The sequence below is a fragment of the Curtobacterium sp. SGAir0471 genome, assembly GCF_005490985.1.
Lineage (GTDB): Bacteria > Actinomycetota > Actinomycetes > Actinomycetales > Microbacteriaceae > Curtobacterium.
In genome coordinates, this window is sequence record NZ_CP027869.1 from 2,739,565 (window position 1) to 2,852,551 (window position 112,987).

Sequence of the window (112,987 nt, forward strand, 5' to 3'; positions counted from 1 at the left end):
ACCCGGCCGATGCTCCGCGCCGCCGCGACTGGCCCGTGCCCGAACGGGCCGCGCAGGCGCTCGGCACCCTCTCCGAATCAGCGCGAGTAGCTGCCGCCATCCGTGTGCTTTTCGCATCCGGCGAGCACGAGGCGGTCATTCGGATGGCCGTCCTGGCTCGACGGCGCGGTGCAAGCAACGACGAGATCGAGACGAACCGCGGCCGATCCCTACGGAAACAGGGCCAGCACCGAGCCGCGCTGATGGCGTTCCTCTCCCTGCGCGGACGGGAAAACGGACCTAGGCCACGACCGCACCCGAACGAGATATCTGCTCTGCTCCCAGCGTTTGGACTACAGCGCGCCAGCACCATCTTCGACACTGCGCTAGTGGCGCGGGCCGTACGTCGCGGCCAACGCGCGGAGGAGGTGTTGCCGCTGGCACGGCGAGTGCAACTGCTGAACGTGCGCGGGCGGATTCGCGACACGGCGTTCGACGCGGAACGAGTCTGGCAGTTGAGTAACTCACTAGGGCCCCTTGGGCTCGGCAATCAGATCGACGCAATCACGTGGTCCGCAGACGCGCTGAAGCTGCAGGGTCGCTTCGAGGAAGCGATCCGGCGCATCAGCGAGGCATCCGACCGGATCCCGTACAGCAACCCATCGCAGTCGGCATGGGCGATGTGGAAACTGGCGGAATTGCAGCTCCTCGCCGGCCGGCCGGCGGAGGCGCTACAGACGCTCGACAGGGCCCTGCCGGACGTCCGGCGGGCGGCGGAGGCTTCTATCCGTTTCTGGATGCTCAGCACCCGAGCGGACGCAGAGCGAACCGTTGACCCTACCGCCGCGCGCGGACATCTCGCGGAGGCGGCGCGGATCAATCCCCGCGATCCGGAGTCCCACGCGTACTTCCGGCTGATCGCGGGCTCCTTAGACGCGGCCGAAGGGCGACACAGCTCCGCAACTCAGCACCTCCTCGCCGTTACCCGGATGGCTCGTTCCCCGTTGCGGCCTATCGCGACCGCGCTGGTGGCTGCGAAGCTCATCCGGATCGCGTTCGCATCAAGCCCGAGCGCCCATGAGTTGCGTCGCATCGCGCGTCGCTCGTACCGCATCGGTTTAGATGGGGGCGGTCAGCGGGCCGCTTCGATGCTTCTGGCGTTTGAGGATGGCGAGGACCTCACGCAGTTCCTGGCGCTTCCCATCCTCATGTGACCGAGCCGCCGCTCGCCTATCTTGAACAAGCACCGTGAAGACAGCGCACCCAGCCCATCCCGCCAACCACGGCACTGGCATATTGCGGCGCGCAATACCTGGTCAGGGTGCCAGCCCGAGATGCGGCAGAGGGCACGAATAAAGGGGGCCGGAGCCTGCGGCCGGCCAAACGGCGCGCTGCCTCGTCCGGTGCGCTCACAAGAGCGCAGATGCTAAGTCACGCGACAGTGAGGACGAGCACGCAGACGGAGCGGAGGGAAAGGCAGACGGCGAGCAGGGCGGGGAGGTGGTTAGTGTGCGCGGGAAGCCAATCGAGTGGGTGACGGCTGGCCTGTCGGTCCGCACGTCGATGCCGGACTGAAGCCAGCGGCACCGCGCTGAGAGCCAACAGCCGGCGCTGCGGCTCGCTCAGGGGTCTGCGCCGTAGTAGCGGCCGCTACCGAACCGGTGCGATCGGACGCGATCTGATTGATTACCGACGAACGAGCACCTCACCACGTCACGCGCTCAGCCGCCGAGCCGCGAGCACCTCGACGCGGAAGTGCCGGCCTTCATGTCGGCGGGGAAGACGACGACGAGGTCAGTCATGTACCGCCACGACGACCGGTCAACCACCGTCGAGAGACGCTCAAAGGACCGGACTGACCGGGGCGCGGCACTTGCCCACTGTCGGTACCTTGTAGGCCGCGCCGCTCTGCCCGGCTCAAGGCGGGCGCCAGCATCGACAGTGCTGTCCACCGGGATGAGGGGGGCGTACGGCGCCGCGCTCCGCGCTCCGTGCTCGTGCACCGCGTGGGTCCCGGCCTCAACCGACCCACACTCCGCTAGCGCCATCCCGGACACCTCGTGAACGTAAGTCTTGAGATGCGTGTGCCTTGACAGACTCGCCCGCGAGGAGTTGTATCAAGGAAGCCAAAAGTCTTCGCACTTCGCCCCGAGGTTCCACTCCCGGGATGATAAGGCGATATCCATCAGGCGGGGGATCTCAAAGATGAGAATTGAAAGTTCGACGTCCGGTATTGCAAGAATTCCGGGGCAATTTCGCATCACCGAGCTTGTTGGGACCGATGGGCGTCGGTCAGAATGAAACCGGTGTTGCGTTGCGATCTGGGGCGCCCGAGGGCCTTACTTTTCGATCTCGACGGGACAATCGTCGACACGGAAACCGCCTTTCGTGATTCCTGGTTACGAGCGGGATATGAATACGGGCTGCAAGCAAGCGCCCTTGACGTTGACAAGGTGGCGGCGAAACAGCTCGACGGCTTATCGACGGCCGAAGCTTTGTTTGGAATCCACGAGGAAAGTCTTCTTGTCGCGATCGCGGGGTTCGCGCACGACTATCGCCAGAAGGCGAGGAAGACGCTCGAGCTTTTGCCAGGCGTGGAGGACTTCATACTGAGCGCTCGCGGTAGCTCGGTTCGAACTGCACTCGTCACAAACGCCCCAGCCTGGCGCGTCCAAGAAGTTTTCGCAGGAGTGAAATTGACGACTGGACTGGATCTAGCCACCCTCTTCGACGTTGTCGTTCACTCCCATCACCGAGCACGTCCCAAGCCGGCTCCTGATCTCTACGAGGAGGCGGTGCGACTTCTCGATGTGCCGCCCGCCGTCGCTTTGGCATTTGAAGACTCCGTTACTGGCCTCGCCGCCGCGACCTCAGCGGGGGTGCGCTGCGTGCATATCCTGCAGGATTGCGGCCGAAGTCGCTGCATCAGGTACGCGGCTGCGTGCTTCCCTAACTTCATGACGGCAGCAGCGCACACCGAAGAGGGGTCAATGTGAGCCGTAAGAGCCAGCCTATCCATTTCCTCACTTCTGACGGCACGACCGAGCGACGAACTCGCGCAGCACTGACCCCTGCACCAGAACTCACGCAAGACCTAGACGCTCGGTTGCAGCGGATTGCCATCGTCATACCCGTCCTGAACGACCGACGGGTACATCAATGCCTCGATTCCATTCGAAACGATCTTGTTTCGGTGGTGATCGTGTCCAATGGGAGTACCAACGAGTTCAACGAAGAGCTGCGGCAGATTGAACGGCCGAATGTTACGATTATCACTTCACGCACGGCCGGAATTGGGCCTGCCTATAATCTCGGGATAGCACAGACGGACAAACCCTGGATTCTCCTGATGGACGCGGATTGCACGTTTGAGCCAGGCGCAGTGGAAGCGCTGGCGGCAGGCATGGATCTCGCGGACTTCGTGCGTGGGCGGGTTGTGTTCGATGAGAAATCTATTGAGACCTCTATACCTGCCAGGGCCCGCAGGTTCACGGAGGACGCACTGCATTCGCGCCGGATAACGGCGTATAGCCCACCTCTGCTATACCGCAAAGACGTCGTTGCGCTAATGGGCGGATACCATTTTGATGATCGGCTAGCATGGAGAGAAGACCGGGAGTTCGAGCTCCGGCGGCGCTCAGCGGGAATCGCCATCGCGTTCGCCATGGCGGGCGTGATACACCACGCACCCTTGAGGATCGCAGCGGATCTTCGGAGTCTTCGGTCATATGGACGAAGTGAAGCTGTGGGCCGAGCACTCGGACTCTTTCCAGCTGAACCCGCCCGATCGCGTGCTGCTAAGACTCTCCGCACCGCTTGGCGAGTGCTCTACCGAGATCACGCACCGGACGCAGCGGCGTACATCTTCGTTCGAAGGCTGGCGTTCAGCATCGGTCGTCTGGAGCAGATGTGGACGATTCGCATGCAGAACGCTCAAGATGGCAGCATCGTATCGAATGCTTTGTACCCTCGGAGAGATAGACGTGGGTGAGATGGACAAGAAGTTCGACCAGGATCTCTTCAAACCTGTTCATTGGCCGTGGGCCCAAGTTCGTGTCCGCTTTTGGAGGACGATGCCGGACCCGGAGTATATTCAAAGCGTCCATCTCGTCTGCATTGTAGACGATGCTGCAGGATCAATCGTGATCGTGCGCGAAGCCGCAGGTCCGTTCACCCTGCCAGGTGGCACACGAGAACCGGCCGAGACACTCGAAGACTGCGCACGGCGCGAACTCGTGGAGGAAGCAGGCGTGACAGCCGTCGGCCAGTTTCATTGGGTGGGGGCGCACGTCGGCATCGGGTATAAAGACCGGCCGTATAGGGACCATCTCCCGCACCCGTTGAAGGCTTGGGCTTGGGGCGTTGTGAGAGTAACGCATACGGGAAACCCTTCCAATCCGCCCGGTGCAGAGCAGATCGTGGAGGTCCGCAACGAGCCGATCGAGAATGCGAAAAAGCTTTTAGCCGAGCGCGACTATTGGTATCCAGCCCTCGTTGATGAGGCTGTAGCGCATTTGCGACAACAATGATAGGGGACCTGCCATGGCAGTGCTTTCACATGAAGATGACCCTTGGGCGGGGAGACGGTCCGTCCGCGGCTACCCCCTCGACGAATTGATCTCAGCCCTTCAGAAGCTCATCAGACGTTGCGAGATGGAGGAAGCAATCTTGGTCGCCCGCGAACTATGGGAAACGGGCGAGGATGTTGAAGACAAGCTTTGGGAGCGGCTTCGCGTCATTTCGGTGGAAGACCTTGGAGGGTCTGAGCCCCTGGTGATGCTGGAGGTGCAGACGCTAAATTACTTGCGAACTAGCCTCCCTCCCCGTTCACGTGACCGTTGGCTAATGGCTGTGCAGGCGGTGCGTCGACTGGCTGAGTTGCCAAAAGACCGGTCCACGGACGACATTGCGGCTTGGGCGATTCTGATGCTCACAACTGGCCGACGGAAGCCCACTATTCCGGACTACGCGCTTGATGTTCATACCAGGCGGGGTCAGCTGGCAGGCAAGGACTCACTCGATTTCCTCCGATCGAGTGCGAAAGTCGGCCTGCAAAGTTCGAGTTACGACGATCGTTACTGGCGGATGCTTGTGGAGGCGGCGGAAGAGGGGGTCTGGAATGACTAGTTCACGACAGCGCCGATCGGTGATCATAGACTGCGATGCCGGCGTAGACGACGGCTTGGCTCTTGCATACTGCGCATCCGTGGCGCCCGCACGCATCGCTGCTGTCACGACCGTCGCAGGAAACAATCGAGCTGCTGTAAGCGCCCGGAACGTACGTCTCCTCCTGCGCCTGCTGGGGCTACCGGAAACGATTCAAGTCGTTGCGGGGGCGGAGCGAATGCTTCACGGGCGCAGGCCGGACACGGCTGAACTCGTTCACGGTGATGATGGCTTGGGAGGGCAGGCGGAAGCTATGGGCTTGCCTGAGCAGGCGGAAGCCGTGCAGTCAGCCGCAGCTGAGTTCCTCGTCACCTATGCGCGGTCCCACGGTCCTGTGACGATCGTCGCTCTCGGTCCACTCACGAACCTCGCTCTCGCCCTGCAGCGAGACCGTCAGCTGCCCGACTTCATCGATCAAGTCGTGGTGATGGGGGGGGCCGTCGAGCATCCCGGCAATGGAAGCCCCACTGCGGAGGCCAACATTCGCAACGACCCGCAGGCAGCCAATGTCGTTTTGAACGCTGGCTGGAACATCACGATGGTTCCTCTTGACGTCACCATGCAACACCGACTCACCACATGGGATGCCGCGCGTCTCGCGAGTTCTAGAAACGAAGCAGTACGCCTTCTCGCCAGGGCTTCCGAGACGTACTTGACTTTCCACGAGGGGCGCCACTTCGCTGAGCGTGAGGGGGCGCTCCACGACCCGGTGGCAATGGCAGTCGCGCTCCGTCAGGTCGAGCTATCCCTCGCGCCGCACATGCACGTCGTCGTTGACGAACGCGAAGGTTTGACGTACGGCATGACGATAGCTGACGGGAGACGCAAATATCTCGGCTACCCCCTGAATGGTAATGAGAATTGCCGGGTCGTGCTGCAGCTGAACGATGACTTCCGACCAGCCTTTGTTGATGCTCTGATGCACCTCGAGCCGGTTGCACGATGAACGCCGGATACGGATCAGTCCTGAGGGATACCGGAGCGTTGTCGTTCTTCGTCTCGGCCGGGCTGGGCCGGCTTGGGATCGCGATGACCAGCTTGTCACTCGTGTGGCTGGTGCACGAAGCAACCGGTTCTTTCCTTCAGGCGGGGATCGTGACAGGCGCGTTCGCTCTGTGTGAGGCGATCGTCGGCCCTCTACTTGCTCGACTTGTCGACCGGTACGGACAATCAAAGGTCCTTCCTGCTCAGGTCACCGTGCACCTCTGCCTCGTAGTGACGCTAGTGCTCGCTGCGCGTTCGGCCGCGGACGTTCCGGTTCTCGTGATTCTCGCCGGCGGCGTTGGTGCCACGATCCCGCAATTTGGCGCACTGTCAGCAGCGAGGTGGTCCTTCCTGCTACGCGACACCCCATCGACGCTACAGCGCGCATTCTCTCTCGAGTCGATTGCGAACGGGACCGTCTTCCTTATCGGACCAGTAGTGGTCAGTATCTTGGGCGCTTCCGGGCTGGCCGTAGTATCGCAGTTGGCTGCGGGAGGTTTGATCTTTGTTGGCGGCGTGAGCTTAGCGCTGCTTGTAGGCACGGCTCCTCCGACGGCGGCAGGCCGACACACCAGGGCTAGACGGGCACGCGCCTTTGGACAGGCTGTTGTGGCACTAATCTTGATGAATCTCGCAATTGGTGCTTACTTCGGCTCGATCCAGGTCTCCGTGACGGGATTTGCTGTCACGGCTGGACAAGAGGGCCTCGCAGCGGTGGTGTTTCTCGTAGGAAGCTGCGCCGGGCTGTTTGGCGCCTTCGTGTACGGCAGGATCACGTTCAAAGGCGGGCCTGCGAATCGAACAGTCGTTCTCGCTTCGATATTCGCGGCACTCACTGCACTACTGCTCCTGGCGACCAATATCCCCACACTCCTCCCGATTGTACTGGTCACCGAGCTGCTGGTGCCACCGTTGCTGGTGAACCTTAGTGTGTTGATGGAGAGGGTGGCCGACCCGAATGCTCTAACACAAGCGTTTACTTGGGCAAATTCGGCCAGCGCGGCTGGTGCCGCGGTAGCCGCATCGATCGCTGGGGCGTTGCTGGACGCGCACGGCCGGTCGGGCGGCTTCTACGTGGTCATCGCTGGAGCTCTGCTTCTCGCGATTCTGGCGATTGTGAGCAGACCTGCCGCTATGCGTGCCCTGCGGGAAAGAACGGGAGTTGAATCGTGAAGTTGCTAATCGGTGGTGACGAGTTCGGATGGGGAAGTGTCGGGATACTGGCGGCCATCCTGAGCGAGCTCCGCGTTCTCGACCCCGGTCTCGATCTCGTCGGAATTGACACAGACTCTGGACGCTCTGTTCTTGAGAAGGAGGGCGTCCATACCTGGATCAGCTCTGAGTCCGACGAGGCGGACTTCGACGTCGCCTTGGATTCGCTGCAACCTCGCATAGCCTTGATTGCCTTGAACGCACGGGTGGCGAGTCGGCTTGTGGACAAGGGTATCCGGGTCGTTTACGTCGACACCATGCCCTTCATCTGGGGCGCTAATGACTTCTTACCAGTTGACGTAGCCATATACTGCGCTCAACGGTTTGGGTCGGCATCGCTCCGCCATGAATCCCCACTTGAGTCTGCCCATAATCTGCAGTGGGTTGGTGGAATTGTGGGGCGGCTCCCGACACCTCTCGCGGACGTCCCATCCGAATCCCCGGTTGTCGCGCTGGGCGGTCTGCAATCCCCAGCAAGCACAGAATCGAGTGTGCGAGCGTATCTCTCAACAGCAGTTGTTCCTACTCTTACTTCTATACTCGCAAACGGTACTGACGAAGTGGAGGTGGTGGGCAATGTGAGGAAGGACACGCTGCTGGAGGTACTCCCGTCCGCGCTTCGGCCTCGTGTCAGCGTGAGTCGGTACAGTCACGATGAGTTTTTAAGGCGCGTTGCTCGATCTCCTTTCGTCGCCACCTCGCCCGGCTTGACAACCATATTGGAACTGGGAAGGCTGGGCGTTCCGGCATTCGTTTTGCCTGCTCAGAATTACACCCAGCTACGCTTCGCCATGGAACTCGATCGCGTATGCGTCGAGCCGTCTGTCGTACGCTGGCCCGCGGATGTTGCGCACCCGCCGGCCCTCGATTACTTACTAGATACTCAAGGCGAAGACGCTGCGGTACGGCACTTATATCACTCAATCATGCAGGCGGCGGCGCCTGCTGACCTCCCGAAGTTCCAACGAGAGATGGCAAGATCGGTCGAAGTCGTTTTGACGAACGTGCTTCACACTCGGTCGACTCTCTCGCCTATGAACAGCTTGCTGGGCGACCGGGGAGCGCACGACGTTGCCGCTCGAGTGCTCGATCTGGGTCAGTCCGCTCCGAAGTGAAACTCGACGTCATGCAAAGCCGCCGCGATTGCCATATGCATGTCTAGGTATTTATACGACCCAAGTCTCCCACCGAACACGACGCCGCGTTCCTTAGATGCCAGGGTCCGGTAACTTCGAAGTCGTTCGCGGTCTAGTATCGAATTCACTGGGTAGTACGGCTCATCGTCTGGCGATGCAAAGCGCGACAACTCGTGCGCCACGACGGTCTGCTCAACTTGGCCATGCCGTTCTGGCGAGTAGTGTTTGAACTCATGTGAGCGAGTGAACGGCACATCAAGGTCGGCATAGTTCACCACTGCCGTGCCTTGATAATCAGAAACATCGAATCGGTGCCACTCGAAATCCAAAGTCCGCCAGGACAACGAGCCTGCAGAGTAGTCAAAGTATCGATCGAGGGCGCCAGTGTAGATGACTGGAATACGGCCAACGGTCTTTCCCTTACTGAAGCTCGACCTCACATCAAAAAAATCTTCTGAAAGGTGAACCTCGACACCTTCCTCGCTCGCCATTCGTTCCGCCATCACCCCGTAACCATCTATCGGCAGCCCCTGGTATTTGTCGCTGAAGTAGCGCGTGTCGTAGTTATACCTGACAGGCAGCCGGGTGATCACGTCTGCTGGAAGTTCGGAGGGCTTCGTTTGCCATTGCTTCTGAGTGTACGACTTGATGAGCGCATCATATAATCTTGGACCAATGGCCGCGAGTGCCTTGGCCTCAAGCGAATCGGCAACAGCCGATTGGTACGGTTCGGTATCCTTCTTGATCTGCACCCTCGCCTCGTGGGGTGAAAAGCTGGCTTCGTAGAGTTGATTGATCGTAGCCAACGAGATCGGCATCGGATACACCCTTCCTGCGTGCCTCGTGAAGACTCGGTGCTCGTAACGGTCCATCCGCGCGTATCGGGAGACGAACTTCCATACGCGTTCGTTAGACGTGTGGAAGATGTGCGATCCATACTTGTGAATCTCGATCCCGCTTTCTTTATCGCGGTAACTGTACGCGTTACCGCCAACATGGTCGCGCTTGTCGATAACCGCGACGTTGCGCCCCGTTCGCGCCAGCGCTACGGCGGCGGTTAAGCCGTAGAGACCAGCTCCAACCACCAAGACATCACATGACAGCATCGTCACCCCTAATAGTCGATTTGTGACGCTCACCGCTGGTGACGTCCGAACGAGTCCCGCTCTCGTCGATCGTACGCATGCTAGGCGCGGAACGGTATAGACACGGTCATTTGAGAGGCGTAGTCTCAGAATGAATTGATCGAGGGGGATCTATGACTGTGCTGATCATCGGTGGGGGCGGCTACATCGGCTCGCACATCGCAAGCGAACTTCGTCGATGCGGCCAAGATACATTGGTCGCGGACAATTGGGCGTCCGGCGTCAGACGCCTGGGCAATACGGTGCGAGCAGCGACGGTCGATATAACAGCTCCAGGAGCGAGCCATCAACTCGCGGCACTTATGCGCACTGAGCGCGTTCGGGTCGTCTTCCACCTGGCAGCTCTGAAGAGTGTTGAGGAATCGGTGCGTGACCCGAGGCGCTACATCGAAGTGAACGTCGCGGGCACAGCGGCGGTTCTGAATGCGATGTCGAACGCCGCAGTCCGCAAGCTAGTATTTGCCTCCTCTGCGGCTGTTTATGCGCCGATAGCGACGGGGCGAGTGACAATAGCTTCACCTATTGGTCCAGTCAATCCCTACGGGGTGAGCAAGCTTGAGGCTGAAGGGTTGATTAGGACTTATACCGGGCGGGGAATAATAGACGCAGTCGTCCTGCGCTTTTTCAATGTCGCCGGGTGTGAGTCACCGTCTCTGGCCGACCTCGAGGGAGTGAGTGTTATGTCGCAGTTTTGCCGCGCTGCCGCCAACGAAGGCCCGCTAGTGGTTCGTGGAACGGACTACAGGACGGCAGACGGCTCGGCAGTGCGCGACTACATCGACGTTCGTGATATCGCTGACCTTCACCGGCGTTTGGCTGAGGACCGGGCTTGGCCGCCCGGTATTCGCTACAGTAATGTCGGCCGTGGCTTGAGCGTGTCTGTTCTCGAACTCGCTCAACGAGTACAAGCGCTGGCACCTTCTAAGCCACCAATTATCTCTAGTGCAAATCGCGCGGGTGACATCGAGCAGATGGTCTCGAGCAGGGAAGAGACTCAAATATGCGAAGGGTGGCAACCGCGCTATGGACTCGACGATATGATCCGCGCAACGTTGGAGGCCCAGCTGGTCTACGCGTCGGACGGCGCGACGCCAGTGCCGGCGCGGACACCTGAGCATTAAGTCAAGCTCGTGGCTCTCTCCTCGACGTGGTGATCCTTTCACCGGCGGTCGTTAGGCACGCTCCAGTGGCTAGGTCAAACCTCCAGCCGTGAACCTGGCAAACTAGCTGTTCACCCTCAATGATTCCGGAGGTTGAGAAGTCGGCTCCGAGGTGAGGGCAGTTACGCTGCACCGTCCAGTCGCCGATATCGATCATCTCTCGAGCGTTAGCTTTCTCTGCATACCATCGCTCTATGTAGTCCATACGCTCCTGCGACAGGGACGTGAAAAAGGCGTAAAGCTGCTGGTTGAACTTTCCGATACGGCCGGTCCTGAACCGGAAAGACAGGAAAATCGTGTTGCACCAGTCTGGTTCTGCTGCTTGTATATTGGAGTAGACGAGCGCTGGCTCGATCTGGAACCAATACCGGGGTTTGTCCGCAGGTTCCCGATGGCGCACTTCCGATCGGCGAAAATCAAGCATCACATCGACGATCCCGAGGTCCAATGCGACGCCCCCAGCCAAAGCCGAGGATATGATAGGGGCGGATGCCATAAGAGGCTCAAACCAATTCTTCAAAGTCTGGAGGTAAAATTCTCCATCAACGTCTCCTGGAGGCGGTACGCGTGCTTCCTCAATCTCCTCCCGTCGATCCGTTGCCTGAACTTCGATATACTCTTGTGGATTGCGATAGACCCAATCGATCTGCTCTTCATCGAAGAGCGTCTGTCGCACCGCTGCGACGGAATTGTTTTCGAGTGTGATCTCGGTTCCGGCAACAAATCGTATCCCCTGCTGATCGACGCCTGATTCGCTAAGTTGCTCCAGGAATACCTCCTGCGACTCGAAGATCGACTCACCGTCAGGTCCTGTGCCATTCAACCACTGCAACGGCTCATCGAGGAAAGCGGGTGGCCCAGCGAACGGCACCACCGAGGTCGCGTCGATGGCTTTTGCATAGAAAATAGCGCGCTTTCGCTGCGACTGTCGTTTCAGGGCAGCAAACGACCGCATCGCCCTCGGGGACATGTCGTAACACATCGGCCACCAGATCGCTCCCGAATGCTGCATGAAGTGGATTCCGTACGGGCCAAACTCGCGAATCACATCAAGATTCAGCAGGTGGGCGTCATTTTGATTCAAGATCGTATTGCGACCGTCGCTCAGGCTCAGCGATGAATCGCCAATCGGCCCATCGCTCGGAGATCGCATCGGACTGATCATTGCCGATAGTCCGTCGAGCTGCACCGTGGTATTCGCTGGCATGCGGCGCAGGTTTGTGAAACCTATGTCGGTCAGGGAGCGTTCCAAGTCGGCAGTGGGATAGTCGGGCACGAGGATCGTCGTTCGCTTGTCGACCAGGTCGCGAAGTAAGCGTGCGTCCAAATGGTCCGCATGCCGGTGTGATATGTACATGTAATCAGGCCGCGAGAATCGTGACCAGTCAAGGCCTCGGTTGTCCGGATGGGGAAACCAGCTCCCGAAGAACGCAGGATTAAGCCATGGATCGCACAGTACGGTCGCGTTATCGGTCTCGATCCACAGTCCAGCGTGCCCCAGCCCCGTGATGCGCATGACATACCCCCGTTGTGTCGTCATCGACTACACGGGATAGTCTGCTCGGCATCGACGCGCTTTGCAACGGCTGTGCACCGATTTCTACCAGGGTCGTGTGGTCGATGATCTCGCCGTGTCCGTATCGCTGGGCGTGCCGCCTACTGGTGGCGAGAGTTTCGGTCCTCGGGCTCGGTCGCGGGGCCTGCTCTCAGCCCGCTCCACGTTCTCTTGGCGTTCCTCGTCCGTTTGCGCGGCTCAAAGGCGGACACCGTCGATTCGCCGCCGAAACCGACTGGAACTGGCCGGCTCGCCCGCGTCCTGTTCCAGCTCCCGCACCAGCGGGCAACCGCTTGTCGCCGTCCTGATGAAGATACCCGCGGCGCGCGTCGCGTCATGGCCGCGGTTCGCCGTTCGTGGCTACCATCGGCTCCGCGAGGCGCGACCCGAACAAGTGCTGCTCTTGCGGCGTGCAGGTCGCCCGCGCAGTGGCACCGGTCATGCTCGCTGCGGGCGAAGCTCATCGCGCTTGCCGGTAGTTAGCCAAGAAAATGGCAGGAGGGCGGGGTGATGCTCCCGTTTTGAAGGCGTGAGACGCCCGCACCGCGCGTCGACGGTGACGTCGGCCCAGATAAGGGTCGATCGAAGCCTAGCGACGTGTTTCGCCAGCCTGATACCCCCCAAAGAAAGAACGGGGTGCTCTTGCATGCGCTTCGGTCCGCGACAGCACAGCGGACTCGCGGCGCATCGGCGCATCGGCGCATCGGCGCATCGGCGCATCGGCGCATCGGCGCATCGGCGCATCGGCGAGGATCCTGTTACCGCCGGATCTATAATTTCTATAATCCGAGGCGCAGGCACACCCTGAGTGGCCGGTTGCAGTTAGCAACATTCCGAGCGCGACGGCGGCTGCGCTATCAGGAGCAGCCGAACTGCGGTGCGAAAGACAGCGGTCAGGAGAAGCAGTCGCGCCGCTATAGAGGTTTGTAACGACCGGGTTGCACTCCGGTACGAGCTGCACGGCATTGGCCGGCATGGGGCCGCTGTGTTTCCGCGCTGCGAGGCGACGAACGGCGATCGTTCTCGACTCGATGTACGAGACAGGTCGCACATTCCGCTTCAATGGACGGCAATCTCTTGTGCTTCCCACTAGGACCGCGGAAATCTGCAACAATGGGAGCAGCGAATCCTGACCGATAGGAGCATCCTGTGGCACAGAGAGTCACCACGCATCTCGTTGACGACCTCACTGGCGACACCATCGAAGACGGAGAGGGCAGCACTGTTACCTTCGGCTTCGACGGAAGCAATTACGAGATCGACCTCACCAATGATCATGCCGAGCAGCTTCGTGAGGCGTTCGCTGACTACGTTGCGGCTGCTCGGAAGGTGGGGGGTCGATCTGGTCGCAGCACCTCGGGAAGTGCTCCGAGGCGGGGCAATTCGGTAGAGCTTGCGAAGATCCGTGAGTGGGCGAATGCAAACGGCCACGACGTCTCGTCCCGCGGCCGCATCAGCCAGGTCGTTCGGGACGCGTACGACGCCGCGCACTGACAGTCGCGATCGCAACGCGGTTGGTGTCCGACATGACGCCCGGCCGCGTTGTCATTGGTAGCAACCATGCTGCCTTTTTCGCATCGGGCACCACGACCTCGAGGGCGAGCAACACACGCATCGAGCGCCGATCATCCCTCGTCGCAGGTCCGGACGAGGCCGCATCGCGAACAACCTCCCCTCCGAGAAGCACGCTCCCACGATCCGTGGACATGTTTCGCACGACGAGATGCCCTCCTGCGCTGTTTTCGCGTTCAGCGGTGTGCTCGGGAAGTAGACGCCGGGTTTCGCGCAATCGTCTGGTGGAGTTCAGCTTGTGGGCGAAGGACCGAGCCATGAGGTGACCCGAAGGTCCACCGTGAGAGCGGCCGGAGTGGCCCAGTAGTGGGCGGACAGCGGTGCTTGAATCCGAACTTCTTCCGGGCGCGCCGCCCAGGAAGCAGGACCAGTTTCGTCGTAGACGCGCGGCTCCAGCTCAATCTGAGTCAGAGGATCCCTTATGGTCGCGCTGACGATCACGAGCAAGGAGATGAACGCCGGAGGATCATCCTTTCCGAGGTTGTATCGGAGGTGCACGACAACGTCCGTGGCCGACCCTCGCTTGCCACGTTCAAGGACCAGACGTTCGACCGTGACGAGCGGATCGTTCGTCGCAGCCGCAACGGGGAACGTCGATAGCGTGTCGCTGTTGATGCCGACGAGAATCATCGCTCCTGCTTCCTTTTCTTTGAGCCTGAACTCATTGCCTGACTGAGGACCGGCCGTAGAGCGGTCGGATCGCAGATGGGCCGGGTCAGCCGCGCACAATGTGGACCCCACGGTTGCGTGTATCGAGGAGGGCGATGCTGCCAGCAAGGGGCGCACGAGCGAGAGCGTGAACATCGCCATCCGCTGCGGAGGTGTGGCTACCTGCGACGTGCATGTGTCCGTGGAAAGTGAGGTCGGGCCGGAGTCGTGTGCGAAGCGCAGTGACGAGTTCTCGAGACTCCTCGCTGGCGCGGAGGCGTTCGGAAGGCCACCGCGTTCCCCCGTTGATGATGGCGTCGATCTGTGCGATGCCCGCGTTGACCGCCTCGTGAAGGAGAAGAACGTTGATGTGCTGGATCGGCTGGACTGCGGCTGCTTCGTCCGCCGATGCGACCTCATGGGCGCTCCAACGCGACGAACCTGGTCCCTGGTCCAGGGAAGCAGCGCCGCCGAATGACAAGAAGGTGGTGTCTGCGATTATGAATTCGAAACCTCTGGGGAGGATCCAGATCTTCCGACTCACCCGATAGGGCCGGTCGGGATGCCGGCTGAACTCCTGGTGGAGCTGCTCCCACCACTCGTGGTTGCCGGGTGTGAGGAGCAGGCGCTCGATGTTGCGCTCGTGGAGTTGTTCGTCGAGCCACGGGAGTAAGCGCGGACCGAATTGAAGATGCGCGCCGCTCCCTGCCGGTGGAGCGGCGAAGCGGAGGTCTCCGAGGTGCAGGATCGTGCGGGTGGATGGGGCTTCTCGGTTGATGACCTCGAGGGTCGTCTCGATATGGGCGCGGTGTGATTCCCAGTCGCCGACAATAGCGACGGTGTGCTCTCCGGAAAGCGTCAGGTTGTGGGTCGGTGTGCCGGTTTGCGTGGGCCAGACGCGTCGTGAACTGGCGGAAAGCTTGGCGCGTGTGGGCGGGCGGCGTTGTTCGGACATTCGGCTCCTTCGAAGGATGTTCGCTCATGCTTCGGCCACGGCACTGGCGGCGGGTGGATAGCGGCTTGTTCCCGCGATCTGGCCGAGGTGTTGGCGGGTTCAACTAAGCGACCTCCAGAAGCGGAAGGGCGTTCCTGGTGGCGTCGTGAGATGCCGACCGTCGCCGAGGTGGCGACGAGCGTACTGGGCGGCGGTGCCGACATTGTCCTGGCCCATGTAGCACCGATCGGGGGTTCGAAGCGTGTTGACGCGATGCTTGCGCGCCGCCCACTCCGGAACATCGAGGACCGTGCGTACACCCAGCAGGGACGCCAGCGGATCACCGAGCTGTGGGACGATATTCGTCCGCAACTGTTATTCAACGGACACCATCACGTGCGCGCCGAAGGGCATCACGTCGATGGCCGCTCAATGTACTCGTTGAACCAGAATCAGCAGCCGGACAATCTCATAGCGCTCGGGCTTTTGGACTTGAACGTTCGATGGCTCGAAGCGCCCGGCTCTCCAACTTCCGACATGGGTTCACCGTAACCGGTCGGGCCGACGGCACCAGTCGCATGACCTAGTTGCCCGCAAGGCGGGCGGTGGCGTTGACCTCCCGCAGGTACGGCAGCATCTCGCTGACACGCAAGCTCTTCACTCCCGCTGCTTCGAGGAGCGGGCGAAGCGCCACACCTCTGTCGAGATGCTCGCACAACCAGGTGTTCCGAAGTCGCCGAGGATCGAGCGGCGGCAGGGAGGTCGGGAGTCGCAGCTGCCCCCGAATCTTCGCTAGCGGATCATCTGGGTCGCCGTTGTATCGTCCTGCGAGAGCCCCCCTCGGGCGGTCGACCCGCAGCTGATCTACGGCTCGGTCGTAGCGGCGGAGAATCGGGACGATCCTCCCCCGAGCAGTCCCCCGTGGGCGGGCATGAACCAGCCATCCGACCTCTTCCGAGGCGCCTGGGGTGATGTCCGCAGCGGTGAGTGGCCGAATCTCGATGCTGCGGAGCCCCGACCCGTGCGCGAAGATCAGAAGACACATCATGTATTGCCGCAGCCGTACGGTCGGTTGCAGCAATGCAGCGTCCCAGTAGTGCTCAATCTGCGCCGGGGAATATGGCGGGAGGAAGCGGTTTGGACGCAGGTAAGCGTAATCGGTCTCGGCGGGCCAGGGGGCCGTGCGGGTGGTAGCCCGCGCGACGCGACGCAACTGCGTGCGCAGCGTCGCGCGGGTGCCTGGGGCAAGGTCACGTCGACGTCCGGTCGAGAGGTACTCGTCGACGCGGTCCGGGGTGAGGACGCGGTCGGGAGTGAGGGGAAGGTCCTGCTCCAGAGCCCAGGCGGTGAAGCCGGCCAGTGCAGTGAGGAGCTTGTAGGCCGTATTCGGAGTCTTGGGGTCGACTGCGCGGACAGCGTCGCGGACAAACTCGATGTGCTGCGCATCCCAGAGCACAGCTTGCCGAGCACGCGGGAACCCATCGATGGTTGCGAGAACGGTCGCCGAGTGCGGGCCCCGGTAGACCAGCGACGCTTCTTCCGCTTCCACGGTGGTTGTCGGCGACTCGTTCTGCGGTGGCGTCTGTTCGCTCATGCGATTGATCCGGGCGGTGTCGAACCGAAGCGGCCGGGGTCATCGCCGCGTGCCCGGGCACTGTCCCGCGCGGCGGCGTGTGCGCCGACCGTGCGGCGAGCCCATCCCGGGTCGGCTGCCTCTCGTTCGGTCGCTTCGCGGAGCGCGGCCATGTACTTGGGGGTCGTACTGCCGGTGCTGCGTTGCAGGATGCGCGCAGCGCGCTGCAGAAGGCTTGATGCGGTCATGCGGGAGTGTCCGTTCTCGTGGTGGAGCGCTGGCGACGCGGCTTGTTGCGGAGGTGGCGGGCGACGACGGCGGGAGTGCGGCGGCGACGCGGAGCGGTGTGCGACGCGGAGGTGGTGCTGGTGGGGTCGATGTCGCCGTAGGCGTCGCGGAGCATGCTGATGTTCACCGCGATGCTGTTTAACGCGAACACGAGCGTGTTCGCCGTGGTTCCGAACATCGCCGTGCTGTTGCGGCGCATGGACCCTCGCCAATACTTGAGCTGAGCGTTCTGGCTCTCAACGAGGTTCCGCAGTCCGTAATGGGCGGCCCACTTGGTGGTGCCGTAGACAAACGTCTGCCGTTCCCATTCCGCTTCGGTGGGTGGGATGACGACTGTCTTGGCGCAGACGCACGGCGCCCCAGGTTCGCACGCTGTGCGTGGGATGTTGCTGCCCAATCGAGTCGAGGGCGGGTAGTTCACGCAGCGGACGTGGAGGGCACGTGCGGGACCCTTCAGTTGGACGCTGCCGTCGGGGTAGCGGCGGTTGGGGACGAACGCCCACGTGGCACGTTCGTCGTATGCGGCGTGGAGCTTGTCGCGCTTTTCGGCGGAGGTGCGCGCTTTGAAGCCGGGAAGCTTTCGCATCCGCTGCGGCAGCGAAGCGGGGAACAGTGACCCGTCCAGCCAGAACGCGCCGAGCAGCGTGTCTGCTGGGTGGGGTCGGCGTTGTGCGGTGTGCAGGTCATGCACGATGCGCAGGCCGCGCGTGCGGATCTGCTGTGCCCATGCTTCGGGGACGGCGTAGCTGTATCCGCGGTCGACGACGAGGGTGTTGAAGGTGATGCCGCCCAGAAGTGAGTCCAGCAGTGCGATGCCGGCGGCAGCTTTATAGCTGCCGGCTGCGCGCAGCAGGACACCGCGGATTAGCGGGAACCAGAAGCGACTCCCCGCTTCACCGGCGTCGACGAGGAGATGGCCATCACGCCCGTTGAAGGCGTTGGCTCCGCGTTCCATCGTTTTGGTCCGCCAACCGATGCGGGCCTCCAGGTCGGCGCTGACAACCGCTCGGCCGTCGGCCCCGGTTTTCGGCCAGACCGCTGCGTCGTGAGTCCACTCGCTGCTGGGCGCGGCGTCGTTGGGAGCGACTGGGTCAGGGCCGTCCGGGGTGGCAGTCCATGCCCGAGACTTCGCGCTGGTCTCGACGTCGGTGGAGTCCATCGCCTGCACCGGAGTGGGTGGAAGGATTGTGCGCCAGCCGGGCAGGCGACATGAGGCGCCGACGAGTGCGTTTGCGAAGACGTCGAGGCTCGGTAGCCAGCCCAGCCGCGGCGTCAGCAGCGCTCCGTCGTCGTCGAGACGGAAGATGCTTTCTTCCGGGTCGAGTGCCGCGCACAGTTGCCGCCACGGCACCTGCAATCGGTTGTAGGTGAAGCGACTGGACAGGCCGATGCGGCGTCGTTGGGCACGATTTAAGGTTGCCGCCCACCGGGTGAGGTCGGAGAGCAGGAAGTCCCGCTTGGGGTCCTGCACCTTGAACGCGATCGCCAGCTGCAGAACTGTGGCCATCGGCACCATTGCGGTCAGTCCGGGACGAGCGTGCTGCAGTCGGTCTAGGACCGGTCGCATCCCTGACCAGTTGAGTACCTCGACGGCGATGCGGATGGCTTCCGCGTTGGTGGGGATGACGCCTTCGGGAAGGTGGCCGGGCATCCGTCGGAAGCCCTCCGGGAGAGTGGAGTCAATCATCAGTTCGTACCCGTCAGCTGCGCGATGACAGCCGCGGTGTCCTTTCGGTGTAGGTGTGGGAGGAGAGACCCGAGGCGCAGGTCGGTGGCGCCTGCGGCGGCGGCGAAGTCGCCGAGGGGTACACCGTCGTTGAGAACGTCGACCATCCACGACATGCGGAGCCGCCGCAGCGAGAGCGCAGGGGCGTTGTCAGGAATGATCAGCCTCGCCTTCATCCGCGACATCGGCGCTTTCTGCTCATCCCGGTAGGGCCCGAGCAGCGGCCCCTCGGGATACTCCAGGGCGAGCTGCAGCAACGACTGCGTCAACGCGGCGCGGGCAGGCACAGTCCGGGCATACTCCCCTCCAACCCGCACGTGGAGCGCCCCGCGGCGCTCGAAGAGGTCAGAGGCATGCACATAGCGCATCTCGACACCACGCAATCCGACTCCGAACCCAAGCCCGAGAACGCCAGCGAAGAAACGCCGCCGGGCTTCAGTGGGCTGCACCGGAACGAGGCAGCGAAGCCCGCGTCGCTCGTCGGTGCAGTACGGCTCCGCGGCCAGGGGCTTCGTGAAGCGCGTGTCGGGGGGCGACCAGGCGGCGCGCCGTGTACTGGCTCGCCCGATCTGCCGAAGGGCGCCGCGCTTTGTGGAGCGAGAGTGCTCCCCGAGACGCTGCAGCTGTGTGGCGCAGTACCACTCGACGTTCTCCGGCGTGAAGACCGCTTCGGCCTCGAGGGGAACGTCCTGAGCGCTCAGCCAACGCACGTAGTCACATGCGGCAACCATGGCCTTGTACGCAGCCGTGGGAGTCTGCAGTCCTAGTGCGGCGACGAGTGGCCGGACGAACGCGTTCTGCTTCTCCCAAGTCGATTCATGGGCGTGCACAGAACGGTACCGATCAATGACCTCGTCGGCGGAGTAGACCCAAGCTCCGCCCACCCAAGCGCGGCTCACCATCAGGTGCTCCGCGTCCGACGGGCAGGCCGCGGCGCCGCTGGACGGCGCTGCACTCGAAGGGGTCCGCGTCGGGTGCGGTGAGGCACCTTGCAGGGCGGGGCCAACGGACCGGAAGGTGACGTGCTGGTACCCAGATGCGGATGCGGTGGAACCAGCTCTTGCGTGCATGGGCGCACGCCAGTAGCATCGAGGTGACTTACCACAGTTCCTCGAAGGCCATCAGCCACTCTCCCGACCAGGGGGCGGTTGGTGGCTTTTCTGGTTCTACCGTCGTGATGACGGTGATTCATGAGGTGAAGCGTGTTCCTTTCACAAGTTGGTGCGCCGCCAAACGCCGCGGACGTCGGTTCGCTCGATCAGACCCGACCTACGTAGCCCGCTGATCGCTTGCGCGATCTGGGTCGCGGTGCATTCGATTCCTCGCGCCTGCAGCGTCGCCCGGATAACTCCGGTTGCGGTGCCTTCTGCGGTGACCAACCGCAGAACGCGTTGCCGCAGCGGCATGCGTGCGAGCGAGGTGGCTCCCGGTGAGCCTCGATCCAAGCGCAGCCGTTCTGCTTCCCAGGACTCGGGCCCCGGGTCGCCGCCTTGCTCGGTGACAGCGCGCTGCAACTCCGCCGCAACGCTCATGAGCGTGCGGATCGTCTCGGCCACATGACCGAGTCGTTCCTCCTGCTCATGCACGTCGTGCATCGTTCGCGCTTTCACGGTCTCCACGATTGCTTGTTGCATGAGTTGTGTGAAGGGGCTGCGCAGTGAAAGCCGCACGTCCTGGACCGCTTTGTGTAGCACCACAGATCCTGAGAGCACGGCCTGTAGTCGAAGCCCGAGGATGCTGTGGCGGAGGAGCCGGGCGTAGTCCGACGGCTGCAACCAACGTTCGCCTTTGCGCAGGTTGTTGAACTGATCTTCGCTAAGACCAAGGTCTCGGCGGAGGGCGACCCGAAGCGCTGCAGTCTCGTGTCTGCTGCCTGAAACGTTGAGACGCTGCTCCGCCTGGCGGATGTATTGCACTACAACTCCGACCGCTTGGAACTCCGACCCGATGGCTTCGCAGCGCTCGCACCACGGATCGAGGCAGGGCCACTGCACCCGATGGTGCAGGGCAACCTCGAAGGGCCACCCACCTTGTTCCATCGCGCCAGTCTGCCAGCAACACGACAACAACACGCAACAAATCACGCATCAAGGACTCGGAGCCGTTGTTGTCCACAACAATCAGTGGAACGGACTGCCGCACGCAGGCACACGCCAGCGAGCAGCCCGCTTGACCGACCAATCGGTGCGAACGGCAGCCCGCAATCTCCAACGGATCCGTGCAGATTCGTGCTTGGACGGCCCCGGGCACGAGCAGCTTTGCTCGGTGTCGTCGTTCTCGCGCGGTCCCGTGCCTTGATCGCGCCCCGGAAGCTGATTACTAGGCGCCGTCGCGTGCGACGGTGAAATACGCGCGACACTCCGACTGGGACCCGGCGCACGGAGCGTACATCGATGCTGCCGAGCCGCTCGGCTCCTCCCGCAACTCAACCGCATCGGCGCACAGCGCCGGAGCGTCGTCAGAGTCGTTGTACTCGCGCCTCAATCGGACGGTGTGGACCATCGCTCACCGATCCTGACCCGGTCGATCAGGTCCGCGAACTCCAGCCAGCGGTCCTTATCGGCATCCGTTACCGCGAAGGACGCCAGAAAGGGCGTGCCGTCAACCAGAGGCTGCGCCTCGACCAGCCGGTCCACCACAGTGATCTCTTGCGTGGCCTCGTCATCGGCCTTCGCCGTGTCGCACAGATAGACCTGCAGCACCACTAGGTCGACAGCCACGACTGTCGCGCTGTCGCCGGTACCAATGGGCCAGAACAAGACACCGCGGGCAGCCCGTCGAAAGCGCGCGGTTTGTCTCGCCGCCGTTCGAGTTCCTCGAGAGCGGTCTCGCCACCTAGGAGCTATGAAGAACGACGACGACTTCCCGCTCATGGCCAAGCTGGTGATGTCGCAATACCGGCTCGAGACGCTCCACCCCTTCAGCGACGGCAACCGACGCGGCGGCCGGCTCATCGTGACCCTCCGACTGCTCATCGCTAAGGAGATCGATTACCCGATCTCGAGCATATCGGCCTACCTCGAGCGAAGGCGGGAGGCTTACATCGACGCTCCTCGTTGGGCGTCCGCGGCCAGTGACTTCGACCCGTGGATCGTCATGTTTTGCATCGCTGTTCACGAGCGTTCCCGCGCGGCGCTCCAGGTGATCGACGTGCTGCTCAGCTACCGCGACCCGGCCATGTCGAAAGCCGATCACGAGGGTATCCGGGAAATCACCGCAGAGGTCGCCAACGTGGTGGTGGGGCAGCCCTTCAACTCCATCACCGCGTTCGCTGAGGCCCGGACATTGCGTACAACACGACCCGACGCCTCATCCAGAAGCTGGAGCGCCTCGATGTGCCGCAGGAGGTGACAGGCGGCAACTACAAGAAGGTCCGCGTCGCCCGCGAAGTCACGTGCATCATCAGCCTGCTGTGACGACCTCTCGTCCCGCGGGCGCTACTCAGCCCGTAGGGCTTCGAACTAAAGACAAAGCAGCGGGTGCGCACTGTAGTCAGTGCGCACCCGTGCCGACCGTATTACATCCCAGCTCCGAAAAGCGAAGGCGCCCATCGGGGCCCTAAGAAGTATGCGATACGTACGGTTACAAATGCTTCCGTGGGTATCATCCTCGATCATCAGCTCGCCGATCGTGCACGCCTAATCTCCCGCCCCGCAAAACCGAACCTTCGCGGAAGTCCGTTGCTACATGCGATATCTTTCGGCCCGATCTGACCGGACGAGTCGACGAACGGACGAACGGACGAACGGACGAACGGACGAACGGACGAACGCACGAACGCAGCGACATGGCTCGATCACGGGTCAATGAGCGCAGCCATCCGGCGAGTCGACGACTTCGCCACGTGACTGACCCAGTTAGTTCAGAAACGCCATCAAATTGTCACGTCGGCGCTTGATGCGGCTTTCAAGCATCATGGACTCTGCGGGACCTGTAAACTTATCGATTGCCCGCCACAGCGCATGCGAGGGCTCCCCGACAAGTTTGGGCTGCAAAATTGCCATCAACTCCGTGAGCTGTCCCTGAGGGAATTTGAATGACAGCGTGCCCGCCAAATTTGGTCCCGAGACCTCCAGGAGCGCGAGCGCGGCCTCCTCGGGCGTGAGCTTGTCAAGCAGTTGCTGATATACGGGTTTTGCGTTCTGCCCGATACCGGTCCGACGCCCGAGGAACACATCCACCAGCACCGCAACGTACCGTTCGCGAACACCGGCCGGTACTTCCTGATCGCCGATGTAGTCCTGGATCTGCTTTGCGATGGGTGGTTCGTTGTAAAAGTTGTCGTAAGCCTCATGCGCGCCGAGCAGGCGGTCCACAAGAACCGCGATTTCCGCGACCCGTACCTCCGTTGGCAGGTAGGAGGCCCCTCCGACGGTCTCCAAAAACTCGCGTGCCAGAGAAGCCTGCTGAACGTCGAGGTTTGCCTTGAACCTCATGTACTTTACGCCGAATGTTGCTCGGGTCTTCTCCGGGATGTGCGGCCAGAGGTACGGCACGAGCAGCCGGATGTTGTCTCGTGCTGAGGTTGTCGAGTCGGGACGAGAATAGATTCCGAACAGGCCGTTAGCGAGAGCGGTCACTTGTTCAAACCGAAGCGCGGCGAACAGCGACTCGTATCCCGCAGCATCAGTCCTCGTCACCTTCTCTTCGCGGACGTTCCGCAACAGTCGCGAGGTGTCAACCATTGTCTGCGACTCGGGGAGGAGGATAACCTCGGCGATGCAGGTCTGTACGTAACCGAGAAGCTGGAATGGCTTTAATTCATGCTGATTCGGATGCGCAGCACTCGCATGGTTTCGCATGAATCGAACGACGTCGAGTTGGCGTTGGCCGACTGCGGAGATGAATCCCACTGTGGCTGCGGCACGGATCAGCTCGTCGTCCGTTATCTTTGCGAGGTCCTCGGGGTCCTGCAAATCCTTTCGCTTCTCTGGATCAGAAATGGCAAGGTCGAAGAAGTAACTGAGATCGTAGTCGACGATGCGGCGTCGAAGCTCACTGATCGTCTCGTCCCACAAATAATTTAGCGCTGCGTCAAAAAGACCAGCACTGACCGCGAGAGCGAACTTGGAAAGGTACATCGAGTTCGCCCGATACTCGGCCGGGAGTTCGGATATCGCACCCTGAAGATTGCTCAACACCTGCACGCGCTCCTGAACACCGATGAGGACTTCCTCCCGCGGGAGGCCCAGAGAGGACACGTGTCCGAGCATCAACTCCTCAAAATTGACGATCGACGTCGTCAGGTCCTTCACGCCCTCCAACACGACGACTTCGTTGCTCACTTTTCCCCCAGCCACGGCTGTCTCCTCATGCTCGACCATCACACTTCGCATCTCGCGTCGCCCGTCGATTCTGGCACTCACGCGCTCGGCGCAGGAGTCCCCAGCTCGCGGGGGAAGGGGGAAGGCAAGAGGCGGGATCGCCGACAGCCTGCTTTGGGCAGCAGAGAGGCTCAGCGTCGCTGGCGCAAAGTCCACTCTCGCACGGATAGGGGCCCAAGCGGTGCTTGAAGGTCGGTCAAGGTCCGGCCCGCCGCGGCCGACCGGCGCTCGGCTGCTGCCCGGACGAGCTGAAGGTACGGGTCCCGGATGAGGCGCAACGGTCGCACTCGCCATTTCACGGCCGTCACAAGCACAGGAGCCGTCACCGCCGCTGCGATAGGCGCTACGAACACCCAGCCGCCGCTACTGCTGGCGACAATGATGAGGACTGCAAGAGGAACGCCCCCGAGGTACGCGATTTCGACGTATAACGCGAGCCGGTCTGCTGCTTCGCCGTCGCTATGCAACCAAGTACCCCAGAGGGAAATTATGCCGGACGCACCCCAAAGCGCCGCAATGCTGAAGAGGACAAGGCTGAAGGCGTAACCAGTGAGGCTGGCCCCTGCGAACCAAACAGTCGAGACCAAGATGAGTATCGCCAGGAGGATGCTTCCCACGGTGACAGCGCAGATGCCCCATGTCAGCCGCCACAGAAGGGCGCGCACGCTCCGCCGCGCGTCCTCACTGTCCACCGGCGCGGCAGCGCTGGCGCGCTCTACGAGAGCTTTCGTGCGCTGCGACCGTGTGTGGACTGTGCACGCAGCACGGAGCCGTTCGTCTCGGCTCGCCACTGTAGTCACTGTTGCCAGGTACGCGACACCAACGAGAATGAAGCACACAAGGCCTACCGGATAGAGGTGCCCTAGGTCATCTGGGTGATCGACGCAATGAGCGGTGACCAGGGCAAACGTGACAATACTTGCTCCGGCGATCGCGGTCGGAGCATGCAGGCGCATCCATCGCTGGTCCGGGCTCGACCGGTCAGCGACGACGAGGGACAGGAGTGCCCCGACGAGGCACGGGAGCACCCAGGGCAGGTCGAAGAAGACTGCATCTCCGACTCCGACGACTCCTCGCATGGTGCGCGCGTAGTTGAAGCTCGCCGGTGCGCCGCAGGCCACCACGAGGACCCAACTCAGAGCAGCTGAGCCTGCCAAGACCATGCTTGCCGCCCGTGCCAGCGCAGAGGCCATGTTTGAATCCGCCGAGCCGCTCGATGGACCGGCGGGTTCTGCGGCGTCATTCACCGGAGTCTGCCGCTGTCGGCGCTTCGGGAGTCACGCCCTCTTCGGGCGTGATTCGCCATCGGCGGCCGGACGCGTCCGTTAGGACAATCCGGTTCACCCTGTAGCGGTCCGTCCTGGTGTATGGCCGAAGCACCCGGCCATACTCCTCCAAGCTCGTGGCGTACCCCCAGGTGTCATCTTTATACAGCTGCACGAAGAAGTCACCCGGAGGAAGCGTCATGATCCGAGCTGGGTCGAACACGCGTCCGTGCATCATCACCTCCACGATGACATCCCGGAAGGGTTTCCCGGACGCGTTTGTGATCACGAAACCGAACTCCTTGCCTGCACCTGCGACGTCTCCCCGGTACGAACCAGTCCACGCCCACAGCCCGCTCGCTTGAGCGCGTGCCTCCTGCTCAGCCCGCGTCCGACGATCTTTACGGTCTTGGAACAGTTGCATCGCGCCGAACACCACGGCCAACGTCGTCACCCACGTTGGCAGATCTCCCCAGAACCCCATCTTCCCTTCCCCAGTCGTGGCTCACGGTTCTCGAGCCGCGACACCCACGCTAGTGGCGTATGACAGATGAAAGCTGCGGTCGTTATTGCCCCACTTGGAGGGGCCCGCCGCTTCACGGCTTCAGATCTCGGCGAAGCGCTGCCGCCGTTCTCTTGCTGGTGGCATCGGACGACCTGGCGGGACATAGCTGGAAGCGCAGCACTGATCGCGACGTCCTGTTGTCGCGGTCGAGAAGCACTCGGAACTCCGTGCTCGTTGCTCCTGGCCTGGTTGCCCGAGCTGGAAGAACGGGTCATCGCGTTCACGGAGCGCGCGTTGCTCGTTCACTGGCGTCCGGGCGCGGCGCGAACCCGACTTGTATTCGGTACAGCGCGTCGATCCGCGGGACTGTGGGCTAGCTACTTTTCCGGGATCATCGGATCGTGGGCTTGGGGAAACAGATGGCGAGTGATGACGAGCATCAGGCCAACTACCTGCGCCACGCTGCCCCCCGCCCAAGTGCTGAGAACCACGGGGCTTGCTTCCTTGCCGAAGTAGATCATGTAAGCCACGATCCCTAGGACGCTTACGGTAGCGAACGCGAGCACGATCCCGTAGACGGTCCAGAACAAAACCGGCCTCCACTTCGTGTTTTGGCCGGCCTGGTTTGCGACTTCCTCGGCCTGCTTATTCCGCGCCGCTTCGTAGTCGTCGACCGGTGTCGACGCCGTCTGCATGCGGATGATTGCCTCTTGCCAGTTCGGCTGAAGCCCGTAGGGGACGTCTCCGCTCAGATCTTCTGCTGGCTCTTCACCAAAGTTGAGCGGAAGGTCGACATTCGGCTCCGTGTCGTCTTGGAGCCCGGAGTCGTCGTCAATGCCCGCCATCGAGCAGTCCGAGAGCGCGGAGACGGCTGCGGACTGCGGGCTGCGAGACGACGAAGCGATCCGACAGCGATGCAACGCTGAGGCCCTCGTCCGCCGCAGCGATGAACTCGCGCGTCGGCATCAACAGGTTTGCCGCGAAATGCTCTGCGAACCACTCGCGCGCGTCGTTGGGCTTGGCGTTGCGATGGTCGACGAACGAATACTCACCGTCATCTTGGCGCTCTCGTTCAAACCAGTGGCCGAGTTCGTGAGCGCACGTGAAGTTCTGCCGTAGTAGCGGCTCATTCGCGTTAATGACGATTTCAGCCGGTTCCCCAGCACGCTTGCTGATCATCCCCGACTCGTCGTCGTCCAGATAGGCACGGTAGACGCGCATGCCGAGCTTCATCGCTATACGTGCCGGGTCGACTGGGATCTGCCCGTCCCAGTGCTGCTGGAGGGCGCGGTGGGCCGCGGATCGAGCTACGTCTTTGACAAGTGCCATGGTCAGGCCTCCCTCCACACATGCGTCGTCGAATCAAACGCTAGCAGCGGGTCGTCTGTTCCCTCCGCTACGGCACGATCTGGATGCAGGTCCCCTCAGGCACAGCCGCGGTACCGCTTACGGCACGGGAGCTTGGGTCACACGGGCCAAAATTGATGTCGCACGGAGCGCCGCGTGCGTCCGAAAGCCCGCGACCAGATCCGCACCAACATTGAGATGTACGGCCTCAACCCATCAACATGGACGGGTCGAGACCGTTAACATCCCGAGTGCGGAGACGGAGGGATTTGAACCCTCGGTCCCCTCAAAGGGGACTCCACCTTAGCAGGGTGGTGCACTCGGCCTGACTATGCGACGTCTCCGTACGCTCTCGCGAGCGCGTGTCCCACCATACAGGAGGACGAGCGTCCTCTCGACCTCGCGCGACGACACGACCGACCGGGCGCGGACGACCGGTCCCCTGAAGTGGGGACAGGTGGGGGTTGTCGGGTCGTACCCCGACGCCTAGCATCGACGGGACGCGGACATCACGTTCCGGGGGCATCACCTCCCCCGTCGCCGCGACACAGCACCAGACGTCGTCCCCCCTTCTGCCGAGCCCGACGCACCCGAACGCGGCGGCCCGGACGGGGACGGCCAGGGGGCGCGGACCCGGTCCGCGCCCCCGCTCTGGGTGTCCCTCAGGTGACCGCCGCGCGTCAAGCAGCCGAACGGAACCGGTCCGGCAGGGCGATGAGGTCCTCGGCCAGGGCCAGGAGCTCAGACGCACACACGTCGAGCTGCCCGCGCTCCGCCGCAGCAGCCGCCCGCTCGACCTGCTGCACGCGCGCACGCCGTCCGACGACCGCGTCGATCCCGTTCGCCACGGCGACGTCGTCGGTGAAGAACGTGTCGAGCACCGCGCGCTGCGCCACGAGCCAGTCGGCGCTGACGATCGCACCGCGTCGCCGCAGGTACCACGCGCCGACCTCGACGAGTGCCCCGGCCTCGGTCAGGCAGGACCGGAGCACGTGCGCGTCGAACGGCTCGTCCACGCCCTGGCACCCGGGCGCAGGGTCGGCGATCATCGCCCGCGCGACCCGGAGCCGCTCGACCATCTGCCCGACCGACCACGGCGCGACCACGACCCCGACGTAGCGCTGCACGCTGACGAGTCGCAGCGACTCGAGCGGGACGAGGGCTTCGCGCACGGGTGTCCGGGAGACCTGCATGTCCCGCGCGATGTCGTCGAGTCGGAGTCGCTGCCCGCGGCGGTAGACCCCGCGCAGGACGTTCTCGAGCAGCTTGAGGAAGACGGCGTCCCGCAGCAGGCTGCGCCGGATGCCGTTCGGGTCGGGGACCCGGTCGTTCCCCGAGGACGATGACCGATCCATCGCCCCAGGGTCACGCACGACGACCACCGGGTGCTCCGGAGGCGGGCGACCGGTGGAACGATCCGGTCGGTGTCGGGATGTGGAGGAGTGACATGCCGAGACCCTCCCAGCGGGAGGGTCTCGGCGCTAAACATCACGTATACGAAATCCTACTTCTTGGACGCGTCGGTGAGGACCGACAAGGGTTGGGTGATGTCCTCCAGCCCCTTGCGCGCCGCATCGACCCCGAACACCAAGGCCACGACCCCGCCGGCGATCATCACCGCCGACCCGAGCAGGTACCCCCAGAACAGCGGTTCGCGCGACGACCCATCCCCGATGAACGCGCCGTAGATCGCGGGCGCGACCGCACCGAAGATCTGCGCGAGGGCGAAGAAGTACGAGATCGCCTGCGACCGCAGTTCGAGCGGGAAGATCTCGCTCACGGTGAGGTACGCGCTCGAGGCACCGGCCGACGCGAAGAAGAACGAGACGCACCAGAACACGACCTGCACCGTGGCGCTGATCGCGTCCGCTCGGAACAGGAACGCCGACGTCGCCAGCACGAGCCCGGACACCAGGTACGTCAGGAAGATCATCTGCCGCCGACCCCAGGTGTCGAAGAAGCGACCGAGGATGATCGGCCCGAGCAGGTTGCCGATGGCGAACGGGAAGAAGTACACCGACGTCTCCGAGGTCTTCAGCCCGAAGAAGTTCGTGAGCACCAGCGCGTAGGTGAAGAAGATCGCGTTGTAGAGGAACGCCTGCGTGATCATCATCGTCGCGCCGACCAGGGTGCGGGTCGGGTACTGCTTGAGCAGGACCCGCGCGATCGTGAGGAAGCCGACCTTGTCGAGCGGGGTGACGGTCATCGCCTTCGACTCGTCGACGTCGGGCAGACGGTGGCCCGTGCTCTTCTCGACGGAGTCCTCGATCTCCGACACCGTCCGTTCGGCCTCGTCCTCGCGCCCGTGGGTCATCAACCAGCGCGGGCTCTCGGGGATGTGCCGCCGCAGGAAGATGATCGCGATACCGAGCACCGGGCCGAGGAAGAACCCGATGCGCCAGCCGATGTTCTCCGCGAAGATCGACGGGTCGAGCAGGTAGATGTTCGCGAAGGCGCCGAGCGCGGCACCACCCCAGTACGTGCCGTTGATGGCGATGTCGACGTGGCCGCGGTACTTCGAGGGGATGAGCTCGTCGATCGCCGAGTTGATCGCCGCGTACTCGCCGCCGATGCCGAGCCCCGCGATGAACCGGAACGCCGCGAGGAACCAGAAGTCCTGCGCCAACCCGGCGATGCCCGAGCCGATCAGGTAGATCGCGAGGGTGAGGATGAAGAGCTTGCGGCGTCCGAGACGGTCGGACATGCGCCCGAAGACGAGAGCGCCGACGACCTGACCGACCAGGTAGATGGTCCCGAGCAGCGTCACCTGCTGTGTCGACAGGTCCAGGTCTGCCTGGAAGCCGGCGTTCGACACGATCTGGATCTCGAGTCCGTCGAGGATCCAGGAGACCCCCAGCCCGACCACGACGCTCCAGTGGAACCGCGTCCACGGCAGTCTGTCCATCCTGGCGGGGACCAGGCTCTTGATCGCCCCGTTCGTCGTACTGCTCACGAGAGCGGACCGTACTCCGGAGATTCCAGGCTGGTTCCCAGTGCGGTCGGAGCTTTGCGTCCTCACAGATTCAGGAAGTCGTGCAAGGTGAACAGGAGGCGCGGGACGGGCCGGCACCGTGCCTCCCGTCCGCCTCGCACCGGCACGACGCGCGACGTCACGACCGCACCCGGCGCACGTCCGCCTCGGTACCGTGGCGACGTGCCGCTCCAGAACTCGACCGACCGCATCCTGACCACGCACACCGGGTCGCTCCCCCGGACGCCCGAGCTGACCGCGCTCCTGGTCGCCCGCGACCAGGGGAAACCGTACGACGAACAGGCGCTCCGCGAGGAGACGGCCGCCGTCCTCGCGCGGACCGTCGACGCGCAGCTCGACGCGGGCATCGACGTCGTGAACGACGGCGAGGTCCCGCGCGTCGGCTTCTCGACGTACATCCGCGAGCGTCTGTCCGGCTTCGGCGGGTCGGGACACCGCAAGCCCACGCTCGACAGCGTGAAGTTCCCGGAGTACGCGGCGTTCCAGGCCCGGCAGATCGACGAGGGCGCCGAGTTCGCCCGCGTGTGGGACACCCCGGTGGCCCAGGGCCTGCTCGAGTACGACCAGGAGCGCGCCGGCATCCGCGAGGACCTCGACGGCTTCGCGCGCGAGCTCGACCGGAACGCCGTTGCCGGCCGCACCCCGGCGGGCACCTTCATCTCGGCCGCGACGCCGGGCATCGTCGCGACGACCCTGCTGCTCGACGAGGCGAACCCGCACTACCGCGACCACCGCGAGTACGTCTTCGCCCTGGCTGAGCAGCTCCGCGTCGAGTACGAGGAGATCGTCGCACGCGGGCACGTCCTGCAGCTCGACGCCCCGGACCTCGCCATGGAGCGCGTCATCCACTTCGGGGAAGCGTCGCTCGACGAGTTCCTCGCGGCCGTCGACCTGCACGTCGACGCCCTGAACCACGCGCTGCGGAACATCCCGAAGGAGCAGACCCGGTTGCACGTCTGCTACGGCAACTGGCAGGGACCGCACCAGGACGACGTCCCCGTCGACGTGCTGCTCCCCCACCTGTACCGGGCGGAGGTCGGCTCCTTCAGCATCCCGTTCGGCAACCCGCGGCACGCGCACGAGTTCCCGGCGTTCCGTGACCTGCCGCTGCCCGACGGCGCGGTGCTCGTGCCCGGTGTCATCGACGTCACGACGAACTACCTGGAGCACCCGCAGCTCGTCGCGAACCGGATCGTCGAGGCCGCCGAGGCCGTCGGGGACCCCACGCGGATCGTCGCGGGGACGGACTGCGGCCTGGCCACGTTCGCCAGCTACGAGTTCGTCGCGTCCGACGTCGCGTGGGCGAAGCTCCGCGCGCTCGTCGAGGGCGCCGAGATCGCGTCGCGCCGCCTGTTCGGCTGACGCTCCCGCCGCCCGTTCCGGCACGGTCGGCTGCGAGACGCCGGCGTCGGCACGAGGCGCACCCGATGCGGCGAGACGCCGCCGGACCCGGGGGCGTTCCGCGTGGTCGAGGGCGTCTCGCGGTACACGGACGCGGGCCGTCACCAGGCGGACGGGAGGCGCGCGGCGGGACCGCCACGCGCCTCCCGTCCGCATGTCGGTGCGCGGGCGTAGCGTGCGGACCGTGACCCGACCTGACATCCACACGGTCGGCGAGCTCCGCGCTGCTGGGCACGTCCAGAAGTCGGTCCGCGCCGAGATCCGCGACAACCTCCTCCAGGCCCTGCGCGAGGGCCGCGACCCCTGGCCCGGCCTGCACGGCTTCGAGACCACCGTCATCCCGCAGCTCGAACGCGCGCTCATCGCCGGGCACGACGTCGTGCTGCTCGGCGAGCGCGGGCAGGGCAAGACCCGCCTGCTCCGCACCCTGCAGGGACTGCTCGACGAGTGGACCCCGGTGATCACCGGGTCCGAGCTCGGCGAGCACCCCTTCGAACCGATCACGACGGCGAGCACCCATCGCGCCGAGGACCTCGGCGACGCCCTGCCGATCTCGTGGGTGCACCGCGACGAGCGCTACGTCGAGAAGCTCGCGACCCCGGACACCAGCGTCGCCGACCTGATCGGCGACGTCGACCCGATGAAGGTCGCGGAAGGGCGCAGCCTCGGCGACCCCGAGACCATCCACTTCGGCCTGATCCCCCGCGGTCACCGCGGCATCGTGGCGATCAACGAGCTGCCCGACCTGGCGGAGCGCATCCAGGTCGCGATGCTCAACGTGATGGAGGAACGCGACGTCCAGATCCGCGGCTACGTGCTGCGCCTGCCGCTCGACGTGCTCGTCGTCGCGAGCGCCAACCCCGAGGACTACACGAACCGCGGTCGGATCATCACGCCGCTGAAGGACCGCTTCGGCGCCGAGATCCGCACGCACTACCCGATCGAGCTCGCGGACGAGGTCGCGGTCATCCGACAAGAGGCGCAGCTCACCGCCGAGGTGCCGGACGCACTGATCGAGATCCTCGCCCGCTTCACCCGCGCCCTGCGCCAGTCGAGCGCCGTCGACCAGCGCAGCGGCGTCAGCGCACGCTTCGCGATCGCCGGGGCCGAGACGATCTCCGCCGCGGCCGTGCACCGTGCGGCGCGGCAGGGCGAGGAGCACCCGGTCGCCCGGCCGATCGACCTCGAGACCGCGGTCGACGTGCTCGGCGGCAAGATCGAGTTCGAGAACGGTGAAGAGGACCGTGCCGACGAGGTCCTCGAGCACCTCCTCCGCACCGCGACGGCCGAGACCGTGCGCTCGCGCTTCCGCGGGATCGACTTCGGTGTCCTCGTCGAGGCGCTCGACGGCGGCACGATGGTGACCACCGGTGAGCAGGTCAGCGCGCGGGCGTTCCTCGAGGGACTGCCCTCGATCGGCGAGTCCGACGTGTACGACCAGGTCTGCGAGCGGCTCGGGGCGACCGACGACGGCGAGCGGGCCGGCGCGATCGAGCTCGCGCTCGAGGGGCTCTTCCTCGCCCGCCGCATCAGCAAGGAGTCGGGGGGCGGCGAGGCCGTCTATGGCTAGTCGACAGAACCGCCGCCTGACCCGCGACGCCCGCTACGGCAGGTACGAGGGCGGGCCCGACCCGCTCGCTCCCCCGGTCGACCTGTCCGAGGCGCTCGACGCCATCGGCGAGGACGTCATGGGCGGCACCTCGCCGGAACGTGCCATGCGCGAGTTCCTGCGGCGCGGCGGGCAGACCCAGCGCGGACTCGACGACCTGATGCGCCGTGTCGCCGAACGTCGGCGCGAGCTCACCAGCCGGAACAACCTCGACGGCACCCTGCAGCAGGTCAAGCAGCTGCTCGACGAGGCCCTGCTCGCCGAACGCGGTGAGCTCGCCCGGAACGTCGACCTCGACGACGGCGACCGTGCACTGGCCGAGATGCAACTCGACAGCCTCCCGCCGTCGCCTGCGAGCGCCGTGCAGGAACTGAACGGCTACGACTGGAAGAGCCGGACGGCCCGGCAGAAGTACGACGAGATCAAGGACCTGCTCGGGCGCGAGGTCCTCGACCAGCGCTTCGCCGGCATGAAGCAGGCGCTCGAGAACGCCTCCGACGAAGACCGCGCCGCAGTCTCGGCGATGATGCGCGACCTCAACCAGCTGCTCGAGGACCACCGACGCGGCACCGACACGCACGAGCAGTTCGACGCGTTCATGGCACAGCACGGGCAGCACTTCCCGTCGCAGCCGAAGAACGTCGAGGAGCTGCTCGACGACCTCGCCGCCCGTGCCGCGGCCGCCCAGCGCATGCGGAACTCGATGACCCAGGAGCAGCGGGACGAGCTCGATGCCCTGGCGCAGCAGGCGTTCGGCTCGCCGGACCTGATGGGCCAGCTCGGGCAGCTCGACGACAACCTGCGCGCGCTCCGTCCCGGCGAGGACTGGGGCGGTTCGGAGCGCATGGACGGCGAGCAGGGCCTCGGACTCGGCGACGGCACCGGGGTCTTCCAGGACATCGCCGACCTCGACGCCCTGGCCGAGCAGCTCGCGCAGTCCGGGCCGGGGTCCGACCTGGCCGACCTCGACCTCGACGCGCTGCAGCGCCAGCTCGGGGACGAGGCAACGGTCGACGCCAGGACCCTGCAGCGGTTGGAGCAGGCCCTGCGGAACTCGGGCGCCATGAAGCGCGGCTCGGACGGACAGCTCCGCCTGACCCCGAAGGCGATGCGCCAGCTCGGCAAGAGCCTGCTCAAGGACGTCGCCGAGCGGATGTCGGGGCGGCAGGGCGCCCGCGACCTCCGCCGGTCGGGTGCCTCCGGCGAGCCCTCCGGCGCGACCCGCCCGTGGGCGTTCGGCGACACCGAACCGTGGGACCTGCCCAGGTCGATCACGAACGCCCTCGTGCGCACCGCCGCGGACGGCAGGACCGGGCCCGGCGTGCGCCTGACGATCGACGACGTCGAGGTCCAGGAGACCGAGGCGCGGACGCAGGCCTGTGTCGCGCTGCTCGTCGACACCTCGTTCTCGATGGCGATGGAGGACCGCTGGGTCCCGATGAAGCGCACCGCCCTCGCGCTCCACACGCTGGTCAGCACCCGGTTCCGCGGCGACGACCTGCAGCTCATCGCCTTCGGGCGCGAGGCCGAGGTGATGGACGTCGACCAGCTCGTCGGCCTCGACGCGCAGTGGGACAAGGGCACGAACCTGCACCACGCGCTGCTCCTGGCGAACCGGCACTTCCGGAAGCACCCGACGGCCCAGCCCGTGCTCCTGGTCGTCACCGACGGTGAGCCGACCTCGCACCTCGAGCCGAACGGTCAGGTGTGGTTCGGCTACCCGCCCGACCCGGTGACGATCGCGCTGACGGTGCGCGAGCTGGAGAACGCCGGTCGGCTCGGCGCACAGACGACGTTCTTCCGGCTGGGCGACGACCCCGGGCTGGCGCGGTTCATCGACGCGATGGCCCGGCGGGTGGACGGCTCCGTCGTGGCGCCCGAGAACGACGACCTCGGGGTCGCCGTGGTCGGCTCGTACCTCGGTGCACGTCGCGGCGGCGCGTCCCTGTTCGGCGACGACTGGACGGGCTGAGCGCGACCGGCTGACGGACGGGAGGCGCGGTGCCGGCCAGTACCGCGCCTCCCGTCCGTCACGCCCTGCGCCCGCATCCGCGCCCGCGTCCGCGCCGCAAGACGCAACCTCGGCGACAGCGCGCAGTGCTGTACCGCTGCGCGCAACCGGCAAGGTTGCGTTCTGCGGAGGGGGGGGTGCGTCAGAAGAGCGGCCAGGGGACGGCGGGGCCGTGTCCGGGCGGCGGCGGGAACATGCCGACCGCGCGCAGGGCAGCGCAGCGCGCACGGAGGTTGTCGACCTCGCCGCGGGTCAGGTGCTCGGCGAGCGCGACGCCCAGGTCGCCGCGGAGTGCCTCGGACACCCGGTCGAGCCCCTCGAGCTCATCGGGGTCGAGCGGCTCCCCGATCCAGCCCCAGAGGACCGTGCGGAGCTTGTGGTCGACGTGGAAGGTCAGGCCGTGGTCGACGCCGTACCGATGACCGTCCGGCATGGCGAGCACGTGCCCGCCCTTGCGGTCGGCGTTGTTCACCACCACGTCGAACACGGCCATCCGGCGGAGCGCAGCGGTGTCCTCGTGCACGAGCGTGACCGGCTGGTCGTGCTCGTCGATCGCCTCGAGCACGGGCAGCCACGGCGTGCCCTCGGCCTCGGCCTCGTCGGTGGGCACCAGGTCGACGGCGTCCTGCTCCGGGTCGATCTCCTGCCAGCGCTGCACCATGCCGGGGCCGAACGGGCCGTCGCCGAGCCACGTGGGCGGCACGATGCCCCATCCGAAGGCCTCGGAGACCAGGTGCGCGGCGACCTCGCGGCCGGCGAGGGTCCCGTCGGGGAAGTCCCAGAGCGGGCGCTCCCCCTCGACGGGCTTGTACACGACGGACTCGCCGTCGAGGTCGGCGAGGAAGGTGGCGTTCGAGGCCTCGCGGATGCGCGCCCGGATCGTCAGTGCACCGTCGGACTGGCGTGGGCCGTCGCTCATGCGCCGTCGGGGCGTCGACCCGCTGCGACGACCTCGCGCGTGCGTTCGACGAAGGCACGCGCACTGCCGACGGGGATCTTCACCTGGAAGACCTCGGCCGGCTCGGGCATCTCGACGACGGCCTCGACCTCGTCGCCGTCCTCGTTCGTCTCGGTGACGATCTCGAGCTCGTCCTCGATCGGGTACGCCTCGATGACCACCTGCGCGGTCGCCGGGTCGAACCCCAGGCTCAGCGCGCCCGCGCGGAACTCGGGCTCCACCGGCTGGTCGAGCGGTGCGGCGTCGCGGAGCTCGGACGGTGCTTCCGGCGGGACGCTGAAGCGGTTGTCCTCGACGGTGGCGACCTCGTCGAGGAGCTCGGCGACCTTGTCCGCGAGCACGGCCGACTGCTCCTTCTCGAGCGCGACGCTGGTCACCCGCTTGCCGTCGCGTGCCTGCAGGTAGAAGGCACGCTCGCCCGGGCGGCCGACCGTCCCGACGACGAGACGTTCCGGCCAGTCGAAGCCGTGCACGATGGTGGGCATGACCCGATTGTAGGAGCGTCCGGCTCCGTCCGTTCAGGGTCGCGCGGTCCCCGGCTCGCCGTGACCCACACCGCCAGCAGGACCGGACTCGCCGTGGCCGGCACCGCTGGCAGGACCGGACTCGCCGTGGCCGGCACCGCTGGCAGGACCGGACTCACCGTGTCCCGCACCGCCGCCGACCGCCGCGTCCCCGGTCGGCGCCGCTGCCGCCGCGAGCCACGACAGGTCTCCCGAGTCGGTGTTCGTCGCGACGACCTCGGGCCGGTGCTCGCCGTAGCGGACGACCGAGACGGACGCCGGACCGACCGCGATCCGCTGGAACAGGTCGAGGTGCATGCCGAGGGCGTCGGCGAGGACGGACTTCACGATGTCGCCGTGGCTCACCGCGACCCACACCGCGGTCGGACCGTGCGCGGCCTCGACCTCGGCGTCGATGCGGCGGATCGCAGCGACGGCGCGGGACTGCATGGTCTGCATCGACTCACCGCCGGGGAACACCACGGCGCTCGGGTTCACCTGCACCGTCCTCCAGAGCGGCTCCTCCGCCAGGTCCGCGAGCTTCCGGCCCTGCCAATCGCCGTAGTCCGCTTCGGTGATCGCCCGTTCGACGCGCACGTCGGGGTTGCCCTGCTGGCGGGCGAGCAGCGCGCGGGCGGTCTGTCGGCAGCGCTCGAGCGGGCTCGTGACGAGCGCGGCGAGCGGGATCGGCGCGATGCGCTCGGCGGCACGGTCGGCCTGCTCGCGGCCGACACGGTCGAGGGCGACCCCGGCGGTGCGACCCGCCAGGACGCCGGTCGCGTTCGCGGTGGTGCGTCCGTGCCGGACGAGGAGGACGGTCGCCATGCGGTCGATCCTAGGCCGCGGCGGGCACGGCCTCCGGCACGGTGACGACCCGCCCGTCGACCACCGTCACCAGGGTGTCCAGCGCGCCCCGGTGCACCAGGTCGTGCGTGACGAGCAGCGTCGCCGTGCCCCGCTCGTGCGTCAGCCGGGCGATCAGGTCCATGACGGCTCCACCCCGCTCCTGGTCGAGCGCGCTCGTGGGTTCGTCGACGAGCAGCACCTCCGGGTCGTGCACGAGCGCACGGGCGATCGCGACGCGCTGTCGTTGGCCGCCGGAGAGCTGGGCCGGCCGCTTGTCGCCGTGTCCGGAGAGCCCGACGGCGTCGAGCAGGGCGTCCACGCGATCGCGCGGGACACGAGCCCTGCGTCGAGCACCACGGGCGCCGAGGTGTCCCATCACCAGCAGCTGTTCACGCGCGGTGAGCGACGGCAACAGGTTCGACTGCTGGAAGACGAGGCCGATGTGCTCCCGGCGGAAGGTCGTCGCCTCGTCGCGGGACAGTGCCGCCACGTCGACGGTGTCCGCTCCGGTGCCGACGAGCACCCGACCCGACTCCGGGCGGATCAGCGTAGCGGCGACGGCGAGCAGCGACGACTTGCCGGATCCGGACGGGCCGGTGACGCCGGTGACATCACCCGACGGAGCGGTCAGGGAGACGTGGTCGACGGCCGTGACGCGGCGGTCGCCGTCGGGGAAGGTGAGGGTGACGTCGTCGAAGGTGATCATCGGTTGCTCCCGAGTGCGGTGAGGGGGTCGGCTGCGGTGACGGTGCGGAGGGCGACCGCGGCGCCGGCGAGACCGAGCACGGCCATCGCGACGCCGGGCACCAGGGTGGTGAGGGGGCTGAGGAGGAACGGCAGGGCGCTGCCGGCGACCGCGCCGAGCACGGCGACGAGCGCGGTCCCGGCGCCGATGCCGACGACGAGGACGACCAGCGCCTGGCCGAGCGCATCGCGGACCAGCGACCCCGTGCTCGCACCGAGGGCCTTGAGCACGGCGACGTCCCCGGCCCGCTGCATGGTCCACACCGTGAAGAAGGCGCCGACGACCAGCGCGGAGACGCCGAACAGCATCGCGATCATGAGACCGAGCGACCCGACCTCGGACCGGAAGGTCTCGAGCGCCGTCAGCGATCCGAGCGGTGTCGCGGCAGAGGTGTGCGTGGCCGCGGCGACGGCGTCCCAGTCCGGGGAACCGCTCACCGCGAGGAGCGTCGGTGCCCCGTTCCCCCCGAGCCGGCGGTCGGCGGCTGCCCAGGCGTCCGGGGTCATCGCGACGACCGGGGTGTGGCTGTACCAGGCGTCGCCGCCGACGGACGCGACTCGGTAGTCGGTGCCGGTGACGGTGATGCGGTCACCGACGTCGACGCCGAGCTGTGCTGCAGCAGCCGACGACAGGCCGACCGTGTCGTCGCGCGACGGTGCGGTCGCGGCCACGGCGCCGCCGCCGCCGCGCGACAGCCCGAACAGCGCGACCCCGACCGCCGATCCGGCGGCGTCGGACGGTGCACCGGCAGCGGTCGCAGCACTCGCGCGACCCTGCACGATGCCGACCGGGACCGCCTCGTCGACGCCCGCCGCCGTCTGCCAGCCGCGCTGCGCCTCCCGTCCGATCGTGGACGTGGCGAACGAGGGCTGACCGCCGGACGGTTGCTGCAGGACGAGCCGGTCGCCCGGCAGGTCGAGGACGGCGGAGACGTTCTGCGACGCCAGTCCGCCCGTCAGGCCCGCCAGGAACCCGACGAGCAGGGTGATGAGCGTCACCACGGAGCCGATGAGCACGAAGCGTCCGCGGGCGAACCGGAGATCGCGCCAGGCGACGAACACGGTCGTTCCTTCCCGGTCGCGGACCCTCCGCGACCTCTCGACCAGCGTCGCGACCGGCGGGCCGACGGTCATCGCCGGCACGGACGGTCCCGCGATCGAACTTCTGGTTGATCCGGTGCGGTCACGGCGTCCGTACGCTGTCGGGTGACATGGCCCACAGCACGCTCACCCCCGTCTTCGTCGGTCTCCGCACCGGCCTGCACGTGCTGTCCGCGACGCTCCTGGCGCTGGTCGTCGTCCGCATCGTGGTCGTCCACGACGCCACCGCCCCGCTCGCGGGCGTCCTGGCAGCGTCCTTCGCGGTCGTCTACCTGCTCGGCGCGGTGGTGGCACGGAGCACCGCCCGCCGCAGGAGGATCGCGGGCGCGGTCTGGGTCGGCGCGCTCTCGGTGGTGTGGGTGGCCCTCCTGGTGCTCGTCCCCGAGGCCGCCTACCTGGTCTTCCCGCTCTTCTTCCTGTACCTGCACGTGCTCCCCCGGGTGGTCGGTCCCACCGCGGTCGTGATCGCGACGGGTGCGGCGGTCGTCGCGCTCGGCCTGCACGGCGGGTTCACCGTCGGCGGGGTCGTCGGACCGCTCGTCGGTGCCGGGGTCGCGCTGCTCATCGGGCTCGGCTACCGCGCGCTCGCCCGGGAGGCCGTCGAGCGCGAGGCGCTGCTGGCCGAGCTCGTCGCAACGCGTGACCGCCTCGCGGCGACCGAGCGGGAGCAGGGGGTGCTGGCCGAGCGGGCGCGCCTCGCGCGGGAGATCCACGACACCGTCGCGCAGGGCCTGTCGAGCATCCAGATGCTGCTGCACGCCGCCGAGCGTGCGGACGGCGACCGGCCCGGCACGGAGCACATCCGCCTGGCGCGGCAGACCGCCGCCGACGGGCTCGCTGACGCCCGTCGGTTCATCCGGGAGCTCGCCCCGCCGAGCCTCGACCAGGGTCTCGCCGCGGCACTGCGTCGGCTCGCCGACCAGCAGTGGACCCGCGACGGGCTCCGGGTCTCGGTCGACGCGCCGGACACGGTCCTGCCGACCGAGGTCGGGACGACGCTGCTGCGCATCGCCCAGGGCGCGGTCGCCAACGCCGTGCAGCACGCGACGGCGTCGCACGTCGCCGTCGTGGTCACCGTCGACGGCCAGGAGGCACGACTGACGGTCGCGGACGACGGTGTCGGTTTCGATCCGGTCGTCGCCGGTGACCGCTCCGCGGCGTCGGACTCCTTCGGCCTCCGTGCCATGGCGGAGCGCGTCGAGCAGTCCGGTGGTCGCCTCTCCGTCGACAGCGCGCCCGGTCGGGGCACCACCGTCACGGCCGTCCTGGAGGTCCCGTGATCCGCATCGTCATCGCCGACGACCACCCCGTCGTCCGGGCCGGGCTCCGCGCGCTCCTCGACGGCGAGGAGGACATCGAGGTCGTCGGTGAGGCGGCCACCCCGGACGACGCGACCGCCCTCGCCGAGCAGCTGGCACCCGAGCTGGTGCTCATGGACCTGCAGTTCGGTCAGGACACCACCGGCGCCGACGCCACCCGTTCGATCCGCGCGCTGGAGGCAGCGCCGTACGTGCTCGTCCTGACGAACTACGACTCGGACGGCGACATCCTCGGCGCGGTCGAGGCCGGCGCGAGCGGGTACCTGCTCAAGGACGCCCCACCCGACGAGCTCGTCGCCGCGGTCCGGGCGGCGGCCTCCGGCCAGAGCGCCCTCGCGCCCACGATCGCCGGCCGCTTGATGGCGCGCATGCGGGCACCCCGGGTCAGCCTCTCGGTGCGCGAGATCGAGGTGCTCGGACTCGTCGCGGCGGGTGCCTCGAACGGTGAGGTCGCACGGACGCTGCACATCAGCGAGGCGACGGTGAAGTCGCACCTCGTGCACGTGTTCTCGAAGCTCGGGGTGTCGTCGCGGACGGCGGCCGTGTCGGCGGCTCGCGCGCTCGGCGTCCTCCGGTGACGGGGAGCGGGCGCGGCGGCGCGCAGAGCGCCACGTGGACAGTGGCCGGGGTCGCACCGGCGATGCACGAAGATGGAGCGGTGCTCGTCTCCATCGTCTACATGAGCCGCTCCGCGGTGCCCTTCGACGACGATGCACTCGCCGAGCTCCTGCGCGAGTCCCGGCTGCGGAACGAGGCGCTCGGGGTGTCCGGGCTGCTCGTGGCGAAGGGCGGGCGGTTCATGCAGCTGCTCGAGGGTCCGGCGTGGAGCGTCGACGACCGCTTCGGGGCGATCGCGCGCGACCCCCGGCACGGCGAGGTGAAGTCGCTGGTCCGCGAGGACATCGAGCGCCGACGGTTCGACGGCTGGTCGATGGCCTACCGGTCGCTCGACGACCGCGACGTCGCCACCGAGGAGGGCTTCAGCCCGTTCCTGTCCGGCACGATGGACTTCGCACCGGAGTTCGACGGCACGAGCGCCGCGTGGCTGCTCAAGTGGTTCCGCGACCGCGAGCTCACCGACCGCTGACCCGGCTCAGCGTGCCGCGTCGAAGGTGTTGGCGACCACCCCGAGCAACCGTGCCCGGTGCGCCGGCGCCGCGGTCGCCTGCACGACCACCCGCCACATCACGGCGACGGCTGGGTCGAGGTCCGCACGACCGCTCCGCACCTCGGCGACGAGCTGCACCCCGGTGAAGTACGGCACGACCGACCCGCCGAGTTCCTCCGGTGTCAGGTCGGTCTCGAGCTCCCCGCTGCCGATCGCGAACCGGAACACGTCGACGATGCCGCCGATCCACTGCTCGTAGAACGACGACGTCGCTCCGGAGAACTCGCCGCGCTCGAGCGACAGCCGGATGCCCGCACGGACGATCGGGTCGGTGCGGAGCAGGTCGGCGATGTGCTTCGACGCGCCGATCAGCGCGGCCAGCGGCGAGGTGGTGTCGTGGTGCACCTCGGCGAAGGTGCGGGCGTTCTGCTCGTCGATCACCCCGAGGGCGAGCGCGAGCTTCGTCGGGAAGTGGAAGTGGAGCGTGCCCTGCGCGACGTCGGCGCGGCGGGCGACGGCCGCGATCGACGTGGCGGCGAAGCCGACACGGTCGAACTCCTCCGCCGCGGCCACCAGGATCTGCTCACGTTTCCCCACGTGACCAGTGTTCCGGACGGGAGGCTCGAGGCGGGCCGGCACCGTGCCTCCAGTCCGAGGGTGGTCGCGCTGCGTCGCCGGGTCGACCGTCAGGCGGCGTGACGGGCCAGGGTCATCCGCTCCTCGGGGACGTCCTGCAGGTCGCGTCCGCGGAACCAGCGGAGCAGCCAGTCGGCCGGCGAGCCGGCCAGGTCGGCGGGCAGGCCGGAGCGCTCGGTGAGGAAGGTGCTGAAGCCGGGCTCCTCGCGGACCTCGAGGTCCGACGGGTTGCCGAACGCCATCGACCACCCGTCGAAGCGGCGGGTGTCGATGTCCTCGCGGGAGAGCGACTTGACGCCGTGGTGGCGGGTGTCGCGCTCGATCGCGGCGAAGCGGTCCTCGACGCTCCAGGACGGACCCTCGAGCACCTGCATGAAGCGACCGCCCTTGGCGAGCAGGAGGCCCGAGACACCGAGCGCGTCGTTGCGCAGGCGGGCTTCACGGAGCATGGCGACCAGCTGGTCGTCGGTCATCTCGTCGACGGCGACGGACATGTACACGAGGGAGGTGAGTTGGGTCATCGGCGCCAGTCTGTGTCCTGCTGTGGTGGAGGGTCAACGCGGTCGTCCGCACACCGCACCACGGTGCGGTGTGCGGACGATCGGCGGCGGGCCGCAGCTCCCGGCACGTCGGCTCAGGTCAGCGCGAGGAGCGTGTTCACCTGCTCGTTCACGCCGGTCAGTGTCGAGACCGGCTTGCCGTTCGCGTAGATGTCGTCGAACGCCGGCTGGACGAGCGCCTGGACATCTGCCGGGTTCCGCGTGACCGGGAACAGGAACGTCGTGCCGTCCGCCACCTGCTCGGTGAACGCGGTGACGTCGAGCCCGCGCTCCCGGAACGCGGCGACCGCGGCGTCGGTGCCCGACCGGCGGGCAGGGAAGACGATGCCGGCGCGGCCGACGATCTCCTGCGCCGCGGCGCTCCCGAGGAACGCAACCCACTTCGCCGCGGCCTCGGGGTTCCGCGCCTGCTTCGTGATCGAGTCGCCCAGACCGTTGAACATCGACGCGCGGTGGCCGACCGGTCCCTTGGGCGTCGGGGCGATGGCGACGTCGACGCCCTGCAGGTTGGCGTACGCGCCGATCATCCACGAGCCGTTGAACGACAGCGCAACCTTCTTCGACCCGAGCTGCACGTCCGGACCGGTCGTCGTCGAGAACACCCCGTACTTCGGCATGTAGCCCTTCTCGGCGAGCCCGAAGTACCAGGAGATCGTCTTCTGGAAGGCGGGGTCGTCGTAGCGGAACTCGTTCCCCCACGGGTTCTTGTTCGTGTAGAACCAGTCGATCGACCCCGTGAACGGCGACCACTGCGTCTGCCCGAAGCCGTCGCCACCGCTGCCGTTGGCGCTCATCCCGTAGACCGCCACGTCCGACCTGTCGAACCCGGGCTCGTCCCCGCGGCGCCCCTTGCCGTCGACGGTCAGGTGCGCGACCGCCTTCTCGAAGGTCCCGCCGTCGTCGGGGTTCCACTCGAGGGCGGCGAGGTCCTCGGCGGTGTACCCGGCCTTCGCGACGACCTTGCGGTCGTAGAACATCGCGATCGTGTCCCAGTCCTTCGGCGACCCGTACCGGTGGCCGTCCCGGCCCTTCCAGAGCTGCGCGAGGCCGGACTGGTAGTCGTCGTCGCGGATCGCGCTCGTCGCCTCGAGCTCGTCGAGCCTGTACAGCACGTCGAGGTCGGCGAACTGCGGGAACTTCGACAGGTGGTCGGTGAACACGTCGGGCGCGGTGCCGGCGATGAACCCGGCGGTGAGCTTCGTCCAGTAGTCGTTCCACCCGAGCTGCGTGATGCGGATCCGGATGTCCGGCTCCTCGCGCTCGAACGCCTTCGCGACGGCCTGGTAGGCGGGGAGCTGGTTGGCGTCCCAGAGCCAGTAGGACACGGTGCCGGTCGCACCGCTGCGGGGGTTCGGCGTGCTCGGTGACGAGCAGGCGGCGAGGGCGCCGAGCGCCAGGGCCGAGGCACCGCCCGCGAACAGGGCGCGGCGGGAGATGGAGTGCGTCATGTGCGGGGGTCCCTACTTGATCCCGGAGAAGCCGATGGAGTTGACGATGCGCTTGGCGAAGACGCCGAACAGCACGATCATCGGGAGGGCGGCGACGAGGGTCGCGGCCATGAGGCCCGCCCAGTCGGTGCCGGACTGCGGGGTCTGCGACTTGAAGACGCCGAGCGCCACCGTGAGGACGCGGGAGCTGTCCGTGTACGACACCATGAGCGGCCAGAAGTAGTCGTTCCAGGCGGTGATGTACGTGAGGACCGCGAGCGTCGCGATCGGTGCCGAGGCCATCGGCAGGATGAGCCGGAAGAAGACGCGGACCTTGCCGGCACCGTCGATGAGCGCGGCCTCCTCGACCTCGCGCGAGATGCCGAGGAAGAACTGCCGCAGGAAGAACACCGCGAACGGGGTCATCAGCATCGAGGGCAGCGCGATCCCGAGCAGGGTGTCGACCAGTCCGAGCGACTTGATCAGCGTGAAGTTCGGCAGGAGCGTGAAGATCGTGGGGACCATGAGCCCCGCGAGGAACACGCCGAAGACCCTGTCGCGGCCCGGCCACCGCAGGCGTGCGAAGGCGTAGGCGGCGCCTGCGGAGAAGAACACCTGGCCGACCGTGATCATCGTCGCGGTGATCACCGAGTTGAGCAGGTACTGCCAGAAGTTGATCGCCGCGCCTGATCCGCCCTGCGCCAGGGCCTCCTCCGTGGACTGCAGGCCGAACACGCGCTCGAACCCGCCGAGGCTGAAGCCGGTCGGCAGCAGCGAGGTGGGATCGGCGGAGATCGCGCCGTTCGACGACAGCGCCGTGCGGAGGATCCAGTAGAAGGGGAACAGGGTCACGACGATCACGGCGATCATCGCGGTCCAGGCGAGGACGCGTCCGACCGAGGGCTTCGGACGCGGGGGCTTCGCGCCGCGGGTGGTGAGGGCGCGCGTGGTGGTGGGCTCGACCACCGGGGGCAGGGTGCTGGTCATCGTCGACTCGCTTCCGGTTGCTTCGGTGGCCGTCAGTCCAGGTCGCTCTCGCCGGAGCGCGAGAGTCGGTACTGGACGAACGTGATGATGCTCAGGACGATGAGGAGTGCCACCGAGACGGCGGACGCGTACCCGAACTGGAACCGGCCGAACGCCAGGTTGTAGATGTAGTTCTGCACGACGTTCGTGGCGTTCGCGGGGCCACCCTGGGTGGTGATCGCGACCGTGTCGAACACCTGGAACGACCCGATGATCGTGATGATCAGGACGAGCGACAGGATCGGGCGGAGCAGCGGCACGGTGATGCGCCAGAACATCTTCCACTCGCTCGCCCCGTCGATCCGGCCGGCCTCGTAGACGCTCTCGGGCAGCGCCTGCAGGCCCGCGAAGATGAGGAGCGCGGTGTAGCCGACGTTCCGCCAGACGTTGATGAACGCGATGGTCGGGATGCCCCAGACGTCGCTCTGCAGGAACGGGATGCGGCCGACCCCGATCGCGGACAGGACCTCGTTGCCGATGCCGAGCTGCGTGTCGAGGATCCAGAGCCAGATGAGCGCCGCGACGACGTTCGACACGAGGTAGGGCGCGAGCACGATGCCACGCACGAAGGTCGACTGCGTGAGCCGGTGCATCATGACGGCGATGAAGAGCGCCAGGACCGTCTGGAAGCCGATGTTGAGCACCACGTACTCGACGGTGACGGCCATCGAGTTCCAGAAGATCGAGTCCTGCACCAACCGCTCGTAGTTCTGCAGGCCCGTGAAGACCGGCGGGGTGAGCAGGTTGTACGTGGTGAAGCTGAGCCAGATGCCCCGGATCGTCGGCCAGAGCAGGAAGACCACGAAGCCGATCGATGCGGGGGCGATGAACACGAGCGCGAGCCACAGGTCGTTCTGTGGTCGACGCCGTGGTGTGGTGGTCCGGGCACGGACCGCGTCGGTGCTCCGTGCGGTCCGTGGTGGTGCCGTCACCAGCGGTGACGACAGTGGGCTCTCGGTTGCCATCGCGACTCCTTCGTCTGCGGTGGACTGACGTCGGCAGTCCGTGGCCGGGAATCTACACGTGGGGACCCACCCTCACAAGCACTGATTTGTGGCGCGCTCCAGGGGGTTGTCACGTGTAGACCGCTGTGTCATGCTTGCCGCGATCGCGACGGAGCGACCTGCTCGGCGACACGTCCCCCACCTCGGAAGGTCACTGATGATCAGCATCGGAATGGTCGGAGCCGGCCAGTTCGCGCCCCAGTTCGCCAAGCTCTTCAAGATCCACCCGGACGTCGACCGGGTGTTCGTCACCGACGTCGTCGACGGCCGCGCCGAGGACCTCGTCGCCGCCCAGCACCTCGACGGCACCCTCGAGGACTTCGACGCGGTGCTCGCGTCGGACGTCGACGCCGTCGCGATCTTCACGCAGCGCTGGACGCACGGTCCGCTCGTGGTCCGCGCGCTCCGGGCCGGCAAGCACGTCTACTCCGCCGTGCCGATGGCGATCACCGAGGACGAGATCGCCGCGATCATCGAGGCCGTCCGCGAGACCGGACTCACCTACATGATGGGCGAGACGAGCCACTACAACCCGGCGACGGTCTTCGCGCGAAAGCGGGTCGCCGAGGGCGCCTTCGGTCGGGTGTTCTACGCCGAGGGCGACTACGTCCACGACATGGACCTCGGCTTCTACGCCGCGTACCAGTACAGCGGCGGCGAGCAGTGGAAGCGCACCGCGAGCTACCCGCCCATGCTCTACCCGACGCACTCGGTCGGTGGCGTCCTCGGCGCGATCCCCGGGCACGCGGTCAGCGTCAGCTGCATCGGCGTGAAGGACGACCGCGATGACGGGGTCTTCGACAAGGAGGTCAGCCAGTTCGACAACGACTTCTCGAACGCGACCGCCCTGTTCGAGCTCGACAACGGCGGCGTCGTCCGGATCAACGAGATGCGCCGGGTCGGCTACCCGTCGCACATCCGCGAGTCCCGCTTCCGGTACTTCGGCACCGAGGCCAGCTTCGAGCAGCTCGCCACCGTCAGCGTGTGGCAGGACAAGGAGGCCGTGCACGACGTCAGCGACCAGATCGACACCCGTCCGACGATGGAGCTCGACGACCCGCGCCTCGCCGACGTCGACCCGGCCCTCCGCGACGCGTTCGTGTCCGGCTACGCCCCCGTGCACGACGTCGACCGCCTGCCCGACGAGTTCGACGGGGTGCCGACCGGGCACGAGGGCAGCCACCACTTCCTGGTCGACGACTTCGTCCGCGCGGTCGTCGACGGGACGCTCCCCCCGGTGAACGCCTGGGTCGCGGCCCGCTACACGCTGCCGGGCATCGTCGCCCACCGGTCGGCACTGCAGGGCGGCGTCCGGCTCCCCGTGCCGGACCACGGCGACGCACCCGAGCCCGCCACCAGCGCCGTCTCGTCTAGGATCGCGAGCGAGTAGCCCTCGTGGTCCGGACCCCGCACGCCGCGGGGTCCGGACCACCACGGCCGGCCACCCGGGTCGGCCGCCCCGGAAGGTGACCCCCGTGAGCATGCCGTCGAGCCCGAGGGCGGTCACCCGCGCGGACGTCGCCCGGTACGCGGGCGTGAGCACCTCCGTCGTGAGCTACGTCGTGCACGACGGGCCCCGCCCGGTCGCCGCCGAGACGGCAGCGCGGGTGCGCGAGGCGATCCGCGTCCTCGGGTACCGACCGAACGCGAGCGCGCAGGCGCTCCGCACCGGGTCGTCGAAGATGCTCGGCCTGATCGTGCCCGAGCTCGACAACCCCTTCTGGTCGGAGCTCGCGGTGGCCGTCACGCACGCCGCGGCCGCCCGGGGCTACGACGTCCTCATCGCGAACAGCGACGGCGACGCCCAGCAGGAGCGGGAGCGGCTCCGCACGTTGTCCGCCCGCCAGGTCGACGGCATCATCGTGACGAGCATCATGACGCACCCCGACCTGTCGTCGACGACCGACCCCGGGATCCCGATGGTCCTGCTCAACACGTTCTTCGAGGTGCCCGAGTACGCGAGCATCGGCGTGGACGCCCTGCGCGGCGCCCGGGAGGGCACGCAGCACCTGATCGACCACGGCTACCGGGAGATCGGCCTGGTCATGGGGCACACCGGCTCGATGGAGCTCCGCGAGCAGGGATGGATGCAGGCGCTCCGTGACGCCGGGCTGCCGGACGGCCCGATCGCCCGGTGCTCGTTCGACCGCGCCGGCGGGTACGAGGCCGGTCTGCGGATGTTCGGCGGCGGCACGGGACCCCGCGCCGTGTTCGTGAGCTCCGACATGCAGGCGGTCGGGCTCCTGCGTGCCCTGTACGAGCTCGGGCTGCGCGCGCCGGACGACGTCGCCGTGGTGTCGTTCGACGGCGCGGCGGAGGCGGACTACACCAACCCGCAGCTCACCGTCGTCCGGCAGCCCGTCGAGGCGATGGCCGCGGCCGCGGTGGACCGGGTGCTCGCGCGGGAGGCACGCGACGACCGCCACCTCGACCTGGTGCCGGCGGAGCTGGTGCTCGGCGCGAGCTGCGGCTGCGACGTGCGCCGCTGACATGGTCCGTCGTTGCGTCGCTGACGTGCTCCGTCGTTGCGTCGCTGACGTGCTCCGTCGTTGCGTCGCTGGCGTTCTACGTCTTGTAGAGTGAGCGCTCGTGCGGCACCGTGCCGCACGTCCACCCGAAAGCCCGACAGGACCCTGCGCTCCGATGCCCGCCACCGCCCCGCCTCCGTCCCGCGGCTGGTTCGCCCAGCTCCTCCTCCGCCTGCACTTCACCGCCGGGCTCTTCGTCGGCCCGTTCGTCCTCGTCGCAGCGCTCTCCGGCGCCGTCTACGCCATGGCGCCGACGATCGAGCAGAACGTGTACCGGCACGAGCTCACGGCTCCCTCGACAGCCGCGGCGCTCCCCCTCGCTGACCAGGTCGCGGCCGCCGAGCGCTACGTCGCCGAGCGCCACCCGGACGACACCGTCGCCGAGGTCCGCCCGGCCCCGTCGCCCGGCACGACCACGCGCGTGATGTTCACCGAGGCGGGCCTGCTCGACTCCCAGACCCGCGCGGTGTTCATCGACCCCGGTGACGCCGCGGTCCGCGGGGACCTGCCGGTGTACGGCACGTCGGGCTCGCTCCCCTTCCGCACGTGGATCAGCACCGTGCACCGGAGCCTGTTCCTCGGCGACGTCGGGCGCCTGTACAGCGAGACCGCCGCGTCGTGGCTCGGCATCGTCTCGCTCGCCGGCATCGGGCTGTGGGCGTTCCGCCTCCGCAGAGCCCGTCGGAAGCGCGACCTGATCCTGCCGGACAACCGCGCGACCGGGTACCGGCGGATCTTCTCATGGCACGCCGCGACGGGTGCCGCGGTGCTCCTCGGGGCGCTGTTCCTGTCCGCAACCGGCATCACGTGGTCGCACTTCGCGGGCGACAACGTCACGGCGCTCCGGTCCGCGCTCAACTGGCAGGCACCGACGGTCGACACCGCGCTCGACGGCTCGTCGTCGGCGGCGTCAGGCGGCGAGCACGCCGGGCACCACGCCGGCGGCGCGATGCCGATGGCAACCCCGACGACGGCACCGGAGCAGTTCGACGAGGTCCTGGCGGCCGCCCGTGACGCCGGGGTCCGCGCCGCCGAGGTGCGGATCCGCCCGGCGACGACCGCCGGCACGGCGTGGACGGTCGAGGAGATCAAGCTCAGTTGGCCGGTCGCGATGAACGCCGTCGCCGTGGACCCGAGCACGATGACGGCGGTGTCCGAGGTCACCTGGGCGGACTACCCGCTCATGGCGAAGGCCGCCAAGCTCGGCATCAACACGCACATGGGCGCGCTGTTCGGGCTGACGAACCAGGTCGTGCTGCTCCTGGCGGCGCTCGGGATCGCGGCGATGGTCGTGTTCGGGTACGTCATGTGGTGGCAGCGCCGACCCGCCGGTGCGCGCTTCGGTCGCACCCCGGCAGCGGGAGCGCTGGCCCGGGCCCCGTGGTGGGGCACCGCCGCGGTGGTCGTCGTCGCCGTCGGCCTCGCACTGCTGCTGCCGGTCGTCGGGGTCACCCTGCTCGGGTTCCTGTTGGTCGACGCCCTGGTCACCACGTTCGGTCGCCGCACTGGGTGACCCCCTGACGGACGGGAGGCCCGTGGCGGTGTCGCCACGGGCCTCCCGTCCGTCAGGTGGTGCGGATCACGCGGAGGCCGGCTCCGAGATCGCGTCGCGCAGCGCAGACGCGGCGGCAGCCACGTCGTCAGCGCTGTAGATCGCGCTGCCGGCGACCGCGATGCGGGCGCCCGAGGCCTGCACGGCCTCGATCGTGTCGGTGGTGATGCCGCCTGCGACCGAGAACGGGACGCCCGAGGCCTCGCCGTCGCGCAGGAGGGTCTCGAAGGTGAAGCCCTCCTCGGCCTGCTCGTCGAGGCCGGCGTGCATCTCGACGAACGCGGCGCCGAGTGCGACGACCTCCTTGGCGCGGGCGACCTTGTCCGGCACGCCGATCAGGTCGACGACGATTCCCTTGCCGTGCGCCGTCGCGGCCTTCACCGCGCCGGCGATGGTGGAGTCGCCGGCGACGCCGAGCACGGTGACGAGGTCGGCACCGGCCGAGAAGGCGATGTCGGCCTCGAGCTCACCGGCGTCCATCGTCTTGAGGTCGGCGAAGACGACCTTGTCCGGGTGCGCCTCCTTGATCGCGGTGATCGCGGAGAGGCCGGCGCTCTTGATCAGCGGGGTGCCGAGCTCGATGACGTCGACGTACGGCGCAGCCTTGCCGGCGAGGTCGAGGGCGGCCTCGGTGGTCAGGGTGTCCATGGCGAACTGGAGCTGCATGGTGGGGTCCTTCCGGTGGTGGTTCGTGGGGGTGTCGGTGGCGGTGGCGGTCACGTGCGGCACTGCGTCCGGTGCCGTGCTCGGCGTCACTCGAGGTTGGCGTGCCGCGGCCACAGGTCGTCGGCGGAGTGCCCGCTGCGCTGCCAGAGCGCGTGGAACAGGGCGTCCCCGAGCAGCGCGACGCCCTGCTCGAAGAGGCTGCCGGCGTACTGCGCCGAGGCCGTGCCCGAGCGGTCGGTCTTCGTCGCCGCCGGGAGCACGAGCGTGGCGGCGGCGACCGCGGACAGCGGCGAGTCGTCCGTGGTGCTGACGGCGAGTACCTGCGCGCCGACCTCGGACGCGGTCCGGGCAGCCTGCACGATGCCACCCGTCGTGCCCGAGCCGCTCGCGACGAGGAGCAGGTCGCCCTGCCGGATCGCAGGCGTCGTGACCTCGCCGACGACGTGCACGTCGAGCCCGAGGTGCATGAGGCGCATGGCGGTCATCCGGAGTGCGAGGCCCGAGCGGCCGGCGCCGTGCACGAAGACGCGGTCGGCGTCGGCGAGCAGGTCGAGAGCGCGCTCGAACGGCCCCGGATCGGCGCCGCGGACCGTCGCGATGAGGTCCTGGAGTTCGGCGCCGATCAGCCCGAGGGCGTCGGCGGTCGTCGTGGTGGCCATGGCGACGATGCTCCTCGTGCGCTGTGGGCGCCGCCGCTCCCCAGGCAGGCGGCTCCCCCACCCGATCGGGTGGGATCATCCGTCCGGGTGGGACGGGTAGGTTCGGTCTCCGTGGAGACGGGAGCAGGTCTGGGGGCGGCGCCGGCGGCCAGCCGCATCGCAGCATCCGAGCACGCACGGACCGTCGCGGAGCAGGCCGACCGCCATGCCCTGACCCTCGAATCGGTCCTGGCCGCGCTGCGGTCCCCTCGCTTGTCCGACGCCGCTGCCCGGGCCGAGGCCGTCGAGATCGCCTCGGCTGCGCTCGTCGAGCTCCGCACCGTGACCGACCGGCAGCGGAGCACCCTGCTCGAACCGGTGACCGGAGCGTTCTCCCGGCTGCGCGCGGACCTCCGCCCGCTCGTCCGGTTCGGCGACCTCGACGTGCAGTTCGTGGAGCCGCCGGCGACCGGCCGTGCCCTGCCCGGCGACGTCGCGCACAGCGCGCGAGCCATCGTCCGCACGGCCGTGCTCGCCCTGGTGGACGACGGGGTCGCGCGACGTGTCCGCATCCAGTGGGACTGCGACGGGCGGAACCTGCTCATGCAGCTCCGGGACGACGGTGCCGGCACGCTCGACGCGCACGACGACGCGGTCCGACCGATCGCCGAGCGGGTCGTCGCCCTCGACGGGACGATGCGCGTCGACTCCACGCCTGGGTGGGGGTCGACCCTCGACATCTCGCTCCCCCTCGACCCGGCGCCGGGCGCGGTCGACCTGCCCGAGGACACGGACCTGACCGAGCGGGAGCGCGACGTGCTGCGGCTCGTGGTGACCGGCGTGGGGAACCGTGAGATCGCCGAGGGGCTCGGGATCAGTCCGAACACGGTCAAGTACCACGTGGCGAACCTGCTCCGGAAGCACGGTGCCCGGACCCGGGCGGAGCTCGCCGCGCTCGGCGCCCGGCCCTGACGCGGGCCGCCGTCGGGCACTCTGAGCGACGATCAGGGCGTGTAAAGAAACACTTTAGACGCCCTGATACTCTCCCGTCATGCCGGAGTCGATCGTCGTCAACCCGTTCAAGCCCGGAGCTGGCCGAGTCCCGCCGGTGCTCGCCGGTCGTGACGGACTCCTGAGGAGCATCGAGCGGACGCTCGCCGAGACCCTCGTCACCGGCGAGGGCGGTCGGCCCGTCGTGATCACGGGCCTCCGTGGGGTCGGCAAGACCGTTCTCCTCAACGAGATCGGCCGACGTGCCTCAGGAACGCGGCGGTGGTCCGTCGTCAAGCTCGAAGCGTCACGGAACCGCAGCCTCCAGCAGGGGTTGGTCCGTCAACTGCACGCAGCACTCAGGGGAACCCTCTCCCTCGGTGCGACGGTGGTCGAGCACTTCCGTGCTGCGCTCGGCGCCTTCCGCTCGTTCCAGGTGACGGTGGACCCGACCGGCACGTACAACTTCGGGATCAGTGTCGAGCCTTCGCCTGGTGTCGCCGACAGCGGCGACCTCGAGCGGGACCTCGAAGACCTCCTGCGCGAGGTCGGGATGGCCTTCCGGGCGATCGGCCACGGGCTGGCGATCACGGTCGATGAACTGCAGGAGGCGCCGAAGCACGATCTCAACGCCCTCAACCTCGCGCTGCACGCGCTCGGCCAGGACACGCTCCCCGTCCCGGTGTACTTCGTCGGCACCGGATTGCCGTCGCTCCCAGCAGTCCTCGCGGACGCGACGAGCTACGCGGAACGGCTGTACGACTACCGACGCCTCGACCTGCTCACCGACGAGGAGACGCGCTTCGCGCTCACGGACCCGACCGAACGCGCTGGCGTGTACTGGGACTCGAACGCCCTCGAGCTCGCTGTGCGGTCGATCCAGGGCTACCCGTACTTCGCTCAAGCGTGCGGGAAGCACGTCTGGGATGCGCGCGCCGTCGAGGACTCGATCGATGCTCTCTCCGCGGAGACCGGGGTCCTCGCTGCGCGGGACGAGGTCGACCAGGGTCTGTACCAGTCGAGGTGGGACCGGGCCACACCGAAACAACGCGAGTTGATGCAGGCCATGGCTGTCGACGGCGAAGGGCCCTCGGCGATCCAGGACCTGGTGGTCCGTACGGGCAAGACCCGCACCAGCGACCTCTCCGTCTCGCGGAACGAACTGATCAAGAACGGGCACATCTACGCGCCTGACCGCGGCTACCTCGCATTCACCGTGCCGGGGATGGCTGACTTCATCCACCGGAAGGCCAAGGGCTGACCTGCAGCAGCCCGTTCGATGCGAGCGCGTCAGGCGCCGGGCGCGAGCACCTGGAACATGACGTGGTCGCGCCACTCACCCGCGATGCGGATGTACTCCGGCGCGAAGCCGTACCGCTCGAAGCCGTTCCGCTCGAGCGCCCGCTGCGACGCGGTGTTCTCCGGGAGGGTCTCCGCCTGCACCCGGTGCAGCCCGAGCTCCCGGAAGGCGTGGTCGACCGCGAGCCCGACCGCCCGTGTCGCGTGGCCCTGCCGGGTGCGGTCGGCGCGGATCCAGTACCCGAGCGCCGCGGACTGCAGGGCCCCACGGGTGACGCCGCTCAGGGTGATCCGACCGAGCAACTCGTCGTCATCGCCCACCACCACGAAGGGCACCGAGCCGCCGTTCTGCGCGGCAGCGAGCAGGGCGCCGATGGTCGCTCGCTGCCCAGCCTCGGTGAAGTAGCTGTCCGCCCGCGTCGGCTCGAACGGCCGTAGGTGGTCGGCACTGGCGCGGACGATCGCGGCGAGTTCGGCTGCATCGGACAGCTCGATCAGTCGGAGGCGGGTCCCGGTGCTCATGGTGCGGAGGGTGTGGGATTCGAACCCACGAGACATTGCTGCCCACCTGTTTTCAAGACAGGCTCCATCGGCCGCTCGGACAACCCTCCATGACACGACCACGTGGCGAGACGTGACCGTGTCCCGGGCAGTCTAGCGGCCCGGTGTCGGTCAGCGCGGCAGCGTGTCGAGCGCCGCGGCCAGCCCGTCGTCGGTCACGCCACCGGTCAGCTCGTTCCCCGCGTCCACGACGTCGTCCGGGGCCTGCCCCATCACGACACCGCGGCCGGAGGTCGACGCCCACCGCAGCATGTCGATGTCGTTCCGCCCGTCGCCGGCCGCCATGACCCGGGAGCGCGGGATGTCGAGCCACTCGCGGACGCGCTCCATCGCGGTCGCCTTCGTCACGCCCTCGGGAGCGATGTCGAGCCACGACGTCCACCCGACCGAGTACGACACCTTCTGCAGTCCCATCCGCTCGACGACCTGCAGGAAGTCCTCGGTGTCGTGCCCCGGCGAGATGACCACGACACGCGTCGCCTCGGTGCCGAGCAGCTGCTCGAAGGGCACGTGCTCGCCGTGCACGGTCATGGTGTCGTCGGGGAAGTTCCCGGAGAGCAGGAAGTGCCCTGTCTCGTCCTCGACCCCGAACGCGGCGTTCGCCAGGGCTCCGTGGATGACCTGCAGGACCTCGGTCGGGTCGAAGCGCTCGACGTGGACCCGCCGGTAGGAGCCGTCGTCCTGCCGGGCGAGCGTGAGCGCACCGTTGGCGCACACGACGTACTTCGAGCGGAGCCCGAGGCGTTCGAGCAGCGGGATCGTCATGCCCTCGCTGCGCCCCGTGGAGAGCATGACCTCGTGGCCCGCGGCCTCGGCGTCGCGGACGGCGTCGATCACCGTGTCGGTGATGACACCGTCCTCGCGCATGGTCGTGCCGTCGACGTCGAGCGCGACGAGCCACCGCTTCGTGCGCGCGGGCGCCGCTGCACCGCCGGCAGCAGCGCGACCGGCAGCAGCACCCGCCGCACCGGCGGCAGCACCAGCGACCGAGCCGCCGCCCTGCGCCGACCCGTCGACGAACCGCTCGTGGGTGCTCATCGGGGCTCGATGACCTCGACGCCGCCCAGGTACGGCCGGAGCACCTCGGGCACGACCACCGACCCGTCGGCCTGCTGGTGGGTCTCGAGGATCGCGACGATCCACCGGGTGGTGGCGAGCGTGCCGTTCAGCGTCGCGACCGGCGCGGTCTTGCCGCTGTCCGTGCGGTACCGGACGTCGAGTCGGCGGGCCTGGAACGTCGTGCAGTTCGACGTCGACGTGAGCTCGCGGAAGGTGCCCTGCGTCGGCACCCACGCCTCGATGTCGTACTTCCGCGCAGCACTCGTGCCGAGGTCACCGCCGGCGACGTCGATCACGCGGTAGTGCAGCCCGAGGTCCTGCATCATCGACTCCTGCATGGCGACCAGGCGCTGGTGCTCCGCCTCGGCCTGCTCCGGGAGCACGTAGGAGAACATCTCGAGCTTGTTGAACTGGTGCACGCGGAGGATGCCGCGGTTGTCCTTGCCCGCCGACCCGGCCTCGCGCCGGTAGCAGGTCGACCAGCCGGCGTAGCGGATCGGGTCGCCGGACTCCACGAAGGACAGGATCTCGTCGGCGTGGAACCCGGCGAGGGCGACCTCGCTCGTGCCGGTCAGGTACAGGTCGTCGGCCTCGAGCCGGTAGACCTCTGCCGCGTGCTCGCCGAGGAACCCGGTGCCCGCCATCGTCTCCGGTCGCACGAGCGTCGGCGTGATGAGCGGCTCGAACCCGTGCTCCACGGCACGGTCGAGCCCGAGGTTCATGAGCGCGATCTCGAGCCGGGCACCGAGGCCGCGGAGGAAGTAGAAGCGCGACCCGGACACCTTGACGCCGCGCGGGATGTCGATGATGCCGAGGTGCTCGCCGAGGTCGGCGTGGTCCTTCGGCTCGAAGTCGAACGACGGCTTCGTGCCGACGGTGCGGAGGGTGACGAAGTCGTCCTCGCCGCCCTTCGGCACGTCCGGCAGCACGACGTTCGGGATCGCTCGGACGACGCGGTCGAAGGTCTCCTCGGCCGCGGTGACCTCGGCCTGGGCCTCCTTCACCTTCGCAGCGAGGGCCTGGGCCTGCTGCACGAGCGCGGCCTTCTCGTCCTTCGGCGCCTTCGCGACGGTCTTGCCGAACGCGTTCTGCTCGGCGCGGAGCGCCTCGAACGACGTGATCGCAGCGCGCCGGGCGGTGTCCGCGGACACCGCGTCGTCGACGACGGACACGGAGGCGCCGCGCGCCTCCTGCGAGGCCTTGATGAGGTCAGGGTTGTCGCGCAGGAGCTGCAGATCGATCACCGGATCATCCTAGAGGGAGCGTGTGACCGCCGGACGGGAGGCCCGTGGCGACCCCGCCACGGGCCTCCCGTCCGTCACCCGGTCGCGTCCGTCGGACGCTCGTCGCGCAGGGCGGCGACCATCCCGCGGAGCAGGCGGAAGACCGCTGCGCGGCCCTCGTCGTCGAGACCCCTGGTCATCCGGAGCTCGACCTGCCGGACCGCGGCACTCGCGGTCTCGCGCTGTCGGCGTCCGGCCTCGGTGAGCGTGGTGGGGAGCACCTTGCCCGACGTGGGGGCGGACGGCCGGGTGACGATGCCGTCGCGTTCGAGCTGCTGCAGGAGCGTGTTCATCGACTGCCGCGTGACGAAGGTGCCGCGCGCGAGCTCGGAGTTGGACATGCCGGGGCGCTGGGCGAGCAACTCGAGGCACGAGTAGTGCGTGACGGTCATGCCGAGCGGGCGGAGCGCGTCCTCCATGGCGGCGCGGAGGGCACTGGCGGCCTCCTTGAGGACGTAGCCGACCGAGCTGTCGAGGTCGATGCGGGCTTGACGCATGTCAGGATTCTGACACATACTGCACGTGTCAGGCATCTGACACAGACGAAGGAGCACACCATGCCCGCCACCGGGATCGACTTCACCTCGCTGCAGGTCCGTGACCTCGACGCCTCGCAGGCGTTCTACGAGCGGTACCTCGGACTCGTCCGCTCGCCCGCCGGGCCGCCGCACGCGGTGGTGTTCCGGACCGAGCCGATCGCGTTCGCGCTGCGCGACCTCTTGCCCGGGACCGACCTGTCCAGCGGGCAGCCCGCGCTCGGCGTCGCGCTGTGGTTCCACGCGACGGATGTGCAGGCGGTCCACGACGCGCTCGTCGCCGACGGGCACACCATCGTCACCCCACCGTTCGACGGGCCGTTCGGACGGACGTTCACCTTCGCGGACCCGGACGGGTACGCGATCACGCTGCACGACCGGCGGTGACCCGGGTGGGCGCCGGCCGGACCGGACGGGCAGGCGCCCGCCGTCGGGGCCGGTCGCTCGCAGGTGTCCGTCGGTAACGTCGGCGGCATGTCGACACCATCGGAGACCGCGCCCGCGGGCCAGGACGCCCTCCCGACCGAGCAGAAGACGGCCGCGGTCGTCTACAACCCGGTCAAGGTGCACCTGGAGACGCTCAAGAGCACCGTCGCGAAGCACGAGCAGGAGGCCGGCTGGGCCGAGACCCTGTGGTTCGAGACCTCGGAGGAGGACCCGGGCGGCGGCATGGCGAAGGCCGCGCTCGAGGCCGGGGCCGACGTCGTCGCCGCGGCCGGTGGGGACGGCACCGTCCGCGCCGTCGCCGAGGTCGTGCACGGGTCCCCCGCCGCCCTCGCCCTGCTGCCGAGCGGCACCGGCAACCTGCTCGCCCGGAACATCCCGTCGCCCATCGACGACCTGACGGCGAGCGTCCGGACGATCTTCCGGGGCGAGGACCGCCCGATCGACTTCGGCCAGCTCGAGGTCGAGCGCGAGGGCGGCGAGCGCGAGCAGTTCGGCTTCGTCGTCATGGCCGGGCTCGGGCTCGACGCCCGCATGCTCGCCAACACGAACGACGACCTGAAGAAGAAGGTCGGCTGGCTCGCCTACGTCGACTCGCTGTTCCGCTCGGTCCGCGATGCCGACGCCTTCGAGTTCCGCTACCGGCTCGACGGCGAGAGCAACCAGTCGGTGCGCGCGCACTCACTCATCGTCGGCAACTGCGGCATGCTGCAGGCCGGCGCGACGCTCCTGCCGGACGCCGAGATCGACGACGGCGTGTTCGACATCGTCGTCATGCGCCCTCGCGGCTTCTTCGGGTGGGTCCGCATCGGCGCGCGGGTGTTCTGGGAGAACGCGATCCTGCGCTCGTTCCGCCGCTCGAAGATCGGGCAGACCCAGGTCGGGAAGCGCATCGCCACCGCCGCTCGCGAGGAACGCCCCCTGCGGTACATCCGTGGCGAGGAGTTCGTGGCGCGGCTCGAGCGTCCGGACGAGTTCGAGATCGACGGCGACCCGGTCGGCGAGGTCGTCGCGTTCAAGGCGAGGATCGACGCCGGCGGACTCCGGGTGCGCGTCGCCGGCCCGCACGACCAGACCCGCAACACCCGCCGGGTCGAGGACGCCCACAGCTGACCGGGGCCCCACCCCCGCCCCGCAAGACGCAACGTCGGCGACACTGCGCAGCGCCGTACCGCTGCGAGGAGTCGCCGACGTTGCGTTTCGCGATCCTGCGTCCGACGCGCGGCGTCAGTCGGCGTCGGGCTCGCCGGAGACGATCGCGCGGAGCCAGTCCCGTGCCTCGACGAACGCCTCGTCCGAGTAGCGCGCGGAGACCTCCGGGCGGAAGCCGTCCGCCCGCGGGTACGAGCCGAGGAACGTCACGCGCGGGCTGAACCGCCGCAGGCCCAGCAGGGCGTCGGCCACACGCTCGTCGTGCACGTGGCCGTCGAGGTCGATCACGAACCGGTACCGGCCGAGCTCGTCGCCGATCGGCCGCGAGGACAGCAACCCCATGTTGATGCCCCGGGTCGCGAACTGCTCGAGCATGTCGACCAGGGCGCCGGGGTGCTCGCTCGGCAGCTCGACGATGACGCTCGTCTTGTCCGCCCCGGTGCGCTCCGGGATCGCGAGCGTGCGCGAGACGAGCACGAACCGGGTGACCGCCGAGGCGTTGTCGCCGATCGACGACGCGAGCACGGCCAGGTCGTGGTGGTCCGTGATGCCGGGCGGCGCGACCGCGGCGTCGGCGACGGGGTGCTCGTCGAGCAGCGCGGTCGCGGCGGCGACGTTCGACGACGCCGGGATGTGCCCGTGCCCGCGGACGTTCGCCTCGAGCCACCCGCGCGTCTGGGCGTACGCCACCGGGTGCGCGTTCACCGTGCGCACGTCCGACAGGGCGGTGCCGTGCCGGGCGACGAGCACGAAGTCGACGGGCACGAGGTACTCCCCCACGATCCGCACGCCGGGGATCCGCGCCAGGGCGTCCTGCGTGGCGCTGACCCCGCCGTCGACGCTGTTCTCGATCGCGATCACCGCGCCGACCGATCGGCCGGTGACGACGTCGTCGAGTGCCTCGCCGACGTTGTTCACGCTCCGCCAGGGCTTGCCGGCCGCGGCCTCGACGAGCTTCAGCGCCGCCTCGGTGAAGGTGCCGGCGGGTCCGAGGTAGGAGTACGTGTCGGACGGCGTGGCACGGTCGGTCATGCGCCAGATCCTACTGGTGTACCAGTGGCCCGGAGCGTTGCCGGAGCCGGGCGTCAGAAGCGCACGAGCATCGTGTCCGAGTCGCCGTTCCGCCCGACCGTCCGGAACCCGGCCCGCTCGTACGTGATCCGCGCCCCGGTGTTCCCGTCCTCGACGCTCAGGCTGACGCCCCGCCACCCCGCGGCCCGTCCGGCGTCGAGCAGCCGGGCGAGCAGCGCCGTGCCGATCCCCCGGCCCCTCCCGCGCTCCTCGACGGCCATCGTGAGCTCCGGGACGTCCTCGGCCACGAACCCGTACCCGGGGTCGTCCTCCGGCAGGAACCGTACCCACGCCACACCGACCGGGCCGTCGCCGTCCACCGCGACGACGCCGTGGTCGTGGGACGGGTCGAAGCCGACGACGTAGTGCGCGAACTCCGGGCGATCGAGGTCGGCGTCGACGAAGGACGCGGTCTGCCAGTTCATCGCCGCGAGCGTCGCGCGCCGCAGCAGTGCCCCGTCGTCGGCGGTCGCGTCCCGGAACAGCACGCCAGCGGGCGCCGCCGGAGCACCGCCGGCGCGGCCACCACCGGACCGTGCACCACCGGACTGTGCCCCACCGGTGAGGCGCTCCTCGCACAGCACCTCGTCCTCGTCCCGCGGGTAGGTCAGCGCCGCGAAGCGCCCCTCGGGGTCGAGCCGACCGAGCAGCGCCCGCGTGATGCCGTCGAGCTGGCGGACCTGCTCGTCGCTCAGCGCGTCCATGACGAACCGCCGGGCGGTCCGGACGTGGTCGGGCGCTGCCGCGACGATCGCCGCGAACCCCTCGTCGGTGAGCCGCACGTCGGTCGCGCGCCGGTCGTCGACGGAGGGGCACCGGGTCACCAGCCCGCGCTTCTCGAGCCGCGACACCACGTGCGACAGCCGCGGCAGCGACGCGTTCGTCGCCGCGGCGAGCGCCGACATCCGGAGCGTGCGCGACTCGGTCTCGGACAGCATCGCGACCACCATGTAGTCGAAGTGCGTCAGGTCCGCGTCCCGCTGCAGCTGCTGGTCGAGCGCGGCCGGCAGGAGCTCCATGACGGCGACGAGCTTCATCCACGCGCGGAGCTGGTCGCGCGTGAGCCAGGGCGTCTCGTCCGTCATGCCGCCATGCTAGCCATTGGTTGTCGATGCAACCAGTGGCGCCGGAGTCCGGCGCGCTCGCAGCACCCCGACCACGAGGGCGACGACCACCACGGCGAGCAGGACCCCCTCGACGACGAGCAGTCGCGTCGTGTAGTCGAACGGCAGCACGGTCGGGTTCTTCTGCCCGTGGTGCTTCGCCGCGATCTCCGGCAGGACCACCAGGGCGAGCACGCTCCCGAGCACGACGGCGGTCTGCACGACGACGAGCACCCCGGCACCGAGCCGCCGTCCGGTCCGGCGGAGCAGGAGCCCGGCGCCCACCACGAACGGCGACAGGACCGCGTCGTGCAGCACGACCGCACCGAGCAACCAGGTCGCCAGGCCCCAGATGCGGTTCGGCCGGACGGTCGTGACGAGCACGTACGCACCGAACGCCATCACCAGCACGCCCACGACGACGAGCACGATCCTCGCGGCCCTCATCGGATCACCTCGATCTTCCCGATCCACTTCGTCTGCAGCACACCGGGTCGTCCCGGCGCGATGACCCGGGCGGGGAACCCGTGGTCCAGGTCGAGCGTCTTCCCGTTCACCTCGAGCGCCAGGAGCGTGGTCGGGTCGGACGCGTACTCCGGGCCCATCTCGGTCACCCGGTAGCCGCCGCTCTTCTCGAGGCTCGTGATCCGCAGCCCGGACGCCGGCTCCGCCTGCACCGAGGCGAGCAGGTCGCGCATCCGCACACCGCGCCACGACGCCATCTGGCTCCACCCCTCGACGCACGAGATCGGCAGGTCGGCCGTGGCGGTGCCGAGGGCGACGAGCTCCGCGCGCGAGAACGTCCGCGTGACGTCCGGTCCGACCACCGTGAGCGTCCAGTCCGCCGCGGTCGCGGTCGCCAGCACCCCGGCTGCGCGTGCGGTCCGGTTGACGGGCAGGTCGTCCGGGCCGATGTACCGCTGCCGGGCGCCGAAGACGTTGAGGGGCTCGAGCAGCCGGTTGGACTGCCCGGCGGTGAGGGCGACGACCCCGACGGTCGCCGCGGTGACGCCCGCCACGAACCCACGGCGTGCGATCCGCTGGCGGGACCCGCTGAGCGCGTCGTCGTCGTGCTCTGGCCGGGAGGCGCGACCCGCCCCCGCCCCGTCGCCTGCGCCCGCTGCTGGCGCACCGTTCTTCGCGCCCAGCGACACCTCACGGCCCGCGCGCTCCGTGAGGTGTCGCTCAGCCCGTGAAGTCGTCGACACGCTCGGCGCAGCCGGCGCGGCCGGGCCGTCCACCCACCGGAGCAGGCGGCCGGTCAGTCCGCGGGGGTACGAGCCGGCCGTCTGCTCGTCCGCAGGGCGCGAGCCCACGGCGGGGCGGGCCTCCCGACCGTCCGGCAGCAGCTCGCTGCCCACCGTCGGGTCCGCGACGAACCGGCCGTCCGCATCGTAGGCGTCCCGCGCCCGCCAGTAGCGCGCGATGACCGGGAGCTTCGACGCGATGTGCACGATCAGCGATCCGATGATCACGTACGCCATCGCGTTGTGCACCTGGCGGAACGGGAACGGCCACGGGTACCACTGGTACGTGTTGAGCAGGCCGGTGCCGACCTGCACGATCGACGCCGACACGAGCACGGCGATCGACAGGCGCTCGAGCAGGTGCACGACGCCGCGGACCGGAGGCACCTGCGCCAGGGCCGGCATGACGACGTTCAGCTTGGCCAGGAGCAGCGGGATGATCGCGATGCCCGCCGTGATGTGCAGGCCCTGCGTGAACTGGTAGAGCTGCGTCGGACGGGTCGGGAAGCGCATCCACGGCAGCGGGTCCTGCAGCAGGTGACTGTAGACGCCGGTGCCGAAGCAGACCACGAACGCGACACCGAGCAGGCGCCCCCACACCACCGCCGAGCGGGCGTTCCGGTTCGGCGAGGCCATCACTGCCCGTGCGTCCAGCAGGACCCGTCGGACGATCGGTAGCCTCGGGGAACCATGAGCAGACGACCGCGCGCCGCCTCCGTCCCGACGTCCGCGATCGTCTCGACGGTCCTGTCCGTCGTGGGCGTGCTGGCGCTGGCGGGTGTCATCGCCTTCGGCATCACGCATCTGGGGTTCCTCCGTGCCGGTCATCGTGCACCATTCGTCGCCTGGACGCTCATCGCTTGGACGGTCTTCGCCGGGGCGGCCCTCGCGCTGCGCTTCGTGCCCCGCGAGTGGATGACCCGGATCGTCCTCGGCGGTGCGGTCGTGGTCGGGGTCGCGGCGCTCGTCGGTCCGCCGAACACCAGTACCGACTCTGCCCGGTACGCCTGGGACGGCATCGTGCAGCACGCCGGGATCTCCCCGTACGCCTACACGCCGCAGTCCAACGCGCTGGCCGACCTGCGCCCCGACTGGCTCTTCCCGGACAAGATCGACGGTACGTGCAGGCCCCTCGAACCGCGGATGCGCGGACTGGGCGACGGTGCGGACGGCCACTGCGTCGCGATCAACCGGCCGGACGTCGTGACGATCTACCCGCCGATGGCGCAGCTGTGGTTCGCCGGGGTGCGCGCCTTCGTGCCCGCGACCGCGCAGTACATGCCGTTCCAGGTCGCCGGCCTGCTCGTCTCGCTCGGTGTCACGATCGGCCTGGTGATGGTGCTCCGCCGGATCGGTCGACCGACCTGGTGGGCGGCGCTGTGGGCGTGGTCGCCGCTCGTCGCGTCCGAGGCGGTGACGAACTCGCACGTCGACGTCGTCGGCGCCGCACTGGCCACCGCGGGCGTCGTGCTCGTCGCCTTCGGCCGTCCGGTCTGGGGCGGGATCGCCCTCGGCGCAGCGACGGCCACGAAGCTCATCCCGGCGATCGTCTACCCACCGCTGCTCAGCCGGTGGCGCCACTGGTGGGCGGTGCCGGTCGGCATCGCGGTGTTCGCGCTGCTGTACGTGCCCTACGTGATCAGCACCGGCGTGAAGGTCCTCGGCTACCTGCCGGGGTACCTGTCGGAGGAGGGCTACGAGGACGGCTCCCGCTTCGCCCTCGTGTCCTTCGTCGTCCCCGGCGACGCCGCGACGGTCGTCGTCGGGCTCGTGGTGCTCCTGGCCGCCGTGGTCTCGTGGCGTCTCGCCGACCCGGCACGGCCCTGGTCGGCCGAGGTGTTCATGATCGGTGTGACCTTCCTCGCCGTGACCCCGCGCTACCCCTGGTACGCGCTGCTCCTCATCCCGTTCGTGGTGCTCTCCGGCCGGTGGGAGTGGATGGCCCTCAACCTCGCCATCGCCCTGCGCGGGGTGTGGCCGTCGGCGCCGGCGTTCCGGTGGTGGCTCCTCGCCGCGGTGCTCGTGATCCTGGTCGTGACGCTCGTCCGGACCCGGCGCGAGGACTGGGTGCGCTGGGGCCGTCGACTCGACCCGCGCAGACGAGCCCGCGTCAGCGCGGGGTAGTCGCGCAGCCGTCCCGTCGGCGCACGGGAGCCGCGCAGCGGTCTCGTCGGCGGGGCGCGGTAGCATCGGCCGGGTGACGGCGCGGATCCTGCCCTCGACCGGCCTGCTGCGCCGGGTGCGCAGCGAGTCGCCGGCCCTCCCCCCTCGACCGGACGACGACCCCGGCCTGGTCGACCGGTTCGCCCGGCGCGCCGTCGACCTGCGGGTCTCGCTCACCGAGCGGTGCAACCTCCGCTGCACGTACTGCATGCCGGCGGAGGGCCTGCCGGTGATCCCGTCCGACGCCCTGATGACGGCGGCGGAGATCGACCGCCTGGTCGGCCTGGCCGCCGGCACGCTCGGTGTCCGCAAGGTCCGGTTCACCGGTGGTGAGCCGCTCCTGCGCGCCGACCTCGTCGACATCGTCCGCCGGTGCTCCGCCCACGACGTCGAGCTGTCGATCACCACGAACGCGATCGGCCTGGCGAACCGTGCACAGGCGCTGGCGGACGCCGGACTGCGCCGCGTGAACGTCTCGCTCGACACCGTCGACCCGGACGTCTTCGCCGAGGTCACGCGGCGCCCGTTCCTCGACCGCGTGCTCGAGGGCATCGCCGCCGCGGCGGACGCCGGCCTCGGGGTCAAGGTCAACGCCGTGCTGCTCCGCGGGGTGAACGACCACCTGGCGGTCGACCTGCTCGCCTGGTGCCTCGAGCGCGGCCACGAGCTGCGGTTCATCGAGCAGATGCCCCTCGACCCCGGGCACGCCTGGGACGGCGCGACGATGGTCACGGCCGAGGAGACCCGTGCCCTGCTCGGCGAGCACTACCGACTCGAACCCGACGCGGCCCCCCGCGACGGCGCGCCAGCCGAGCGCTACCGGGTGTCCACCCTCGACGGCGAGCCGCTCGGCACCGTCGGCGTGATCGCGAGCATCACCGAATCGTTCTGCGCCGACTGCACCCGCACCCGCCTGACCGCCGAGGGGCACGTGCGCTCCTGCCTGTTCTCGGACGACGAGGTCGACCTGCTCGGCCCCCTGCGCGCCGGCGCCGACGACGACGTCCTGCTCGACACCTGGCGGCGGGCGATGTGGGCGAAGCCGCGCGACCACGGTGACGACGCCGACGGGATCGTGCACCCGTCCCGCGGCATGAGTGCGATCGGAGGCTGACCGGTGACGACGATGCGGTTCTTCGCCGCGGCCCGCGCGGCCGTCGGACAGGACGAGACGACGGTCGATGCCACGATGCTCGACACGCCGACGCTCGACGCGGCCCTGCGGAGCGTCACGGCCGCGGACCCGGACCGCTGGACGGCGCTGCAGGAGCGGTGCTCGTACCTGGTCGACGGGATCACGACACGTGACCGGTCGACGACGCTCGACGGTGTCGCGACCGTCGACGTGATGCCGCCGTTCGCCGGCGGCTAGGGCACCCTCACGCGGGCGCGTAGACGCTGACCTCGTCGGGCTCGACGGTCAACCGGACGTCGGTGCCCGGAGCGAGGTCGAGTGCCGCGGCGGTCGCCACGGTGACGTCCGCCACCAGGTCGCCGACGCGCAGCCGCACGAGGCCGTCCCGCGGCTCCACCGCGGTCACCGTCCGTTCGAGGCCGGGCCCGTCCCGCCGCACGCGCACGGCGGTCGGGTGCAGCGCCGCCACCGCGGGTCGGCCGGGAGGCACGGCGTGCGTCGCCGACACGAGCTCGCCCCCGCCGTCGGGTGCGATCCCGGTCGGGGTGGCCGTCCCCGTCACGAGCACCAGACCCGAGAAGGACGCCGAGAACGGCGACCGCGGCTGCCGGAGGACGACGTCCGTCGGGCCCTCCTCGACGACGCGGCCGTCCCGCAGCACCACGATGCGGTCGGCGAGCGCGACGGCCTCGAGCGGGTCGTGCGTGACGAGGAGCGTCGGGCGGCCGCCGCGTGCGGTGCGCAGGGCCTCGCGGACCTCGGTACGGGCGTCGACGTCGAGCGCCGTGGTCGGCTCGTCGAGCAGCAGCAGGGCCGGGTCGGTCGCGAGCGCGCGGGCGATCGCGACCCGCTGGGCCTGTCCGCCGGACAGCGTGGTCGGTGACCGGTCGGCGAGACCGGACGACCCGACGGCGGCGAGGGCCGTGGCGGCGCGGAGCCGTGCCTCCCGGCCGCTCGCGCCCGTGGCCCGTGGACCGAAGGCGACGTTGCCGATCACCGAGCGGTGGGCGAAGAGGTCCGGGCGCTGCGCGACCAGGCCGACCCGGCGGCGGTGTGTCGGTACGGCCGTCAGGTCGCGGTCGGCGAGCACGACGCTGCCGTCACGGGTGCGGAGGAGACCCGCGAGGGCCTCGACCACCGTCGACTTGCCGGCACCGTTCGGCCCCACCAGCGCGACGCACTCGTCCGGGCCGATCGTCAGGCGCACGTCGACGTCCCGCTCCGGGACGACGACGTGCGCGCGGAGCCCCGCTCCCCCGAGCGTCACGTCGTCACCGGCCGGCTGCGCAGGGTGGTGGTCCCGATCACGACGAGGGCGACGACGACGAGGACGAGCGCGAGGGCGACGGCGGTGTCCGGGTCGACCTCGCGCTGCAGGTAGACCTCGAGCGGGAGGGTCCGCGTGACCCCCTGCAGACTGCCGGCGAAGGTGAGCGTGGCACCGAACTCGCCGAGCGCCCGCGCACCGCAGAGCACCAGGCCGGAGGTGATGCCCGGGAGCACACGGGGCGTCGTCACGGTGAGGAACGTGCGCGTCGGCCCGGCGCCGAGCGTCGCGGCGATCCGCTCGGCCCGACCGCCGCCGGTGCGGAGCGACCCCTCGATCGACGATACGAGGAACGGCATCGATACGAAGACCTGCGCCATCACGACCGCCGTCGTGGTGAACGCGATCCGCAGCCCGTGCTCGTCGAGGAACGCGCCGAGCACGCCGAGCCGTCCGAAGGCCGCGAGCAGGGCGAGGCCGCCGACGACCGGCGGGAGCACGAGTGGCAGCAGGACCAGTGCCCGCAGGACCCCCACCCACCGCGATGTCGAGCGGGCGAAGAGCACGGCGAGCGGGTAGCCGAGGACGAACGAGACGCCGGTCGCGGCGGCCGCGGTGCCGAGACTCAGTCCGAGTGCGGTCGTCGACGCGGGCGACGTGACCAGGGCGACGAAGGACGACCAGTCGACCCGACCGACCATCGCTGCGACGGGTACGACGACGAACAGACCGCCGAGGACCGCCGGGACCGGCAGCCACCACGGCACGGGGGTGCGTCGGTGACCCTCCGGCGTCCGGTTCGGCGGCGTCCGGTTCTCGGGCTGGTGCATCGTGGTCGCCGTCAGGGAGCGCCGAAGCCGGCGGCGCTCAGGACCGCACGACCGGCGTCCGACCGGACGTACGCGGCGAAGGACGCGGCGAGCACCGGGTTCGCGGACTCCGTGAGCACGCCGATCGGGTACGTGTTGACGGCCTCCGACGACTGGGCGAACGGGACGCCCTCGACCTTGCCCCCGGACCCCTCGACGTCCGTGACGTAGACGAGCCCGGCGTCGGCCTGGCCCGACTCGACCTTGCCCAGGACGTCGGTGACCGACTGCTCCTCGCTCACCGGGCGCAGCTCGATGCCGGCGGCCCGCTCGACCTTCGCCGTCGCCGCGCCGCAGGGCACGGGGGCGGCGCAGGTGACGACCTGCAGGTCGGACGCGGTGAGGTCGCGGAGGTCGGCGACGTGCTCGGGGTTCCCGGGCGCGACCGCGATCTCGAGGGTGTTCGTGGCGAAGTCGCGGGGCCAGCCCGTCGCCAGGTCGGTCGTCGCGAGCTTCGCCATGTTGGCCTCGTCGGCGGAGGCGAACACGTCGGCCGGGGCGCCGTTGCGGATCTGCGAGACGAGGTCGCTCGAGCCCGCGAACGAGAACGTGATCGTTGTGCCCGGGTGCTGCTGCTCGTACTGCTTCCCGAGCTCGGTGAAGGTGCGCTGGAGCGAGGCAGCTGCGAACACCGTGATCGACCCGGACGGGCCCGCGCTGCCGGTGGCCTCCGCGCTCGCGGTGGTGCCCGTCGCACCGCTCGTGTCCGGCTGGGTCGTGCACGCAGCCAGGGTCAGCCCGGCGAGGACGATCGCGAGCGCGGAACTGGTACGCAGGAGCGGATTCACGGGTCGATCCTAGCCGCACGTGCGGTCAGGACGTGATGCGCAGCCCCTCCTGGCGCCAGGCGGTGATCCCGCCGTCGAGGACGGTCACGGGCGGTGCACCGGACGGGCGGTCCGCCACGGCTCGCCGCGCCCACGCCGTTGCACGCTTCCCGGACGCGCAGACGACCACGAGCTCCCCGTCCCGAGCGGATGCGCCGAGGTCGTCCGGGGTCAGCGAGCCCGGGACGACACCGGTCGCGCGCTCCTCGTCCGTGCGGACGTCGACCAGCACGATGTCGGCATCGTCGGCCATCCGTCGTGCGAGTTCGGCAGGGGCGATCCGCGGTGGCTCCGCGAGCGTCGGCGCCGCGGGACGGGTGGATCCGGGACCGCGACGCAACCGGCTCTCGGTCCAGCGCCAGCGCCGGGCGTCGACGGTGAGCACCCGGCCGAGCAGCGGTTCGCCGAGCCCGGCGACGAGCGCGGTGACCTGCGCCGCCATCACCGCCCCGACCGCGCCGCACAGTGCGGGCAGCACTCCGTCGGCCGCGCAGGAGCCCTCGTCCGGCAGGGCCTCGGGGTGCAGGTCGTGGAAGTCGACCGGTTCCTCGGCGGCGTCGTGGAAGACGGAGACCTGACCGTCGTAGCCGAGGGCGGTCCCCCAGACGAACGGCACGCCGGCCGCGGCGCACGCGTCCGACACGGCGCGGGTGACCTCGACGCTGTCCGCCGCGTCGACCACGACGTCGTGGTCGACGACGTGCTCGGGTCGGAACCGCTCGGCCAGTGCGACGACCTCGACGACGGCGTCGACGCCCCGGACCCGCTCGGCGGCGCAGTCGGCCTTCGGACGCCCGACGTCGGCCGCGGCGAACAGGGTCTGCCGCGCCAGGTTCGACGTGTCCACGGTGTCGTGGTCGACGATCGTGATGCGACCGAGCCCGGAGCCGGCCAGGTAGGTCAGCACGGGCGCCCCGAGGCCCCCGGCACCGACGACGAGCACCCGGGCACCGGCGAGCGCGTCGAGCGCGGGCTGTCCGGCGCCGTCGAGGGCTGCGGTGCGCGACGTGGTGCTCCGTCGAGCGGCGAGGGCCGCGGGGTCGGTGGCGGGGACGCTGGACTCGGTCGTGGTCACCGTGCGCGCTCCGGCTGGTCCGGCACCTCGACGGTGACCATCGTGGCCTTGACCGAGGCGACCGCGACGGAGCCGACCTCGAGCCCGAGGTCGCGGACGGCCTCGGCGGTCATCAGGGACACCACCCGGTTCGGTCCGGCCTGCAGTTCGACCTGGGCGACGACGCCCTCGACGACCAGGTCGGTGACGATGCCGACGAAGCGGTTCCGCGCCGAGCTGCGCACACCGGAGGGGTCGTCGAGACCGGCGTCACGACCACGGACGTGGGCGGCGAGGTCGCGTCCCTCGACCACGGTGCGGCCGGCGGCGTCCTCTGATCGGGGCAGCGTGCCGGCGTCGACGAGGCGTCGGACGGTGTCGTCGCTGACGCCGAGGTACCGTGCAGCGTCACGGATGCGGAGTGTCGTCATGGTGTCCGTGACCCTACGGCATGGCGAACTCTCACGGAGGGGACACCGGTACCGGGCACCTGCCCAGCCGGTGCCGCTACCGTCGCGTGCGTGACTGCACCCCAGACCGGCACCATCACCGTCCCCGCCTCCGCCGGGGTCGCGCCGGTCCGTACCCGTCTGCGGTCCGCCTCGGCGGCCCTCCGCATCGCCGCGGTCCGCACGCCGGAACTCACGGTCGGCGCGCTGGGCGTCCTCAGCGGGGTGCTGTTCTCGTGGGTCCCGTCGCTCTGGTACGACGAGGCCGCGACGGTCACCAGCGCCACGCGCAGCTGGCCGCAGCTGTGGGCCGAGCTCCACAACGTGGACGCGGTGCACGGCATCTACTACGCGCTCATCCACGCCTGGTTCTGGCTCGTGGGGTACACGCCGTTCACCCTGCGCTTCCCGAGCGCGCTCGCGATCGGCGTCACCGCCGGGCTCGTCGTCGCGCTGGGCCGCCGGCTGGGCGGTCGACGACTCGGCATCGTCGCCGGCCTGGCGTTCCTCGCGCTGCCGCGCGTGCAGTGGGCCGCGGGCGAGGGTCGCCCCTACGCCACGGTCACGACGCTCGCGGTCGGTCTGACCCTCGTCGGCATCACGGCCGTCCGCCGGACCCGTTCCGGAGCGTCGACGTCGTCCAGCGTCCGTTGGTGGGTCGCCTACGGCGTGCTCGCCCTGCTGGCGGTCTGCTTCAACGTCTACCTCGCCCTCGCCGTCGTCTCGCACGCCGTCGCCCTGGGCTGGACCTGGCTGGCGGAGCGCCGGTCGCACACGTGGACCCGACGAGCGGGAACCGGTGACCCCCTGGTGAGCCGGGTCGTCCTCGTGCGGTGGGTGGTCGCCGCAGCGGCGGCCGCACTGCTCGCTTCGCCGCTGGTGCTCGAGGTCGTGGACCAGTCCAAGCAGGTCGCGTGGATCTCCGGCATCACCGCCCGCACCCCCGACCAGGTGTTCGCCACCGCGTGGTTCGGCGGTATCAGCGCCTACGCCGCGGTCGCGTGGACGCTCCTGGTCCTCGGCACCGTGTCAGCCCTGGTCGCCGCGCACCGCCGCGTGCCCACCGTCCGGATCCTCCTGCGCGCCCAGGTGGTCCGGATCGCCCTGCCGTTGGCGCTCCTGCCGACCGGTGCGCTCCTCACCGCGACGGCGCTCGGCAAGCACCTGTACTCCCCCAAGTACGCGTCGCTGAGCATGCCCTTCGTCGCACTCCTCATCGCCCTCGCCATCACGGCGCTGCGGCGGCGGGCACTCATCGCGGCGCTGCTCGCGGTCTTCCTGGTGATCAGCGTGCCGAGCGCGATCGATGTCAAGACGCCCCGTGCGAAGCAGGACTCGACGTGGGCGAACGCCGCATCGATCATCGCCGCCGAGCGGGGCGCGAACACGGGTGCCAACGAGGGGGTCGTCTTCGGCAGCGTCTACGGCCACCCCGGGGCCACCGCGGAGATCATCCGCGTCTCCTACCCCTGGGCGTTCACCGGGATGACGGACCTGGGCATCCGGAAGAACGGCGCCGAGTCGGGCGTGCTCTGGAACCAGAACGGCGACCTGGCGTCGACGATCCCGGCGCGCCTCGGCGACATCGACACCGTGTGGTTCGTCGGTGGCACCCCGAAGGCCCGGGACATCCAGCCGGAGACGACCGAGGTCCTCGCCGAGCACGGCTTCCACGTCGAGCAGAAGTGGCGCACCGGACGGGTCGTCATCACCGAGTTCGTCCGCGACTGAGTCCCGGCTGTACGGTCGACCTGATCGTCGGTGCCCTTATCGCCGGTGCCCTGATCGTCAGTGCACGACGCGAGCGCCGTGCACCGGGCCGGTCGCCCGGACCGCCACGAGCCCGGCGGCACTGATCTCCACCTGCACCTCGAGCGCGGCATCGCGGTCGGCCACCAGGAACGCCACCGTCGGCCCGCTCCCCGAGACGATGCCCGCGAGCGCACCGGCCTTCTCGCCGACCTCGATCGTCGTCGCCAGCCCCGGCTGCAACCGCATCGCGGGCGCCTGCAGGTCGTTGTGCAGGCAGTCCGCCAGCAGGTCCGCGTCCCCGGCCCGGAGCGCCTGGAGCACGTTGGCCTCGACCACGGGCGTGGTGGGTGCCGGGCGGATGTCGGCGCGGTAGCGCTCGCGGTGCTCGTCGAGTGCGCGGTAGACCGCAGGGGTCGAGAGACCGTCGTCGCTGAGCGCGAGGACCCAGTGGAACTCGCCCTTGGCCAACGCCGGGCTGAGCTCGTCGCCGCGCCCCGTCCCCACGGCGGTGCCCCCGGCGAACGCGAACGGCACGTCGGCGCCGAGGCGGGCCGCCAGGCGCAGCAGCTCGTCCCGCCCGAGCGCGGTGCCCCACAGGGTGTCGCAGGCGAGCAGCGTGGCCGCGGCGTCCGCTGATCCCCCGCCCATCCCCCCGGCGACGGGGACCTGCTTCTCGACGGTGAGCCGTACGCCGCCGCGGTACCCGGCGGCCTCGGCCACGAGTCGGGCGGCGCGGATGGCCAGGTTCGAGTCGTCGGTCGGGACCGAACTCGTGTCGATCGGCCCCGTGAACCGGACCGAGAAGTCGTCGGCGGGTTCCGCGGTGACGTCCTCGTACAGCGACACCGCCTGGTAGGCCGTCGCCACGTCGTGGTAGCCGTCGTCCTGCAGCGCACCGACGGACAGGAACACGTTGATCTTGCCTGGGGCGCGCACCCGCACGCGGGTCGGTGCGGCCAGCGAGGTCATGCCCCCAACCTATCCCGCTGCGGCCGCCGCGAACCCCCGCGTCAGGTCGGCCAGGATGTCGTCCACGTGCTCGAGACCGATCGACAGGCGGATGAGACCCTCGCCGACGCCGGCGGCAGCGCGCTGCTCCGGGGTCATCTGCACGTGGGTCGTCGACGCCGGGTGGACGACGAGCGACCGCACGTCACCGAGGTTCGACACGTGGTCGAAGAGCTCGAGCGCGGCGACGAACCGTCGACCCGCTTCGACCCCACCGGCCAGGTCGAACGCGAGGACGGCCGACGGACCCTTCGGCACGTAGCGCTGCTGTAGGTGGTGCCAGGGCGACGTCGGCAGGCCCGCGTAGTGCACGTGCTCGACCTGCGCGTGCGCGTCGAGCCACGATGCCACCGCAGCCGCGTTCGCCACGTGCCGGTCCATCCGCAGCGACAGGGTCTGGATGCCCTGCAACACGAGGAAGGCGTTGAACGGCGCGATCGCCGGGCCGAGGTCGGCGGACAGCTTCGACCGGGTGCGCTGGATGAACGCGCGGCGGCCGAACTTCTCGGCGAAGGCCGTGCCGGCGAACCCGGACTGCTCGACCGTCGTGAGCTGCGGGTACTTCTCCGCCTGCGCCGACCAGTCGAAGTTCCCGCTGTCGACGATGATCCCGGCGATCGCACTGCCGTGGCCGGCGAGGTACTTCGTCGCCGAGTGCACGACGATGTCGGCGCCGTGCTCGATCGGCCGCACCAGGTACGGCGTCGCGATGGTGTTGTCGACGATGAGCGGCACACCGGCCTCGTGTGCGACGCCGGCCACCCCGGCGAAGTCGAGCACGTCACCGCGCGGGTTCGGGATGCTCTCGCCGTAGAACGCCCGCGTCTCCGGGCGCACGGCGGCGCGCCACTCGTCGAGGTCGGTCGGGTCCTGCACGAACGTGAACGAGATCCCGAGGTCGCTCAGGGTCGAGTGGAAGAGCGTGTAGGTCGCCCCGTAGAGCGACGCCGACGAGACGACGTGGGCACCGGCGCGTGCGACGCCGAGCACCGCCAGCGTGGTCGCCGCCTGCCCGGAGGCCAGCGCCAGCGCACCGACACCGCCCTCGAGGTCCGCGACGCGTCGCTCGAGTGCCGCCGCCGACGGGTTGTTCACCCGCGTGTAGGTGTGGCCGGGCGCGTCGAGCATGAACCGGGCCGCGGCGTCCTCACCCGAGGGGTAGACGTAGGCAGCGCTCTGCGCGATCGGGGGCACGTTCGCCCCGAAGCCCGGATCGGCCTTGAAGCCGGCCCGGATCTGCCGCGTCTCGAAGGCCCAGTCGTCCTCGACCGCCATCAGGCGACCGGCTCGGCGGGGACGGCCGCGCGCACGAGCGGGATGACCTGCTCGCCGAAGCGCTCCATCTCCTCGGCCTGCGGCGAGAACTGCAGCAGCAGGGTGTCGACGCCGGCGTCCTCGAACTCGCGGATGCGGTCGGCGACCTGCTGCGGCGTCCCGACGAAGCCGGGGCGCAGACCACGGTTCGACACCGAGTAGTCCTCGAGCGACGGGACGTGCTCGAGCTGCGACTTCGAGATGAAGTCCTGGTACGACTCGTAGGCCTTGCCGTGGCGGACGTCGGTGATGCGCGCCAGCTCGGCCTGTGCCTCCTCCTCGGTCTCGCGGACGATCACGTACGCGGCCATGCCGAACGCCTCGAACGGGGCCGCACCCGCGTCCTCGCGGCGGCGCTTCATCTCGGCGATCTTCGTGCGGAGCTCGTCAACCGTGCCGCCGTGCGTCAGGTAGGCGTCGGCGAAGCGCGTGATCGAGCTCTTCCCCGCCTCGCTCTCGCCGCCGGCGTAGATGCGCGGCGTCACCCGGGGCTTCGGCTCGAGGTGCGTGTTCTGCACGTCGTAGTACTCCCCCGTGAACGAGAACGGCGTCTCGGACCACAGACCCTTCAGGATCGCGACGAACTCCTCGGTGCGGGCGTACCGGTCGTCGTGCTCCGAGAAGATGCCGCCGTACTGCCGGGCCTCCTCGGCCCACCAGGCGCTCACCACGTTGAACGTGAACCGACCGCACGAGATCTCGTCGATGGTCGCGGCCTGCTTCGCCGTGACGGCCGGCAGGTGGTAGCCGGGACGCATCGCCGCCATGATCTCGAGCCGCTCGGTGGTCGCCGCCAGGGCCGCCGCCAGCGCCCACGCCTCGAGGCTCGGCGCCGCCGTCCCCTTGATGTCGTTGAGGTTGAGCTCCGGCACGAGCGTCAGGTCGAAGCCGATCCGCTCGGCTCGCTGGGCGAGCCGCTTGACGTAGTCGAAGGTGACGGGCATGTCCTCGTCCTCGACGTTGCGCAGCCAGCCGCCGAAGAGCGGGGTCCAGTATCCGAATCGCACGTGTGGTTCCTCAGGTGGGTCGTGACGGTCTGGAGGCGCGGGGCGGGCCCGCCACGAGCCTCCAGGCCGTTGGGTGGTGTCGTCTCAGGCCGTGGTCGCCGACGCGGCGTACGCCTGCTCGAGGAGCGCGCCGGTGAAGCGCGCGATCGCGCGCGGCCCGGAGACCGGCGCGGCCGCCTCGACGGCGGGGTTGTAGTTCGTGTTGGTGTTGACGTCGTAGACGACGGTGCGGCCGTCCGTGGTCTCCATGAACTCGACGCCGGCGACCTGGATGCGCTGGTCGGCGAGGAACCTGCGGAGCTGCTGCACGAGCGGGTGCTCGGCGGTGACCTCGTCGCGGATGCTGAAGGCGGCCGGTGCGCCGGGAGCCGCAGTGCTGGTCGTCTCAGAGCCGGGCACGTCGCACACGGCTCCGGCGATGACCTGCGGGACCTCGCACGCGTCGGCCGGGCAGAGTTCGAAGCTGCCGGCGCTCGTGTCGACCCGGACGGCGTAGACGAACTCGCCACCGACGAACTCGGCGCGGGTGATGAACGGCTCGCGGGCGGTCAGGAGCTCCTGGAGCAGCGTGATGCCGTCGACGGGAGCCTCGAACTCGGGGCTGTCGACGTACGCGTCGAACTCGGCGAGGGTGTCGAACCGGCGGACGCCGAGGCCCTTGCCGCCCTGGTTGTGCTTCGTGATGAAGGGGACGTCCTCGCCGCCGGTGAACGTGCGGGCGGCCTCGCGCAGGGCGGACGACCCGAACACGGCCGTGGTGCGGGGCACGTCGAAGCCGGCGTCGCGGAGCAGCCCGTGCTGGGCGACCTTCGACACCTCGAGCTCGAGGACGTGGCTGCCGTTCACGACCGTCGCGCCGGAGCGCTCGAGCCAGCCGAGCAGCGCGCGGGCGTACTCCTTGCTGTGCTCGTTGCCGCGGGTGTGGCTCGACGCGGACATCCGCGACCAGTAGACGCCGGGAGCGGGGTCGGCGGACAGGTCGATGCTGCCGAGGGCGCCGCCGTCGGTGAGCAGGAGTTCCTCGACCGGGACCCCCTCGGCCGCGAAGGCCTCGGCGAAGGGCGGGAACCACTCGGGGTTCTCGTGGATGACGTACACGCGCGGAGTTGTCACCCGGCCACCCTAGGCACGGTGTCCCTGGGGGTGCCAGGTGTGTGACGCGGGGTTGCGCCGCGCGTCCCGTGGCACAGGTCTCGCCCTCGCTCGTTCCTCACCGGTGTGCGAGGGTGGAACGCATGTCCCACCCCGTGCACGAGGAGACCGTCCGGTCCGGTCGGACGATGACGATCATCGGGTGGGCCGTCATCGCCACCGCCGTCGGGATCGCGGCGCTCGTGCTCGCGGTACCGGCCGGGTGGCAGGACCAGCCACCGACGGCGTCGGACGTCGGTGTCCTGGTGGTCACGCTCGGCCTCACGGTCGCGCTCGGCATCGGCTCGGTGCTGATGCGGATGACGGTCCGGGTGGACGAGGTCCTCGAGGTCCGGGTGCGTCCCTGGTGGTACCGGCGACGGATCGCTCCCGAGCAGATCACGGCGGCCGAGGTCGTGCACATGACGGGCGGCAACTCCGGCGGCCTCGGCATCCGGCTCGTCCCGGGCGGCACCGCGGTGTTGCTCGACGGTGGTCCCGGGGTGCAGGTCACGATCCGCGGGGCGCGGTCGCTGCGGTTCCGGTGCAACGAGCCGGACGCCGTCGTCGAGGCACTTCGGGCGCGGGGCGCGTCGACGGACTGAGGATCAGCGCCCGACGCGGTCGCTGTCGAACTGCTGCGTCCCGAGGACGCCGAGGAGCTCGAGCTTCTGCGCGTCCTCGCTCCCGGGCGGCGCGGTGAAGAGCAGGAGCGCCTGTGCCTGGTCGTCCGTGTGCAGCACCTGGCAGTCCACGGTGATCCGTCCGAGTTCGGGCTGCACGATCGTCTTGTTGTCCGACCACCGGGTCGCGACCTCGTGCTGATCCCAGATCTCGCGGAAGGCCGGGCTGCGACGCTGCAGTTCGGCGACGAGCTCGGTCGCCCGGCGGTCGTTCGGTCCCGCGAGCCCGACGGCGGCACGGAGCGACGCGACCACCACCCGGCCCAGCCGTTCGTGCTGCTCCGGCGCGTACTTCGCCTGCTCCGTCTCGGAGACGAACCAGCGCCACGCCTGGTAGCGCTCGTTGCCCGGCAGGGCGACGGAACCGCCGAGCAGCGCACGCGCGAGCCGGTTCTCGACGAGGGTCTCGCCCAGGTGGCTGACCACGATCGCCGGCGTGTCCTCGAGCCGGTCGAGCACCCGCAGGATGGCCGGGTCCACGTGGTCCGCACGGTGCAACCGGACCGGGGCGGTGTGCCCGGTGAGGTGGAACAGGTGGTCACGTTCGTCGAGGCTGCACCGCAGCGCCCGGGCGATCGCCGCGACCATCTGCTCGGACGGCTGCGGGCCGCGCTGCTGCTCGAGCCGCGTGTAGTAGTCGACGCTCATCCCGGCGAGGGCGGCGATCTCCTCGCGACGGAGTCCCGGCGTCCGCCGACGTGCACCGCTGCCGAGCCCGACGTCCTCGGGGCGCAGGAGCTCGCGGCGACGGCGCAGGAAGTCGGCGAGGGCGGATCGGTCCATGCCCCCATCGTGCCGTCCCGGCGCTCGGCGAGCCAGGGATCGGCGGTCCCCCGATGCACGCGCCCTGGAGCCGCCCCGGTCGCGGGAGCATCGTGGTCGTCATGGACACCACGAACAGCACCGTCTTCATCTCCGGCGCGACGTCGGGCCTCGGACTGGCCCTCGCCCAGCGCCTGCAGTCCGCGGGCAGCACCGTCGTGATCGGCGGTCGCCGCCAGGACCGCCTGGACGCCCTCGCCGCCGAACACGGCTTCGGTACCGTCGTGATCGACGTCGCCGACGCGGACTCGATCGCCACCGCCGCGGCCGACGTCATCGACCGCTACCCCGCACTCGACGCCGTCGTGACGATGTCGGGCATCATGCGGAACGAGGACCTGCGCGACCCCGGGCACATCGATGACGCGCTCGAGACCGTGCAGACGAACCTGGTCGGCACGATCCGCCTGATCGACGCCTTCCTGCCGCACCTGCTGACCCGCCCTGCGGCCACGCTCATCACGGTGTCGTCCGGTCTGGCGTTCGTGCCACTCACCGCCACCCCGACCTACAGCGCCACGAAGGCCGGTGTGCACTCCTACACGCAGGCACTGCGGCAGCAGCTCGTCGGCAGCTCGGTGGAGGTGCTCGAGCTCGCGCCGCCGGCGGTGCAGACGGACCTGATGGGCGGGGCGGACTTCGGCGGGATGCCCCTCGACGCGTTCAGCGACGAGGTGATGGGTCTGCTCGAGTCCGGTGCCGCACCCGAGATCCTCGTGCAGAACGTGCAGCCGCTGCGCTGGGCCGAGCGTGACGGGACCCACCAGCAGATCCTCGAGGCGATGGCCGGCCGCGGTCACTGAGCCACGTGCTTCGGCCGGGATCACGTCGAGCGGGAGGGACTCTCCCGCTCGACGCGCTCCCGCTGCGTCAGCGGCGGTGACGTCGAGCCGGGCCGACGCTCGCGGAGTCGACGAGCAGCTGCAGGGTCGCGGCGTCGACACTGCCGAACGCTGGGTCGACGGTCACCAGGGCTTCCGCCTCCACCGCGATCGCGGTTGCGACCTGGACGGCACCGCTGGCGGTCAGTCCGTAGTCGGCGACGAGCTCCTCGACGTCGTCCGTGACCGCGTCGATGCTCACCCAGTGCACGCGCGTCGACCACTTCACTTCGTTCCATTCGGCGAGCATCTCCGGTTGGCCGATCGAGTGAGCCGACTCGATGAGTTCCAGTTCGGTCGGACCGCTGTAGTAACAGTCAGTCCCGAGGAGGTCGAGACGCTGGAGGAACGCTGCCGCCTCAGGGTGCCCGCTCGCTCTGGTGTCCATCGCACGCCGGAGGAACCACGAGTCGACGACGACGCTGACGGGCGTACCGACGAACTGCTCGTAGGCGGTGACCCCGAACGATCCCGGGTCATGGAGCGACGACATTCGCCGATCAGCCGCGGTCGAGGAGACGAGATGCAGGACTGAAGTCCCTGCGCGAGACGAAGGAGTGCAACGCGCGGTGCAGCCGTGCCCGTCGCTCTTCGGGCGTTCCCTGAGGCACGGGTGTCCGGGCCTTGATCGAATCGATCTCGTCCTTCGAGAACACGTGGCGCTCGCGCGGCGAAGCCGTCATTCCTGCGACCTTGCTGAGGTCGACGTTGTCGGTGCTCATGATGCTCCTTCGAGGTGGTGTCTCGAGGGACGGTAGAGCCAAGCCGAGCCCCGGCAACAGCACTTCGTATGCATGTCAACCGCCAGGAAAGTCCGGCAGCAAGACGGACGGTGGCTCGACCTACGCTTCGTGTTCCAGCAGCGCGCCGTCAGGCGGTGGCGAGCACCGTCCGTCCGAGCTGCACGAAGTCGTCCGGCGACAGCGCCTCGCCCCGGGCGGTCGGGTCGATACCGGCGGCGGTCAGCAGTTCGGTTGCACGGGCGCTGGAGCCGAGCACACCGGACAGGCTCTGCCGGAGCATCTTGCGGCGCTGCTGGAACGCCCCGTCGACGAGGGCGAAGACCTGCGCGCGCAGGGCATCGTCGCCGGGACGCTCGCGCCGGTCGAAGCCGACGAGCACGCTGTCGACGTTCGGCACCGGCCAGAACACCTGGCGGCTGATCTGCCCGGCCGTCGACCACGACCCGTACCAGGCCGCCTTGACGCTGGGAGCGCCGTAGACCTTGCTCCCGGGCTCCGCCGCGATGCGGTAGCCGACCTCGGCCTGCACCATCACGAGCACCCGCTCGATGGTGGGGAAGGTCGCGAGCAGGTGCAGCAGCACGGGGACGGAGACGTTGTACGGCAGGTTCGCGACGACGTGCGTCGGCTCCTCGGGCAGTTCGTCCGCGGTCACGGCGAGTGCGTCCTGGTGGACGACCGACAGGCGCGCGTCGGGCTGCATGAGCGAGACGGTCGTCGGGAGCTGCGCCGCCAGCCGGCCGTCGATCTCCACGGCGGTGACGGACGCGCCGGTCTCGGTCAGGCCGAGGGTCAGCGACCCCAGACCCGGTCCGATCTCGAGCACGCGGGAGTCCGGCGTGACCCGCCCGGCCGCGACGATGCGGCGCACGGTGTTGGCGTCGTGCACGAAGTTCTGGCCGAGCTTCTTCGTCGGGGTGACGTCGAGCTTGGCGGCGAGGTCCCGGATCTCCGCCGGGCCGAGCAGCGCGCCCACGGCTACTGGTCCACCGTGACGGGCTCGGCGTCCCACGCCCCGTAGACGAGCTCGGTCGTCGAGGCGATCTGCGCCGCGAGCATCGACGGGTCCGTGCCGAGGGTCTCGGCCATCGACCGGAGCGTGAGCGGGATGAGGTACGGCGCGTTCGGCCGACCGCGGTACGGCGTCGGCGTCAGGAAGGGCGCGTCGGTCTCGATCATGACGAGGTGGCGCGGTGCGACCTCGAGGGCGTCACGCAGCGACTGCGCGTTCTTGAAGGTCACGGTGCCGGCGAAGGACATGTACCAGCCGCGCTCGGCGCAGAGCCGGGCGAGGTCCGGGCCGCCGGAGAAGCAGTGGAACACGGTCTTCTCGGGAGCGCCGACACGGTCGAGCACCTCCACCACGGCGTCGTGGGCGTCGCGGTCGTGGATCGTCAGCGCGAGGTCGTGCTCCTTCGCGATCCGGATGTGCTCCTCGAACGAACGGACCTGTGCGGCACGGCCGTCCTCACCCGTCCGGAAGAAGTCGAGCCCGGTCTCGCCGATCGCCCGGACCCGGGGCAGCGCCGCGAGCCGTTCGATGCCGGCGAGGTGCTCGTCGAGCAGCCCCTGTTCGTCGAGCACGGGCGCCTCGTTCGGGTGCAGCGCGACGGCTGCCAGCACGCGGGGCTCCCGCGCGGCGATCTGCGCGGACCACTCCGACGTCGCCAGGTCGGTGCCGACCTGCACGACGCCGCGGACGCCGACGCTCGACGCACGGTCGAGGTGCTCGCGGTAGTCGAGCGGACCGTCGCCGCCCTCGCCGACACCGTCGGCGATCTCCATGTGCGTGTGGTTGTCGTACACCGGTACGACGAGCGCCTGCGGCAGCGGCGGGTAGCTCAGGTCGCGCTTCGAGCCGCCGGACGCCCCCTCGCCCCGGGCCCGGACGTGCGAGGCGTCGGCCGCGTCGGTCACGCTGCGCCCTGCTCGGGCTGCTGCTCGATGCGCGGGAACAGGCCGGACCCGAGCGGCACCACGGTCTCGGCACCCTGCCACTCCCAGGCGCGGTCCACCCGCTGCTCGGTCACCGAGCCGCCGGCACCGATCGAGGCCCAGAGCTTCTCGGTCGCCTTCGGCATCACCGGGGACACCAGGACGTTCACGGTGCCGAGACCGCGGAGCGCCGTCGTCAGGACGGTACCGAGGCGTGCACGCTCCGCCTCGTCCTTCGCCAGCGCCCACGGCTCCTGCTCGGTGATGTACCCGTTCAGGGCGTCGACGAGCTCCCACACGGCGGCGATCGCCTCGTGCGGGGCGAACGCCTCGATCGCGGCGTCGGCGCGCTCGGTGACCGACACCGCCAGGGCGTCGATCGCCCGGTCCGAGTCGGTCAGCTCGGCACGCTCCGGGACCGCGCCGTCGAAGTACTTCTGCAGCATGGCGACGAGGCGCGAGGCCAGGTTGCCGAAGCCGTTCGCGAGGTCGGCCGAGTACCGGGCGGAGATGTCCTCCCAGCTGAAGTTGCCGTCCTGCCCGAAGGTGATCGCGCGCAGGAAGTAGTAGCGGAACGCGTCGGAACCGAACGTGTCGGTGATCTCCGACGGCGCGATGCCGGTCAGCTTCGACTTGGACATCTTCTCGCCGCCGACGAGGAGCCAGCCGTGCCCGAAGACGCGCTCCGGCACCGGGAGCCCGGCGGCCATGAGCATCGCAGGCCAGATCACGGCGTGGAAGCGAGCGATGTCCTTGCCGACGATGTGCACGCTCGGCCAGAGGCGCTGGAAGGCCTCGTCGTCGTCCGACCCGTAGCCGAGCGCGGTGACGTAGTTGAGCAGGGCGTCGAACCACACGTAGAGCACGTGGTCGTGGTCCCAGGGGATCTGGATGCCCCAGTCGAAGCTCGACCGCGAGATCGACAGGTCGCGCAGGCCCTGCTTGACGAAGGAGACGATCTCGTTGCGGACGCTCTCGGGCTGGATGAACTGCGGGTTCGACTCGTACAGGTCGAGCAGGCGCTGCTCGAAGTCGCTCATCCGGAAGAAGTAGTTGCGCTCGGCCAGCACCTCGACCGGGATCGAGTGGATCGCGCAGACCTGCTGCCCCTCGTACGCACCGGTGCCGGGCACCAGGTCGCTCGGCTGCTTGTACTCCTCGCACCCGACGCAGTAGAAGCCCTCGAACTCGCCGGCGTAGATGAAGCCGTCGTCGTACAGCTTCTGCAGGAACGCGGTCACACCGCGCTCGTGGCGCTCGTCGGTGGTTCGGATGAAGTCGTCGTTCGCGACGTCGACCGTGTCGAGCAGCGGCTTCCACGCGTCGGTGACGAGCCGGTCGGCCCACTCCTTCGGGGAGACGTCGTTCGCGCTCGCGGTGCGCAGGATCTTCTGGCCGTGCTCGTCGGTCCCCGTGAGCAGCCACGTGTCGTCGCCCCGCTGGCGGTGCCAGCGCGCCATGAAGTCCGCGGCCACCTCGGTGTAGGCGTGCCCGATGTGGGGCACGTCGTTCACGTAGAAGATCGGCGTGGTGATGCTGAACGAGGACCCGTCGGACATGCGGACCATCCTACGGGCGGCCCGGAGCCGCGTGACGCGCCCCGCGCGCCGCCTGTGGAGAACCGGACGGGAGGCGCGGGGCGGGCGGGCACCGTGCCTCCAGGCAGTCGCCGGTCGCGTCTACCGGGCTGCGAGCGCGCCCTCGTACAGGTCGCGCTTCGACAGCCCGGTCGCGTCCGCGACCGCCGCGGCGGCCTCCTTCATGCGCGACCCGGCGGCGACCCGCTCGAGCACGAGCCGCACCCCGTCCTCGATGCTCGTGACGTCGAGCACGCCGGTGGAGCCCTCGACCACGACGCAGATCTCGCCGCGCACCCCCTCGGCCGCCCACGCGGCGAGTGCGGCGAGCGAGTCGCGCCGGACCTCCTCGTGCAGCTTCGTGAGCTCGCGGCAGACGACCGCGCGGCGGTCGTCGCCGAACCCGGTTGCCATGTCGGCGAGCGTGTCGGCGAGCCGGTGCGGTGACTCGAAGAAGACCATCGTGCGCTGCTCCCCCGCGAGCGACGCGAACAGTCTCCGGCGCTCCCCCGCCTTGCGGGTCGGGAAGCCCTCGAAGCTGAAGCGATCCGTCGGCAGACCGGAGACGGCGAGGGCCATGAGGACGGCCGACGGGCCGGGCAGGGCCGTGACCGTCACGCCCGCGGCCGCAGCGGCCTCGACCAGCGGGAACCCCGGGTCGCTGATCGCCGGCATCCCCGCGTCGGTGAGGACCACGACGTCCTCGTCGCGGGCGAGTTCGACGACCTCGGAGGCCTTCGCACGCTCGTTGTGCTCGTGCAGCGCGATGAGGCGCGGCCGGTTCTCGATGCCGAGCGCGCGCATCAGGTGGATCGCGGTCCGGGTGTCCTCGGCGGCGACGACGCTCGCGTTCGACAGGGTCTCGACGAGCCGGCGCGACGCGTCGCCGAGGTTGCCGATGGGCGTTGCTGCGAGGACGATCACCTCCCCATTCTGGTGCCAGGTCCGCCGTGGCGGCGATCCGTAGGATGCAGGCGATGACCAGCGAGCTGACCGACGACCGCACCGCCCTCGTCGACGGACCGGTCGGCTCCCGCCTCGACGACTGGTGGGGTCGGGTCCTGTCGACGTCGCGGCGCGTCGCGCTGTGGCGGTGGACGGGTCCGATCGCGGTGACCCTGCTGGCGGCCGTGCTGCGCCTGGTCGGGCTCGGACACCCACACTCGCTCGTGTTCGACGAGACGTACTACGTCAAGGACGGCTGGTCGATCGTGCACCTCGGGTACGAGGGCACCTGGCCCGCGAACCCCTCCGGCGACGGAGCCCCGACGACCGACCAGCGGTTCGCCGACGGCGAGACCGACCTGTACTCGCGGGCGGCGGAGTTCATCGCGCACCCGCCGCTCGGCAAGTACCTGATCGGCCTCGGCATGCTGCTGTTCGGCGCCGACAGCTCGTTCGGGTGGCGGTTCACGGTCGCCGTGCTCGGCACTGCGACCGTGTTCCTGACCGCGGTCATCGCCCGTTCGCTGTTCCGCTCGACGGCGATCGGGACGCTCGCCGGCTTCCTGCTCGCGATCGACGGGCAGGCGATCGTGCTGTCGCGCGTGACGCTGCTCGACGGCATCCTGACGTTCTTCGTCGTGCTCGGTGCGAGAGCGCTGCTGCTCGACCGGCGGTGGGCGCAGCGGCGGCTCGACGACTGGGTCCGGCGGCGGGCGGACGGCGGTCGGGACACCCTGTGGGGACCGGTGCTGCTGTGGCGGCCGTGGCTCCTCGCGATGGGCGTCGCGCTCGGCCTGGCCTCGGCGACGAAGTGGTCCGGCCTGTACTTCCTGGCGTTCTTCGCGCTGTACTCCGTGCTCAGTGACGTGCTGATGCGCCGCCGGGCGGGCGTGGCCTTCTGGTCGTCGAGCGCGTTCCTGCAGCAGGCACCGGTGACGTTCCTGCTCACGGTGCCGATCGCCGCCGTGACCTACCTGGCGTCGTGGACGGGGTGGTTCCGGACGTCCGGCGGGTGGGACCGCAACTGGATCGCGTCGGGCGGGGAGCGCTGGACGGGGCTGCTCGCCTGGGTGCCGGACTCGTTCCAGAACTGGTGGCACTACCAGTCGGAGATCTACGGCTTCAACATCGGCCTGCACACCCCGCACTCGTACCAGGCGAACCCGCTGCTGTGGCTCGTCATGCAACGACCGACGTCGATGTACTACGTCGGCACGAACCGCGGTCAGGACGGCTGCTGGGCGGACCGCTGCGGCGAGGCGATCACCGGCATCGCGAACCCGTTCATCTGGTACGCCTCGGTGATCGCGGCGGTCGCCCTGCTCGTGCTCTTCGTGCTGCGGCGCCGGTGGGAGTACGGCTTCGTGCTCATCGGTGTCGCGGGCGGGTACCTGCCGTGGCTGCTGTACACCGACCGAACGGTGTTCCAGTTCTACACGGTGGCGTTCGAGCCGTTCCTCGTGATGGGGCTGGCTGCGGCGATCGGGCTCGTCGCCGGGTCACGGACCGATCCGCGGCCACGACGCACGAGGGCGCTGGTGTGGATCGGGGTGTACCTCGGCGTGGTCGTGCTGGCATCGGTGTACTGGTACCCGATGTGGACCGGGCTGCAGATGCCGTGGGACTTCATCCGGTCGCACTACTGGCTGCCGAGCTGGCTGTAGCCGTCCCGTCGGGACGCGACGGTCCGTTCCGTGTCGGTGCGCCACTGTCGGACGGGAGGCGCGGTGCGGCGCCGCCATGCGCCTCCCGTCCGGTGGACCGTCGCGGCGGCGACCGTCAGGGCTGGCCGTGCAGGGCGCGTTCGATGGCGGCGCGGTCGAGCGGGGCGCCGACCATCGGGTCGGTGGTGCCGCCCGGCAGCACGCCCTCGAGCACGACCTCGGCGTAGCGGCGCCAGGCGTCCGGGTCCTGCGCGCGGGTCATGTCGGCGACGGCGCCGACCATCGTGGTGAGCATCGGGAGGTCGGCGTAGCTGAACCCGGCGCGTACGACCCCGGCGGTGGCAGCACGCTCGATGATCGTCGCGACCTGGCGCTCGAGCCGGTCCCGCTCGCTGACGATCGACGGCCGCGCCTTCCCGGCACGCACGATCGCGTCGGCCAGGGCGCGGTCGCGGGCGCGGAACTCGAACACGCCCATCAGGTAGACGCGCAGTGCCTCGCGCGGATCGGTCTCCTGCGCGGCGCGGGCAGCGGCGGCGTTCATCGCTTCGAACTTGGTGGCGAGGAGCGCCTCGATCAGGGCGTCCTTGTCCGCGAACCGGCGGTAGACCGTGCCGACGCCGACACCGGCCTCGTGCGCGATGTCGTTGAGCGTGACCGACAACCCGCGCTCGGCGAAGCACCTGCGGGCGGTCTGCAGGATCAGCTCGCGGTTGCGCGCGGCATCGGCGCGCAGGGGGCGCTCGAGGTCGTGCGCGGTGTCGGTGGTGCTCACGCGATCGACCGTAGTTGAAGATTCTGGGAACAAACGGATGCGGTACGTCCGTTTCGGTCTACACTCGACACAAGCGGATGCACCACATCCGGTTCACCCTCCTCGCGAAGCGCTCGACGGCGCGTGCTCCGCCACCTCCACCCTTCTCAGAAGGAGGCTGCCGTGACGGCAGAACAGACCGTGCCTGCCCCGACCGGGTCGGCACCCACGACGACCGGCCGCGCTGCCGGCACCACGCCCGGCTCCGGCTCTGACCGCGCCAACCACCGCTGGATCGCGCTGGCGGTCATCGCCCTCGCCCAGCTCATGGTCGTGCTCGACGCGACCATCGTGAACATCGCCCTCCCGTCGGCACAGGCCGACCTCGGCTTCGGCACCGACCAGCGGCAGTGGATCGTCACCGCCTACTCGCTGGCGTTCGGCTCCCTGCTGCTGCTCGGGGGTCGCCTCGGTGATCTGTTCGGCCGCAAGACAACCTTCATCGTCGGCCTGGTCGGGTTCGCCCTGGCCTCGGTGCTCGGCGGTCTCGCGGACTCCTTCGGCCTGCTCGTGGCCGCCCGTGCACTGCAGGGTGTCTTCGGCGCCCTGCTCGCCCCCTCGGCGCTCGGCATGCTCACCACGACCTTCCGCGACCCGAAGGAACGCGGCCGGGCCTTCGGCATCTTCGGGTCGATCGCCGGCTCCGGTGCGGCGATCGGTCTGCTGCTCGGCGGCGTGCTCACCGAGTACGCCTCCTGGCGCTGGTGCCTCTACGTCAACGTCGTGTTCGCGGTGCTCGGCGTCGTCGGCGCACTCGTCTTCATGGCGAAGCCGCCGAAGGTCGAGCGTCCTCGCATCGACGTCGCCGGGGTCCTGACGATCACCGCCGGCCTGGTCGGCATCGTCTACGGCTTCTCGAACGCCGAGTCGAACGGGTGGGACGCCCCGCTCACGATCGTCATGCTCGCCGCCGGTGTCCTGCTCGTCGCCGCGTTCGTCGTGATCGAGACGCGGGTCGCGCACCCGCTGCTGCCGCTCCGCGTCGTCCTCGACCGTGACCGCGGTGGTGCCTTCATCGCGATCGGCCTCGTGGCGATCGGCATGTTCGGCATCTTCCTGTTCCTGACCTACTACCTCGAGCAGACCCTCGGCTTCAGCTCGCTGCAGACCGGCCTGGCGTTCCTGCCGATGCCGCTGTCGATCATGGTCTCGGCGACGCAGATCGGCGGGCGTCTGCTCCCCCGCGTCGGCCCGAAGGTCCTGATCTTCGCCGGTGGTCTCGTCGCGGCGACCGGACTCCTGCTGCTGCTCCGCACCGAGGTCGACAGCACCTACGCGGGGACCGTCCTGCCGGCGCTGATCGTGATCGGTCTCGGCATGGGCACGATCTTCTCGTCCGCCATGAACACCGCGACGACCGGGGTCGCCCGTGCGGACGCCGGGGTCGCCTCGGCGACCGTGAACACCATGCAGCAGATCGGCGGCTCGATCGGTACCGCCCTGCTCTCGACGATCTTCGCCGACGTCGTGAAGAACAGCCTGTCGGGGCTCTCGGCGGCGCCGACGAAGCTCCAGCAGGCCCAGGCCGTGATCGACGGGTACCAGGTGGCCTTCGGCATCTCGGCCGGCGTGCTCGTGCTCGTCGCCCTGGCCGGCGGTCTGCTCATCAACCGGCAGTCGGTGCGGCTCGCGAAGCTCGAGCGGGCGTCTGCAGCCACGACGGGGAGCATTCCGGCCGCGGCGCACTAGCCCGGGCAGCAGCGGCTGGCCCGGCTGCCCGGCTGCTGCCGCTGCCCGGGCCGCCACGGTCGCTCGGCTCTGCGACATCCCACGCGTCGATCGACGCGTGGGATGTCGCGTTCGCGGGCCGACGCCGTAGCCGCAGCCGAACGAACGGTCGACGCACACCGCTCCCGGTGCGAGCGGATTCGGTGGCCTCGCGCGCCTGAGATCGTCGTTGCGCAGTGTGTCGGACATCCGTGGACTCGTCAGAGGGCCGCGTTACCGTGGGCGACATGGCCCCCGTCCTGACCTCGCCCCTCGTGTCGACGCAGTGGCTCGCCGACCACATCGGCGCCGACGAGCTCGTCGTGCTCGACGCGTCGGTGCACACCACGGGGGTCGGAACGGCGATGCAGTGGCAGGCCGCCCGCGATGCGTACGAGCAGCACGGGCACGTACCGGGAGCCCGGTACGCCGACCTGGTCGACGACTTCTCCGCGCCCGACGCCGAGGTCCCCTTCACCCGACCGAGTGCCGAGCGCTTCGAGTCCGCAGCGCGGGCTCTCGGCATCACGAACGGCTCCACCGTCGTGGTCTACGACGACAGCGTCGGCGAGTGGGCAGCCCGGCTCTGGTGGATCTTCCGCGCGTTCGGCTTCGACGACGTCGCGGTGCTCGACGGCGGCTTCAGCAAGTGGCGGGACGAAGGACGACCCGTCCGCGTCGGACCGCTCCGTGGAGCGGTCCTGCCGTCGTCCACGGAGTCGTTCCTGGCCGGCGAGGAACGCCCGGTGTGGGCCGACCACGACCGTGTCCTGCGGGCGGTGCGCGGCGAGGAGCCGGCGGCGGTGGTCCTCGCGGCTCCCCCGTCCGCGCTCGGTGCCGACCACCCCGGGGTGGTCCCCGGCAGCACGGCGATCACGACGGACGACGTGGTCGACCCCGACACGAACACCCTGCGCCGCGGGGCCGCGCTCGCCGAGGTGTTCGCGCCGGTGCTCGACGCCGACGAGTTCGTGACGTACTGCGGTGTCGGCAGCGCAGCGTGCGTCGACGCGCTCGCCCTCACGGTGCTCGGACACGACCAGGTGAAGGTCTACGACGGTTCGCTCGCCGAGTGGTGGCGCCTCAAACCGGAGCTGGTCGCGTCCTGACACCCGCGCTGCCGGACGCCGGGGAGCGTCGCGGCACTAGCGTTGGCGCATGAGCACCAGACGCGCGGTCGTCCTCGGCGGTACCGGCGGGATCGGGTCCGCGGTGGTCCGAGACCTCCTCGACGTCTCCGGCCGAGGCGGCGACGACTGGCGGGTCGACGTCGTCGCGCGTCGCGGCGGTCCGACCGCCGATGCGCTGACCGCAGCCGGCGCCTCCTTCGTCGCCGGTGACCGACGCGACACGACCGTGCTCCGCGACCTCCTGCGCCCCGGTGCCGACCTGCTCATCGACACCGTCGGGGTGACCCGCGACGACGCCCTGCAGCTGCGCCCGTTCCTCGACGACCTCGGGTCGACCGTGTTCGTGTCGTCGAAGGCGGTGTACGTCGACGACCAGGGGCGGCACGCGAACGCCGTCGACAAGCCCGTGTTCGGCGGCCCGGTCACCGAACTGCAGCCCACCGTCATCGCCGGGGACGGCGACCCGACCTCGCGAGACGGCTACGGCGCCGCGAAGGTCGCCGCCGAACAGGTCCTGCTCGACCACGGCGCCCCGGTCACCGTGCTCCGTCCGTCGAAGGTGTACGGCGTCGGCATCGGCCGCCCGCGGGAGTGGTTCGTGGTCCGTCGCGCCCTCGACGGTCGGGAGCGCATCCTGCTCGCCGACCACGGCCGCGGTGTCGACCACACGACGGCCGCGAGCGGGATCGCATCCCTCGTGCGACTCGTCGCCGACGCTCCCGACCGCCGCATCCTCAACGTGGCCGACGAGACCGCGCCCGACGTCCTCGAGATCGTGCGCACCCTCGCCGAGCTCGTCGACCACCGCTTCGACGAGGTCCTGCTCGACCAGGACGCCCCCGCCTTCGTCGGCACGACCCCGTGGAGCTCGCCGTCACCGTTCGTCCTCGACACGACTGCGGCGCGCGCGCTCGGTTGGCACCCCCCGCGGTACGCCGACGCCGTCCGGTCCGAGGTCGACTGGCTGCTCGAGACCGCGCACGCTGTGCCGGCCGGCGGCGACGTCCCCTGGGCGGAGGACCCGTTCTGGGACCGCAAGTTCGACTACGGCCCCGAGGACGCCGCCCTGGCGCTGCTCTCCCTCGGCAGGGACTGACGCCGTGCCGCGGTCCGAGGTGCTCTTCGTCGGGGGCCGCTCCGGCGTCGGCAAGAGCACCGCGGCGGAGGCCCTGCACGACCTCCTCGTCGCGGCGGACGTGGCGCACGCCCTGATCGAGGGCGACGTCCTCGACCTCGCCCATCCGGCGCCGCACGTCGCCCACCCCGAGGTGCGGCTCGCCGAGCGGAACCTCCGGTCGATGTGGGCGGGGTACCGCGAGCTCGGACACCATCGACTCGTGTTCACCAACACGGTCTCGGTGCTCGAGCACGAGCGGCTCGCCGCCGCGATGGGCGACGACCCGCTGGTCACCGCGGTCCTGCTCCGCGCCTCCGACGACACCACCACCGGGCGACTGGTCCGCCGCGCGGGCGGTCCGGTCCCGCAGGCGCAGCTCGCCCACAGCACGGCGACGGCCGGGAGGCTCGACTCGGCCGCCGCGGACACGGTCGCCCGGGTGGACACCGACGGCCGCACGCCGGAGCAGGTCGCCCGTCGGCTCGGGGCGCTCACCGGCTGGCTCCCGGACCGACCGAGCACGTGACCCCTGCACACGAGAACGCCCCCGCCGACCGTGTGGTCGGAGGGGGCGCCCCGGTTCGTGCTGGTCGGATCAGGCCGAGTGCGCCCGACGTCGAGCCATGACCACCATCAGGGCCGTGCCGATGAGGGCGAGCAGCCCGGCGGCGATGCCTGCGGGTGCCAGGTCCGCGCCGGTGAAGGCGAGCTGACCGGTCGGCGTCGTCGCGACGGGAGCCGTGCCGGCCCCGCCCGAGCCGGCGGCCGGGGTGGTGCCGACCGGGGCGACGGCCGCGGTCACGGTGAACTCGACCGGGTCGGACGGGTCCGACACGACCGGTTCGCCGTCGGCGTCGACGACCGGCTCACCGTCGGCGTCGAGCAGGAAGCCCTGCGCGACGGCGGTGTAGTCCCCGGGCTCGACGGCGAGTGTGACGCTCCAGGTGCCGTCCGCACCGACGACGATCGGGTCGGTCGGGTCTGCGGGCTCGGCAGCAGCCCGGGCGTTCAGCTGGTCGGTCGGGACCGCGACGAGCAGGATGTTGCTCCCCGGCGTGCCCGTGCCCTCGAACGTGACGTTCGGGCCGGCGACCGTCGCGCCGTCCTCCGGGGCGGTGATGACCGGCGTGTCGAGCACCGGGGTGGTCGGCGTGGTCTCGGCTGCGGGCAGCGAGAACGCGACGGTGACGTCGCCCGTGCCGACGCCACCGGTGACCTGGGTCAGGCGGACCGACTGCGCGGCGGCGGCGTCGTCCGCGAAGGCCACGTCGACCGACCAGCGGTCGTCGTCACCGACGGTGGCCTGGACGAACGGGAAGTCGCCGGTGAGCGAGACGCGCGAGCCGGCGGTGCCGGTGCCCGAGAACGTGACCGTCCGGCTGGCGGTGGTCGAACCGTTCTGCGGCGTCTCGACCACGAGGGTCTGCGTCGCCGGCAGGTTGACGTTCACCGTGACACTGCCACGACCGGCAGCGCCGACGATCTGGTTGACCGTGATCGACTGCGCGCGGTCCACGTCGTCCGGGAAGGTGACGTTGCCGGTCCAGTTGCCGGCGGCGTCGACCAGTATGCCCGTGACGGGCGACCCCGCGGACGGCACGAGCGCGATGTTCGCGGTCGGGATGCCCGTGCCCGACACCGTGACGGTGCGCGTGGCGAGGTACTGCCCCTCGGTGGGGCTCGAGACCGTCAGCTGCGCGGGCGCCGCCGGCAGGTTGAAGGCCACGGTCTTCGGCTCGTCGAAGCCACTCAGGCCGACGATGCCGTCGACGAAGGCGGTCTGCTGGACCGGGGCGTCGTCGGCGTACTGGTGGTCGACCGACCACGCACCGCTCGCGGGGACGTTCGTCCGGGCGATGACCGCGCCGGCCTGGTCGTCCTCGTGGATGATGATCGTCGAACCGGCGACGGCCGTGCCCGAGAACGTCACGTCCCGGGTCGTGGTCGTCTGACCGGCGGTCGGCGAGGTCACCACGAGCTCGCCCGGGGCGGCGCTGGCGGATGATGCGGAGAGGAGTGCGCCTCCGAGCGCGAGTGAGACCACGGCTGGCACGGCCAGCAGGGTCCTCCACGACGTCTTCGTCACTGGGGTCCGTTCGTTCGGGCAGCCGTCACCAGGGAAGCGGCCACGCGGGAGGTGTCGCCAGGGAATTGAACGACCTCTCAACTCTATGCAGCTGTGAGGGATCCTGTACATCCTGCGATGAATCATCCGTCTCACGCACTCCGGACCGTCGTCCGGGCGCTCAGCGGCGTCCGAGCACGCTTGGAGGCATGAACGACAACCGGCTCGGAACCGCGGTCAGCCCGTACCTGCGCCTGCACGCCGACAACCCGGTGGACTGGCGTGAGTGGGGGCCGGAGGCCTTCGCAGAAGCGAGGGAGCGGGACGTCCCGGTGCTCGTCTCGGTCGGGTACGCCACGTGCCACTGGTGCCACGTCATGGCACGGGAGAGCTTCTCGGACCCGGAGATCGGCGCGCTGCTCCGTCGGGACTTCGTCGCGGTGAAGGTCGACCGCGAGGAGCGTCCGGACGTCGACGCCAGCCTGATGGCCGCCGCGAGCGCCTTCACGCAGCAGCTCGGGTGGCCACTGACCGCGTTCGCGACGCCCGAGGGGCGGGTGTTCTTCGCGGGGACGTACTACCCGCCGACCCAGGTCGGTCAGGTCGGATCCTTCCGCCAGGTCCTGGCGGCGGTGCTCGAGGCGTGGACGGAGCGGCGGCACGAGGTGGACGCGAACGCGAACGCGATCGCCGCGGCGATCGCGCAGGGGGCGACGGCCGACGCAGCCGCGCGCGGGTCGGGGGTGGACGCTGCCACGCAAGGTGGCGAGGGGCCCGACGGAGCCGCACCGGGCCTCCCGTCCGTCGACGCGATCCGAGCCGTCACCGCTGAGCTCGTCTCGGCGGAGGACACCACGTACGGGGGCTTCGGCGGCGCGCCGAAGTTCCCGAGCGCGCCGCTCCTCGAGTTCCTCGATGACGTCGCGGCCGACGGCGACGACGTCGCACGGGGGCTGCTCGATCGGAGTCTCGACGCGATCCGCACGACCGAGCTGACGGACGCCGACGGGGGTGTGTTCCGGTACGCGACCAAGCGCGACTGGAGCGTCCCGCACTACGAGCGGATGCTCTACGACAACGCGGGACTGCTCGCGGTCGCCGGGCCGGAGCAGGCCCGGGGCATCGCCGACTTCCTCCGGGACACGCTCCGCCGGCCGGACGGTGCGTTCGTCGCGGCGCAGGACAGTGAGTCGACCATCGACGGACGCCGCGTCGAGGGCGACTGGTACCGGCTGCCGCTGGACGAGCGCGGCGAGTTCGACCCGCCGCCGCTCGACGACCAGGTGCTGACGGGGTGGAACGGCCTCGCGATCCGCGGCCTCGCGCTCGCCGGGGCGCGGCACGGCGACGACGAGATGCTCGACCTCGCCCGCGGTGCTGCCGACGCGGTCCTCGCCGCCCACGTCCGCGACGGGCACGTCGTCGTCCGGTCGAGCACCGCGCACGGCACGTCGTCCGCGCCGCCGACGATCGAGGACGTCGGGCTGCTCGCCGAGGGGTTGCTCGAACTCGCGCTCGTCACGGGCGAGGTCCGGTACGCCGAGACGGCGCGGTCGCTCGTCGACGACGGCCTCGCCGGGCGGTTCGACACCGACCCGGTCCTCCGTGCCGCCGGTACGGCCACCGGCGAGCAGCCGCAGACGGCACTGCGGTCCGGCACAGTGGCGCTGGCGGGGGCGGCTGCGACGCTGGGTGCGCTCACCGGCGACCGGTCGCTCCGTGACGCCGCGACCCGGCTCGTCGCCGACCGTGCACACACCGGGACGGAACGGCCACTCGGCCACGCGGACGCCCTCGGGGTCGCCCTCGCCCTGCAACGGCCGTCGCGCGAGGTCGTCGTCGTGACAGAGGTCGTCGTGTCCGGGGTCGACGACCCGATGCGGCGGACGGCCCTCGCCGCCCGCCGCCCGGGCACGGTTGTGGCGACGGTGACCGCGGACCAGGCGCGAGGGTGGGCCGACGCCGGGTTCTCCCTGTTCGACGGGCGGGACGGCTCGGCGCCGGCCGCGTACGTCTGCCACGACCACGTCTGCGCGCTGCCGGCGAGGGACGTCGCTGCGCTCTCCGACCAGCTGCGCTGACGCCTGCCCCGTCCGGACCGCTATCCTGGAATGCTCATGTCTGCCACGCCCGTCATCACGTACCCGCCCGAACTGCCGGTGTCGCAGCGGCGGGACGACATCGCCGCCGCGATCCGCGACCACCAGGTCGTCATCGTCGCCGGCGCCACGGGCTCGGGCAAGACGACGCAGCTGCCGAAGATCTGCCTCGAACTCGGCCGCGAGTCGATCGGGCACACCCAGCCGCGTCGGATCGCCGCGCGGACCATCGCCGAGCGCGTGTCCGAGGAGCTCGGCGGCGAACTCGGCGACCTCGTCGGCTACCAGGTGCGCTTCACCGACAAGGTGAGTGCGAACACCCGGATCAAGCTGATGACCGACGGGATCCTGCTCAACGAGATCCACTTCGACCGCGACCTGAAGCGCTACGACACGATCATCATCGACGAGGCGCACGAGCGCTCCCTGACGATCGACTTCCTGCTCGGGTACCTGAAGCGCCTGCTCCCCCGGCGCCCGGACCTCAAGGTGATCATCACGAGTGCGACGATCGACCCGGAGTCGTTCTCGCGGCACTTCGGGGACGCACCGATCATCGAGGTGTCCGGCCGCACCTACCCGGTCGAGATCCGCTACCGTCCGCTCGTCGCCGACGACGACACCGACGCGGACGACGGCGACGACACCGACCCACGGACCGACGACAGCGGCAGCCGCGGCGGTGCGGGCGCGGACGACCGCGACGTGCTCCAGGGCATCACGGGCGCCCTCGACGAGCTCGCGCGCGAGGACCCGGGCGACGTCCTCGTGTTCCTGTCCGGCGAGAACGAGATCCGCGACGCGCAGGAGGCGATCGAGGGCAAGCGGTACCCGGGCACCGAGGTCCTGCCGCTCTACGGACGTCTGTCGGCCGCCGACCAGCACCGGGTGTTCGAGCGTCGGACCACCCCGGGCATCCGTCGCCGGGTCGTCCTCGCCACCAACGTGGCGGAGACCTCCCTGACGGTGCCGGGCATCAAGTACGTGATCGACACCGGCACCGCCCGCATCTCGCGGTACTCGTCGCGGGCGAAGGTGCAGCGGCTCCCGATCGAGGCGATCAGCCAGGCGAGTGCGAACCAGCGGTCCGGCCGCGCGGGACGCACGAGCGCGGGCATCGCGATCCGGCTCTACTCCGAGGACGACTTCGCACGCCGCCCGGAGTTCACCGACCCCGAGATCCTGCGGACGAACCTGGCGGCGGTCATCCTGCAGATGATCTCCCTCGGCTTCGGCGACATCGAACGCTTCCCCTTCCTGCAGCCGCCGGACTCCCGCGGCGTGAAGGACGGCCTCGACCTGCTCCGCGAGCTCCGCGCGGTCGATGGCGACGGTCGGATCACCAGGGCCGGGCGGCAGCTCACCCGACTGCCGATCGACCCACGGCTGGGCCGGATGGTGCTCGAGGCCGGCCGCCAGGGCGTCGGTCGCGAGGTCATCGCCATCGTCAGCGCCCTGAGCATCCAGGACCCGCGCGAGCGCCCGCTCGAGAAGCGCGCCCACGCCGACCAGCTGCACGCGCGCTTCGCCGACCCGACGAGTGACTTCCTCACCCTGCTCAACCTCTGGAACCACATCGAGGACAAGCAGGAGGAGCTGTCGTCGAGCGCGTTCCGGCGCCTGTGCAAGGCCGAGTTCCTCAACCACCTGCGCATCCGCGAGTGGCAGGACCTGTACCGCCAGCTGTCCCGTGCCGCGAAGCAGGTCGACGTCCGCGTCGGGCAGTCCCGCTCCGAGGACGGCGACGCCGTGCACCGATCCCTGCTCGCCGGGCTCCTCAGCCAGATCGGGCTGCGCGACAAGGAGAAGCGCGACTACCTCGGTGCGCGGGGCGTCCGCTTCGTGGTGTTCCCGGGCAGCGTCCTGGCGAAGAAGCAGCCCGACGCAGTGATGGCCGCCGAGCTCGTCGAGACGAGCCGGCTCTTCGCCCGCACCGTCGGACGGATCGACCCGGCCTGGGTCGAGCCGCTCGCCGGGGACCTGCTCAAGCGCACCTACGGCGAGCCCCACTGGGAGAAGAAGCAGGGCGCGGTCGTGGCCTACGAGCGCGTGACCCTGTTCGGCGTCCCGATCGTGCAGCGCCGCCGGGTGCAGTACAAGCGCGTCGACCCGGAGCACTCGCGTGAGCTGTTCATCCGGCACGCCCTGGTCGAGGGCGAGTGGGACGCGCAGCAGGCCTTCGACCGTGCGAACCGGAAGCTCCGCCGCGAGCTCGAGCAGCTCGAGGAACGCACCCGCCGCCGCGACATCCTGTTCGACGACGAGCGCGTGTACGAGTTCTACGACGCCAGGATCCCCGCCGACGTCGCCACGACGCGCGACTTCGAGGGCTGGTGGCGCACGACCCGTCGCGAGCAGCCCGACCTGCTCACGATGCGCCGACAGGACCTGCTCGACGAGGACGCCGCCGAGGCCGCCCAGGACGAGCAGGAGTACCCGACGCAGTGGCGCTCCGGCGACCAGCGCCTGGCGATCAAGTACCGCTTCGAGCCGGGCGCGCAGGACGACGGCGTCAGCGTGCAGGTGCCGCTGGCGCTGCTCCCCCGGATGCGCGAGGAGGGCTTCGACTGGCAGGTCCGCGGCCTCCGCAGGGAACTCGTCACCGCGCTCATCAAGTCACTGCCGAAGCAGATCCGCAAGAACGTCGTCCCGGCCGCCGACTGGGCCGAGAAGATCGTCGCCGAGCTACCGGACGACGCTCCGACCGAGCCGACCGAGTCCTTCCGCGCGACCCTCGCCGCTGCGATCCAGCGGATGACGTACGTGCCGGTGACCGAGGGCGACTTCGACCTGTCCCGGGTGCCCGCCCATCTGCTGCCCACCTGGGCGGTCGTCGACGAGCGCGGCCGCCGGGTCGAGTCCGGCAAGGACCTCGCGGCGCTGCAGACGAAGTTGAAGGACCGGACCCAGCAGAGCGTCGCCTCCGCCACGGCGAAGGCGGCGGCACGGCCGGGAGGCGCGGCGCGCGTCGCCGGGGCGTCCTCCGGCCCGCAGGTGGAACGGTCCGGCCTGACCGCCTGGCCGTCCGACGACCTGCCGCAGGTCCTCGACACGAAGCAGGCCGGTGGCGTGATCCGCGCCTACCCGTCCCTGGTCGAGGAGGGCGACGGCCCGAAGGCCACCGTCGGCGTCCGGCTCCTGGCCACTCCCGGTGACCGAGCGGTCAGCATGCCCGCCGGCGTCCGGCGGCTCGTCATGCACGCGGTGCCCTCGCCGGTGTCGTACGTGCAGTCGCACCTCACCGCGCAGGAGAAGCTCGCGCTCGCGGCCAGCCCCTACCCCTCGACCGCGGCGCTGTTCGACGACGTGCTGGCCGCGGTCGTGGACGCCGGCATCCGTCGCGCGCACCCGGACGGCCTCGTGTTCACGAAGGCGGAGTTCGAGGCCGTGCGGGACGCCGTCTCTGCCACGGTCGTCGACACGATGTTCACCGCCGTGTCCGAGGTCGCTGCGGTGCTCACCGCGCAGCGGGCGGCCGACAAGGCGATGAAGCAGGCGAACTCGATGGCCCTGCTGCCCGCGCTGACGGACATGCGGCAGCAGGTCGAGCGCCTGGTCTTCCCGGGCTTCGTCGCCGTCGCCGGACTCGACCGGCTCCGGCGGATCCGGGTGTACCTGCAGGGGGTCGATGCCCGCGTGCAGAAGCTCCTGCAGAACCCGGGGCGCGATGCGACGTGGATGCGCGAGGTCACCGTCGCGACCGACCGCTACACGGACGCCGGTGGGACCTTCCCGCCGTCTGCCGGCGCGCACCCCGAGCTCGTGCATGCCCGGTGGATGCTCGAGGAGTTCCGCCTCAGCCTGTTCGCCCAGGAGCTCGGGACCGCCGAGACGGTCTCGCTGCAGCGCATCACCAAGACCCTGGCGGCCGCCCGCTGACCAGGCTCAGCCGGCGTCGGTAGCGAGCCCCTCGACGACGGTGACGTTCGGCAGCGCGGCCAGGGTGCGTCCGGGCAGGAACACCTTCGCGCCGCGGAGCCCTGCGCCGACGACGACCTCGGGGGCGTCGAGCACCCGCGCGTCGACGTACACCGGCCAGTCCGCTGGGAGCCCGATCGGGGTGATCCCGCCGTACTCCATGCCCGTCAGCTCGACCGCGTCGTCCATCGGCGCGAAGCTTGCCTTGCGGACGTCGAGCAGCTTCTTGACGACCCGGTTCACGTCGAGCTTCGTCGACGCGAGCACCACGCAGGCGGCGTGGCGGACCTCGTCGCCGCGCTTCCCCGCGACGACGATGCAGTTCGCGCCGCCCTCGAGCGGGTACCCGTAGGCCTCGGAGAACGCTGCGGTGTCGGCGAGGTCCGGGTCGATCGGCGCCGCCTGGATCGTCGACAGGACGTCGCTCGGCAGTGCGACGAGCGCCTGGGCGACGGGGATCGCGAGGAACCCGGTGGCGACGAGGGCGGGGGAACGGTCGAGCATCGGCATGCCCCGAGCCTAGGGAGCACCCGACGAGCAGACGGTCAGCAGACCCGCCGAGCCGGCGAGCAGGAAGAGCGGTCAGGCGCGCTCGTGGATCGACCGGGCTCCCGGCACGGGCGGCGCCGGGTCGTCCGAGGCCTCGGGGTCGTCCGCCCGCGCCCACTTCACGGTCCAGCGGACGAGCGGCTGCCCGCGGTCCCACGCGGCCGTGATGTCGTCGAGCGAGCTCTCCAGCGGCAGGTGCACGAGCGCCGCGTAGTGCTGCATGCGGAGCAGGTCGATCCGCGGGTGGTCGGCGTCGTAGCCGCGCGGGGCGGTCTTCAGCGGCGGTCCGGCGAGCTCGTACCCGGCGTTGGTCAGCTCGTCGAGCTCCCGTCGCAGTGCTGCGGCCGCCTGCGGGTGTTCGTCGATCGTCGTGCGACCCGCCTGCAGCTGCGCGCGCGACGGTTCGTAGAGCCCACCGCCGACCTGCAGTCCGTCCGCCCCGGCGCTGAGGTACATGCCACCGGCGGTCAGCCCGGTGTCCTCGCGGTAGGGCCGCTTGTCCGGCGTGAACCGCAGGTCCCGGTGCTGGCGGAGCACCCGGCCCGGCCCGTAGCGTCGCTCGGCCTCGTGCAGGAGCGCCTCCATCGGGTCGCGGACGTACAGTTCCCAGTCGTCCCGGTGCTCCTCGAACCACGACTTCTCGTTGTGCGCGGCGAGCCCGCGGAAGAACGTCGCGAGCGCTGGTGAGAACGGCGTCGAGGGCATGCACCAGTGAACCGCCGCCCGGTGCACGCCCGTCGGCAGTCCGGGGTACGAGACTGACCGGGTGGACCGACTCCGACCGATCGACCTCGACCAGTGGCCCCGCGCCGAGCACTTCGCGCACTACCGGCGGGAGCCCTGCGCGTGGGAGATGACCGTCGACGTCGACGTCACGGCCTTCGTCGACGCAGCACGGGACGCGAGCGCGAAGACGTACCCGTCGCAGATCTGGGTGCTCGCGACGGTCGTGAACCGGCACGACGAGTTCCGCATGCAGCTCACCGAGGACGGCAACCCTGCGGTCTGGGACGTGGTGCACCCGACCTTCACGGTCTTCCACCCCGACACCGAGACCTTCTCGGTGCTCGTCGTCGAGTACGACCCCGACGCCCGGGCGTTCCACGACAGCGTGGTCGCGACGACCGAGCGGTACCGCGACGACCACCGCCTGTTCCCGCAGGGCACCGGGCGCACCGACCTGTTCGACGTCTCGACGCTCCCCCGGACGTCCTTCACCGGCTTCGCGCTGCACCTCACCGGGGTCGAGGACCACCTGGCCCCGGTGATCACGCTCGGGCGCTACCGACAGGTCGACGGGCGGACCGTCATGCCGATGGCACTCCGCATCAACCACGCGGCGGTCCACGGGTTCCACGCCTCGCGCTTCGTGACCGAGGTCGAGGAACTGTTCGCCGACCCGTCCTGGCTCGGCTGACCGCCGACACACCGCGCCGCGCCGCCGGGACCCCGTCCCCCGGACGCACACCCCACGGGCACCGGCCGGGAGCACCCTGTCCGACATGCACGACGACGAACTCACCGCCCTCGCGGTCTCCCGCGCCCTCGACAACGTCCACGACGGTGGCAAGCCCTTCGCCTGCCTGATCGTCCGCGACGGCGAGGTCGTGGTCGAGGCCGTCAACCACGTCGCCCAGACCGGCGACCCGACCGCGCACGCCGAGATCCGCGCGATCCGCGCCGCCGCCGAGCAGGACATCACCGACCTGACCGGGTACGAGGTCTTCGTCACCGCCTACCCCTGCCCGATGTGCCTCGGTGCGCTGTACTACGCCCAGCCCGACCGCGTGGTCTTCGCCGCGACGCGGGAGCAGGAGGGCGAACACTACGAGGACGGCAACCGCCTGATGACGCTCGCGACCTTCTACGACGAGTACGCCAAGCCGGTGGAGGAGCGCGCCCTGCCCACGGAGCAGGGCACGGTCGAGGACCCGACGGCCCCGTTCCGCGAGTGGACCGCCCGCCACCCGTCCTGACCCCGGTGGGACGACCACCGGACGGGAGGCTCGTGGCGGGCCCCGCCACGAGCCTCCCGTCCGGCTCCGGTCCCGGCGACCGCCGCCACCCGGACCTGAGGCGTCCCGCATCGACACCGGCGCCGCGACGGTCCAGGCTGGGACCGTGACCGACGACCGTCCCGCCCGTTCCTTCGGATCCGCCGTCGACGCCTACGAACGCGGCAGACCCGGTTACCCGGACGCCGTGGCGGCGGCCCTGGTGCCGGACCGCGCGCCCCTCGTCGTGGACGTCGGGGCGGGGACCGGGAAGTTCACCAGGACCCTGCTCGGCCGGGCCGACGAGGTCGTGGCGGTGGAACCGGACCCGGCCATGCGCTCGCGACTGGCCGATCTGCTGCCGACGGTGCGTGCGCTCGACGGCACGGGCGAGGCGATCCCGCTGCCGGACGGCTCGGCGGACGTCGTGACGTTCGCGCAGTCCTGGCACTGGGTCGACCGGGACGCCGGCGCCGCCGAGGTCGCACGGGTGCTGCGCCCGGGCGGGACCGTCGGACTCGTCTGGAACGTCCGCGACGAGACCCGGCCGTGGGCCGCACGCGTCGGCGCGATCGTGGCGCAGCCGGAGGCCCGCACCGTGCAGCAGGAGCAGCCGCTCCTCGGAGCGCCGTTCGGCGCCGGGGTCCACGACACGGTGCGGTGGACACACGAGCAGGACCGTGACGCGTTCCTCGACATGATCGCCTCGCGGAGCTTCGTCATCCTCCTGCCCGAGGACGAGCGGCGTGCGGTGCTCGACGCGGTCCGGCAGGTGCTCGACGAGGACCCCGGGACGGCCGGGCGCCCGACGATCCCCGTCGACTACGTCGCACACGTCCACCGGTACGTCCGACCCTGACGGCCCGGCGCCGGGAGGCCGGCGTCGGGCCCTGTCTCAGGGCGCCGGTGTCAGCCGGTAGAGCACCTGCGGGCGACCGCGACGGCCGTACCGGTGCGCCAGGTCGATGGCGCCCGTCGCGACGAGGTGGTCGAGGTAGCGCCGCGCGGTGGCGCGCGAGGTGCCCGTGGCCACGGCGACCTCGTCGGCCGAGCGCGCGGTCACGGGGTCGAGGGCCGCGACGACGCGACCGAGCGTGGTGGCACTCACGCCCTTCGGCAGGGCGTCCTCGGACGCGCCGGCCGAGGCGCGGGTCGGACCGACCACGCGCACCGACCCGGTGGCGAGCAGACGGTCGACGTCGCCCTGCCCCATCGGCACGTCGCGCTGCGCGTCGTCGCGCGACCGTCGCTCGGCGGCGTAGGCGCGCAGCCGGTCCTGCAGCGCCTCGCGGTCGAACGGCTTGAGCAGGTACCCGACCGGGTGCGCGGCGAGCGCCTGCCGGACGGTGACCTGGTCGCGGGAGGAGCTGACCACGAGGACGTCGGTGCGGTCGACGCCGGCGACGTGCATGCGGTGCAGGACCTCGATGCCGCTGATGTCGGGCAGCCGCATGTCGAGGAGCACGAGGTCGACCCCGCGCTCGACCGAGGCCAGCGCGGCGCCGCCGGACGCGACCGCCCCGACGACCGCGAACCCCTCGGTCGCGGCGACCCAGCGGGTGTGGAGCGCACGCGCGCCCGCGTCGTCGTCGACCACGAGCACGCGCAGCGGCGCGGACGCGGTCACGACTGCGCCGTCAGGTCGACGTCGAGCCGGGCACCGCCGAGCGCTGCCGAACGCCCCACGACCACCGATCCGCCACGTTCGGTGGCGGTGCGCCGGACGACCGCCAGGCCGATGCCCCGCCCGAGGCCGGTCTCGTCGGACTTCGACGACCACCCGCGGGTCAGCACGCGGTGGGCGTCGGCGGGGTCGATGCCGGGGCCGTCGTCCTCGACCGTGACCGTGACGCGTCCGTCCCGGAAGTCGACGCTGCAGGTGACGGTCCTGGCTCCGGCCTCGGCGGCGTTCCGGCACAGGTTCGCGACGACGAGCAGCACCGCGTCGTCGAGCACGACGTCGTCGGCGACCCGGAGCTCGAGCGCCGCACCGGCTGCGGTGAGCTCGGCGCGCACCGCCGCAACGGACGCCGTCGCCACCGCGCCCCGCCGCGGCGACCCGGCGCCACCGCCGCTCGTGAGTCCGGGTGCGACGGCGTCGATGTAGGCCATCGCGTCCTCGTCGTCCCCCTGCTCGACGAGCCCGCGCACCACGTGCAGCCGGGTGCCGAACTCGTGCGCCTGCTCGCGGAGTGCCTCCGTCGTCCACCGGATCCGTCGGCTCTCGGCGTCGACCGCGTCGGCCCGCCGCAACCGGCGGGCGATCACGAGCGACAGGAGCACGCTCGCGAGCGTCGCGGCGACGAGGGCACCGGTGCTCCACGGCAGCAGGGCCCCGAGGGCCCGTTCCCGGTCGGCCGCGATGGTCGACTCGAGCACACCGACCGCGACGACACCGACGACCTCGCCCTCCGCGTCGAGGACCGGCACCTTGGCCCGGAGCGTCGTGCCGGACGGGCCGGTCTCGGTCCCGACGAACCGGTCACCGCCGAGCACGGGGGCGATCGTGGTCTCGACCGGCTCGCCGCGTTCCGCAGGGTCCGGATGGGTGATGCGCACGCCCTCGTCGTCGGTCACCACGACGTAGGAGACGCCGGAGGCTCCCTCGACGAGCGACGCGATGGGTTGCAGCGCCGCGGTGGCCGATGCGAGGTCGTCAGCGTCGGCGAGCGCCCCGGGAGCGCCCCGGTCGACGGTCGACGACACCGCGTCCCGGACCTCGGGCAGGACGGCCAGGCTCGAGGCGACACCGGACACCTGGTCGACGACGGACGTGCGGATGCTGCGCTCCTGCACGGCGACGGCGATCCCGGTCGTGACGCCCGTCGCCGTGAGCACGATGACGCTCGGGAGCGCGAGGACCGCGATCCGCCGCAGTCGCCCGAGCCGTGCCCTGGTCACCGTGCGTCCCCCTTCGGCCGCGACGCCGTGAGCGTCAATGAGCACATCTCCGCCACGGGCTGCTCGTCCGGACGGCGGCTGCCATCGTACTGCTCGACCTGCGGCACGACGACGTGCGCAGGAGGGAGCCAACGATGACAGAGCAGTCAGCGCCAGGGCAGGCAGTGCCAGAGCAGTCCGTGCCGGTGCAGTCGACGACGGAGCCGCGTGCCCGTCGCCCCGTCGCGCGCGTGGTCGGAGCGGCCGTCGCCGCGGTGTCCATCGCGGTCGCCGCCTTCGGGTCCGTCACCTCGGCGGCAGCCGGCGGCGACCCCACCCGGTCCGTCACCCTGGTCGCCCCCGCAGCGGCCGGTGGCGGCTGGGACGGCGTCGCGAGGTCGATGCAGCAGGCGCAGCGCGCGAACGGCATCGTGAACTCCGTCCAGGTCGTCAACATGCCCGGCGCCGGCGGCACGATCGCGCTCGGCAACGTCGCCCGGCTCGCGGGACAGACGGACACGCTGCTCGTCGGCGGGACGGGACTGCTCGCCGCGGAGATCCAGTTCGGTTCCGCCGTCACCCACGACGACATCACGCCGCTCGCGGTCACCGTCGAGGAGTACGACGTCATCGTCGTGCCCGCAGACTCGCCCTACGAGACGCTCGACGACCTGGTCGCGGCGTGGCGGGATCGTCCCGGCTCGGTGCCGTGGACGGGCGGCGGCTCGTTCGACCAACTCGTCGTCACGGACCTCGCCGTCTCGGCCGGCATCGACCCGACGGAAACGAACTACATCCCCTCGGACGGCGGCGGCGAGGCGATCCAGGCGCTGCTCAACGGCACGGCCGCCGCGGCGTCGGGCGGGTACCCGGACAACATCGACCAGATCGAGTCCGGCCGGCTGCGGGCCCTCGCGCTCGTCGCAGCCGAACCGGTCGAGGGCATCGACATCCCCACGGCGGTCGAGCAGGGACACGACGTCACGCTGACGAACTGGCGGATGATCGCCGCGCCGGGCGGGCTCGACGACGAGCAGCGGACGCAGCTCACGGACATCGTGCTCGACACGGTCGACACCCCGGAGTGGGCGGACGCTGTGGAGCGGTACCACTGGACCGAGCGGATCATCACCGGCGAGGACCTCGACGCGTTCATCGACGAGGAACGCGAGCGGATCCAGGGACTGTACGAGGAGCTGGGCCGATGAGCCGTCCGAGCAACCCCACGTCGTCGTCCGCGGTCGTCGGGCAGCGGCTCACGCTGCGGGCCGAACCCGGTCGCGTCGCAGCGGTCGCGAAGGAGCTGACCACCCCGGCGCTCTTCACCGCCTTCGCGGTCTACCTCGTCGTCGGCATCGTGACGATGGAGGTCCCGGCCGGTACCGCGTTCCCCGGGCCCGCGGTCTTCCCCGGCCTCGTCGCCGCGGCACTCCTGCTGCTGGCCGCCCTGCTGGTCGTGCGGTCCGTCCGAGCGGCGCGCGGGCGGCGGGTCGCGGCGGTCGACGCACTGCCGGAGCCCGGCGTCGACACCGTGGAGGCCGTCCACACCGTCGACGGCAGCGGTACCGGCACCGAGACCCCGCGCGCGGTCCGCGTCGACTGGCGATCCCTGGCCTGGGTCGTCCTCTCCTTCGCCGGCTTCGCGCTGCTGCTCGGCGTGCTCGGGTGGATCGTCGGCGCCGGGCTGCTCTTCCTCGGCGTCGCGAAGGGGCTCGGCGCCCCGGGCTGGCTGCGGCCGCTCGTCATCGGGCTGACCGTGAGCGCGATCAGCTACATCGCCTTCGACATGCTGCTCGACCTGTCGCTGCCCTCGGGCATCGTCGGATGGGAGTTCTGACGTGGACGTCCTCGGTCTCCTCGGTGACGGCTTCGCCGGCGCCCTGACCCCCGCCAACCTGCTCTGGGTCGTCGTCGGGTGCCTGCTCGGCACCGCGGTCGGCGTCCTCCCCGGCCTCGGGTCGTCGATGGCGGTGGCACTGCTGCTGCCCGTGACGTTCTCGCTCGACCCGACGGCGGCGTTCATCATGTTCGCCGGCGTCTACTTCGGCGGGCTCTTCGGCGACTCGACGATGGGCATCCTGATGAACACGCCGGGGCAGGCCTCGGCGATCGCCTCGACGTTCGAGGGCCACAGGATGGCGTTGAACGGACGAGCGGCCCAGGCCCTCGCGACCGCCGCGATCGGGGCGTTCGTCGGCGGGATGATCGCATCGGTCCTGGTCGTCTTCCTCGCGCCGGCCCTCGCGACGTTCTCGTCGAGCTTCGGGCCGGCGGAGTTCTTCGCCCTCGCGCTCTTCGCGTTCGTCACGACGTCGTCGGTGGTCACCGACGATGCCCTGAAGGGCCTCGGATCGCTCTGCCTCGGGCTCGGCATCGCGGTGATCGGGGTCGACGGCATCTCCGGTGCACCGCGCTTCACCATGGGCGTCCCGGAGCTGTTCGACGGCATCTCGCTCGTCACGGTGACGGTCGCGGTCCTCGCACTCGGCGAGGTCATCTACGTCGCCTGCCTCGCCCGGCACCTGAAGGACGGCCGGATGGTGCGGGCAACCGGACGCCCGTGGCTGTCGAAGCGGGAACTCCGCGAGGCCGCACCCGCCTGGCTGCGCGGCACCGCGATCGGCCTGCCGTTCGGCGTCGTGCCCGCCGGCGGGTCCGAGATCCCGACCTTCCTGGCCTTCGGGATCGAGAAGCGACTCGACGCCCGGCGCAAGGACCCGCAGTTCGGCACGGGTGCGATCCGCGGCCTGGCGGCCCCTGAGTCCGCCGGGAACGCGACCACCGGCATGGCGATGGGCGCGCTGCTGTCCCTCGGCCTGCCGGTGTCGGCGACCGCCGCGATCATGCTCGCCGCGTTCCGCCAGTACGGACTGCAGCCGGGCCCCCTGCTGTTCGACCGGTCCCCCGACCTGGTCTGGGCGCTGCTCGCGTCGTTCTTCATCGCGATGGTCGTGCTGCTCGTCATCAACCTGCCGTTCGCGATGCTCTGGGCGAAGCTGCTGCGCATCCCGCGGGCGTACCTGTACGCGGGCATCGCGGTCTTCTGCGGACTCGGCATCTACGCCACGAGCGGTTCGGTGTTCGACCTGCTCATGCTGCTCGGCATCGGGCTCGTCGGGTTCCTCATGCGGGCGCTCGACGTGCCGCTCGCACCGCTCATCATCGGCATGGTGCTCGGTCCGCTGGCCGAGACGAGCCTGCGCGACGCGGCACTGAGCGCCGACGGCGACTTCTCGGTCCTGGTGGCCGGGCCGATCCCGATCGTGCTGTACGCCGTGCTGGCGGTCGTGGTCGCGGCCACCGTCACGGGTCGGGTCAGGGCACGGCGCGCGGCGCGGCGCGAGCTGGTCGACGCGTAGTCGGGTCGGACCGGACACCGCGACGGACGGGAGGCGCGTGGCGGTGCCGCACCGCGCCTCCCGTCCGGTGACGGGTCGGGTCGGGAGGCCCGTGGCGGTGCCGCACCGCGCCTCCCGTCCGCGACGCGGCGCGCTACGCTCGACCGGTGCGCGCGACCGTGCGGGACGTGGCGGCCCTCGCCGGGGTCTCCCCGAAGACCGTCTCCAACGTGGTGAACGGCGGCGTGCCCGTCCGCCCGGCGACCCGTGAGCGCGTCGAGCGCGCGGTGGCGGAGCTCGGCTACGTGCCCAACCTCTCCGCCCGCGGACTGCGGAACGGGCGCTCCGGCGCGATCGCGCTGACGCTGCCGGAACTCGGCAACGCGTACTCCGCGGAGCTCGCGCAGTGGTTCGTGGAGCTCGCGCGCGAGCGGGGCTGGACGGTGCAGCTCGACCAGACGGGCAACGACGCCGAGCGTGAGCGTGAACTCGTCTCGCGTGCCCGCGCGCACCTCGTGGACGGCCTGGTGCTCAACCCGGTGTCACTCAGCGCGAGCGTCCTGGCCGAGGCCGAGGGGCTCCCCCCGACCGTCGTCATCGGCGAGGTGGAGCCCGAGCGGGTCGACCAGGTGCACGTCGACAGCCGCCGCGCCGCCCGGGAGGTCACGACCCACCTGCTCGACCGCGGGCACCGCCGGATCGCCGTCGTCGGGGCGGCCAGGGCCTCCGACGCCACGGCGACGAGCGAGCTTCGCGACCGAGGCCACGCGGACGCACTCGGCACGGTCGGCCTCGAGGTCGACCCGTCCCTGCGCGTGCCGCTGCCGGCGTGGACGACGAGCGCGGCCGCGACGGGCTTCGCGGACTGGCTCGACACGCATCCCCTGCCGCACGCGGTCTTCGCGTACACGGACTCGATCGCGTTCGGCGTGCTGCACGTGCTGGCGGCCCGGGGTGTCCGCGTGCCGGAGCAGGTGAGCGTCGTCGGGTTCGACGACGTCGACGCGGCCGCCTTCGCGATACCGGCGCTCACCACGGTGTCGTTCGACCGGCGGGCCTTCGCGACGGCGGCGCTCGACCTGCTCACCCGGCGCATCGCCGACCCGTCCGCTCCGCCGGAGACCGTCGTCGTGCCGCACCGCATCGTCGAGCGCGCGAGCGTCGCCGACCGCTGACCCCCGACCCCCGACCGCTGACCGGCCACCCGGGCCGCGCCGCGTACGGTGCGCCGCATGAGCGCCGACGACCCCGCGATGCCCGTGCTGACCGCGACCGTCCTGCAGTCCCCCGACCCGGTGCGCCTCGCGCGGTTCTGGGGCGCCCTGACCGGGTGGACGGTGCACGAGGACGGTCCGACCTGGCTGCGGGTCCGCCCCGCTGACGGCGGCGTCGGGCTCTCGGTGCAGTACGACGACGCCTACCAGGCACCGACCTGGCCGCCGGCCCCGGGCACGCAGGGCATGCAGCTGCACCTCGACCTGCAGGTGGAGGACCTCGGCGCAGCGACCGCCCGCGCGCTGGAACTCGGCGCGACCGAGGCTGCATTCCAGCCGCAGGACGACGTGCGGGTGCTCCTCGACCCGGACGGGCACCCGTTCTGCCTATTCCTGCCGGGCGCCTGAGCGGCCCGGCGCCCGGCACGCGCGCGCCGGCACCGGCGCGAGACTCGGCCAGGCGGACGAGACTCGTGACTGGAAGCCGTGGAAGTGTCCGTCAGCGCGAGTCTCGGGGCGCCGACGACCCGGCGGCGCCCGCCGCATCGAGCACGACCTCGCGGGTCTGCTGCGCACCGAGGATCCGGAAGTGCCCGCCGACGGGCACCCGCACGTTCGTGGCCCCGGCGAGCTCGCTGCCTCCCGGGATCAGCGTGTCGAACACCCCGTACACGGACGTGATCCGGGCGTTCACCGCGAGGTCTCGCCCGAGCGCGGCGAGCACCGGGTCCGCCGCCCGGAAGGCCCGCAGGTGCGGCACGGGCGCCAGCCGCGCATACACCGACCCGCCGAACGGGGTCGACACCGCGACCATCCGGTCGATGCGCTCCCCCTCCGGCAGCGTCATCGCGTACTTGCCGATGAGACCGCCCTTGCTGTGCGCGACGACCAGCACGTCGCGGAGGTCCTGCTCCTCGAGGTACGCCAGGACCTCTCGGGCCGACTCCGGCACGGGTCGCAGGTTGTGGCGCAGGACGGGCAGCACGTGCACCGGGTGGCCGGCGTCGTGCAGGGCGTCCATGAGCGGCCGCATGAAGTGCCAGGTCTCGTACACGCCGGGCACCACGACGACCGGCTGACCCGTCCCGGTCCGGTAGTCCTCGGCGGTCGTCGGTCCGGTGCTCCGGAGCTGCCACCTGGCCGCGTACCACCAGTCGAGCACGGCCCACCACGCGCGACGCAGCAGCGGCACACGGCCTGGAGGCACGGCCGCCGTCCCCGACGCCGCACCCGTCCCCGGGGTGGTCCGGTCCGTCACCGCGCCGGCCCCGTCGCCGGGCCGTCGGCGGTCGGACCCTCGGTCGTCGGGCCGCCGAGCACCGGGCCGTCGGTGGTCGGGGACTCGCCGACCGCGTCCTCCGTCGTCTGCACGCGCCGGAACTCGTCGACCAGGGCGGCGAACGACCCGGGCTGCTGCTCCTGCACGTGGTGCCCGCCCGGCAGCTCGACCAGGGCCCCGCGACGGGCGGCGGACGCCAGCGCCGCAGCCCAGTCCCGACGGCCGATCGGGTCGCGGTCACCACGGACGACCAGGACCGGCTGCTCGAGGGTCGGCACGACGTCCTCGAGCCGGTACCGCAGCATCGGTCCGAGCTGCCGCACGTACTGCCGGAGGCTCCGCAGGTAGTCGGTGAGGACGACGGCGTTCATCCGGGGGTCCTCGACCAGCGCGTCACGCCCGAGGTCGAGCGCCTGCTGCAGCAGCGTCCGCCGAGCGGGGTCGACGACCGGCCCGACCAGGACGACGGCGGCGACGAGGCCGGGGTGCCGCCGGGCGGCCTCGGCGACGACCTGCGTGCCCATCGACTGGCCCACGAGCACCAGGTCCCCGGCACCCCGTGCGCGGACCGCGGACACGACCAGGTCGGCGAGCTCCTCGGGTGCGAGTGGGCGTCCGGCCGCGGGCAGTCCACCGAACCCCGGCAGGTCGACGGCCACGGTCCGGTACGTCCGGGCGAGGGACCGCTGCGCCCGGACGAAGGAGCGGTGCGACATCCCGATGCCGTGCACGAGCACCACGGTCGGGGCGAGGTCGTCGTGCAGCCGTCCCGCGGGAGCGAGGGTGCGGAGCCGCACGGGCAGCCCACCGACCTCGGAGGACTCCACCCGTGCGCGCACGGTGCGAACCTACCCGGCGGTTCCCACCGCGGTGCCAGGCCGGTCATCGAGAACTCTTGTCGGGGTGCGCTGCAGTGGGGGGCCATGGACGACAACGCCACCGACGCCCCGCCCCGCTCCGCCGCCGGACACCGTGCACGGACCTCGGCGCCCGGCTGGGGTGCGGCTCCGGCCGTCGCCCCCGCCCCGGCGCCCGGTCCTGCCCCGGCGCCCGATCCTGCCCCGGCCGCGGACACGGCGTGGACCACCGCCCCGCCGACCCGTACGGACCGTCCGTGTCCAGCGCGCACACCCCCTGGTACGGCCCCGCACCGAGCGGTCGCGTCCGGGGTCCCCGCCCGTCGTGGGTCCTGCCCGTGGTCGCCGTCGCGATCGGTGCCGGCGCGCTCCTCGTCGGCGGCGGTGTCGGGTTCGCGGTCGGCCACGCCGTCGGCACCCACCAGGCTCCGGCCGTACCGGGCGGCACGCAGCAACTCCCGGGCGGCGGCGGCGCCGAGGTCTTCCCCGACGGGAGCCAGGGCACGGGGAGCTGACCCTCGACGGCAGCGCCCGACGGCCCTAGGCTCCGCAGCATGCGCAAGGTGACCTCGGGGCTGTTCGCATCGATCGACGGTGTGGTGCAGGACCCGTACAAGTACCAGTACGACTCGTTCGACGCCGAGCTCGGCAGCGCCATGACGGCGTGGATGGAGCGCACCGAGACGGTCCTGCTCGGCAGGCAGAGCTACCTGGAGTGGTCCGAGTGGTGGCCCCAGCACGAGGACGACCCGTTCGGTCGGTGGATCAACCCGATCGAGAAGCACGTCGCGTCGACCACCCTCGGTGACGACCTGACGTGGCAGAACGCCCACCGGATCCAGGGCGACGTCGACGACTTCGTGCGCGACCTCAAGTCCGGCGACGGCGGCGACATCGCGGTCACCGGCAGCGTCACGCTCGTGCGTCACCTGCTGTTCGCCGGCCTCCTCGACGAGCTGCAGCTCATGGTGCACCCGGCGATCGCGGGTGCCGGGCGCCGGCTCTTCGAGCCGACGGACCCGCCCACCCGGCTGCGGCTGGTGCAGAGCGTGGTGACCAGCAAGGGGAACGTGCTGAGCACCTACGCGCCGTTCGCCGACTGACGGCGGCGGGGCGTGCCTCCCGGCCGGGTCCTGCGGGACCGCTCCATCGGCAGCCGGACGGGCAGGTGGACGGACAGGTGCCGAGACCGGCGTACCCTTCTGGGTGGCCGTCGACCGCACCACCCTGGAGAACACCATGTCCGAGGACACCCGCCCGCACGTCGTCATCGTCGGGGGTGGCTTCGCGGGGATCGCGGCCATGCGGGAACTCGCCGACGCCGACGTCCGCGTGACGCTCGTCGACCGCCACGTCTACAACATGTTCCAGCCGCTCATGTACCAGGTCGCCACCGGCGGTCTGAACGCGGGCGACGTCACCTACTTCCTGCGGAGCCTGCGGGCGAAGCAGTCGAACGCCGACTTCCGGCACGGGCTCCTCACCGGCATCGACACCGAGCACCGGATCGCCGAGATGTCCGACGGCGAGCACCTGCACTACGACTGGCTGATCCTGGCGAACGGTGTCAACACGAGCTACTTCGGAACGCCCGGTGCGTACGAGTACGCGTACTCGATGTACTCCCGCTCGCAGGCCCTCCGCATCCGCGACGAGCTGTTCACTCGCCTCGAGCAGGCCGCGGCGCAGCAGGGCCCGGACGAGATCCGCGTCGTGATCGTCGGCGGCGGCGCGACCGGCGTGGAGATGGCCGGCGCCCTCGCCGAGCTCCGCGACCAGGCCCTCGTCGGGGCGTACCCGGAGATCGAGCGCGGCAACATCTCGATCACGCTCGTGCACCGCAGCGGCGAGCTCCTCAAGCCGTTCGCCCCGCGTCTGCGCCGGTACGCGGCAAAGGTGCTCCGGAA

109 protein-coding genes and 2 tRNA genes (2 of these 111 running past the window's edge) are annotated in these 112,987 nt (G+C 69.8%); 49 read left to right on the forward strand and 62 right to left on the reverse strand.

The features are described from left to right. The 8 genes from C1N91_RS12675 to C1N91_RS12705 form a co-directional block, all read left to right on the forward strand. Positions 1–1,193 carry the 3' portion of a tetratricopeptide repeat protein gene (locus C1N91_RS12675; protein WP_137768005.1) on the forward strand. Its footprint begins 739 nt before the window's first position, so the window shows 1,193 of its 1,932 coding nt (coding positions 740–1,932); its start codon lies beyond the left edge, outside the window; it ends in the stop codon at positions 1,191–1,193. Positions 1,194–2,276: 1,083 nt separating this feature from the next. After that, positions 2,277–2,975, forward strand: a complete 699-nt coding sequence (locus C1N91_RS12680; RefSeq protein WP_137768006.1) for an HAD family hydrolase — start codon at positions 2,277–2,279, stop codon at positions 2,973–2,975. Beyond that, entirely contained in the window at positions 2,972–3,970 is a 999-nt protein-coding gene (locus tag C1N91_RS17250) for a glycosyltransferase family 2 protein (RefSeq protein WP_137768007.1), read from the forward strand. The genes C1N91_RS12680 and C1N91_RS17250 overlap by 4 nt, the downstream gene beginning before the upstream one ends. Position 3,971: 1 nt before the next feature. Next, the gene (locus tag C1N91_RS12690; RefSeq protein ID WP_175416016.1) at positions 3,972–4,508 is read left to right on the forward strand and encodes an NUDIX hydrolase; all 537 of its coding nucleotides are present in this window, start codon (positions 3,972–3,974) and stop codon (positions 4,506–4,508) included. A gap of 13 nt (positions 4,509–4,521) precedes the next feature. Next, positions 4,522–5,106 carry a hypothetical protein gene (locus C1N91_RS16760; protein WP_175416017.1) on the forward strand — a complete coding sequence of 195 codons (585 nt, stop codon included), beginning with the start codon at positions 4,522–4,524 and terminating at the stop codon, positions 5,104–5,106. Continuing rightward, the gene (locus tag C1N91_RS12695) at positions 5,099–6,091 is read left to right on the forward strand and encodes a nucleoside hydrolase (RefSeq protein ID WP_302640996.1); all 993 of its coding nucleotides are present in this window, start codon (positions 5,099–5,101) and stop codon (positions 6,089–6,091) included. The genes C1N91_RS16760 and C1N91_RS12695 overlap by 8 nt, the downstream gene beginning before the upstream one ends. Further along, positions 6,088–7,302: an MFS transporter gene (locus C1N91_RS12700; protein WP_137768010.1), complete on the forward strand. Its 1,215-nt coding sequence runs from the start codon at positions 6,088–6,090 to the stop codon at positions 7,300–7,302. The genes C1N91_RS12695 and C1N91_RS12700 overlap by 4 nt, the downstream gene beginning before the upstream one ends. Further along, positions 7,299–8,456 carry a hypothetical protein gene (locus C1N91_RS12705; protein WP_137768011.1) on the forward strand — a complete coding sequence of 386 codons (1,158 nt, stop codon included), beginning with the start codon at positions 7,299–7,301 and terminating at the stop codon, positions 8,454–8,456. The genes C1N91_RS12700 and C1N91_RS12705 overlap by 4 nt, the downstream gene beginning before the upstream one ends. Here C1N91_RS12705 and glf read toward each other — a convergent pair. Next, on the reverse strand, positions 8,438–9,583 hold the full coding sequence (glf, locus tag C1N91_RS12710; RefSeq protein WP_254678422.1) for a UDP-galactopyranose mutase: 1,146 nt from the start codon (positions 9,581–9,583) through the stop codon (positions 8,438–8,440). The genes C1N91_RS12705 and glf overlap by 19 nt on opposite strands. 152 nt (positions 9,584–9,735) lie before the next feature. On the opposite strand from glf, the gene C1N91_RS12715 reads away from it, so the two are divergent. Continuing rightward, a complete protein-coding gene (locus C1N91_RS12715; RefSeq protein ID WP_137768012.1) occupies positions 9,736–10,743 on the forward strand; it encodes an NAD-dependent epimerase/dehydratase family protein in 1,008 nt (335 codons plus the stop codon). Between the two features lies 1 nt (position 10,744). On the opposite strand, the gene C1N91_RS12720 is transcribed toward C1N91_RS12715, so the two are convergent. Beyond that, positions 10,745–12,298 (reverse strand): Rieske 2Fe-2S domain-containing protein, encoded by a 1,554-nt coding sequence (locus C1N91_RS12720; protein ID WP_175416019.1) that lies wholly within the window; start codon positions 12,296–12,298, stop codon positions 10,745–10,747. A gap of 1,188 nt (positions 12,299–13,486) precedes the next feature. On the opposite strand from C1N91_RS12720, the gene C1N91_RS12730 reads away from it, so the two are divergent. Beyond that, positions 13,487–13,831 (forward strand): histone-like nucleoid-structuring protein Lsr2, encoded by a 345-nt coding sequence (locus tag C1N91_RS12730; protein WP_137768014.1) that lies wholly within the window; start codon positions 13,487–13,489, stop codon positions 13,829–13,831. A gap of 309 nt (positions 13,832–14,140) precedes the next feature. Here C1N91_RS12730 and C1N91_RS12735 read toward each other — a convergent pair whose 3' ends face one another. Together C1N91_RS12735 and C1N91_RS12740 are read right to left on the reverse strand one after the other, a co-directional pair. Continuing rightward, positions 14,141–14,539, reverse strand: a complete 399-nt coding sequence (locus C1N91_RS12735; RefSeq protein WP_137768015.1) for a hypothetical protein — start codon at positions 14,537–14,539, stop codon at positions 14,141–14,143. An 85-nt stretch (positions 14,540–14,624) separates the two neighbouring features. Continuing rightward, entirely contained in the window at positions 14,625–15,512 is an 888-nt protein-coding gene (locus C1N91_RS12740) for a metallophosphoesterase (RefSeq protein WP_137768016.1), read from the reverse strand. A 150-nt stretch (positions 15,513–15,662) separates the two neighbouring features. Here C1N91_RS12740 and C1N91_RS12745 point away from each other — a divergent pair, with 150 nt between their 5' ends. Beyond that, positions 15,663–16,043, forward strand: coding sequence for a hypothetical protein (locus C1N91_RS12745; protein ID WP_137768017.1), 381 nt, complete (start codon positions 15,663–15,665; stop codon positions 16,041–16,043). A 31-nt stretch (positions 16,044–16,074) separates the two neighbouring features. Here C1N91_RS12745 and C1N91_RS12750 read toward each other — a convergent pair whose 3' ends face one another. The 5 genes from C1N91_RS12750 to C1N91_RS12770 form a co-directional block, all read right to left on the reverse strand. Further along, positions 16,075–17,085: a hypothetical protein gene (locus C1N91_RS12750; protein ID WP_137768018.1), complete on the reverse strand. Its 1,011-nt coding sequence runs from the start codon at positions 17,083–17,085 to the stop codon at positions 16,075–16,077. A 223-nt stretch (positions 17,086–17,308) separates the two neighbouring features. Further along, positions 17,309–19,039 carry a hypothetical protein gene (locus C1N91_RS12755; protein WP_137768019.1) on the reverse strand — a complete coding sequence of 577 codons (1,731 nt, stop codon included), beginning with the start codon at positions 19,037–19,039 and terminating at the stop codon, positions 17,309–17,311. After that, positions 19,039–19,908 (reverse strand): hypothetical protein, encoded by an 870-nt coding sequence (locus C1N91_RS12760; protein ID WP_137768020.1) that lies wholly within the window; start codon positions 19,906–19,908, stop codon positions 19,039–19,041. The genes C1N91_RS12755 and C1N91_RS12760 overlap by 1 nt, the downstream gene beginning before the upstream one ends. Before the next feature lie 381 nt (positions 19,909–20,289). Continuing rightward, positions 20,290–20,994, reverse strand: coding sequence for a hypothetical protein (locus C1N91_RS12765; protein ID WP_137768021.1), 705 nt, complete (start codon positions 20,992–20,994; stop codon positions 20,290–20,292). 564 nt (positions 20,995–21,558) lie between these two features. Then, entirely contained in the window at positions 21,559–21,798 is a 240-nt protein-coding gene (locus tag C1N91_RS12770) for a hypothetical protein (RefSeq protein ID WP_137768022.1), read from the reverse strand. A 124-nt stretch (positions 21,799–21,922) separates the two neighbouring features. Here C1N91_RS12770 and C1N91_RS12775 point away from each other — a divergent pair, with 124 nt between their 5' ends. Next, positions 21,923–22,429: a Fic family protein gene (locus C1N91_RS12775; protein WP_254678251.1), complete on the forward strand. Its 507-nt coding sequence runs from the start codon at positions 21,923–21,925 to the stop codon at positions 22,427–22,429. A gap of 506 nt (positions 22,430–22,935) precedes the next feature. On the opposite strand, the gene C1N91_RS12780 is transcribed toward C1N91_RS12775, so the two are convergent. The 8 genes from C1N91_RS12780 to C1N91_RS12815 all read right to left on the reverse strand — a co-directional run bounded on the left by C1N91_RS12780 (position 22,936) and on the right by C1N91_RS12815 (position 30,472). Then, positions 22,936–24,402: a hypothetical protein gene (locus C1N91_RS12780; protein WP_137768024.1), complete on the reverse strand. Its 1,467-nt coding sequence runs from the start codon at positions 24,400–24,402 to the stop codon at positions 22,936–22,938. Between the two features lie 131 nt (positions 24,403–24,533). Beyond that, the gene (locus tag C1N91_RS12785; protein ID WP_137768025.1) at positions 24,534–25,595 is read right to left on the reverse strand and encodes a hypothetical protein; all 1,062 of its coding nucleotides are present in this window, start codon (positions 25,593–25,595) and stop codon (positions 24,534–24,536) included. A gap of 46 nt (positions 25,596–25,641) precedes the next feature. Further along, positions 25,642–26,151: a hypothetical protein gene (locus tag C1N91_RS12790; RefSeq protein ID WP_137768026.1), complete on the reverse strand. Its 510-nt coding sequence runs from the start codon at positions 26,149–26,151 to the stop codon at positions 25,642–25,644. Between the two features lie 398 nt (positions 26,152–26,549). Further along, positions 26,550–27,017: a hypothetical protein gene (locus tag C1N91_RS12795; RefSeq protein WP_137768027.1), complete on the reverse strand. Its 468-nt coding sequence runs from the start codon at positions 27,015–27,017 to the stop codon at positions 26,550–26,552. Beyond that, positions 27,004–27,405 carry an ImmA/IrrE family metallo-endopeptidase gene (locus tag C1N91_RS12800; protein ID WP_175416020.1) on the reverse strand — a complete coding sequence of 134 codons (402 nt, stop codon included), beginning with the start codon at positions 27,403–27,405 and terminating at the stop codon, positions 27,004–27,006. The genes C1N91_RS12795 and C1N91_RS12800 overlap by 14 nt, the downstream gene beginning before the upstream one ends. A 368-nt stretch (positions 27,406–27,773) precedes the next feature. Further along, positions 27,774–27,863: transfer RNA gene (locus C1N91_RS12805), tRNA-Ser, on the reverse strand. A gap of 336 nt (positions 27,864–28,199) precedes the next feature. Then, positions 28,200–28,874, reverse strand: coding sequence for a GntR family transcriptional regulator (locus C1N91_RS12810; protein ID WP_137768029.1), 675 nt, complete (start codon positions 28,872–28,874; stop codon positions 28,200–28,202). 149 nt (positions 28,875–29,023) lie between these two features. After that, positions 29,024–30,472 carry an MFS transporter gene (locus tag C1N91_RS12815; RefSeq protein WP_394586668.1) on the reverse strand — a complete coding sequence of 483 codons (1,449 nt, stop codon included), beginning with the start codon at positions 30,470–30,472 and terminating at the stop codon, positions 29,024–29,026. A gap of 201 nt (positions 30,473–30,673) precedes the next feature. Here C1N91_RS12815 and C1N91_RS12820 point away from each other — a divergent pair, with 201 nt between their 5' ends. The 3 genes from C1N91_RS12820 to C1N91_RS12830 all read left to right on the forward strand — a co-directional run bounded on the left by C1N91_RS12820 (position 30,674) and on the right by C1N91_RS12830 (position 35,493). Next, positions 30,674–31,873: a cobalamin-independent methionine synthase II family protein gene (locus tag C1N91_RS12820; protein WP_137768030.1), complete on the forward strand. Its 1,200-nt coding sequence runs from the start codon at positions 30,674–30,676 to the stop codon at positions 31,871–31,873. A gap of 193 nt (positions 31,874–32,066) precedes the next feature. Further along, on the forward strand, positions 32,067–33,482 hold the full coding sequence (locus tag C1N91_RS12825; RefSeq protein WP_137768031.1) for an AAA family ATPase: 1,416 nt from the start codon (positions 32,067–32,069) through the stop codon (positions 33,480–33,482). Next, a complete protein-coding gene (locus tag C1N91_RS12830) occupies positions 33,475–35,493 on the forward strand; it encodes a vWA domain-containing protein (protein ID WP_137768032.1) in 2,019 nt (672 codons plus the stop codon). The genes C1N91_RS12825 and C1N91_RS12830 overlap by 8 nt, the downstream gene beginning before the upstream one ends. A 181-nt stretch (positions 35,494–35,674) precedes the next feature. Here C1N91_RS12830 and C1N91_RS12835 read toward each other — a convergent pair whose 3' ends face one another. The 5 genes from C1N91_RS12835 to C1N91_RS12855 are packed head-to-tail and all read right to left on the reverse strand — an operon-like array spanning position 35,675 to position 39,645. After that, the gene (locus C1N91_RS12835) at positions 35,675–36,451 is read right to left on the reverse strand and encodes an SCO1664 family protein (RefSeq protein WP_137768033.1); all 777 of its coding nucleotides are present in this window, start codon (positions 36,449–36,451) and stop codon (positions 35,675–35,677) included. Continuing rightward, complete coding sequence (locus tag C1N91_RS12840) at positions 36,448–36,975, reverse strand: DUF3090 domain-containing protein (protein ID WP_137768034.1); 528 nt, start codon at positions 36,973–36,975, stop codon at positions 36,448–36,450. The genes C1N91_RS12835 and C1N91_RS12840 overlap by 4 nt, the downstream gene beginning before the upstream one ends. 33 nt (positions 36,976–37,008) lie before the next feature. Next, positions 37,009–37,818: an MSMEG_4193 family putative phosphomutase gene (locus C1N91_RS12845; protein ID WP_137768035.1), complete on the reverse strand. Its 810-nt coding sequence runs from the start codon at positions 37,816–37,818 to the stop codon at positions 37,009–37,011. 10 nt (positions 37,819–37,828) lie between these two features. Then, positions 37,829–38,545, reverse strand: coding sequence for an ABC transporter ATP-binding protein (locus tag C1N91_RS12850; RefSeq protein ID WP_137768036.1), 717 nt, complete (start codon positions 38,543–38,545; stop codon positions 37,829–37,831). Continuing rightward, entirely contained in the window at positions 38,542–39,645 is a 1,104-nt protein-coding gene (locus tag C1N91_RS12855) for an ABC transporter permease (protein WP_137768037.1), read from the reverse strand. The genes C1N91_RS12850 and C1N91_RS12855 overlap by 4 nt, the downstream gene beginning before the upstream one ends. A 149-nt stretch (positions 39,646–39,794) precedes the next feature. Between C1N91_RS12855 and C1N91_RS12860 the strand changes: the two genes are divergently transcribed. From C1N91_RS12860 to C1N91_RS12870, 3 genes are all read left to right on the forward strand, one after another. Further along, positions 39,795–40,964 (forward strand): sensor histidine kinase, encoded by a 1,170-nt coding sequence (locus C1N91_RS12860; RefSeq protein ID WP_137768038.1) that lies wholly within the window; start codon positions 39,795–39,797, stop codon positions 40,962–40,964. After that, on the forward strand, positions 40,961–41,581 hold the full coding sequence (locus tag C1N91_RS12865) for a response regulator (RefSeq protein WP_137768039.1): 621 nt from the start codon (positions 40,961–40,963) through the stop codon (positions 41,579–41,581). The genes C1N91_RS12860 and C1N91_RS12865 overlap by 4 nt, the downstream gene beginning before the upstream one ends. An 80-nt stretch (positions 41,582–41,661) precedes the next feature. Continuing rightward, positions 41,662–42,090 (forward strand): BLUF domain-containing protein, encoded by a 429-nt coding sequence (locus C1N91_RS12870; protein ID WP_175416021.1) that lies wholly within the window; start codon positions 41,662–41,664, stop codon positions 42,088–42,090. A gap of 6 nt (positions 42,091–42,096) precedes the next feature. On the opposite strand, the gene C1N91_RS16765 is transcribed toward C1N91_RS12870, so the two are convergent. From C1N91_RS16765 to C1N91_RS12895, 5 genes are all read right to left on the reverse strand, one after another. Continuing rightward, positions 42,097–42,708, reverse strand: a complete 612-nt coding sequence (locus tag C1N91_RS16765; protein WP_175416022.1) for a ScbR family autoregulator-binding transcription factor — start codon at positions 42,706–42,708, stop codon at positions 42,097–42,099. 89 nt (positions 42,709–42,797) lie between these two features. After that, on the reverse strand, positions 42,798–43,268 hold the full coding sequence (locus tag C1N91_RS12880; protein WP_058749657.1) for a BLUF domain-containing protein: 471 nt from the start codon (positions 43,266–43,268) through the stop codon (positions 42,798–42,800). A 113-nt stretch (positions 43,269–43,381) separates the two neighbouring features. Beyond that, positions 43,382–44,755, reverse strand: coding sequence for an ABC transporter substrate-binding protein (locus C1N91_RS12885; RefSeq protein WP_137768042.1), 1,374 nt, complete (start codon positions 44,753–44,755; stop codon positions 43,382–43,384). Between the two features lie 12 nt (positions 44,756–44,767). After that, positions 44,768–45,721, reverse strand: coding sequence for a carbohydrate ABC transporter permease (locus C1N91_RS12890; RefSeq protein ID WP_137768043.1), 954 nt, complete (start codon positions 45,719–45,721; stop codon positions 44,768–44,770). 32 nt (positions 45,722–45,753) lie between these two features. Further along, a complete protein-coding gene (locus C1N91_RS12895) occupies positions 45,754–46,725 on the reverse strand; it encodes a carbohydrate ABC transporter permease (RefSeq protein ID WP_137768044.1) in 972 nt (323 codons plus the stop codon). 193 nt (positions 46,726–46,918) lie between these two features. Between C1N91_RS12895 and C1N91_RS12900 the strand changes: the two genes are divergently transcribed. From C1N91_RS12900 to C1N91_RS12910, 3 genes are all read left to right on the forward strand, one after another. Beyond that, positions 46,919–48,154 carry a Gfo/Idh/MocA family protein gene (locus C1N91_RS12900; protein WP_137768826.1) on the forward strand — a complete coding sequence of 412 codons (1,236 nt, stop codon included), beginning with the start codon at positions 46,919–46,921 and terminating at the stop codon, positions 48,152–48,154. Between the two features lie 91 nt (positions 48,155–48,245). Continuing rightward, the gene (locus C1N91_RS12905; protein WP_137768827.1) at positions 48,246–49,253 is read left to right on the forward strand and encodes a LacI family DNA-binding transcriptional regulator; all 1,008 of its coding nucleotides are present in this window, start codon (positions 48,246–48,248) and stop codon (positions 49,251–49,253) included. A 154-nt stretch (positions 49,254–49,407) separates the two neighbouring features. Further along, on the forward strand, positions 49,408–50,805 hold the full coding sequence (locus C1N91_RS12910) for a PepSY-associated TM helix domain-containing protein (RefSeq protein ID WP_137768045.1): 1,398 nt from the start codon (positions 49,408–49,410) through the stop codon (positions 50,803–50,805). A gap of 66 nt (positions 50,806–50,871) precedes the next feature. On the opposite strand, the gene hxlA is transcribed toward C1N91_RS12910, so the two are convergent. Continuing rightward, positions 50,872–51,510, reverse strand: a complete 639-nt coding sequence (gene hxlA / locus C1N91_RS12915; protein WP_137768828.1) for a 3-hexulose-6-phosphate synthase — start codon at positions 51,508–51,510, stop codon at positions 50,872–50,874. Between the two features lie 86 nt (positions 51,511–51,596). Then, the gene (gene hxlB, locus C1N91_RS12920; RefSeq protein WP_137768046.1) at positions 51,597–52,169 is read right to left on the reverse strand and encodes a 6-phospho-3-hexuloisomerase; all 573 of its coding nucleotides are present in this window, start codon (positions 52,167–52,169) and stop codon (positions 51,597–51,599) included. Positions 52,170–52,280: 111 nt separating this feature from the next. On the opposite strand from hxlB, the gene C1N91_RS12925 reads away from it, so the two are divergent. Together C1N91_RS12925 and C1N91_RS12930 are read left to right on the forward strand one after the other, a co-directional pair. Next, positions 52,281–53,120, forward strand: coding sequence for a helix-turn-helix transcriptional regulator (locus C1N91_RS12925; protein WP_137768047.1), 840 nt, complete (start codon positions 52,281–52,283; stop codon positions 53,118–53,120). Positions 53,121–53,199: 79 nt separating this feature from the next. After that, positions 53,200–54,399, forward strand: a complete 1,200-nt coding sequence (locus tag C1N91_RS12930) for an ATP-binding protein (RefSeq protein WP_137768048.1) — start codon at positions 53,200–53,202, stop codon at positions 54,397–54,399. Positions 54,400–54,428: 29 nt separating this feature from the next. Here C1N91_RS12930 and C1N91_RS12935 read toward each other — a convergent pair whose 3' ends face one another. From C1N91_RS12935 to C1N91_RS12955, 5 genes are all read right to left on the reverse strand, one after another. After that, the gene (locus tag C1N91_RS12935; protein ID WP_137768049.1) at positions 54,429–54,959 is read right to left on the reverse strand and encodes a GNAT family N-acetyltransferase; all 531 of its coding nucleotides are present in this window, start codon (positions 54,957–54,959) and stop codon (positions 54,429–54,431) included. A 4-nt stretch (positions 54,960–54,963) separates the two neighbouring features. Further along, positions 54,964–55,048 (reverse strand) — tRNA-Ser (locus C1N91_RS12940). A 61-nt stretch (positions 55,049–55,109) separates the two neighbouring features. Then, on the reverse strand, positions 55,110–56,036 hold the full coding sequence (locus C1N91_RS12945; protein ID WP_137768050.1) for an HAD family hydrolase: 927 nt from the start codon (positions 56,034–56,036) through the stop codon (positions 55,110–55,112). After that, the gene (serS, locus tag C1N91_RS12950; RefSeq protein ID WP_137768051.1) at positions 56,033–57,301 is read right to left on the reverse strand and encodes a serine--tRNA ligase; all 1,269 of its coding nucleotides are present in this window, start codon (positions 57,299–57,301) and stop codon (positions 56,033–56,035) included. Before serS ends, C1N91_RS12945 begins: the two co-directional genes overlap by 4 nt. 74 nt (positions 57,302–57,375) lie before the next feature. After that, positions 57,376–57,837 (reverse strand): MarR family winged helix-turn-helix transcriptional regulator, encoded by a 462-nt coding sequence (locus C1N91_RS12955; protein ID WP_137768052.1) that lies wholly within the window; start codon positions 57,835–57,837, stop codon positions 57,376–57,378. A 60-nt stretch (positions 57,838–57,897) separates the two neighbouring features. On the opposite strand from C1N91_RS12955, the gene C1N91_RS12960 reads away from it, so the two are divergent. After that, on the forward strand, positions 57,898–58,263 hold the full coding sequence (locus tag C1N91_RS12960) for a VOC family protein (protein ID WP_137768053.1): 366 nt from the start codon (positions 57,898–57,900) through the stop codon (positions 58,261–58,263). A gap of 87 nt (positions 58,264–58,350) precedes the next feature. After that, entirely contained in the window at positions 58,351–59,433 is a 1,083-nt protein-coding gene (locus C1N91_RS12965) for a diacylglycerol/lipid kinase family protein (RefSeq protein WP_137768054.1), read from the forward strand. 114 nt (positions 59,434–59,547) lie between these two features. On the opposite strand, the gene pheA is transcribed toward C1N91_RS12965, so the two are convergent. The 4 genes from pheA to C1N91_RS12990 are packed head-to-tail and all read right to left on the reverse strand — an operon-like array spanning position 59,548 to position 63,529. After that, positions 59,548–60,504: a prephenate dehydratase gene (gene pheA / locus C1N91_RS12970; RefSeq protein WP_137768055.1), complete on the reverse strand. Its 957-nt coding sequence runs from the start codon at positions 60,502–60,504 to the stop codon at positions 59,548–59,550. 53 nt (positions 60,505–60,557) lie between these two features. Beyond that, positions 60,558–61,628, reverse strand: a complete 1,071-nt coding sequence (locus C1N91_RS17255) for a GNAT family N-acetyltransferase (RefSeq protein WP_368074197.1) — start codon at positions 61,626–61,628, stop codon at positions 60,558–60,560. A gap of 9 nt (positions 61,629–61,637) precedes the next feature. Further along, on the reverse strand, positions 61,638–62,093 hold the full coding sequence (locus tag C1N91_RS12985; protein ID WP_137768056.1) for a hypothetical protein: 456 nt from the start codon (positions 62,091–62,093) through the stop codon (positions 61,638–61,640). Next, entirely contained in the window at positions 62,090–63,529 is a 1,440-nt protein-coding gene (locus C1N91_RS12990) for a molybdopterin-dependent oxidoreductase (RefSeq protein ID WP_175416023.1), read from the reverse strand. Before C1N91_RS12990 ends, C1N91_RS12985 begins: the two co-directional genes overlap by 4 nt. A 54-nt stretch (positions 63,530–63,583) precedes the next feature. On the opposite strand from C1N91_RS12990, the gene C1N91_RS12995 reads away from it, so the two are divergent. The 3 genes from C1N91_RS12995 to C1N91_RS13005 all read left to right on the forward strand — a co-directional run bounded on the left by C1N91_RS12995 (position 63,584) and on the right by C1N91_RS13005 (position 66,428). Next, the gene (locus C1N91_RS12995) at positions 63,584–65,017 is read left to right on the forward strand and encodes a glycosyltransferase family 87 protein (protein ID WP_137768057.1); all 1,434 of its coding nucleotides are present in this window, start codon (positions 63,584–63,586) and stop codon (positions 65,015–65,017) included. Between the two features lie 73 nt (positions 65,018–65,090). Next, positions 65,091–66,170, forward strand: a complete 1,080-nt coding sequence (moaA, locus tag C1N91_RS13000) for a GTP 3',8-cyclase MoaA (RefSeq protein WP_394586681.1) — start codon at positions 65,091–65,093, stop codon at positions 66,168–66,170. 12 nt (positions 66,171–66,182) lie between these two features. Next, the gene (locus C1N91_RS13005; RefSeq protein WP_137768832.1) at positions 66,183–66,428 is read left to right on the forward strand and encodes a MoaD/ThiS family protein; all 246 of its coding nucleotides are present in this window, start codon (positions 66,183–66,185) and stop codon (positions 66,426–66,428) included. Between the two features lie 7 nt (positions 66,429–66,435). Here C1N91_RS13005 and C1N91_RS13010 read toward each other — a convergent pair whose 3' ends face one another. From C1N91_RS13010 to C1N91_RS13030, 5 genes are read right to left on the reverse strand one after another with little or no spacing between them, the layout of a single operon-like run. Continuing rightward, positions 66,436–67,458 carry an ABC transporter ATP-binding protein gene (locus C1N91_RS13010; protein ID WP_137768058.1) on the reverse strand — a complete coding sequence of 341 codons (1,023 nt, stop codon included), beginning with the start codon at positions 67,456–67,458 and terminating at the stop codon, positions 66,436–66,438. Further along, positions 67,455–68,288 (reverse strand): ABC transporter permease, encoded by an 834-nt coding sequence (locus C1N91_RS13015; protein WP_137768059.1) that lies wholly within the window; start codon positions 68,286–68,288, stop codon positions 67,455–67,457. Before C1N91_RS13015 ends, C1N91_RS13010 begins: the two co-directional genes overlap by 4 nt. A gap of 11 nt (positions 68,289–68,299) precedes the next feature. Continuing rightward, positions 68,300–69,115 carry a molybdate ABC transporter substrate-binding protein gene (gene modA / locus C1N91_RS13020; RefSeq protein ID WP_137768060.1) on the reverse strand — a complete coding sequence of 272 codons (816 nt, stop codon included), beginning with the start codon at positions 69,113–69,115 and terminating at the stop codon, positions 68,300–68,302. 25 nt (positions 69,116–69,140) lie between these two features. After that, a complete protein-coding gene (locus C1N91_RS13025; RefSeq protein ID WP_137768061.1) occupies positions 69,141–70,229 on the reverse strand; it encodes a HesA/MoeB/ThiF family protein in 1,089 nt (362 codons plus the stop codon). Beyond that, the gene (locus C1N91_RS13030; protein WP_058727992.1) at positions 70,226–70,639 is read right to left on the reverse strand and encodes a TOBE domain-containing protein; all 414 of its coding nucleotides are present in this window, start codon (positions 70,637–70,639) and stop codon (positions 70,226–70,228) included. Before C1N91_RS13030 ends, C1N91_RS13025 begins: the two co-directional genes overlap by 4 nt. Before the next feature lie 90 nt (positions 70,640–70,729). Between C1N91_RS13030 and C1N91_RS13035 the strand changes: the two genes are divergently transcribed. Next, positions 70,730–72,388: a glycosyltransferase family 39 protein gene (locus tag C1N91_RS13035; protein WP_137768062.1), complete on the forward strand. Its 1,659-nt coding sequence runs from the start codon at positions 70,730–70,732 to the stop codon at positions 72,386–72,388. 57 nt (positions 72,389–72,445) lie between these two features. Here the strand turns inward: C1N91_RS13035 and C1N91_RS13040 are convergent, their stop codons facing one another. The 4 genes from C1N91_RS13040 to C1N91_RS13055 all read right to left on the reverse strand — a co-directional run bounded on the left by C1N91_RS13040 (position 72,446) and on the right by C1N91_RS13055 (position 76,851). Then, positions 72,446–73,378: a 4-(cytidine 5'-diphospho)-2-C-methyl-D-erythritol kinase gene (locus C1N91_RS13040; protein WP_137768063.1), complete on the reverse strand. Its 933-nt coding sequence runs from the start codon at positions 73,376–73,378 to the stop codon at positions 72,446–72,448. A gap of 9 nt (positions 73,379–73,387) precedes the next feature. Next, positions 73,388–74,692 (reverse strand): O-acetylhomoserine aminocarboxypropyltransferase/cysteine synthase family protein, encoded by a 1,305-nt coding sequence (locus C1N91_RS13045; RefSeq protein WP_137768064.1) that lies wholly within the window; start codon positions 74,690–74,692, stop codon positions 73,388–73,390. After that, positions 74,692–75,738 (reverse strand): LLM class flavin-dependent oxidoreductase, encoded by a 1,047-nt coding sequence (locus C1N91_RS13050; protein ID WP_058727988.1) that lies wholly within the window; start codon positions 75,736–75,738, stop codon positions 74,692–74,694. Before C1N91_RS13050 ends, C1N91_RS13045 begins: the two co-directional genes overlap by 1 nt. A gap of 84 nt (positions 75,739–75,822) precedes the next feature. Further along, positions 75,823–76,851 (reverse strand): ATP-grasp domain-containing protein, encoded by a 1,029-nt coding sequence (locus tag C1N91_RS13055; protein ID WP_137768065.1) that lies wholly within the window; start codon positions 76,849–76,851, stop codon positions 75,823–75,825. A gap of 122 nt (positions 76,852–76,973) precedes the next feature. On the opposite strand from C1N91_RS13055, the gene C1N91_RS13060 reads away from it, so the two are divergent. Continuing rightward, positions 76,974–77,474 (forward strand): hypothetical protein, encoded by a 501-nt coding sequence (locus C1N91_RS13060; RefSeq protein WP_137768066.1) that lies wholly within the window; start codon positions 76,974–76,976, stop codon positions 77,472–77,474. A gap of 3 nt (positions 77,475–77,477) precedes the next feature. Here the strand turns inward: C1N91_RS13060 and C1N91_RS13065 are convergent, their stop codons facing one another. Beyond that, a complete protein-coding gene (locus C1N91_RS13065) occupies positions 77,478–78,335 on the reverse strand; it encodes a helix-turn-helix transcriptional regulator (RefSeq protein WP_137768067.1) in 858 nt (285 codons plus the stop codon). Positions 78,336–78,436: 101 nt separating this feature from the next. Here C1N91_RS13065 and C1N91_RS13070 point away from each other — a divergent pair, with 101 nt between their 5' ends. Continuing rightward, positions 78,437–79,177 carry an SDR family oxidoreductase gene (locus tag C1N91_RS13070; RefSeq protein WP_137768068.1) on the forward strand — a complete coding sequence of 247 codons (741 nt, stop codon included), beginning with the start codon at positions 78,437–78,439 and terminating at the stop codon, positions 79,175–79,177. Positions 79,178–79,244: 67 nt separating this feature from the next. Here the strand turns inward: C1N91_RS13070 and C1N91_RS13075 are convergent, their stop codons facing one another. The 6 genes from C1N91_RS13075 to rsmI form a co-directional block, all read right to left on the reverse strand. Further along, positions 79,245–79,748, reverse strand: coding sequence for a type II toxin-antitoxin system VapC family toxin (locus C1N91_RS13075; RefSeq protein WP_137768069.1), 504 nt, complete (start codon positions 79,746–79,748; stop codon positions 79,245–79,247). A gap of 7 nt (positions 79,749–79,755) precedes the next feature. Next, positions 79,756–79,977, reverse strand: a complete 222-nt coding sequence (locus tag C1N91_RS13080; protein WP_137768070.1) for a hypothetical protein — start codon at positions 79,975–79,977, stop codon at positions 79,756–79,758. Between the two features lie 148 nt (positions 79,978–80,125). Further along, positions 80,126–80,974, reverse strand: a complete 849-nt coding sequence (gene rsmA, locus C1N91_RS13085; RefSeq protein ID WP_137768071.1) for a 16S rRNA (adenine(1518)-N(6)/adenine(1519)-N(6))-dimethyltransferase RsmA — start codon at positions 80,972–80,974, stop codon at positions 80,126–80,128. 2 nt (positions 80,975–80,976) lie between these two features. Then, positions 80,977–81,915 (reverse strand): TatD family hydrolase, encoded by a 939-nt coding sequence (locus tag C1N91_RS13090; RefSeq protein WP_175416024.1) that lies wholly within the window; start codon positions 81,913–81,915, stop codon positions 80,977–80,979. Beyond that, the gene (metG, locus tag C1N91_RS13095) at positions 81,912–83,492 is read right to left on the reverse strand and encodes a methionine--tRNA ligase (RefSeq protein WP_137768072.1); all 1,581 of its coding nucleotides are present in this window, start codon (positions 83,490–83,492) and stop codon (positions 81,912–81,914) included. Before metG ends, C1N91_RS13090 begins: the two co-directional genes overlap by 4 nt. 120 nt (positions 83,493–83,612) lie before the next feature. Beyond that, on the reverse strand, positions 83,613–84,434 hold the full coding sequence (rsmI, locus tag C1N91_RS13100; protein WP_137768073.1) for a 16S rRNA (cytidine(1402)-2'-O)-methyltransferase: 822 nt from the start codon (positions 84,432–84,434) through the stop codon (positions 83,613–83,615). A gap of 53 nt (positions 84,435–84,487) precedes the next feature. Here rsmI and C1N91_RS13105 point away from each other — a divergent pair, with 53 nt between their 5' ends. Further along, positions 84,488–86,119: a dolichyl-phosphate-mannose--protein mannosyltransferase gene (locus C1N91_RS13105; protein ID WP_137768074.1), complete on the forward strand. Its 1,632-nt coding sequence runs from the start codon at positions 84,488–84,490 to the stop codon at positions 86,117–86,119. Positions 86,120–86,234: 115 nt separating this feature from the next. Here C1N91_RS13105 and C1N91_RS13110 read toward each other — a convergent pair whose 3' ends face one another. Then, positions 86,235–86,894: a TetR/AcrR family transcriptional regulator gene (locus tag C1N91_RS13110; RefSeq protein WP_217496433.1), complete on the reverse strand. Its 660-nt coding sequence runs from the start codon at positions 86,892–86,894 to the stop codon at positions 86,235–86,237. A gap of 162 nt (positions 86,895–87,056) precedes the next feature. On the opposite strand from C1N91_RS13110, the gene C1N91_RS13115 reads away from it, so the two are divergent. The 4 genes from C1N91_RS13115 to C1N91_RS13130 all read left to right on the forward strand — a co-directional run bounded on the left by C1N91_RS13115 (position 87,057) and on the right by C1N91_RS13130 (position 91,413). Continuing rightward, positions 87,057–88,622: an MFS transporter gene (locus C1N91_RS13115; RefSeq protein WP_137768076.1), complete on the forward strand. Its 1,566-nt coding sequence runs from the start codon at positions 87,057–87,059 to the stop codon at positions 88,620–88,622. Between the two features lie 266 nt (positions 88,623–88,888). After that, positions 88,889–89,749 carry a sulfurtransferase gene (locus tag C1N91_RS13120; RefSeq protein WP_137768077.1) on the forward strand — a complete coding sequence of 287 codons (861 nt, stop codon included), beginning with the start codon at positions 88,889–88,891 and terminating at the stop codon, positions 89,747–89,749. Positions 89,750–89,798: 49 nt separating this feature from the next. Continuing rightward, positions 89,799–90,866 carry an NAD-dependent epimerase/dehydratase family protein gene (locus C1N91_RS13125; RefSeq protein WP_137768078.1) on the forward strand — a complete coding sequence of 356 codons (1,068 nt, stop codon included), beginning with the start codon at positions 89,799–89,801 and terminating at the stop codon, positions 90,864–90,866. A 4-nt stretch (positions 90,867–90,870) separates the two neighbouring features. Further along, on the forward strand, positions 90,871–91,413 hold the full coding sequence (locus C1N91_RS13130) for an ATPase (RefSeq protein ID WP_137768079.1): 543 nt from the start codon (positions 90,871–90,873) through the stop codon (positions 91,411–91,413). A 69-nt stretch (positions 91,414–91,482) separates the two neighbouring features. On the opposite strand, the gene C1N91_RS13135 is transcribed toward C1N91_RS13130, so the two are convergent. Further along, the gene (locus tag C1N91_RS13135; protein ID WP_137768080.1) at positions 91,483–92,940 is read right to left on the reverse strand and encodes a hypothetical protein; all 1,458 of its coding nucleotides are present in this window, start codon (positions 92,938–92,940) and stop codon (positions 91,483–91,485) included. A gap of 221 nt (positions 92,941–93,161) precedes the next feature. Between C1N91_RS13135 and C1N91_RS13140 the strand changes: the two genes are divergently transcribed. Both C1N91_RS13140 and hrpA read left to right on the forward strand, forming a co-directional pair. Further along, positions 93,162–95,033, forward strand: coding sequence for a thioredoxin domain-containing protein (locus C1N91_RS13140; protein ID WP_137768081.1), 1,872 nt, complete (start codon positions 93,162–93,164; stop codon positions 95,031–95,033). A 36-nt stretch (positions 95,034–95,069) separates the two neighbouring features. Beyond that, positions 95,070–98,930, forward strand: a complete 3,861-nt coding sequence (gene hrpA / locus C1N91_RS13145; protein WP_137768082.1) for an ATP-dependent RNA helicase HrpA — start codon at positions 95,070–95,072, stop codon at positions 98,928–98,930. 6 nt (positions 98,931–98,936) lie between these two features. Here hrpA and C1N91_RS13150 read toward each other — a convergent pair whose 3' ends face one another. Together C1N91_RS13150 and C1N91_RS13155 are read right to left on the reverse strand one after the other, a co-directional pair. After that, complete coding sequence (locus C1N91_RS13150) at positions 98,937–99,479, reverse strand: YbaK/EbsC family protein (protein ID WP_137768083.1); 543 nt, start codon at positions 99,477–99,479, stop codon at positions 98,937–98,939. A gap of 72 nt (positions 99,480–99,551) precedes the next feature. Beyond that, complete coding sequence (locus C1N91_RS13155; protein WP_137768084.1) at positions 99,552–100,223, reverse strand: DUF2461 domain-containing protein; 672 nt, start codon at positions 100,221–100,223, stop codon at positions 99,552–99,554. Between the two features lie 61 nt (positions 100,224–100,284). Here C1N91_RS13155 and C1N91_RS13160 point away from each other — a divergent pair, with 61 nt between their 5' ends. The 3 genes from C1N91_RS13160 to C1N91_RS13170 all read left to right on the forward strand — a co-directional run bounded on the left by C1N91_RS13160 (position 100,285) and on the right by C1N91_RS13170 (position 102,371). Continuing rightward, a complete protein-coding gene (locus tag C1N91_RS13160; protein ID WP_137768085.1) occupies positions 100,285–100,935 on the forward strand; it encodes a CatA-like O-acetyltransferase in 651 nt (216 codons plus the stop codon). An 85-nt stretch (positions 100,936–101,020) separates the two neighbouring features. After that, positions 101,021–101,494, forward strand: coding sequence for a nucleoside deaminase (locus C1N91_RS13165; RefSeq protein ID WP_137768086.1), 474 nt, complete (start codon positions 101,021–101,023; stop codon positions 101,492–101,494). Between the two features lie 145 nt (positions 101,495–101,639). Beyond that, positions 101,640–102,371 carry a class I SAM-dependent methyltransferase gene (locus C1N91_RS13170; protein ID WP_137768087.1) on the forward strand — a complete coding sequence of 244 codons (732 nt, stop codon included), beginning with the start codon at positions 101,640–101,642 and terminating at the stop codon, positions 102,369–102,371. Positions 102,372–102,407: 36 nt separating this feature from the next. Here C1N91_RS13170 and C1N91_RS13175 read toward each other — a convergent pair whose 3' ends face one another. Further along, a complete protein-coding gene (locus tag C1N91_RS13175) occupies positions 102,408–103,139 on the reverse strand; it encodes a response regulator (protein ID WP_137768088.1) in 732 nt (243 codons plus the stop codon). Beyond that, on the reverse strand, positions 103,136–104,413 hold the full coding sequence (locus C1N91_RS13180) for an ATP-binding protein (RefSeq protein ID WP_254678252.1): 1,278 nt from the start codon (positions 104,411–104,413) through the stop codon (positions 103,136–103,138). The genes C1N91_RS13175 and C1N91_RS13180 overlap by 4 nt, the downstream gene beginning before the upstream one ends. Positions 104,414–104,577: 164 nt before the next feature. Here C1N91_RS13180 and C1N91_RS13185 point away from each other — a divergent pair, with 164 nt between their 5' ends. The 5 genes from C1N91_RS13185 (at position 104,578) to C1N91_RS13205 (ending at position 109,352) form a co-directional block, all read left to right on the forward strand. Continuing rightward, on the forward strand, positions 104,578–105,600 hold the full coding sequence (locus C1N91_RS13185; protein ID WP_254678253.1) for a tripartite tricarboxylate transporter substrate binding protein: 1,023 nt from the start codon (positions 104,578–104,580) through the stop codon (positions 105,598–105,600). Then, positions 105,597–106,229, forward strand: coding sequence for a tripartite tricarboxylate transporter TctB family protein (locus C1N91_RS13190; protein ID WP_137768090.1), 633 nt, complete (start codon positions 105,597–105,599; stop codon positions 106,227–106,229). Before C1N91_RS13185 ends, C1N91_RS13190 begins: the two co-directional genes overlap by 4 nt. A 1-nt stretch (position 106,230) precedes the next feature. Beyond that, on the forward strand, positions 106,231–107,751 hold the full coding sequence (locus C1N91_RS13195) for a tripartite tricarboxylate transporter permease (protein WP_137768091.1): 1,521 nt from the start codon (positions 106,231–106,233) through the stop codon (positions 107,749–107,751). Positions 107,752–107,897: 146 nt separating this feature from the next. Further along, a complete protein-coding gene (locus C1N91_RS13200) occupies positions 107,898–108,905 on the forward strand; it encodes a LacI family DNA-binding transcriptional regulator (protein WP_137768092.1) in 1,008 nt (335 codons plus the stop codon). 57 nt (positions 108,906–108,962) lie between these two features. Continuing rightward, complete coding sequence (locus C1N91_RS13205; RefSeq protein ID WP_254678254.1) at positions 108,963–109,352, forward strand: VOC family protein; 390 nt, start codon at positions 108,963–108,965, stop codon at positions 109,350–109,352. 91 nt (positions 109,353–109,443) lie between these two features. On the opposite strand, the gene C1N91_RS13210 is transcribed toward C1N91_RS13205, so the two are convergent. Beyond that, on the reverse strand, positions 109,444–110,202 hold the full coding sequence (locus C1N91_RS13210; RefSeq protein WP_254678255.1) for an esterase/lipase family protein: 759 nt from the start codon (positions 110,200–110,202) through the stop codon (positions 109,444–109,446). Beyond that, a complete protein-coding gene (locus tag C1N91_RS13215) occupies positions 110,199–111,062 on the reverse strand; it encodes an alpha/beta fold hydrolase (protein WP_137768093.1) in 864 nt (287 codons plus the stop codon). Before C1N91_RS13215 ends, C1N91_RS13210 begins: the two co-directional genes overlap by 4 nt. A gap of 275 nt (positions 111,063–111,337) precedes the next feature. Here C1N91_RS13215 and C1N91_RS13220 point away from each other — a divergent pair, with 275 nt between their 5' ends. From C1N91_RS13220 to C1N91_RS13230, 3 genes are all read left to right on the forward strand, one after another. Then, complete coding sequence (locus tag C1N91_RS13220) at positions 111,338–111,595, forward strand: hypothetical protein (protein WP_137768094.1); 258 nt, start codon at positions 111,338–111,340, stop codon at positions 111,593–111,595. Positions 111,596–111,634: 39 nt separating this feature from the next. Continuing rightward, on the forward strand, positions 111,635–112,183 hold the full coding sequence (locus tag C1N91_RS13225; protein WP_137768095.1) for a dihydrofolate reductase family protein: 549 nt from the start codon (positions 111,635–111,637) through the stop codon (positions 112,181–112,183). A 103-nt stretch (positions 112,184–112,286) separates the two neighbouring features. Next, on the forward strand, positions 112,287–112,987 hold the 5' portion of the coding sequence (locus tag C1N91_RS13230; RefSeq protein WP_254678256.1) for an NAD(P)/FAD-dependent oxidoreductase. Its footprint extends 631 nt past the window's final position; 701 of the gene's 1,332 nt are visible here — the first part of the coding sequence; it begins with the start codon at positions 112,287–112,289; its stop codon lies off the right edge, out of view.

Bases quoted from the DNA above. Each gene is read 5' to 3' on its own strand.
- C1N91_RS12680 (WP_137768006.1), top strand. From the start codon at position 2,277: ATGAAACCGGTGTTGCGTTGCGATCTGGGGCGCCCGAGGGCCTTACTT.
- C1N91_RS12690 (WP_175416016.1), top strand. From the start codon at position 3,972: ATGGACAAGAAGTTCGACCAGGATCTCTTCAAACCTGTTCATTGGCCG.
- C1N91_RS16760 (WP_175416017.1), top strand. From the start codon at position 4,522: ATGGCAGTGCTTTCACATGAAGATGACCCTTGGGCGGGGAGACGGTCC.
- C1N91_RS12695 (WP_302640996.1), top strand. From the start codon at position 5,099: ATGACTAGTTCACGACAGCGCCGATCGGTGATCATAGACTGCGATGCC.
- C1N91_RS12700 (WP_137768010.1), top strand. From the start codon at position 6,088: ATGAACGCCGGATACGGATCAGTCCTGAGGGATACCGGAGCGTTGTCG.
- glf (WP_254678422.1), bottom strand. From the start codon at position 9,583: ATGCTGTCATGTGATGTCTTGGTGGTTGGAGCTGGTCTCTACGGCTTA.
- C1N91_RS12715 (WP_137768012.1), top strand. From the start codon at position 9,736: ATGACTGTGCTGATCATCGGTGGGGGCGGCTACATCGGCTCGCACATC.
- C1N91_RS12720 (WP_175416019.1), bottom strand. From the start codon at position 12,298: ATGCGCATCACGGGGCTGGGGCACGCTGGACTGTGGATCGAGACCGAT.
- C1N91_RS12735 (WP_137768015.1), bottom strand. From the start codon at position 14,539: ATGATTCTCGTCGGCATCAACAGCGACACGCTATCGACGTTCCCCGTT.
- C1N91_RS12740 (WP_137768016.1), bottom strand. From the start codon at position 15,512: ATGTCCGAACAACGCCGCCCGCCCACACGCGCCAAGCTTTCCGCCAGT.
- C1N91_RS12745 (WP_137768017.1), top strand. From the start codon at position 15,663: ATGCCGACCGTCGCCGAGGTGGCGACGAGCGTACTGGGCGGCGGTGCC.
- C1N91_RS12750 (WP_137768018.1), bottom strand. From the start codon at position 17,085: ATGAGCGAACAGACGCCACCGCAGAACGAGTCGCCGACAACCACCGTG.
- C1N91_RS12755 (WP_137768019.1), bottom strand. From the start codon at position 19,039: ATGATTGACTCCACTCTCCCGGAGGGCTTCCGACGGATGCCCGGCCAC.
- C1N91_RS12775 (WP_254678251.1), top strand. From the start codon at position 21,923: ATGAAGAACGACGACGACTTCCCGCTCATGGCCAAGCTGGTGATGTCG.
- C1N91_RS12780 (WP_137768024.1), bottom strand. From the start codon at position 24,402: ATGGTCGAGCATGAGGAGACAGCCGTGGCTGGGGGAAAAGTGAGCAAC.
- C1N91_RS12785 (WP_137768025.1), bottom strand. From the start codon at position 25,595: ATGGCCTCTGCGCTGGCACGGGCGGCAAGCATGGTCTTGGCAGGCTCA.
- C1N91_RS12790 (WP_137768026.1), bottom strand. From the start codon at position 26,151: ATGGGGTTCTGGGGAGATCTGCCAACGTGGGTGACGACGTTGGCCGTG.
- C1N91_RS12795 (WP_137768027.1), bottom strand. From the start codon at position 27,017: ATGGCGGGCATTGACGACGACTCCGGGCTCCAAGACGACACGGAGCCG.
- C1N91_RS12800 (WP_175416020.1), bottom strand. From the start codon at position 27,405: ATGAAGCTCGGCATGCGCGTCTACCGTGCCTATCTGGACGACGACGAG.
- C1N91_RS12810 (WP_137768029.1), bottom strand. From the start codon at position 28,874: ATGGATCGGTCATCGTCCTCGGGGAACGACCGGGTCCCCGACCCGAAC.
- C1N91_RS12825 (WP_137768031.1), top strand. From the start codon at position 32,067: ATGTCGGTGCGCGGGCGTAGCGTGCGGACCGTGACCCGACCTGACATC.
- C1N91_RS12830 (WP_137768032.1), top strand. From the start codon at position 33,475: ATGGCTAGTCGACAGAACCGCCGCCTGACCCGCGACGCCCGCTACGGC.
- C1N91_RS12835 (WP_137768033.1), bottom strand. From the start codon at position 36,451: ATGAGCGACGGCCCACGCCAGTCCGACGGTGCACTGACGATCCGGGCG.
- C1N91_RS12840 (WP_137768034.1), bottom strand. From the start codon at position 36,975: ATGCCCACCATCGTGCACGGCTTCGACTGGCCGGAACGTCTCGTCGTC.
- C1N91_RS12845 (WP_137768035.1), bottom strand. From the start codon at position 37,818: ATGGCGACCGTCCTCCTCGTCCGGCACGGACGCACCACCGCGAACGCG.
- C1N91_RS12850 (WP_137768036.1), bottom strand. From the start codon at position 38,545: ATGATCACCTTCGACGACGTCACCCTCACCTTCCCCGACGGCGACCGC.
- C1N91_RS12860 (WP_137768038.1), top strand. From the start codon at position 39,795: ATGGCCCACAGCACGCTCACCCCCGTCTTCGTCGGTCTCCGCACCGGC.
- C1N91_RS12880 (WP_058749657.1), bottom strand. From the start codon at position 43,268: ATGACCCAACTCACCTCCCTCGTGTACATGTCCGTCGCCGTCGACGAG.
- C1N91_RS12885 (WP_137768042.1), bottom strand. From the start codon at position 44,755: ATGACGCACTCCATCTCCCGCCGCGCCCTGTTCGCGGGCGGTGCCTCG.
- C1N91_RS12890 (WP_137768043.1), bottom strand. From the start codon at position 45,721: ATGACCAGCACCCTGCCCCCGGTGGTCGAGCCCACCACCACGCGCGCC.
- C1N91_RS12895 (WP_137768044.1), bottom strand. From the start codon at position 46,725: ATGGCAACCGAGAGCCCACTGTCGTCACCGCTGGTGACGGCACCACCA.
- C1N91_RS12905 (WP_137768827.1), top strand. From the start codon at position 48,246: ATGCCGTCGAGCCCGAGGGCGGTCACCCGCGCGGACGTCGCCCGGTAC.
- C1N91_RS12910 (WP_137768045.1), top strand. From the start codon at position 49,408: ATGCCCGCCACCGCCCCGCCTCCGTCCCGCGGCTGGTTCGCCCAGCTC.
- hxlA (WP_137768828.1), bottom strand. From the start codon at position 51,510: ATGCAGCTCCAGTTCGCCATGGACACCCTGACCACCGAGGCCGCCCTC.
- hxlB (WP_137768046.1), bottom strand. From the start codon at position 52,169: ATGGCCACCACGACGACCGCCGACGCCCTCGGGCTGATCGGCGCCGAA.
- C1N91_RS12930 (WP_137768048.1), top strand. From the start codon at position 53,200: ATGCCGGAGTCGATCGTCGTCAACCCGTTCAAGCCCGGAGCTGGCCGA.
- C1N91_RS12935 (WP_137768049.1), bottom strand. From the start codon at position 54,959: ATGAGCACCGGGACCCGCCTCCGACTGATCGAGCTGTCCGATGCAGCC.
- C1N91_RS12945 (WP_137768050.1), bottom strand. From the start codon at position 56,036: ATGAGCACCCACGAGCGGTTCGTCGACGGGTCGGCGCAGGGCGGCGGC.
- C1N91_RS12955 (WP_137768052.1), bottom strand. From the start codon at position 57,837: ATGCGTCAAGCCCGCATCGACCTCGACAGCTCGGTCGGCTACGTCCTC.
- C1N91_RS12960 (WP_137768053.1), top strand. From the start codon at position 57,898: ATGCCCGCCACCGGGATCGACTTCACCTCGCTGCAGGTCCGTGACCTC.
- C1N91_RS12965 (WP_137768054.1), top strand. From the start codon at position 58,351: ATGTCGACACCATCGGAGACCGCGCCCGCGGGCCAGGACGCCCTCCCG.
- pheA (WP_137768055.1), bottom strand. From the start codon at position 60,504: ATGACCGACCGTGCCACGCCGTCCGACACGTACTCCTACCTCGGACCC.
- C1N91_RS17255 (WP_368074197.1), bottom strand. From the start codon at position 61,628: ATGACGGACGAGACGCCCTGGCTCACGCGCGACCAGCTCCGCGCGTGG.
- C1N91_RS12985 (WP_137768056.1), bottom strand. From the start codon at position 62,093: ATGAGGGCCGCGAGGATCGTGCTCGTCGTCGTGGGCGTGCTGGTGATG.
- C1N91_RS12990 (WP_175416023.1), bottom strand. From the start codon at position 63,529: ATGGCCTCGCCGAACCGGAACGCCCGCTCGGCGGTGGTGTGGGGGCGC.
- C1N91_RS12995 (WP_137768057.1), top strand. From the start codon at position 63,584: ATGAGCAGACGACCGCGCGCCGCCTCCGTCCCGACGTCCGCGATCGTC.
- C1N91_RS13005 (WP_137768832.1), top strand. From the start codon at position 66,183: ATGCGGTTCTTCGCCGCGGCCCGCGCGGCCGTCGGACAGGACGAGACG.
- C1N91_RS13015 (WP_137768059.1), bottom strand. From the start codon at position 68,288: ATGCACCAGCCCGAGAACCGGACGCCGCCGAACCGGACGCCGGAGGGT.
- C1N91_RS13030 (WP_058727992.1), bottom strand. From the start codon at position 70,639: ATGACGACACTCCGCATCCGTGACGCTGCACGGTACCTCGGCGTCAGC.
- C1N91_RS13040 (WP_137768063.1), bottom strand. From the start codon at position 73,378: ATGACCTCGCTGGCCGCACCGACCCGCGTGCGGGTGCGCGCCCCAGGC.
- C1N91_RS13045 (WP_137768064.1), bottom strand. From the start codon at position 74,692: ATGGCGGTCGAGGACGACTGGGCCTTCGAGACGCGGCAGATCCGGGCC.
- C1N91_RS13060 (WP_137768066.1), top strand. From the start codon at position 76,974: ATGTCCCACCCCGTGCACGAGGAGACCGTCCGGTCCGGTCGGACGATG.
- C1N91_RS13065 (WP_137768067.1), bottom strand. From the start codon at position 78,335: ATGGACCGATCCGCCCTCGCCGACTTCCTGCGCCGTCGCCGCGAGCTC.
- C1N91_RS13070 (WP_137768068.1), top strand. From the start codon at position 78,437: ATGGACACCACGAACAGCACCGTCTTCATCTCCGGCGCGACGTCGGGC.
- C1N91_RS13075 (WP_137768069.1), bottom strand. From the start codon at position 79,748: ATGTCGTCGCTCCATGACCCGGGATCGTTCGGGGTCACCGCCTACGAG.
- C1N91_RS13080 (WP_137768070.1), bottom strand. From the start codon at position 79,977: ATGAGCACCGACAACGTCGACCTCAGCAAGGTCGCAGGAATGACGGCT.
- metG (WP_137768072.1), bottom strand. From the start codon at position 83,492: ATGTCCGACGGGTCCTCGTTCAGCATCACCACGCCGATCTTCTACGTG.
- C1N91_RS13105 (WP_137768074.1), top strand. From the start codon at position 84,488: ATGACCAGCGAGCTGACCGACGACCGCACCGCCCTCGTCGACGGACCG.
- C1N91_RS13120 (WP_137768077.1), top strand. From the start codon at position 88,889: ATGGCCCCCGTCCTGACCTCGCCCCTCGTGTCGACGCAGTGGCTCGCC.
- C1N91_RS13125 (WP_137768078.1), top strand. From the start codon at position 89,799: ATGAGCACCAGACGCGCGGTCGTCCTCGGCGGTACCGGCGGGATCGGG.
- C1N91_RS13140 (WP_137768081.1), top strand. From the start codon at position 93,162: ATGAACGACAACCGGCTCGGAACCGCGGTCAGCCCGTACCTGCGCCTG.
- hrpA (WP_137768082.1), top strand. From the start codon at position 95,070: ATGTCTGCCACGCCCGTCATCACGTACCCGCCCGAACTGCCGGTGTCG.
- C1N91_RS13150 (WP_137768083.1), bottom strand. From the start codon at position 99,479: ATGCCGATGCTCGACCGTTCCCCCGCCCTCGTCGCCACCGGGTTCCTC.
- C1N91_RS13155 (WP_137768084.1), bottom strand. From the start codon at position 100,223: ATGCCCTCGACGCCGTTCTCACCAGCGCTCGCGACGTTCTTCCGCGGG.
- C1N91_RS13165 (WP_137768086.1), top strand. From the start codon at position 101,021: ATGCACGACGACGAACTCACCGCCCTCGCGGTCTCCCGCGCCCTCGAC.
- C1N91_RS13190 (WP_137768090.1), top strand. From the start codon at position 105,597: ATGAGCCGTCCGAGCAACCCCACGTCGTCGTCCGCGGTCGTCGGGCAG.
- C1N91_RS13205 (WP_254678254.1), top strand. From the start codon at position 108,963: ATGAGCGCCGACGACCCCGCGATGCCCGTGCTGACCGCGACCGTCCTG.
- C1N91_RS13225 (WP_137768095.1), top strand. From the start codon at position 111,635: ATGCGCAAGGTGACCTCGGGGCTGTTCGCATCGATCGACGGTGTGGTG.